This window comes from Pseudoalteromonas sp. J2K-J979 (assembly GCF_058169715.2).
On the sequence record NZ_CM200282.1, the window covers coordinates 288,358 to 403,700 of the forward strand.

At 40.6% G+C, this 115,343-nt stretch carries 102 protein-coding genes and 1 pseudogene (2 of these 103 only partly in view); 30 read left to right on the plus strand and 73 right to left on the minus strand.

Annotated features, from left to right (window positions below):
* Positions 1 to 736: the start of an insulinase family protein gene (locus AC3KVK_RS17760; protein WP_490310318.1), read on the minus strand. 2,141 nt of this gene lie to the left of the window's left edge; only the first 736 of its 2,877 coding nucleotides appear in the window; its start codon is at positions 734 to 736; its stop codon lies beyond the left edge, outside the window.
* Positions 737 to 925: 189 nt separating this feature from the next.
* Here AC3KVK_RS17760 and AC3KVK_RS17765 point away from each other — a divergent pair, with 189 nt between their 5' ends.
* Positions 926 to 1,348 (plus strand): MAPEG family protein, encoded by a 423-nt coding sequence (locus AC3KVK_RS17765; protein WP_490310317.1) that lies wholly within the window; start codon positions 926 to 928, stop codon positions 1,346 to 1,348.
* Positions 1,349 to 1,396: 48 nt separating this feature from the next.
* On the opposite strand, the gene AC3KVK_RS17770 is transcribed toward AC3KVK_RS17765, so the two are convergent.
* Entirely contained in the window at positions 1,397 to 2,158 is a 762-nt protein-coding gene (locus AC3KVK_RS17770) for a peptidylprolyl isomerase (protein WP_490310316.1), read from the minus strand.
* Between the two features lie 230 nt (positions 2,159 to 2,388).
* On the opposite strand from AC3KVK_RS17770, the gene AC3KVK_RS17775 reads away from it, so the two are divergent.
* Both AC3KVK_RS17775 and ushA read left to right on the plus strand, forming a co-directional pair.
* Positions 2,389 to 2,565: a hypothetical protein gene (locus AC3KVK_RS17775; RefSeq protein ID WP_490310315.1), complete on the plus strand. Its 177-nt coding sequence runs from the start codon at positions 2,389 to 2,391 to the stop codon at positions 2,563 to 2,565.
* A gap of 140 nt (positions 2,566 to 2,705) precedes the next feature.
* Entirely contained in the window at positions 2,706 to 4,373 is a 1,668-nt protein-coding gene (gene ushA / locus AC3KVK_RS17780; RefSeq protein WP_490310314.1) for a bifunctional UDP-sugar hydrolase/5'-nucleotidase UshA, read from the plus strand.
* Between the two features lie 42 nt (positions 4,374 to 4,415).
* On the opposite strand, the gene AC3KVK_RS17785 is transcribed toward ushA, so the two are convergent.
* Together AC3KVK_RS17785 and AC3KVK_RS17790 are read right to left on the minus strand one after the other, a co-directional pair.
* Positions 4,416 to 5,354 (minus strand): hypothetical protein, encoded by a 939-nt coding sequence (locus tag AC3KVK_RS17785; RefSeq protein ID WP_490310313.1) that lies wholly within the window; start codon positions 5,352 to 5,354, stop codon positions 4,416 to 4,418.
* Positions 5,344 to 6,096: a type 2 periplasmic-binding domain-containing protein gene (locus AC3KVK_RS17790; RefSeq protein ID WP_490310312.1), complete on the minus strand. Its 753-nt coding sequence runs from the start codon at positions 6,094 to 6,096 to the stop codon at positions 5,344 to 5,346. The genes AC3KVK_RS17785 and AC3KVK_RS17790 overlap by 11 nt, the downstream gene beginning before the upstream one ends.
* Before the next feature lie 348 nt (positions 6,097 to 6,444).
* Here AC3KVK_RS17790 and AC3KVK_RS17795 point away from each other — a divergent pair, with 348 nt between their 5' ends.
* Both AC3KVK_RS17795 and AC3KVK_RS17800 read left to right on the plus strand, forming a co-directional pair.
* Positions 6,445 to 7,317 carry a S1/P1 nuclease gene (locus AC3KVK_RS17795; protein ID WP_490310311.1) on the plus strand — a complete coding sequence of 291 codons (873 nt, stop codon included), beginning with the start codon at positions 6,445 to 6,447 and terminating at the stop codon, positions 7,315 to 7,317.
* A 45-nt stretch (positions 7,318 to 7,362) separates the two neighbouring features.
* A complete protein-coding gene (locus AC3KVK_RS17800) occupies positions 7,363 to 10,485 on the plus strand; it encodes a TonB-dependent receptor (protein ID WP_490310310.1) in 3,123 nt (1,040 codons plus the stop codon).
* A 98-nt stretch (positions 10,486 to 10,583) separates the two neighbouring features.
* On the opposite strand, the gene AC3KVK_RS17805 is transcribed toward AC3KVK_RS17800, so the two are convergent.
* Positions 10,584 to 11,039: a MarR family winged helix-turn-helix transcriptional regulator gene (locus tag AC3KVK_RS17805; protein WP_490310309.1), complete on the minus strand. Its 456-nt coding sequence runs from the start codon at positions 11,037 to 11,039 to the stop codon at positions 10,584 to 10,586.
* 285 nt (positions 11,040 to 11,324) lie between these two features.
* Here AC3KVK_RS17805 and AC3KVK_RS17810 point away from each other — a divergent pair, with 285 nt between their 5' ends.
* The 3 genes from AC3KVK_RS17810 (at position 11,325) to maiA (ending at position 15,023) form a co-directional block, all read left to right on the plus strand.
* Positions 11,325 to 12,959 carry a methyl-accepting chemotaxis protein gene (locus AC3KVK_RS17810; RefSeq protein WP_490310308.1) on the plus strand — a complete coding sequence of 545 codons (1,635 nt, stop codon included), beginning with the start codon at positions 11,325 to 11,327 and terminating at the stop codon, positions 12,957 to 12,959.
* Between the two features lie 129 nt (positions 12,960 to 13,088).
* Positions 13,089 to 14,384 (plus strand): homogentisate 1,2-dioxygenase, encoded by a 1,296-nt coding sequence (hmgA, locus tag AC3KVK_RS17815; RefSeq protein WP_490310307.1) that lies wholly within the window; start codon positions 13,089 to 13,091, stop codon positions 14,382 to 14,384.
* 9 nt (positions 14,385 to 14,393) lie between these two features.
* A complete protein-coding gene (gene maiA / locus AC3KVK_RS17820) occupies positions 14,394 to 15,023 on the plus strand; it encodes a maleylacetoacetate isomerase (RefSeq protein WP_490310306.1) in 630 nt (209 codons plus the stop codon).
* Between the two features lie 148 nt (positions 15,024 to 15,171).
* Here maiA and AC3KVK_RS17825 read toward each other — a convergent pair whose 3' ends face one another.
* From AC3KVK_RS17825 to tagH, 30 genes are all read right to left on the minus strand, one after another.
* Positions 15,172 to 15,516 carry a PEGA domain-containing protein gene (locus tag AC3KVK_RS17825; protein ID WP_490310305.1) on the minus strand — a complete coding sequence of 115 codons (345 nt, stop codon included), beginning with the start codon at positions 15,514 to 15,516 and terminating at the stop codon, positions 15,172 to 15,174.
* Positions 15,517 to 15,637: 121 nt separating this feature from the next.
* Positions 15,638 to 16,030, minus strand: coding sequence for a SpoIIAA family protein (locus tag AC3KVK_RS17830; protein ID WP_490310304.1), 393 nt, complete (start codon positions 16,028 to 16,030; stop codon positions 15,638 to 15,640).
* A 97-nt stretch (positions 16,031 to 16,127) separates the two neighbouring features.
* A complete protein-coding gene (locus tag AC3KVK_RS17835) occupies positions 16,128 to 16,412 on the minus strand; it encodes a hypothetical protein (protein ID WP_490310303.1) in 285 nt (94 codons plus the stop codon).
* A 97-nt stretch (positions 16,413 to 16,509) separates the two neighbouring features.
* The gene (locus AC3KVK_RS17840; RefSeq protein ID WP_490310302.1) at positions 16,510 to 17,676 is read right to left on the minus strand and encodes a lipase family protein; all 1,167 of its coding nucleotides are present in this window, start codon (positions 17,674 to 17,676) and stop codon (positions 16,510 to 16,512) included.
* A gap of 21 nt (positions 17,677 to 17,697) precedes the next feature.
* Positions 17,698 to 18,216 carry a DUF6795 domain-containing protein gene (locus tag AC3KVK_RS17845; RefSeq protein ID WP_490310301.1) on the minus strand — a complete coding sequence of 173 codons (519 nt, stop codon included), beginning with the start codon at positions 18,214 to 18,216 and terminating at the stop codon, positions 17,698 to 17,700.
* A gap of 266 nt (positions 18,217 to 18,482) precedes the next feature.
* Positions 18,483 to 18,839: a hypothetical protein gene (locus tag AC3KVK_RS17850; protein WP_490310300.1), complete on the minus strand. Its 357-nt coding sequence runs from the start codon at positions 18,837 to 18,839 to the stop codon at positions 18,483 to 18,485.
* Between the two features lie 36 nt (positions 18,840 to 18,875).
* Positions 18,876 to 19,727 carry an immunity 49 family protein gene (locus AC3KVK_RS17855; protein ID WP_490310299.1) on the minus strand — a complete coding sequence of 284 codons (852 nt, stop codon included), beginning with the start codon at positions 19,725 to 19,727 and terminating at the stop codon, positions 18,876 to 18,878.
* 3 nt (positions 19,728 to 19,730) lie between these two features.
* Positions 19,731 to 24,554: an RHS repeat-associated core domain-containing protein gene (locus AC3KVK_RS17860; RefSeq protein ID WP_490310298.1), complete on the minus strand. Its 4,824-nt coding sequence runs from the start codon at positions 24,552 to 24,554 to the stop codon at positions 19,731 to 19,733.
* Positions 24,555 to 24,559: 5 nt separating this feature from the next.
* Positions 24,560 to 25,498, minus strand: coding sequence for a hypothetical protein (locus AC3KVK_RS17865; RefSeq protein WP_490310297.1), 939 nt, complete (start codon positions 25,496 to 25,498; stop codon positions 24,560 to 24,562).
* Positions 25,495 to 26,559, minus strand: coding sequence for a hypothetical protein (locus tag AC3KVK_RS17870; RefSeq protein WP_490310296.1), 1,065 nt, complete (start codon positions 26,557 to 26,559; stop codon positions 25,495 to 25,497). The genes AC3KVK_RS17865 and AC3KVK_RS17870 overlap by 4 nt, the downstream gene beginning before the upstream one ends.
* Before the next feature lie 25 nt (positions 26,560 to 26,584).
* Positions 26,585 to 26,881 (minus strand): PAAR domain-containing contractile injection system baseplate protein, encoded by a 297-nt coding sequence (locus tag AC3KVK_RS17875; RefSeq protein ID WP_490310295.1) that lies wholly within the window; start codon positions 26,879 to 26,881, stop codon positions 26,585 to 26,587.
* 20 nt (positions 26,882 to 26,901) lie between these two features.
* Positions 26,902 to 27,243 (minus strand): hypothetical protein, encoded by a 342-nt coding sequence (locus AC3KVK_RS17880; RefSeq protein WP_490310294.1) that lies wholly within the window; start codon positions 27,241 to 27,243, stop codon positions 26,902 to 26,904.
* A 1-nt stretch (position 27,244) separates the two neighbouring features.
* The gene (gene tssI, locus AC3KVK_RS17885; RefSeq protein WP_490310293.1) at positions 27,245 to 29,098 is read right to left on the minus strand and encodes a type VI secretion system tip protein TssI/VgrG; all 1,854 of its coding nucleotides are present in this window, start codon (positions 29,096 to 29,098) and stop codon (positions 27,245 to 27,247) included.
* 75 nt (positions 29,099 to 29,173) lie between these two features.
* Positions 29,174 to 29,653 carry an Hcp family type VI secretion system effector gene (locus AC3KVK_RS17890; protein WP_490310292.1) on the minus strand — a complete coding sequence of 160 codons (480 nt, stop codon included), beginning with the start codon at positions 29,651 to 29,653 and terminating at the stop codon, positions 29,174 to 29,176.
* 311 nt (positions 29,654 to 29,964) lie between these two features.
* Positions 29,965 to 32,568, minus strand: coding sequence for a type VI secretion system ATPase TssH (gene tssH / locus AC3KVK_RS17895; RefSeq protein WP_490310291.1), 2,604 nt, complete (start codon positions 32,566 to 32,568; stop codon positions 29,965 to 29,967).
* 29 nt (positions 32,569 to 32,597) lie between these two features.
* Positions 32,598 to 33,584 (minus strand): type VI secretion system baseplate subunit TssG, encoded by a 987-nt coding sequence (gene tssG, locus AC3KVK_RS17900; protein ID WP_490310290.1) that lies wholly within the window; start codon positions 33,582 to 33,584, stop codon positions 32,598 to 32,600.
* Positions 33,581 to 35,413 carry a type VI secretion system baseplate subunit TssF gene (gene tssF, locus AC3KVK_RS17905; RefSeq protein ID WP_490310289.1) on the minus strand — a complete coding sequence of 611 codons (1,833 nt, stop codon included), beginning with the start codon at positions 35,411 to 35,413 and terminating at the stop codon, positions 33,581 to 33,583. Before tssF ends, tssG begins: the two co-directional genes overlap by 4 nt.
* The gene (gene tssE / locus AC3KVK_RS17910; protein ID WP_490310288.1) at positions 35,410 to 35,889 is read right to left on the minus strand and encodes a type VI secretion system baseplate subunit TssE; all 480 of its coding nucleotides are present in this window, start codon (positions 35,887 to 35,889) and stop codon (positions 35,410 to 35,412) included. Before tssE ends, tssF begins: the two co-directional genes overlap by 4 nt.
* Positions 35,890 to 35,900: 11 nt before the next feature.
* A complete protein-coding gene (locus AC3KVK_RS17915) occupies positions 35,901 to 36,698 on the minus strand; it encodes a type VI secretion system accessory protein TagJ (RefSeq protein WP_490310287.1) in 798 nt (265 codons plus the stop codon).
* 10 nt (positions 36,699 to 36,708) lie between these two features.
* Positions 36,709 to 38,238 carry a type VI secretion system contractile sheath large subunit gene (tssC, locus tag AC3KVK_RS17920; RefSeq protein ID WP_490310286.1) on the minus strand — a complete coding sequence of 510 codons (1,530 nt, stop codon included), beginning with the start codon at positions 38,236 to 38,238 and terminating at the stop codon, positions 36,709 to 36,711.
* A 49-nt stretch (positions 38,239 to 38,287) separates the two neighbouring features.
* Positions 38,288 to 39,775, minus strand: coding sequence for a type VI secretion system contractile sheath large subunit (gene tssC, locus AC3KVK_RS17925; protein WP_490310285.1), 1,488 nt, complete (start codon positions 39,773 to 39,775; stop codon positions 38,288 to 38,290).
* Positions 39,772 to 40,275 carry a type VI secretion system contractile sheath small subunit gene (gene tssB / locus AC3KVK_RS17930; RefSeq protein ID WP_490310284.1) on the minus strand — a complete coding sequence of 168 codons (504 nt, stop codon included), beginning with the start codon at positions 40,273 to 40,275 and terminating at the stop codon, positions 39,772 to 39,774. Before tssB ends, tssC (AC3KVK_RS17925) begins: the two co-directional genes overlap by 4 nt.
* Before the next feature lie 45 nt (positions 40,276 to 40,320).
* Positions 40,321 to 41,436, minus strand: a complete 1,116-nt coding sequence (gene tssA / locus AC3KVK_RS17935; RefSeq protein ID WP_490310283.1) for a type VI secretion system protein TssA — start codon at positions 41,434 to 41,436, stop codon at positions 40,321 to 40,323.
* Between the two features lie 133 nt (positions 41,437 to 41,569).
* Complete coding sequence (locus tag AC3KVK_RS17940; protein WP_490310282.1) at positions 41,570 to 42,343, minus strand: PP2C family protein-serine/threonine phosphatase; 774 nt, start codon at positions 42,341 to 42,343, stop codon at positions 41,570 to 41,572.
* Positions 42,344 to 43,063 (minus strand): type VI secretion system-associated protein TagF, encoded by a 720-nt coding sequence (gene tagF, locus AC3KVK_RS17945; protein ID WP_490310281.1) that lies wholly within the window; start codon positions 43,061 to 43,063, stop codon positions 42,344 to 42,346.
* Positions 43,045 to 46,572 carry a type VI secretion system membrane subunit TssM gene (tssM, locus tag AC3KVK_RS17950; RefSeq protein ID WP_490310280.1) on the minus strand — a complete coding sequence of 1,176 codons (3,528 nt, stop codon included), beginning with the start codon at positions 46,570 to 46,572 and terminating at the stop codon, positions 43,045 to 43,047. Before tssM ends, tagF begins: the two co-directional genes overlap by 19 nt.
* Positions 46,573 to 46,589: 17 nt before the next feature.
* Complete coding sequence (gene icmH / locus AC3KVK_RS17955) at positions 46,590 to 47,888, minus strand: type IVB secretion system protein IcmH/DotU (protein WP_490310279.1); 1,299 nt, start codon at positions 47,886 to 47,888, stop codon at positions 46,590 to 46,592.
* Positions 47,889 to 47,908: 20 nt separating this feature from the next.
* Positions 47,909 to 49,240: a type VI secretion system baseplate subunit TssK gene (tssK, locus tag AC3KVK_RS17960; RefSeq protein WP_490310278.1), complete on the minus strand. Its 1,332-nt coding sequence runs from the start codon at positions 49,238 to 49,240 to the stop codon at positions 47,909 to 47,911.
* Positions 49,241 to 49,259: 19 nt separating this feature from the next.
* On the minus strand, positions 49,260 to 49,742 hold the full coding sequence (tssJ, locus tag AC3KVK_RS17965) for a type VI secretion system lipoprotein TssJ (protein WP_490310277.1): 483 nt from the start codon (positions 49,740 to 49,742) through the stop codon (positions 49,260 to 49,262).
* A gap of 16 nt (positions 49,743 to 49,758) precedes the next feature.
* Positions 49,759 to 51,045 carry a type VI secretion system-associated FHA domain protein TagH gene (tagH, locus tag AC3KVK_RS17970; protein ID WP_490310276.1) on the minus strand — a complete coding sequence of 429 codons (1,287 nt, stop codon included), beginning with the start codon at positions 51,043 to 51,045 and terminating at the stop codon, positions 49,759 to 49,761.
* A 293-nt stretch (positions 51,046 to 51,338) separates the two neighbouring features.
* On the opposite strand from tagH, the gene AC3KVK_RS17975 reads away from it, so the two are divergent.
* Both AC3KVK_RS17975 and AC3KVK_RS17980 read left to right on the plus strand, forming a co-directional pair.
* Positions 51,339 to 53,330 (plus strand): serine/threonine-protein kinase, encoded by a 1,992-nt coding sequence (locus tag AC3KVK_RS17975; protein WP_490310275.1) that lies wholly within the window; start codon positions 51,339 to 51,341, stop codon positions 53,328 to 53,330.
* A gap of 126 nt (positions 53,331 to 53,456) precedes the next feature.
* Positions 53,457 to 53,795, plus strand: a pseudogene (locus tag AC3KVK_RS17980) (glutathione S-transferase C-terminal domain-containing protein); the annotation flags it as partial.
* A 129-nt stretch (positions 53,796 to 53,924) separates the two neighbouring features.
* On the opposite strand, the gene AC3KVK_RS17985 reads toward AC3KVK_RS17980, so the two are convergent.
* The 5 genes from AC3KVK_RS17985 to AC3KVK_RS18005 form a co-directional block, all read right to left on the minus strand.
* Positions 53,925 to 54,401 (minus strand): hypothetical protein, encoded by a 477-nt coding sequence (locus AC3KVK_RS17985; RefSeq protein WP_490310274.1) that lies wholly within the window; start codon positions 54,399 to 54,401, stop codon positions 53,925 to 53,927.
* Entirely contained in the window at positions 54,401 to 55,102 is a 702-nt protein-coding gene (locus tag AC3KVK_RS17990) for a hypothetical protein (protein ID WP_490310273.1), read from the minus strand. The genes AC3KVK_RS17985 and AC3KVK_RS17990 overlap by 1 nt, the downstream gene beginning before the upstream one ends.
* Positions 55,103 to 55,396: 294 nt before the next feature.
* Complete coding sequence (locus AC3KVK_RS17995; RefSeq protein WP_490310272.1) at positions 55,397 to 56,344, minus strand: alpha/beta fold hydrolase; 948 nt, start codon at positions 56,342 to 56,344, stop codon at positions 55,397 to 55,399.
* 121 nt (positions 56,345 to 56,465) lie between these two features.
* Entirely contained in the window at positions 56,466 to 56,915 is a 450-nt protein-coding gene (locus AC3KVK_RS18000; protein ID WP_490310271.1) for a GyrI-like domain-containing protein, read from the minus strand.
* A 137-nt stretch (positions 56,916 to 57,052) separates the two neighbouring features.
* Positions 57,053 to 60,370 (minus strand): NPCBM/NEW2 domain-containing protein, encoded by a 3,318-nt coding sequence (locus AC3KVK_RS18005; protein ID WP_490310270.1) that lies wholly within the window; start codon positions 60,368 to 60,370, stop codon positions 57,053 to 57,055.
* Positions 60,371 to 60,597: 227 nt separating this feature from the next.
* On the opposite strand from AC3KVK_RS18005, the gene AC3KVK_RS18010 reads away from it, so the two are divergent.
* Both AC3KVK_RS18010 and AC3KVK_RS18015 read left to right on the plus strand, forming a co-directional pair.
* Positions 60,598 to 60,885: a DUF1496 domain-containing protein gene (locus tag AC3KVK_RS18010; RefSeq protein ID WP_490310269.1), complete on the plus strand. Its 288-nt coding sequence runs from the start codon at positions 60,598 to 60,600 to the stop codon at positions 60,883 to 60,885.
* Positions 60,886 to 60,970: 85 nt separating this feature from the next.
* Entirely contained in the window at positions 60,971 to 61,219 is a 249-nt protein-coding gene (locus AC3KVK_RS18015) for a VF530 family protein (RefSeq protein WP_490310268.1), read from the plus strand.
* A 30-nt stretch (positions 61,220 to 61,249) separates the two neighbouring features.
* Here the strand turns inward: AC3KVK_RS18015 and AC3KVK_RS18020 are convergent, their stop codons facing one another.
* The gene (locus AC3KVK_RS18020; RefSeq protein WP_490310267.1) at positions 61,250 to 61,483 is read right to left on the minus strand and encodes a TIGR02647 family protein; all 234 of its coding nucleotides are present in this window, start codon (positions 61,481 to 61,483) and stop codon (positions 61,250 to 61,252) included.
* Between the two features lie 198 nt (positions 61,484 to 61,681).
* Here AC3KVK_RS18020 and AC3KVK_RS18025 point away from each other — a divergent pair, with 198 nt between their 5' ends.
* Positions 61,682 to 62,887: an EAL domain-containing response regulator gene (locus tag AC3KVK_RS18025; protein WP_490310266.1), complete on the plus strand. Its 1,206-nt coding sequence runs from the start codon at positions 61,682 to 61,684 to the stop codon at positions 62,885 to 62,887.
* A gap of 21 nt (positions 62,888 to 62,908) precedes the next feature.
* Here AC3KVK_RS18025 and AC3KVK_RS18030 read toward each other — a convergent pair whose 3' ends face one another.
* Positions 62,909 to 63,649, minus strand: coding sequence for an FAD-binding oxidoreductase (locus tag AC3KVK_RS18030; protein WP_490310265.1), 741 nt, complete (start codon positions 63,647 to 63,649; stop codon positions 62,909 to 62,911).
* 328 nt (positions 63,650 to 63,977) lie between these two features.
* Between AC3KVK_RS18030 and AC3KVK_RS18035 the strand changes: the two genes are divergently transcribed.
* Entirely contained in the window at positions 63,978 to 64,601 is a 624-nt protein-coding gene (locus tag AC3KVK_RS18035; RefSeq protein ID WP_490310264.1) for a hypothetical protein, read from the plus strand.
* A gap of 161 nt (positions 64,602 to 64,762) precedes the next feature.
* On the opposite strand, the gene AC3KVK_RS18040 is transcribed toward AC3KVK_RS18035, so the two are convergent.
* The 3 genes from AC3KVK_RS18040 to udk are packed head-to-tail and all read right to left on the minus strand — an operon-like array spanning position 64,763 to position 67,598.
* Entirely contained in the window at positions 64,763 to 65,704 is a 942-nt protein-coding gene (locus tag AC3KVK_RS18040; protein ID WP_490310263.1) for an isopenicillin N synthase family dioxygenase, read from the minus strand.
* A gap of 24 nt (positions 65,705 to 65,728) precedes the next feature.
* Positions 65,729 to 66,952 (minus strand): NupC/NupG family nucleoside CNT transporter, encoded by a 1,224-nt coding sequence (locus AC3KVK_RS18045; RefSeq protein WP_490310262.1) that lies wholly within the window; start codon positions 66,950 to 66,952, stop codon positions 65,729 to 65,731.
* 16 nt (positions 66,953 to 66,968) lie between these two features.
* Positions 66,969 to 67,598: a uridine kinase gene (gene udk / locus AC3KVK_RS18050; RefSeq protein WP_490310261.1), complete on the minus strand. Its 630-nt coding sequence runs from the start codon at positions 67,596 to 67,598 to the stop codon at positions 66,969 to 66,971.
* 314 nt (positions 67,599 to 67,912) lie between these two features.
* Between udk and AC3KVK_RS18055 the strand changes: the two genes are divergently transcribed.
* Positions 67,913 to 69,130 (plus strand): phosphopentomutase, encoded by a 1,218-nt coding sequence (locus tag AC3KVK_RS18055; RefSeq protein ID WP_490310260.1) that lies wholly within the window; start codon positions 67,913 to 67,915, stop codon positions 69,128 to 69,130.
* A 13-nt stretch (positions 69,131 to 69,143) separates the two neighbouring features.
* Entirely contained in the window at positions 69,144 to 69,845 is a 702-nt protein-coding gene (gene deoD, locus AC3KVK_RS18060; protein ID WP_490310259.1) for a purine-nucleoside phosphorylase, read from the plus strand.
* A gap of 77 nt (positions 69,846 to 69,922) precedes the next feature.
* Here deoD and AC3KVK_RS18065 read toward each other — a convergent pair whose 3' ends face one another.
* The 3 genes from AC3KVK_RS18065 to AC3KVK_RS18075 form a co-directional block, all read right to left on the minus strand.
* Positions 69,923 to 72,706, minus strand: coding sequence for an ATP-binding protein (locus AC3KVK_RS18065; RefSeq protein WP_490310258.1), 2,784 nt, complete (start codon positions 72,704 to 72,706; stop codon positions 69,923 to 69,925).
* Between the two features lie 114 nt (positions 72,707 to 72,820).
* A complete protein-coding gene (arfB, locus tag AC3KVK_RS18070) occupies positions 72,821 to 73,234 on the minus strand; it encodes an alternative ribosome rescue aminoacyl-tRNA hydrolase ArfB (RefSeq protein WP_490310257.1) in 414 nt (137 codons plus the stop codon).
* Between the two features lie 116 nt (positions 73,235 to 73,350).
* Positions 73,351 to 73,560: a cold-shock protein gene (locus AC3KVK_RS18075; protein ID WP_009836930.1), complete on the minus strand. Its 210-nt coding sequence runs from the start codon at positions 73,558 to 73,560 to the stop codon at positions 73,351 to 73,353.
* 419 nt (positions 73,561 to 73,979) lie between these two features.
* Here AC3KVK_RS18075 and AC3KVK_RS18080 point away from each other — a divergent pair, with 419 nt between their 5' ends.
* Positions 73,980 to 74,426, plus strand: coding sequence for a YaiI/YqxD family protein (locus AC3KVK_RS18080; protein WP_490310256.1), 447 nt, complete (start codon positions 73,980 to 73,982; stop codon positions 74,424 to 74,426).
* Positions 74,427 to 74,490: 64 nt separating this feature from the next.
* Here AC3KVK_RS18080 and AC3KVK_RS18085 read toward each other — a convergent pair whose 3' ends face one another.
* From AC3KVK_RS18085 to AC3KVK_RS18120, 8 genes are all read right to left on the minus strand, one after another.
* Entirely contained in the window at positions 74,491 to 75,222 is a 732-nt protein-coding gene (locus AC3KVK_RS18085) for a substrate-binding periplasmic protein (RefSeq protein WP_490310255.1), read from the minus strand.
* A gap of 59 nt (positions 75,223 to 75,281) precedes the next feature.
* Entirely contained in the window at positions 75,282 to 76,538 is a 1,257-nt protein-coding gene (locus AC3KVK_RS18090; RefSeq protein ID WP_490310254.1) for a Y-family DNA polymerase, read from the minus strand.
* Positions 76,526 to 76,939, minus strand: a complete 414-nt coding sequence (locus AC3KVK_RS18095) for a S24 family peptidase (RefSeq protein ID WP_490310253.1) — start codon at positions 76,937 to 76,939, stop codon at positions 76,526 to 76,528. The genes AC3KVK_RS18090 and AC3KVK_RS18095 overlap by 13 nt, the downstream gene beginning before the upstream one ends.
* Positions 76,940 to 77,337: 398 nt before the next feature.
* On the minus strand, positions 77,338 to 78,552 hold the full coding sequence (gene arsJ / locus AC3KVK_RS18100) for an organoarsenical effux MFS transporter ArsJ (RefSeq protein ID WP_490310252.1): 1,215 nt from the start codon (positions 78,550 to 78,552) through the stop codon (positions 77,338 to 77,340).
* 9 nt (positions 78,553 to 78,561) lie between these two features.
* Positions 78,562 to 79,572 carry an ArsJ-associated glyceraldehyde-3-phosphate dehydrogenase gene (locus AC3KVK_RS18105; RefSeq protein WP_490310251.1) on the minus strand — a complete coding sequence of 337 codons (1,011 nt, stop codon included), beginning with the start codon at positions 79,570 to 79,572 and terminating at the stop codon, positions 78,562 to 78,564.
* A gap of 2 nt (positions 79,573 to 79,574) precedes the next feature.
* Complete coding sequence (locus AC3KVK_RS18110) at positions 79,575 to 80,078, minus strand: phosphatase domain-containing putative toxin (RefSeq protein ID WP_490310250.1); 504 nt, start codon at positions 80,076 to 80,078, stop codon at positions 79,575 to 79,577.
* A gap of 14 nt (positions 80,079 to 80,092) precedes the next feature.
* Positions 80,093 to 81,115, minus strand: coding sequence for an ACR3 family arsenite efflux transporter (gene arsB / locus AC3KVK_RS18115; protein WP_490310249.1), 1,023 nt, complete (start codon positions 81,113 to 81,115; stop codon positions 80,093 to 80,095).
* A 10-nt stretch (positions 81,116 to 81,125) separates the two neighbouring features.
* Positions 81,126 to 81,842, minus strand: a complete 717-nt coding sequence (locus AC3KVK_RS18120) for a metalloregulator ArsR/SmtB family transcription factor (protein WP_490310248.1) — start codon at positions 81,840 to 81,842, stop codon at positions 81,126 to 81,128.
* 409 nt (positions 81,843 to 82,251) lie between these two features.
* Between AC3KVK_RS18120 and AC3KVK_RS18125 the strand changes: the two genes are divergently transcribed.
* Both AC3KVK_RS18125 and AC3KVK_RS18130 read left to right on the plus strand, forming a co-directional pair.
* Positions 82,252 to 83,433, plus strand: coding sequence for a glycerol-3-phosphate dehydrogenase/oxidase (locus tag AC3KVK_RS18125; protein WP_490310247.1), 1,182 nt, complete (start codon positions 82,252 to 82,254; stop codon positions 83,431 to 83,433).
* A 195-nt stretch (positions 83,434 to 83,628) separates the two neighbouring features.
* The gene (locus AC3KVK_RS18130; protein ID WP_490310246.1) at positions 83,629 to 84,102 is read left to right on the plus strand and encodes an FKBP-type peptidyl-prolyl cis-trans isomerase; all 474 of its coding nucleotides are present in this window, start codon (positions 83,629 to 83,631) and stop codon (positions 84,100 to 84,102) included.
* Positions 84,103 to 84,145: 43 nt separating this feature from the next.
* On the opposite strand, the gene AC3KVK_RS18135 is transcribed toward AC3KVK_RS18130, so the two are convergent.
* Positions 84,146 to 84,352, minus strand: a complete 207-nt coding sequence (locus AC3KVK_RS18135) for a hypothetical protein (protein WP_490310245.1) — start codon at positions 84,350 to 84,352, stop codon at positions 84,146 to 84,148.
* Positions 84,353 to 84,370: 18 nt separating this feature from the next.
* Positions 84,371 to 84,538, minus strand: coding sequence for a hypothetical protein (locus tag AC3KVK_RS18140; RefSeq protein WP_490310244.1), 168 nt, complete (start codon positions 84,536 to 84,538; stop codon positions 84,371 to 84,373).
* A gap of 605 nt (positions 84,539 to 85,143) precedes the next feature.
* Between AC3KVK_RS18140 and AC3KVK_RS18145 the strand changes: the two genes are divergently transcribed.
* On the plus strand, positions 85,144 to 85,908 hold the full coding sequence (locus AC3KVK_RS18145; protein ID WP_490310243.1) for a hypothetical protein: 765 nt from the start codon (positions 85,144 to 85,146) through the stop codon (positions 85,906 to 85,908).
* 88 nt (positions 85,909 to 85,996) lie between these two features.
* On the plus strand, positions 85,997 to 86,983 hold the full coding sequence (locus AC3KVK_RS18150) for a fatty acid desaturase (protein ID WP_490310242.1): 987 nt from the start codon (positions 85,997 to 85,999) through the stop codon (positions 86,981 to 86,983).
* Between the two features lie 46 nt (positions 86,984 to 87,029).
* On the opposite strand, the gene AC3KVK_RS18155 is transcribed toward AC3KVK_RS18150, so the two are convergent.
* Positions 87,030 to 90,080, minus strand: coding sequence for a TonB-dependent receptor (locus AC3KVK_RS18155; RefSeq protein WP_490310241.1), 3,051 nt, complete (start codon positions 90,078 to 90,080; stop codon positions 87,030 to 87,032).
* Between the two features lie 348 nt (positions 90,081 to 90,428).
* Positions 90,429 to 92,165: a hypothetical protein gene (locus tag AC3KVK_RS18160; RefSeq protein WP_490310240.1), complete on the minus strand. Its 1,737-nt coding sequence runs from the start codon at positions 92,163 to 92,165 to the stop codon at positions 90,429 to 90,431.
* Between the two features lie 451 nt (positions 92,166 to 92,616).
* On the opposite strand from AC3KVK_RS18160, the gene AC3KVK_RS18165 reads away from it, so the two are divergent.
* Both AC3KVK_RS18165 and AC3KVK_RS18170 read left to right on the plus strand, forming a co-directional pair.
* Positions 92,617 to 93,096, plus strand: a complete 480-nt coding sequence (locus AC3KVK_RS18165) for a hypothetical protein (protein WP_490310239.1) — start codon at positions 92,617 to 92,619, stop codon at positions 93,094 to 93,096.
* A gap of 191 nt (positions 93,097 to 93,287) precedes the next feature.
* Entirely contained in the window at positions 93,288 to 95,357 is a 2,070-nt protein-coding gene (locus tag AC3KVK_RS18170; RefSeq protein ID WP_490310238.1) for a M13 family metallopeptidase, read from the plus strand.
* A gap of 145 nt (positions 95,358 to 95,502) precedes the next feature.
* Here the strand turns inward: AC3KVK_RS18170 and AC3KVK_RS18175 are convergent, their stop codons facing one another.
* Both AC3KVK_RS18175 and AC3KVK_RS18180 read right to left on the minus strand, forming a co-directional pair.
* Positions 95,503 to 95,796, minus strand: a complete 294-nt coding sequence (locus AC3KVK_RS18175) for a hypothetical protein (protein WP_490310237.1) — start codon at positions 95,794 to 95,796, stop codon at positions 95,503 to 95,505.
* A 108-nt stretch (positions 95,797 to 95,904) separates the two neighbouring features.
* Positions 95,905 to 96,330 carry a GNAT family N-acetyltransferase gene (locus AC3KVK_RS18180; RefSeq protein ID WP_490310236.1) on the minus strand — a complete coding sequence of 142 codons (426 nt, stop codon included), beginning with the start codon at positions 96,328 to 96,330 and terminating at the stop codon, positions 95,905 to 95,907.
* Between the two features lie 419 nt (positions 96,331 to 96,749).
* Here AC3KVK_RS18180 and AC3KVK_RS18185 point away from each other — a divergent pair, with 419 nt between their 5' ends.
* The gene (locus AC3KVK_RS18185) at positions 96,750 to 97,157 is read left to right on the plus strand and encodes a hypothetical protein (RefSeq protein WP_490310235.1); all 408 of its coding nucleotides are present in this window, start codon (positions 96,750 to 96,752) and stop codon (positions 97,155 to 97,157) included.
* Between the two features lie 153 nt (positions 97,158 to 97,310).
* On the opposite strand, the gene AC3KVK_RS18190 is transcribed toward AC3KVK_RS18185, so the two are convergent.
* Positions 97,311 to 98,186, minus strand: a complete 876-nt coding sequence (locus AC3KVK_RS18190) for a LysR family transcriptional regulator (RefSeq protein ID WP_490310234.1) — start codon at positions 98,184 to 98,186, stop codon at positions 97,311 to 97,313.
* Between the two features lie 136 nt (positions 98,187 to 98,322).
* Between AC3KVK_RS18190 and AC3KVK_RS18195 the strand changes: the two genes are divergently transcribed.
* From AC3KVK_RS18195 to secF, 6 genes are all read left to right on the plus strand, one after another.
* Complete coding sequence (locus tag AC3KVK_RS18195; RefSeq protein WP_490310233.1) at positions 98,323 to 98,961, plus strand: hypothetical protein; 639 nt, start codon at positions 98,323 to 98,325, stop codon at positions 98,959 to 98,961.
* Entirely contained in the window at positions 98,958 to 99,860 is a 903-nt protein-coding gene (locus AC3KVK_RS18200; protein WP_490310232.1) for an MBL fold metallo-hydrolase, read from the plus strand. Before AC3KVK_RS18195 ends, AC3KVK_RS18200 begins: the two co-directional genes overlap by 4 nt.
* Before the next feature lie 209 nt (positions 99,861 to 100,069).
* The gene (locus tag AC3KVK_RS18205; RefSeq protein ID WP_490310231.1) at positions 100,070 to 100,996 is read left to right on the plus strand and encodes a M14 family metallopeptidase; all 927 of its coding nucleotides are present in this window, start codon (positions 100,070 to 100,072) and stop codon (positions 100,994 to 100,996) included.
* A gap of 182 nt (positions 100,997 to 101,178) precedes the next feature.
* The gene (locus tag AC3KVK_RS18210; RefSeq protein WP_490310230.1) at positions 101,179 to 101,661 is read left to right on the plus strand and encodes a hypothetical protein; all 483 of its coding nucleotides are present in this window, start codon (positions 101,179 to 101,181) and stop codon (positions 101,659 to 101,661) included.
* A 153-nt stretch (positions 101,662 to 101,814) separates the two neighbouring features.
* Complete coding sequence (gene secD / locus AC3KVK_RS18215) at positions 101,815 to 103,665, plus strand: protein translocase subunit SecD (protein ID WP_518526955.1); 1,851 nt, start codon at positions 101,815 to 101,817, stop codon at positions 103,663 to 103,665.
* Positions 103,666 to 103,667: 2 nt separating this feature from the next.
* Positions 103,668 to 104,618: a protein translocase subunit SecF gene (secF, locus tag AC3KVK_RS18220; protein ID WP_490310670.1), complete on the plus strand. Its 951-nt coding sequence runs from the start codon at positions 103,668 to 103,670 to the stop codon at positions 104,616 to 104,618.
* A 41-nt stretch (positions 104,619 to 104,659) separates the two neighbouring features.
* Here the strand turns inward: secF and AC3KVK_RS18225 are convergent, their stop codons facing one another.
* The 10 genes from AC3KVK_RS18225 to AC3KVK_RS18270 form a co-directional block, all read right to left on the minus strand.
* A complete protein-coding gene (locus AC3KVK_RS18225) occupies positions 104,660 to 105,964 on the minus strand; it encodes a hypothetical protein (protein ID WP_490310229.1) in 1,305 nt (434 codons plus the stop codon).
* The gene (locus tag AC3KVK_RS18230; protein ID WP_490310228.1) at positions 105,961 to 106,677 is read right to left on the minus strand and encodes a hypothetical protein; all 717 of its coding nucleotides are present in this window, start codon (positions 106,675 to 106,677) and stop codon (positions 105,961 to 105,963) included. Before AC3KVK_RS18230 ends, AC3KVK_RS18225 begins: the two co-directional genes overlap by 4 nt.
* The gene (locus AC3KVK_RS18235) at positions 106,671 to 107,633 is read right to left on the minus strand and encodes a VWA domain-containing protein (RefSeq protein WP_490310227.1); all 963 of its coding nucleotides are present in this window, start codon (positions 107,631 to 107,633) and stop codon (positions 106,671 to 106,673) included. The genes AC3KVK_RS18230 and AC3KVK_RS18235 overlap by 7 nt, the downstream gene beginning before the upstream one ends.
* Positions 107,633 to 108,634, minus strand: coding sequence for a vWA domain-containing protein (locus AC3KVK_RS18240; RefSeq protein WP_490310226.1), 1,002 nt, complete (start codon positions 108,632 to 108,634; stop codon positions 107,633 to 107,635). Before AC3KVK_RS18240 ends, AC3KVK_RS18235 begins: the two co-directional genes overlap by 1 nt.
* On the minus strand, positions 108,631 to 109,131 hold the full coding sequence (locus tag AC3KVK_RS18245; protein ID WP_490310225.1) for a DUF4381 domain-containing protein: 501 nt from the start codon (positions 109,129 to 109,131) through the stop codon (positions 108,631 to 108,633). Before AC3KVK_RS18245 ends, AC3KVK_RS18240 begins: the two co-directional genes overlap by 4 nt.
* The gene (locus AC3KVK_RS18250) at positions 109,128 to 110,054 is read right to left on the minus strand and encodes a DUF58 domain-containing protein (RefSeq protein ID WP_490310224.1); all 927 of its coding nucleotides are present in this window, start codon (positions 110,052 to 110,054) and stop codon (positions 109,128 to 109,130) included. Before AC3KVK_RS18250 ends, AC3KVK_RS18245 begins: the two co-directional genes overlap by 4 nt.
* A gap of 11 nt (positions 110,055 to 110,065) precedes the next feature.
* The gene (locus AC3KVK_RS18255) at positions 110,066 to 111,034 is read right to left on the minus strand and encodes an AAA family ATPase (protein ID WP_490310223.1); all 969 of its coding nucleotides are present in this window, start codon (positions 111,032 to 111,034) and stop codon (positions 110,066 to 110,068) included.
* A gap of 9 nt (positions 111,035 to 111,043) precedes the next feature.
* Complete coding sequence (locus AC3KVK_RS18260) at positions 111,044 to 113,308, minus strand: ammonia-forming cytochrome c nitrite reductase subunit c552 (protein WP_490310222.1); 2,265 nt, start codon at positions 113,306 to 113,308, stop codon at positions 111,044 to 111,046.
* Position 113,309: 1 nt separating this feature from the next.
* Positions 113,310 to 114,113, minus strand: a complete 804-nt coding sequence (locus AC3KVK_RS18265; protein ID WP_490310221.1) for a formylglycine-generating enzyme family protein — start codon at positions 114,111 to 114,113, stop codon at positions 113,310 to 113,312.
* Positions 114,114 to 114,238: 125 nt separating this feature from the next.
* A protein-coding gene (locus AC3KVK_RS18270) for an arylsulfatase (protein ID WP_490310220.1) crosses the window boundary here: on the minus strand, positions 114,239 to 115,343 show its 3' portion. The gene runs 401 nt beyond the window's last position; the window shows 1,105 of its 1,506 coding nt (coding positions 402–1,506); the start codon falls outside the window, past its right edge — the gene reads right to left on this strand; its stop codon occupies positions 114,239 to 114,241.

Genomic DNA, 115,343 nt, shown 5'->3' on the forward strand with positions numbered 1-115,343 from the left:
CCATTTCTGCAAGTGGTAAATTAGAAATCATCGCCACTTTCATGATATTCGATGAATAATATTGATTATAAAAATCGACAGTTTCTTGGTGCAAGCTGCTATTTTCTTTATCACCTAAGGTTTCTAAGTTACCAATTAAAAAACGATTAGCCGGATGGTCACCCATCAAATTTCGGCTCAGCTTAAATTGACCAAAAAAGTCCATTTCGCGGCGCATTGACCACTCTGCATTCACTGCATTTTTTTCTTTATCTGTGTATTCCGGGTACAGTTTGGGCGCTTTGAAAAAATCAGCGAAACGATCTAACGCATTGTCATAAGCATCGTTGTTAACTTTAAACATATAGTTCGTGATATCAAGCCAGGTGTACGCATTATGCGCGCCCCCGTTTTTAGTCATAAACTCAGAATACTCTTTGGTATCTGGGTAACGCTCAGTGCCTAAAAACAGCATGTGCTCAAGGTAATGAGCCATGCCTTGTTGTGTCATCGGATCATGTAATAAACCGACCCCAACACTCAGGGCCGCCGCTGATTTTTCAACTGATGGATCGGATACCAAAACAATTTCAATATCGTTTGCTAATTTCAGTGTTTGATATGCTCGCTTATCATTGGGGCTCACGACCAAGGTATCGGGTACTAATGTCGCTGTTGGAGACACTTGTGTGGTGGTGGAGCTACATCCTGCTAAAACAGCAAATGCAATGGCGCTAAGAGTGAGCACTTTTTTCATGTGGAGTTCCTGAATAATGAGAGTATTACATGTATGCGGTCATCATAAAAAAGGAGCACACCTTTGCCTACGGTTTATTTTGCTTGTTTGTAACAGTTTGTGAATAGCGATTAAAATTTAGCTTGAAATGGCTAAAGACTGTACTATGGGCGAGTTTACATTTTTTAATAACAATAAAAAGCGAGATAAATGATGGAAAAATGGTTATTTCTAGCGGTGCTAATACAAGTATTACTGACTCTTGTGGTGATGATCATCATGGGAAGACGTCGATTTGCGGCCGCAAAAAACAAACAAATTGAGATGAGCGCATTCAAAACCATGTCCCTCGAAAGTGCTCCTGAACCAGTCATTGCTGCTGGGCGAAACTTTTTAACGCAGTTTGAATTACCCGTTTTATTTTATGTAGCCGCTTTGATGTGCTTGCAATTAAATTTAACCGGATGGTTTACAGTGGCATGCGCAAGCTTATTTGTCATCAGCCGGATTATCCACAGTGTCATCCATTTAGGGCAAAATGATGTGCTAAAACGCTATAAGAGTTTTGTAGTGGGTGCAGTCGTATTACTTGTGTGGTGGATAGGCATGGCGGTGCAATTAATGCTGCACTAGTACTTATATATAAAATCAGCAGAGCGCACTCGCTCTGCTGACAATCACTTATTTAAATCGACGCAGTGCGACTAAACCTAAGACGCCAAACAACCACATGCCAAAGCTGCCCGACCCGGAAGATTGACTCGGTTTAGCGGGCTCTGCTTTAATCAAGGTATTTTCAAGAGGCGTAATGCCTGCATTCGTTGCGCTAGCAGGATCATCATCCAGTACAGTAACACTCATCACTTTAACAAAATTTTCGCCTGCAATATCAACATTGTCATTGCATTGCGCACTCGTGTAGTTAATTAATGGTGCTTCTTTACAAATTGTGAGGTTCATGATGCCCTCCACAACAGCCATATCAGCTGACACAACTTGTCCAAACACGGTGAAACCACCATTTTGTACATCCAAATTAGCTGAGTTATTGGCTAAATTGATAAACCATTGGTTAGTCGCGCTATCCGGGTTATTCGCTTGTTTAGCCATTGCAATGGTGCCTTTAACGTTCGAATGCTTAGGCTCATTGATAACAGCAGGATCAGTCGCAACGGATGATAAGGGGAGTTTATCATCAAAAATGAAACCACCACCTTGCATTACAAACCCCTTAATCGCGCGATGGATCACCGTCTCATCATAACTGCCCTTTTCGGCATAGCTGAGAAAGTTGGCCACTGTTGCTGGTGTAGTTTCATCAAATAAATGAAGCTTTATATTCCCTTGGTTGGTATTGAGTTCTACTAAAGTAGCCTCGGCTGTTGTACTGTACAAAGCCCCAGTTATCAACGCAGTCGCAAGTAAAGTTTGAGTAAAACGCATCGTCAAATCGGTCCCTAAATCAAAAAAGTTATCGTTGTTTTTTTGCAGAATACCGACTTAGCCCCAAAATAACTAGCGTGATTACACTTAATAACAAAACAATGTTTCATTTTATTGATGTAACTTAACCTTTACGTAACAGAACAAACAATTTATGTCGGCCCTTTATTTCTTAATGAGCATTGTTTAGGCTTTAGTTAGCTCAAAAATAACACGAACAAGGGCAAATAATGACAACAACACCCATTTGTGAGTTTGGTTTACACAAAGGCCAACAATACAGCCAATTACCCGTTTCATTTTTAAACTGGATGGTGGCCAATCAGCATAAACATGCATCACTTGCAAAACATGAGTTAGCTCGCCGCCATCGAGTACTTAAAACACACAGCGAAAGTATTGAGTAAATTTACTTTTTTCAAGTAAAGCTATTTCACCCTCGTGTCATAACATACACATACAAACTACAGTAACATTGTTATTAGCAACGTAAAGCTACTTGGTTTGATATACCGAATAGTCGTTTTTAATAACAATAGGTTTTACTATGTTACACACTCGCCTGCCTTTATTTGTATTTACAGCATCACTGCTTGGCTTAGTAAGCTGTGCCAATGACTCTGGATTAACGACAAATGTCGCCTCGAAGCCAGTCAAACGTTTTACTCTTTTACATACTAACGATAACCATGGTCGCTTTTGGCACAACGAAGACGGGGAATACGGCATGGCCGCCCGTAAAACCTTAATCGAACAATTAAGAACACAAGCCGAACAACAAGGCCATGCAGTGTTATTACTATCCGGCGGCGACATTAATACCGGCGTGCCCGAATCTGATATGCAATTTGCTGAGCCAGATTTTAAAGGCATGTCTTTACTTGGTTATGATGCCATGGCCCTCGGGAATCATGAATTTGATAACTCACTCGAAGTACTTGCCAAGCAACAAGCGTGGTCTAATTTCCCATTTTTATCAGCGAATATATTTGAAAAAGCAACAGGCAAGCATGCTTTTCAGCCCTATCAAGTGTTTAACAAACAAGGGCTGACCATCGCTGTAGTCGGCTTAACCACCACCGATACCTCAAAAATTGGTAACCCAGAATTTATTGGCCACCTTGAATTTGCAGAGCCAAGCTCAGTAACAGCCAATGTATTAAATAAACTTGCCCAGACGACCCAACCAGATATCACCATAGCGGTGACGCACATGGGTCATTATATTGATGCCAACCATGGTATTAATGCGCCAGGTGATGTGACGTTAGCTCGTTCGTTACCTACAGGGATGCTCGACATTATTGTCGGTGGCCATTCACAAGAACCCATTTGTATGGAGGCTGCCAATGTTGCAAAAGTAAATTTTCAGCCAGGTGATGCTTGCCAGCCCGATCAACAAAATGGCACTTGGATCGTGCAAGCACATGAGTGGGGAAAATATGTTGGTAAGGCTGAGTTTGAATACCAAAATGAGCAACTAACGCTGGTCAGCTATGAGTTGATCCCTGTGAATATGCAGCGAGAAAAAGTCAATGCCGATGGCTCAACGAGCAAAGGGCTCGCTCAAGCAGAAATTGCAAAAGACCCCGACATGCTGGCTTTCTTACAGCCTTATCAGGATAAGGGCGACAAACAACTGTCAGTGGCTGTTGCAACACTCACCGGCCGTCTAGAGGGTGAGCGTCAATTCGCCCGCTTTGAACAAACCAATCTAGGCCGATTAATTGCTGCAGCACAAATGGAGCGGGTAAAAGGTGATTTCGGCATCATTAGCGGTGGCGGAATTAGAAGTTCAATCAAACCAGGCGAAGTCAACTACAAAGATATTCTTTCTGTTCACCCATTTAAAAACCGCATTGCCTATGTTGATATGAAAGGTGATGAAGTGGCCGAATACTTAAGCACTATTGCCAGTTTCCCGCCAGATTCTGGTGCATATTGCCAATTTTATGGTGTCGAGCTGACTCTGGTACAAGGCAAAGCGCAGAACATCCGCATTCAAGGCCAGCCACTTGATCTGAATAAAACGTATCGTTTTAGTATTAATAGCTACAACGCGGCAGGTGGAGATGGCTACCCAAGCTTAAAGCAACATCCTGGTTTTGTTGCTACAGACACAACCGATGCCGAAGTGTTAAAACACTTTTTCATCAAACATCAACATGTTAATGCCGCAGATTACGCACCACAGGGCGAGATACAATACCTGTAGCAGAATCAAGGGGCATACTGCCCCTTTTTTTTAGTAACACGTTTAGCGCCCAATTATTTCAAAATGTTCTTGTATCACTTTATTTAAACCATAATGGTGTAACTTAGAACGAGAGCCTTCACCATGAGCTTTCGGTGGGTAATATAACTCTTTTTCTTCAGGGTGCTCAGCTAAGACTTCATCTAATGCCGCCCTAATCTCACTCAACGTTTTTTCTAAACTATTGGTAAAGTTAGGACGCTTCCTAACAGTGTGCCCAAGTTCAACCAAACGATAGAAATATTTATTAGCGAGCTCAACTAACTCTATAGGCACATCTTTGTTTTGGTTAAGCGTTACGTCTTTATTATTCAAACAGTATTCAAGTAGAGCAATATAAAAACACAGAGGTTTATTGGCCAGCGGCACAGCTTGCTCGGTCAAACTGTTGACGATGGTTTTATCTTTTAAGTTAAGCTGTAACACCAAAGGGACAACAGGCTCGTTTACTACCGGGTTTTCTTGCTCTGGCGCACGCCAACGAACAATATGGTGTCGACTCAACCATATTAATACTCCTGCCAGCAATAGTGGCCACAATGAGAAATGTGCGCGAAGGCGAATGGGTTCAAACACTACCATGCCGACGACATGGTTATCAGGGGTCACTAAATCAAATTGATGGGGGTCAGTCATCGATTGACTCGCAACGTTGCCTGTCACTTTTTGTAATTGCGTCACACTCAGAGGAAAACGATGTTCGCGAAGATAATCATTTAGTTGAGTTAAATAGGCCTCGGTAGCCTCAGGGTTTCCCATAATATGCAACCGCTCATTGGGTAAAGACAGCCTCGGCAGATCCAAGGCAATGCGATTTTTAACTTGCTCTACTGCCGATTGCTTACGTTGCTGATAATCCCAGGCTACCCCTGCGCTATAACTCAATTGTAAAGGCAGGTAAAAAAATAAAAAAGCGAGAGTAAACTTCGTGTTATTGTTCATTTTGGCTCTCCATCATTGACCCATTTTCACTGCAGATAGAATACTTCTGCGCTTGATGGAAATAACTCGACATCTGCTGCTGTGCCAAACTCAGCAGTGTTTTTTGCACTGCACAGTATAAATCAGTATTTCGTTGCTCCATTTTTAAATACCATTTACTGCCGCTGATATTATCGCTAATGGGCGTGACATAGTTTTGGGAAAAACGTTCTTGATCATCTTCTTTCCAATACGATGAAATCAAGTCTACCTCCCCCGAGGCCAGAAGTATGCGTAGTGCATCGTGAGAGTTGGCATAACGTACGTCTAAATTCTCTATATTTAAATCAAGCTTTTTTAACTGTGCTTTGGGTAAAATATGGCCTGATCGACTGGTCGGGTATTCAAGCAAGCCAATCCGTTTATCTAGAAAGTAGGCTTTATCCAGTCTCGGTTTTTCTTTCAGTGAGATAAAAAAAGCCCGATAACTTGGATAGCCAAGTACAGCCTGATAGTTATAGGTCGATTCAACCATAAAAGCTTCGACTATGTTTTCTTTCGCTAAGATTAAATCAGCAAAGCCTTTGCCTAAAAACTCAATCGAATCACTGAGCTTATAGCCCCAAAACACTTCAACCTCACCAAACTGACGCCCGACGACATCGTTTAAACACAGCTTATCTGCTATTTGGTGCGCTAAGTCTTCAGAGGGCACATACACCACCAACGTATCTTTTATACCTGCCGCTTGGACCTTACACACAGTTGACACATTGAGCAGCACAGGGATCGGATTAATCTTCTCGCTATTTAACCGTGCAGAAATAAAAAAAACACTTATTATTGATAGAAACAAAAATGTAACAATTGTAATTTTTGAGATTGAAAAACGATAAAAGCGCACTGGTTTGACCAACTTAATAAAAACCTATTGCCATTTGAACAATTATTCTTACTTATAGCAATAGGTAATTTTACCAGTAACAATTAAACTTTTGTTTTAAAAGGTTTATTAACAAGTAATTATGAATGTTATTGAGTCCTTTCTATTTAATTTCAAATAAGGACAATTTACCTCACACAAATACTTAACACTTTGATAAATGAGCGCATGAAAAGCACAATAAAAATAACCGCGACTGTCATAATTTCGACATTTTTAACCTTCAGTATGGTGAGCAAATCACATGCTTGGGCGCAAAATGGTCATCGTGTTGTGGGGCAAATTGCAGAAAACCACCTCACTGATACCACAAAAATGGCTATTCGACATTTACTTGAAGGTGACAAGTTGCCAGAAGTCACCACTTGGGCGGATGAAATGCGCTCTAACCCCGATACATTTTGGAAAAAAGAATCGGGAAAATGGCATTATATTAACATGAGCAGCGTGTCTGAGTTTAAGCCAAAACAGTATCGTATTACCGCCCATAAAGGCGAAGTGACTGATGCATACGCAGCGATTCTAAAAAGCATTGCGGTGCTTAAAAGTGAAGAAACAACGCTGGATAAAAAGCGTTTTTACTTTCGCTTTTTAACGCACTTAGTAGGAGACATCCACCAGCCGATGCACGTTGGTCGCAAACATGACCATGGTGGTAACAAGATTAAAGTGCAGTACTTTGGTAAAGACACCAATTTGCATCGTTTATGGGATAGAGATTTAGTCGAAGGCGAAAACTTATCGTTTTCTGAATTTGCGTACTTTATTGATACCAATAACAAAGAGCTGATTGCTGAGTATTTAGCCAGCGAGCCAAAAGATTGGGTCATTGAGTCATTTCACATTGCCCAGAAATTATACGAGATTGATGATGGTGACTTCTCATACAGTTATGTTTATGAGCAAAGTAACACCATGAAAACCCGCTTATTACAAGGCGGCATTAGATTAGCAGGTGTGTTAAATGCCATATTTGACCCAGCTGCAATACCTTTGGTGAATGCTTTAGGCACGAACCAACACACTGAAGTTAATAATTAATATAAAGCTAACTTTTAAAACTATAGTTACACGGGAAACTACTAGATGAAAACTCAACTACGCAAAAAGGCGCTAACACTTGCTGTTACCGCCTGTTTAGGTGTAAGTGGCGCAGCCATGGCGAATGACACGGCTTCTGCAATGAAAGGTCAAATCACTGGCCCTAACGGCAACCCTGCAGCAGGTACTAAAATTACTATTATTCACGTACCATCAGGTTCAACCAAAAATGCAGTGGTTAACGAATCAGGTCTATTCAGCGCAAAAGGCTTACGTGTTGGCGGTCCATATCAAGTCATCGTAGATTCAGATAAATTTGAAGATACAATGTTAGAAGATGTCTACCTAACACTTGGTAACACTTACCCTGTAAACGTAGCGTTGAATGCGAAATCAGATATCGAGCAAATTGTTGTTACTGGTCGCCCTATCAGCTCATTTGCAGGTGGCACAGGCCCTTCTGCGAACTTCGGTTTAGAGCAATTAGAAAACGCACCGGCTATCAACCGTGACTTAAAAGACATCGTTCGTGCCGATCCGCGTATTTTCATCGATGAAAGCCGTGGCGATGACGCTATCCAGTGTGGTGGTGGTAACCCACGTTTTAACAGCTTAACGCTTGACGGCGTGCGCATGAACGATAACTTCGGTCTAAACGACAACGGTTATCCAACTGTACGTACTCCTTTCTCTTACGATGCTATTGACCAAGTTGCGGTTGAACTTGCCCCGTTTGACGTAAACTATGGTGGTTTCACATCGTGTAACTTCAACGCTGTAACTAAGTCTGGTACTAATGAAGTACACGGTCGTGTTTTCTTCGATTACACAAATGACTCAATGACGGGCGACAAAATTGAAGGTAAAGACATCCCACAAGGTGACTTCTCTGAAAAACGCTATGGCTTCTCAGTAGGCGCACCGCTTATTGAAGATAAACTATTCGTTTTTGTTGCTTATGAAGAGTTATCGGGCGTTGAATTATTCGATTACCCTAAACTAGGTAACACAGCCGATGACTCTGTTTCGACGGCTGATTTAGCGCGTATCGTACAAATCGCACAAGACAAATACAACTACGATGCCGGTACAACACCAACAAGCATGCCAGTTGATGACCAAAAACTACTTGTAAAACTAGATTGGAACATCAATGACGATCACCGTGCAAATCTTGTATATAACTACAACGATGGTTTTAAATTAAATCAGTCAGACGATTGGGCCGTGACACTCGACAGCCACTTCTTTGAGCGTGGTGTTGAATTCACGTCTGTCGTCGGTTCTGTGTATTCAGACTGGACAGATAACTTCTCAACTGAAGTACGCATTGGTAAGTCTGACGTCGATATGCGTCAAGAATCACTCGATGCAGCCAGCAGCTTTGGTGAAGTGCAAATTAGCCACAACGGCCAAACAGTCTTCTTAGGTCCTGATGACTCGCGTCAATCAAACGACTTAGATTATGACACCACTACGTTCAAAATTGCCGGTACGTACTACTTAGGTGAGCACGAAATCACTGGTGGTTATGAGTTTGAAGAAGTCAACGTATTCAACTTGTTTATGCAACACACACAAGGTGAATTCCGTTTTGATTCAATCGACGATTTTGAAGCCGGCCAAGCTGCTCGCGTTTATTACAACAACTCTGCTGGCACAAACAATCCAGATGACGTAGCGGCAAACTTTGGTTTTGCACAACACACTTTTTATCTTCAAGATGAATACAACTTCATGGATTATGATTTAAGTGTGACTTTTGGTCTTCGTTATGACAAATTCACCAGCGATGACAAGCCAAACTACAATGCTAAATTCGAACAGCGTTACGGCTTCGATAACCAAAAAAATATGGATGGCATTGATCTATTACAACCGCGTTTTGGTTTCAACTGGCAAGCAGCTGAAAACTTAGAAGTACGTGGTGGTTTTGGTCTGTATTCTGGTGGTAACCCGAATGTTTGGGTATCTAATGCCTACTCTAACGACGGTGCGACACAAATTGGTCTTCAAGAACGTGGTGTAGATTTATTCAATACTCCTATGGTAGGCGGTGGTTTACCTATCTATGAAGTGCCGCAAGCAATGTACGATGAAATCGCCAATACACCAATTGGTGGTGGTGATGGTTCAGTAAATGCTATTGACTACGGATTCGAAATTCCTTCTGAGTGGAAATACGCGATTGGTGGTACCTACTTCACTGAAGATAACTACATTATTACCTTAGATTTATTACACTCGCAAAAGCAAGACAGTGCTATTGTGTATGATATCGGCCTTGAAGATTCTGGTAATGTTGGCCCTGATGGTCGTCCGCTTTATCAACGTAAAGATGGCCGTTCAGGTGAATACATTTTATCGAATGTGAAAGGTGATGACGGTCAATCTACGGTTCTTTCTGCTGCATTAAGCAAAGAATACGAGAACGGCATTAACTTTACAGCATCTTACGCTTTCACCAGTGCTGAAGACGTGAACCCTATGACAAGCTCTACGTCAGGTTCAAACTACGGTAATTTAGCAGCCACGAACCCTGGTAACCCAGGTCTTGCGACTTCAAATTACGAAGTACCACATCGTTTTACTTTCCAACTTGGTTACAAACATGAGTTCTTCGATGGCTACAACACTCGCTTTAACTTATTAGGTCAAGCAAGTGAAGGTCGCCCGTATTCGTATACGTATGAAGGAAGTGACCGTAACTTCGGTGATGACAACTGGAATGGTAGCCGTCAGTTAGTGTACATCCCGCTAGTTGATGATCCTAAAGTGGTTTACAATATGAGCCAAGATGAAATCAACGACATGAATGCATGGATTGAATCAGAAGGCCTAACACGTGGTCAAACACTTGATCGTAACAGCCAAAATGCAGATTGGTGGGTGAAGTTTGATGTACGTATTTCGCAAGACATTCCTGGCTTTATGGACGGTCACAAAGGTCAAGCATACTTCACCATTAAAAACGTCGGTAACTTGTTAAACGACGACTGGGGTGTGTTAAAAGAAGGCGCATTCGTTGGTAATCGTATGATCAGAAGCACTGTGAACGATGACAATCAGTTTGTTTACACACGATTTAACAAAAACAATGCTCAGCAAGACGTGAAGAACTCAGGTTCATTATGGCAAATGCGCATTGGTGTGAACTACACATTCTAATTTAAATACGCAATTTAAATAGCAAAAGACCTAAGCATGCTTAGGTCTTTTTTTATTGGAGCACATACTTTTAATCAGTTTACCAGTATGGTAAGTGTTTATTTCAAAATAGTTAATCGTTGCTCAAGCGTAGCAATGGTATTCATTAACTCTTGATATTGCTGTGACGTGAGCGCGGCTAATAGGCTGCTTTCCCAAGCTTTGGCTAATGGCACTAACTCTTGATACAGTACCAAACCTTGTTCACTGAGACTTAACACACTGGCGCGCTTATCGGTGCTGTCGGGTTGTTTAATCACATACTCTTTTTCTTGCAAGATTTTAAGCGTGCGCGATACCGTCGATTTATCCATTGCCGCACACTCTCCAAGCTCTTTCGCGTTACTGGCAGGTCGCTGGGCTAAATTAACTAAAATGCGCCATTCGGGAATACTGAGTTGGTATTGTTGTTGATACACCTTAGCGAATGTTTCACTAACGTGACTGGTTAATTGGCTTAAGCGGTAAGGTAAAAAAGACTGTAAGTCTAAGGTTTCAGTGTTCATTGGACTCATGGACGCCGTTCTTCATTTTTTATTGAGCGACAGTAGCATTTGCCAACGCCATTGCCAAACCCTTTACTTGTAACTAATCACAACGATTCCAAAACGCTCGTTTTTACAACTGTTTACATTCTCAAAATGATATTAATGAGAGTTATTATCAATAAGATAGAGCAATTCAGTCTGTTATTATCCCTTTTATTGCACAACTTTTACTTTATTTAACAATCAAGATCGGTACTATGCCCACCATCGAAAAAATGACAGCGATGTCAGTAACGTGTAGTAACATAAAATATGATAAAAATTAATCACCTTCTGGGCAAATTGCTGATCCCTACCAAACTAAGGTTAAGTGTTATACTGGCTTGCCTGATTATCATTGGCACGCAACTCTCTGCCGCCTTCAAACTCAAAGACAGTATTATGTATGAGCGCCAGCAAAAAGCCCAATACTTAATTACTGCCCTCACCTCGCAAATCAATGCGATTGCCCGACAATACGATAAAACAGTAATAGAGAAGCAACAAAAAGTTCGCGATTTACTCAACCAAACGCGTTATGGCGACTCGGGTTATTTTTTCCTGTTTGATGAGACTGGCAAGATGATCACTCACCCAATCAAACCCGCACTCAATGAGCAATCGATGGTCAATCATCACAAACCCTTTATCTCTCAAGCATTTCGTCAATTTGTAAATATCGCTAACCAACAAGGCGAAGGCTTTGTCAGTTATCAATGGCCAAAGCCTGGCTCAAATGAACAAGAGCGCAAGTCCTCATTTATTTACAAGCTCAACCATTGGGGATGGGCGATAGGCACAGGGATTTATTACGCTGATGTGGAAGAACAATTTAATAACAGTGTGATCTCCATCCTCATAGAGGCAATGTTATACATCTTTTTATTGGTAGTGGTGTCTAATTTAATCGCACGCAATATTATCAAACCACTCAATAAACTGACCCAAACTATGACGCTCATTGAAGAACAAAAAGATCTCACCATCGCACTCAAAACAGCAGGTAAAGATGAGCTCACTATGATGGCCAAAGCTTTTAATGCCATGACACAACATTTTCGCTCTGTGCTGCATACCATAACCGGTAATACCCACTCATTAGCGTCTCAAGCTGAAGAATTAGCCTGTATCACTAGTCAAATTCAGACAGGTATCATTGAACAAAATCATGGCACAGAAGCTATTTCAAAGAAAATTGCAGACTTAGATAACTCAGCCAAACAGGTGTTAGACCAAACTCACTGCGCGCTCAATAATGCCCAACACAGCGCCAAACTGACACAAGATGGCTTAACGCAACTCAATGACAATGTTACAGCTATTCGTCAAGTCGCCGACACTGTAGGCCAAGCACAGCAAACTGTTGTCAAACTTCAAAATTCTTCAGAACAAATTGGTGAAGTGCTCAACGTTATCAAACAAGTGGCAGACCAAACTAACTTGCTGGCGCTCAATGCCGCAATTGAAGCGGCAAGAGCTGGCGAGCAGGGCCGCGGGTTTGCCGTTGTCGCAGATGAAGTGCGCTCTTTGGCCATGCGTACTCAACAATCAACCGATGATATTCAAACCATTATTAGTCAATTACAAGCCGGTGTTAGTAATATGGTCACTCAAATGGATCACAGCCAAAAAGCGGCGTTAACCGGGATTGCCATTAGTGAACAAGGAGAAGTCACCCTGCAACACATCGATCGGGCGGTACGCGAAATGAGTAATATCAACACCGACATTGCAACCGCGAGCACACAACAAACGCTCGCAATTTCTGATATCGCCAATGAGATGCTACTGATTGCCACCATCGCAAAGCAGACCGAAGCAGGCGCGGCTCATACTCAAGAAGCAAGCATCGAGCTGAGTGAAATGTCACATAAGCTCAGTCAGTTAGTCAATGAGTTCAAAGTCTAAGTACTTGAAAGGTATTCATTTATATAAAGTGCAGATTGGATAATTAAAAAATGTTGCTGGTCAGCCTTGAATATACTCTCACGTGAGAGTATATTCAAATCATCTTGACACTCACAGATGAGCCATAGCATGACAGAACTCAATTATATGACCGGATTTGGTAACGAATTCGAAACAGAAGCCTTACCTGGTGCCCTGCCTGTTGGCCAGTTTAGTCCACAAAAAGTAAAATACGATTTATATGCTGAACAGTTTAATGTCACTGCCTTTACTGCACCACGTGCTGATAATCGCCGTAATTGGTTTTATCGTATTCGCCCTTCTGTGATCCAAGGCGATTATCAGGCCATCGATAACGGCTTAATTCGCACCGCCCCAATCACTGAAGCCATCACACCGCCGACCATGTTCCGTTGGGATCCGGTTGCTATTCCAAGCGAAAAAACAGACTTCATCGATGGTTTAAAAACCATGGCTGCCAACGGCAGTGCCCAAGGTCAGGCAGGAGTGGGTATTCATGTTTATGTAGCCAATCAATCGATGCAGGGGCGCTACTTTTACAATGCCGATGGCGAACTGCTGTTCGTGCCTCAGCTTGGTGCGCTGGTGCTGCATACAGAATGTGGCAAGCTGGCGATTAAACCGGGTGAAATTGCCGTGATCCCACGGGGAATTAAATTCAAAGTCGAACTACTCGATGACACCGCCCGTGGTTATATTTGTGAAAACTACGGCAACCCGTATGTTTTAGCAGAACGAGGTCCTGTCGGTGCCAATGGCTATGCCAATGATCGAGACTTCCAATACCCAGTTGCGTCATTTGAAGATATTGAAGGTGAGTTTGAACTGGTAGCTAAATTTAATGGCAATTTATTCCGTTGTGATATTGGCCACTCACCGCTTGATGTGGTTGCGTGGACAGGAAACAGCGCCCCTTACAAATACGATTTAAGCCGTTTTTGTACCATGAACACAGTCAGTTTTGATCATCCTGATCCGTCTATTTTTACCGTATTGACCTCACCATCGGGTACGCCTGGCGTAGCAAACCTAGACTTTGTTGTGTTTCCACCGCGCTGGATGGTGGCAGAAAACACCTTTAGACCACCGTATTATCACCGTAATATCATGAGTGAATTCATGGGCTTAATTGAAGGGGTTTACGATGCCAAAGAAAAAGGATTTGTACCAGGAGGCATGAGTTTACATAACTGCATGTCGCCTCATGGCCCAGAAGCCGATGTATTTGAAAAAGCCTCCAATGCTGAGCTTAAACCACAACGTTACGAAAACACCATGGCCTTTATGTTCGAATCGCGTTATGTTATTTCGCCAACTAAATTCGCACTTGAAGGCGACCACTTACAAAAAGATTACGCCAAGTGCTGGCAAAAAATCGAAAAGAAATTCACTGGTCAGGCATAAGGGTTAGACATGAAACTTTACAGCTATTTTCGCTCATCTGCAGCATATCGCGTACGTATTGCGTTAAATTTAAAGGATATTGATCATGAGTTAATACCGGTTAATTTACTCAAATCAGAGCAGCAAGCTGACCAATATCTCGGAAAAAACCCACAAGGATTATTGCCGGCGATCGAAACTGAACAAGGTGTGCTGGCGCAATCGTTGGCGATTTTAGAGTGGCTTGAAGAAACTCAGCCCAATACGCCGTCATTGCTACCTGCCGATCCGTGGCAAAAAGCGCAAGTCCGTAATCTGTGTTATGCCATCGCGTGTGATATTCACCCTATTGATAATCTACGGGTATTAAAGTATTTAAGCAGCGAACTCGGTGCAAACGACGACACTAAAAATACTTGGTACCGTCATTGGATAGAAGTGGGTTTTGCTAAAATTGAAACCATGCTTGGCACTGGGCCATTTTGTTTTGGTGACGCACCTACCCTTGCAGATTTATGTTTAGTGCCACAAGTATTTAATGCGCACCGCTTTAAAGTCGATATGACGCAATTTCCAAAAATTGAAGCCATTTATCAGCACTGTAATACCTTACCAGCCTTTATTGACGCCGCACCCGAAAACCAAATCGACGCTCAGTAGGACTAATCTATATTTCAGATGTTACAAAAAGGGTTGCTGAAATAAGCAACCCTTTAAATACTATGTTACAGACAAATTATTCATTCTTTTTATCGTCTTAAACTTCTACTTATCAATCATTTTGCATTTTCATCAAATCAGTCAAGTCTTATAAATTAGTTACATCCTGTTTTGATAAATTAACATTAAGTGTCGTTGCTTCAGACAGCTGCACCCATTTTCTGTATGTTTCATGACCAGGGCTTGTAACTTCAATATCATAAGAGCCTTTTTTCAAAATTATGCCGTCTTGGTATTTAGGTTTGATATTCATAATCCTGATGCGAGCGTTTTGCGGGTTCGAAACTACCGTTAATTTAATCTCGTTATCGGCGATAATATTTTCGTTAAAAATTGATACCGCTTCAACTTTAGTTACCTCGATCGTTTCTTCTTGAGTTGTTTGACAACCCAACAAAAGTAAGAACAAAGCTAAAGAAAATAGATATTTCATTTATTACTCCTAATAAAAAATAATCTTCCTTGTGAGTTTTTCACAAATAAATGAGTAGTTAGTCTAAAGCATTTATTAAAAATACTAAATACCTAATATATAGAAGAAAAGAAAATATATTTTAGGTTTTGGCGGCTTGCTCAATCCACTGCTGTGCTAATACCCGCTTTTCAAAAAATTGAACTTCGGCTTCTAAAAACCAATTGCCTGCCTGGCTTAGAATACGCTGCCAGTCTGCACTACCATAAATTGCAACTTTGTGGAATTGAGCCCGATGGCGAACTCCAACGACGAAATCATGCCAAGCGGCAGTAGCTGTCCAACCATCAAATAGCGTGATATCGAGGAGAACATCGAACTGCGCTTTATTAGCGTGCGGGAAAAGCGAACAAAGCATAGGACTGATTAATTCATAATCGCTACAAGTTAACGTTCCAACAGCTTTAAAACTTAATAAAAAACGTTCTGAATTACGTTTTACACCAACTGTTAAACAATGATTATTAATCTTCATTGGTTACTCACCTTAAAGAAACGAGTCTTTAAAAGATAGTTGAGTAATCTGAATTTAAAAAATATAACTAATCATTAATAAATGTTGACTTGACCGACTAACACAAATCACCAGCTAATGCATCAAGGCGTTTAAAATACATTTTCATTTTAATTAAGCCTGATTCGATTTCAAATTGCTTAATGCTAGGGGTTTTAAGCTGTTCAACTCGATTAAAGTGATTATTAAACAAAGCTACAGTACCTTCGAAACCTTGAGGAACTGTTTCATTAACCAGTTTCAACAAAGTTAAAACTAGTGGCCATTGCTCATTGATTAGGTTTTCATCCTCTAACATAGTTGTCAGTAAATCGATTAATTGAGTACGATCTTCATTTTGCATATGAATTGTTCCATGTGTATCCAGATGTGGTATAACGCTCACGGCAAAAGTTGATTTTATCGTGAGCTCTCGACAAACTAAACGTAAAGCACTGATATTAATCTAAACCACTCAGCCCTTCTTTAGCTGCCCTGTAAACCGCGCCAAGTGTAGAGTCAAACACCCAACGGATAAAGCTAAATGAAAGCTCTGCAATTGTTGTCACTACTTTGCCTGCGAATACAAGCATATGCCCGAGTAAACCTAATGTTTGTGACGCAAACGAAGCCGACGCTTTTGCTATTTTATCAAGTGTACGCGCTAACATATCATAGAACGTTAATCCGGTACCCACAGCAGCTTGCGCAACAACGGCACTATAATAACCAGCATCTTTTAACAACGTAATAAGTGCTGCGCTTAATTTATCAGACCAATGAGCGCTGAAAGTCGCTTGATTCCTATCTTCGAAATTCAACCGAACGGGCGTACCTAAAAAGTGATTTGCTTGAACAGTTAAGCTCCCCCAGTCACTACTATTTGCGGTATTGACATAACCAGGTGTTCCTTCCATCTTATGAGCTGCCCCTTTCAGGCCTTCACCGTTATCTAAACGAATTTCTTGCCCGTTAAATGGCGCATGCGTAAATGGCCACAGTGGCACTTTAGTCACAGGATCTGCACCATGCGTACAACGATAAATTTTATCGATTCTTGAGGTTGCGGATCTGGCAAACCCTTCTAACCCCACCCGAGGTGAACCAAATGTATAAAGCTGCACTGGTAAAGAATATTCCGCTTTTATCCAATCGGCTGACAATGAAGCTAACGCTCCCCCTAAACTATGACCAACAATATGGACACAACCTGTCATCTTATCTCTTATATTTGCCGTTACAAACTCCTGTAAAGCTGGCTTCATGCTATAAAACGTTTTATTAAAGCCAGCATGGACCATTTTACCAGTAACCCCGCCACTTAGACCGAAGTGGGCATCAGTTAAGCCATCACGTAATGAGGCTGTACCGCGTATAGCAATTACGGAATCTCCCTTATAATTACCTTCGCCATGCCCGACTAAACCAAAACCAGTACTCAAACCAAATAAGTGGGAAAAGAAACCACCAGAAACTCCTTGAACAGAACTCGAATTAACAGAGAAATCAAAATTACCACGTAGCGAAGGGTGAAGCGTTCGATTAAGTAAACTGGTACTTTTGATATCTTTTGCTCTATAGGCTAATTCAGCCAGTTGAACTGCTTGTGTTGGTGTTAGTGTGTTCATATACATCCTTTTAATTGATTCTTAAATTTTGCATGTTGTATAAATAGTAAAAAAATGCTCAGGTGCTTCTTTAATTGGTATATCGTAAGTTTCAGGCTCTTCGGATATATCACAAACTAGTTGCTGCAATAGATTAGATAACGTCTCACTATCATGGAGCTTGGACACAATTACATACCATAAGATAATACCTTCAGGCGTCCCATCTTCTATATAAAGATGCTGAATGAGCGAATCGTTATCAAACATATTTGCTGGCTTTGTAGTTTTAATCACTTTCTTATCAAAAGTGAAATGACCATCCTTATCGGTTAATGCTTCATCAACATATTCATCGCCATAAGTCAGTGATCTCTTAACTGTAATACCGACTTGTGGCTTTCCATTACTTATTAATTTTCCCGATATTGGCGCCGATAAAACTAATTCTTGTTTTTTAGAAAAACCAAACATATCTGCAAAAACCTGTGTTGTTGTGAATAAAATACATAAAATGGCTGCTACCCAAATTACAACCGCTTTAAAGCTAAATATTTTCAATAGGTTACTCCTTTATCATTATTGAACTCACATCTACTTAAAAATTAATACAATAAGTTAAGATTCCGAGCTACACGTTCCAAAATAGAGAACTTTGAGTGAGTGCTTAATAACACACAATCCACATAGGACTTCTTCATTATTTTATTTATGTAAACAGTAAAATAGTCACCCAAAACGAATATCCTCATTCGTTTGAATATTTGTTATTGGAATAAAAACGCCTTTATTAGTCATCGTTTCACTGAGGCTTTTTAAACTTAGCTCTAAGCAATAAAAGCGGTATAAAATGTTTTACCAATGACACTAATCCCTACTCCTATCATTAATATAAAAGCATAAAAAAGACCGACCGCACCTGCTGATGGGTCTGACTGAACATCCACTTTTAAACACATACTACACCCCCAAATATACAGGGTGATATGAATGATAAGGCTCGACCAATAGTGCACAGAGAATAATGCTGATACCCCCGTTATCGCCGCACTGAACATCAATAAATAACCATGATTATCATCAGTTAAGCCAAGCTTAGGTAGACGTTTTAAGATAAAAACCATCAACATGAGAACACTAAAGCACTGTGTAGGCCAATATTCAGCTACGATCTCGAGGTTCATTTTCTAAGCCTTCACTTTAAGTCAACAGCTCATCCATTATTTAACATACCGGCCGTCGATTAAAAACCGTGGCAGTGAGTCACTTTCAACACTGACCTCATTACCCATGTCATGCCACATACACGCCATACCAAGTAGTTGTAAGGGTAAGAATGACTCCACCGGCACCCTATCAGGGCCGTTTTCATTAATATAATATTGCTCTTGTATCCGAAGGTTCTTCGCCAATGTGTCGTTAAAGTCATACCCGACATCAGTGGTCAGTGCTGCGAAGGTTTCTAAATAACCCATACCAATACTAAGTGACCAATCATCACCATCTGCTGACAGCTCTTTCGTGGTGTTGATTAAACGTTTTGGATAATCAGCAGCTCGGTGGTGGTAAGCTTGAAACACTTCAACCAAACTGTATAAAACAGGATCAGCCTGAGTGGCACTTTGTTTCATAATAGACACCGGAAAATCCGCTAAACTGTCCTGACTTTCAGTGTCACGTGTAATCACGGCTAAAAAATACGCCTCCAACCACTGACCTGGATGAGCACGACCAGCTTCTAACATACCTTGACCATTCCAGGTCACTTCGGGTAAATCATATATCTTAAACGTCAGGTCTTGCTCGGGCTGCATAGCTAACTGCAAAAAGGCCGCATACATTTTTGATGCATACCGTAGCCCTGTCGCCGATTCTGTTTCGATTTCAGGGGTTTGGGTTTCCCAAGTGAGCCAACGAGAAAAACCAATATATAGTTCTGAAAAGCTTAATAAACTATCCCTTCTTTTTAATATATTTAGAGGAATTTTCTTTATTCTTCTCTTTGAAGGTTCTAGCCACTCATCCAACGGTATAATTTCAAATTTAGGTTTATGACTTCTTTCTACTTTCATTTGTTATCCTATATATTTTGATGAACCAATATCAAATTCTGAAATTTTGACCTCACTCACAGCAGAGCCAGTACTTGTTTTAGTAATAGGGGTTTCAATATGTAAATATTTAACATCATTTCCATCGTCAATTGCCTCTTTTATGGCAAATGCTGCAGCCCTATCAGTTTTGCCATTTACCTGCTCATTTTTCTCCATACTTTTGGTAATCGCTTCCGCATATTCGGGCGTGCCTTGCTGGTAATCAAATTTACCAATTTGTTTTTTACACAACGGGCTTTTGCCGCCTTTGGCCTCAACAATAATCACATCGCCGTTCGCATTTTGATACACCATATCAAAATTACCTGATACCGACGTCGACTCATCTAAACAGCTTGGGTGAATGCGCTCATACCCAGGGTACGTGGCAGTAACAGCCATGTCGGCCGCTTTTTCGCCTATTTTGGCTGATTGTGCATTCACTTTCGGGATTTGCTTATTGTATCCGTCGGTCTTGCGCGCAAACTTGTCCCGCTCGTTCATGGCCTCATCACGCGCGTCACGCTCTGGTTGTAACGCTTCTTTTTCTTCCGGCTTCAATAGATACGTTGTTTCTGAGTTTTCTTTCTTTTTAGCCGTCACCAATGTTCTGGCTGTATTTTCTTTAATGCGCCCTTTACTCGCCCATTCTTCATTTACCACTCTGCCGTCGAATTCGTGCATACCCGCAAATTCTTCGGTTGAAAGCTCCATTTCTTTGGTTTCCTCCCCTATCTTGCGGCGAATCGTAATGGTGTTGTTAACCTCATCCATACTCTCGGCTGTATAGACATAATTTAACTTATTCACTCCATCTGGTTTTTGAACTTTTAATTTACCTTCTGGGTCAGTTATAGGGGCACTATCTATGGCACTTTTTAATATTTTATCTTTGGTCGCTTGGTCAATACCATTACCGACTAATGTGCCTAGCATGGCTGATAACTTGTCTTGCCCTTCTTTACATAACAAGCCCCATGGGTCAATCCAATTCACTGGGTTGGGGGCATATTGATAATGGTTAATACCGCCTACTAAGCCAATTGGGTCTTGATTAATAAAACGCTGCTGACTGGGGTCGTAGTAGCGATAGTGGTTATAATGCAGCTGACTTTCGGTATCGAAATATTGCCCCGCAAAACGAATTGGGTTACTAAGTAGCGACGTTATCCCACAAGTCTTGTTATCACTTGTCTTATTTGAATCAGGCATAGAGTCGACACAAATGTTTAAACGTGTAGCTGATGCTGTACCACGTTGAGGCTCACCAAAAGCATTGTTGTCATTTTGCCAAACAATGTGCCCCTGTTGATCACTCAAGTATTGGGCTGTATCCAATTGATCCACGTGGTAATAATAGACCTCTTGCCCTTTTATCAACGCGACAGGCGTAAACGTACCAGGTATAAAGACATACCAAATAAAGTGATTCTGTGTGTATTCACCGAGTAGCTGGCTCCCTTGTACATAGGGGCTAGACCAAATAAAGTCTGTGTGTTCAGCCTCTGTGGTTTTGCTTACGCGCCGCCCAAAGGCATCGTAGTGGTAATGACATAACTGACCATTGTGGTTCACTTGAGTCAGTTGGTTTAAACCATCAAACTGGCGTTGCTGGTCAAGCCCTGCACCCCAACTACGAGTTTGGTTACCACTGTCATCATAAAAATAGTCACAACCCGAGGCATGTAATAAACGGTCTTGGTTAACCTTGACGGTGTCATGCGAAGCTTGAGTGACTGTTCGAGTGACATTTTCTGTTGGGCGCAGCGGTGTTTTTACTGTCTCGGCTTGGGGCGAGTGAGGCGACATAGGGTTGCCAAATGCATCCCAATGATACCCTTGCTCAAATTGTTTATTTGAGTCTAATTGGCCTGACAACTCATCAAAAGGATGCGTTGAAAAACACTGCTCTTTAACTAATTGACTGAGCTCATTGTAACTAAAGTGGCGAGTCTCGCTATATTGCTGGCTAGGGCAATCGGGGCTCAGTGATGTGTGTTCGCTGTCACTTAAAACTTGAGTCAATCGATGACTACTGTCGTATTGGTAACGACGATTGAGCAATAACGTTGCAGGCTTTTGCCACTGTTGCTCAGCCAATCGCCCAAAAGCATCGAAATGTTGGTTTAAACACACGCCATTACCCAGCTGTGCGCGGGATAATTGGCCACTGAGGGTGTAGTGATATTGTGCCAGAGATATACACTGCGTTTGGCCCGCAGCCGATGAGTTAAACCGAATTTCATTAACCCGTCCTTGGGTATCGTAATCATACTCTAAGTGTAAATCTGCGCCCGACTCTGATGCATTTGACTCAACTTGGAGTCCAACACATTGCCCCAAATTATTATAGCGATAACGTACATGCCCAGTGTTGTGATTAAGTTGACTTATTTGGCCGTTCTTATGGTAGCTTAAGTTAATATGGCTATCGCCATTAAATGCTTTGATCACGCGATTGAGGGCATCGTATTGATAGTGATTTTGAACACTCTGACTGTGTCCTTGATCGTCTATCGCAACCGCTTGTTGACTCGTTACTCGTCCGGCTAGATCTCGCTTAAGTTTGACGTAACGTCGACCACTATCAGACACCGAGATTAATTGGTGACAAGAGTCATATTCAAAGACTTGCTCTCGCCCATCAAATCCAATTAGTTTTATTGGGTTTTCTTGACCATCGTATTGGAGGTGAAAGTGTGCTCCATCACTGCGCTCAATGCCCGTTAGATTCCGTTCCCGATCATAATGATACGCTAGCCAACTACCATCGGGCATAACAGCAGCCGCAGGTTGTGCTAGACCTTCAAATTCGTATCGAGTGATGTGTCCTAAGGGATCTTCGATACTCACTAACCGCCCAGCTTCATCATAATGGAAAAAAGTTTTAGCTACGGTTTGCAGCCCTGGCTCGACTGTTTTTTGACTGGCTTGATGTGATTGGCTTTGACAAATGATTAAGCCTTTATCATTGCGCGTAAACTGTGTTAACAGACCATCTGCATTTAAGGTTGCCGATAAACGACCAAGTTCATCGTAACTAAAACGGGTAAGTTGCTCACCTTTTTGAACAGCGAGCAAATCGCCATGTTTATCACGATGATAACGTGACACTATACCTTGGCGGTTAACTTCATGGTTTAAATTGCCAAAATCATCATATTTGTATGTGTGTGAAGTACCATCTGGAAATTCAATGGCGAGTAAGCGACCAATAGCGTCAAATCGTCGCTCTGTTTTTTGCCCAAGAGGATCAACTGTTAACACTCGCTGGCCAAATCGGTTATAACCATACTGAGTTTTTGCACCTAATGAGTCTATGACACTGACTAACTGCCCCAGGTGATTGTAAGCAAAATATGTGGTTGCTCCATTCGCCGCTACAATGTGGGTTTTTTGCCCATATTGATTGTATTGGTAACGAGTTTGATTTCCTAATGTGTCAATATAACAACTCAGTAGACCTGCACTATTGTGGTAAAAAGTTTCGATTTTACCAAAGCTATCTTGGCAAGTTGTGTGATCTTCATGATACTCAAAACGATAATGATAATGCCCGTCATCCCCCCATTGCTTAACACATTTTGCCTGTTGATTTTCACCTTGCCATTCAAAATGGTGGCTAAAACCTGAAGCTCGTGTTCTTTTTAATAATAAATTATGAGCCGAATAATAATAATGCTCTGTACTTTGCTGAGCATCAGTCGCACTGATCAATTGATTCGCATCATTATAGGTATAAGTAGCTAAAGGTTGCTTCGAGACCTGACGCGTGCCTTTGTCATCAAGGACATACCCTCTGATGGCAATTAAGTGCTTATTTTTATATTGTAAAAGTATTCCTCGCGTTTGGCTGCAGGTAACACGAGCAAGGCGATATTGATCATCGTAAAATAAGCCGATATAAACGCCTTTATGATCCGTAATACTTTCAAGTAACCAATTTTCATCGACTTTTTTGAACGCATAATGACTATCGTCGGGCTTAATTAAAATTTGACGCCCATCGGCTTGATGATGAAGTGACCAACCAGAAGAAAGCTGATAGCAGGTCTGCCCTCGTTTTACCATATCAAAGGCGTGTGCACGACCTTCTTCATCAATCAATTCCAACCAATATGTACCTGGTTGCTTTGGCCCCACTTTAGGTGGGGGGGTAAATTTACTGAGTAATTGAAGTGAAAAGCTATGCCGCCAACCAAACCCTAAACCTAAATTAACCAAACTTTTAGATGAGCGATATAAACGATGCCAATTGAGCATTAATAGCCCAGAAAGCTCAAAGTCTGTAAGTTTGAGAATTTCTTCACCGGTCAGCATCGATACCGGATCTGAACGACATTCTTGCTGATCAATAGGCACATCTGTGGTCGTTTTATTTTCACTGGCACCTGAATGTACCGTGTTGTTATCTGCTTGACCATGGCTGGACTTAGCAAGAGCAGGTTGGTTTTTACTCGAACTTGCTGATTCTGGCGTCGCTGTTTGTGTACTTGTATGTAGGTTCGCTTTTTCAATTTCTGCAAAAGCACTAATTTTTTTATAGGCTAATGCAGTGGTTAATTGCCCTGCAATAGCGCGTGCATCAAGCCCAGCACTTTGACCTAATTGTAATAAAATAGCACGAGCTGCACCTAATGCATTTGGATCCCGAGCAAAATGAGGAGCTATTTCAGTTACCAATTGTTGGGCAGCAACTTGAGACTGAATTTTAACGGATGAAAAACCTTGTGGTGTACGTCCCCCAGATAGTGACAGCTGAATATGACGATTGCGTCCATGAAAATTAAAACGTTGTAATTCCATTTTTCTTATGATTCCTTCGCTGTCCACGTATAACGAGCAACACTACTGTACACTCTATCTGAGACTTCCAGTTGCAAAACATGACCTTGGCAATGTGCATGTAAATAACTGTCGTATAAGTGCATAAAATTATAGAGCCCAGTCACTGCACCCAGTTCAGCTGTCGCAAAACCTGTTTGGATCAGTTGTGTGTCTATTGAAATTTGACCTGCCAATTGCTCATAAGCATTTAACCAAGCATTAACTAAACGCTCGTCTCCGTTGCCCGGCAAATAGATTGCATTTAACTGTGCATTATTATTTTCTTTTTGTTTTATGAATAAGCTTTCGATTCGACTAGTTAAGTCTGATTGAATCCCTGCCTCTTGGCTGGTAAATTCGATGCCAATTCCAGACTGATTTTTTTCTAAAATAACAACCGCAGCCCCTTCACTTGGCACCACCTCTGTTGATGATGAGTCTGATACTTTTTCTTTAAATGGTTTAAATGGGTACAACGTATCAATAGCAAGTAAACAAACTTGCTGGCATTGGTTGGTTGCAAAAATGTTATCAAGAGAATGCATTACGATCGGCAATGCTGCCCGACCATAAGGAAAAACAATGGGCTTATGTTTAAATAATTGTGGAAAACACCTTTGAAAATGTTTAAACCAATGTTGTGTTGTGCCAGTTTCAAGCAACTCGAGTTCAGGTAATAACCACACTATCGGGCAATCATATTGAGTAATATGACTGTTTTCGATCGCCGCCTCAATTAATGACGATACTCGATTTAATTGAGTATCTGTTGGTAAATTATCTAACAACGCATGAATGCAAGTTTCACCCGTCGTCGTTTTCATTACTTTGAGATCTTTTGCGATGATCGGCAACATCAGTGCTTCGAGCGTATCGTCCGACAGTCCAGTCATTAACCATTGTTCAGTGATTGCCAGTTTCATATTAGCGACCTAAAATGATGAGGTATCAATAACCTTTGAGTCTCTCCGATTGCTAATAAGTTAAGCGCCGCCCATTTTCCATGGCGATCACTTTTGTACCGTGTAATATAGTGAAGATTGTCAGTATTGAATGGCAAGCCAGCCAACATTCGATTAGCAAATTGATCCGGATTTCTTTGGTGCCAGGCATGCAATAACTTCGCGCCATAGTATTGCAATGAAGCCAGTCTTTGCTGCTCATCTTCATCAAATTGAATCGACAGTGGAATAAATGAATCCAGTTGTTCGCCAAGTAACATTTTCAGTGCATCAAAAGCATCGAGCGTCAGTTGTTCATTGAACAGCGCCTGAGATAAAAATGGGACAAATTTGCTATAGCCGCTTATTCCCATTAGTTTAATTAGCAAATATTGATGTTCTGGCTTGCCACTTAATTTATTGATAATACAAGTAAATATATATTCATCTTGCGACAACACAAACAGGATAAATAAGGTAGAGTTTAATTTATCCGCTTTTTCAAATTCCTCATAAATTGTCAGCGCTGATTTTTTATTCTCCCATAGATCCATATAAATTGTGGAGCCATATTTATTGCTATAATTAGCATGAAAGCTTTCTAATGCCTGTAAAGAACCACTGAGATATAAACTGATCAAATAAGCTTCGTAGTATTCTTCATTCACCTGTAAATGGAAAAAGGTATCTGGATTAAGCTCAAAATAATAAATGAGATAAAATGCAAGAGGTTGTAAGTAATCAATAACATATGCCGCTTCAATAAACTCTCTAACATTGATAGCCGATTGAATAATAACGCAAGGTAATACATCATAAAGGCTTGCGTTATTTAGGAAATCTTGCTCTTGAAGACTCGTCAATAATTCAGAAGCTGTTTGACATTGAAAAAATGAGACGTTTTGTTTTTGATGTTTAATTAAGCGAGACAACGACGATAATTGTTGCTTATTGAGATGTATATTAGCAGGGAAGCAATGATATGTATTTAACATTGCCATTCTATGCGCTAATGTTTGTTGGTATTGAACTTGAGGTTGCATCACATCGCCCATAAAACCAATTGACTCAACCGATTAAAACGGTTGGGTTGCCCATCACAAGCTTACCACCATGGGAACTACTATCACCAAGACGCGCTGCAGGCTTACCATTAATTTTAACACTTGATGAACCCCCACTAATTTTATCAGGTGGGCCGACGCAAACTAACATATCTCCTTTGCGCGCTGCTGGCAGGCCTCCAATTTTTACATTTGGAGAACCAACTACGCAAGGTCCGCCAACATGTGGGACTGGAACTGGCCCTGGATTAACTTTAGGGCAAATATGCATACTTGTGACTGTAGCGGCTGGCATTCCCATTGTGTACGTTCCTTTTTAAACTAAACCGCAAAAACTAATAATTTTTTATCGGCCATGGCTGATGCAAGTAAAGATATCGCGTCATTTTCATTGATGAAACTCTGGCTATAGCCATCAGCGCAAAAATAACTAAGTAACTTAGCGATTATGTCGGGGTTATTTTTCCATTGATGTAGCGAGCATAAAAACTGCTCAGCTATGGCTTCATTACAAGTAAGATCAACTCGAGGCATTCCTAACAAAGGGTCATCTGGAATATGCTCTGATTTGCAACATAAATAGACATAACCAAAGCGACACACTAGATGATGCCCGCGACAACGACTACCTTGTTCGTCTACTCCGTAATATCCACTTTTCATACTAGTTAAGCTTGATTTGAGCAGCTTTTAGCGCTATTTGAGTACCATCAACTTTGATATCAGTACCCTTCACCTTAATATCGGTTCCCTTAATCGTTATTGCGCCACTTTTTTCCAAAGTGATTGATGCTCCACCTGTTTTAAAGACAATTTTATCACCAGCTTCGATATTAAGAACTTTACCAACTTTTAAGGAATCATTATTGCCAACGTCTCCTAGACGATCTTTTCCAATATTGATGGTATCGTTATTTACAACTTCTGTGAGACGGTCATTCCCGATATTATCTTTCTGATCATTTTTTATATTAAGATGATGATCTTTCTCCGCTTGAATGAACAGAAGCTCTTTGCCTTTATCATCTTCAAATCTCAGCTCATTAAAGTTATCTGCGCCACCACTCTTTGTACTTCTGGTTTTGATTCCGCTTTGCGTTTTTTTTGCAGGTAAATCATAAGGAGGCATTAAATCTGAATTGTAAACTGCTCCGCTGATAATGGGTTGTTCAGGATCGCCATTGATGAACTCGACCAATACTTCTTGCCCGACACGCGGAAAAAAGAATGCTCCCCATTTGTTACCAGCCCAATTTTGCGCAACTCGAATCCAACAAGAACTCTGCCCATTAAACTCGCCTTCTCTATCCCAATGAAATTGAACTTTAACACGACCAAATCGGTCTATATGCTGCTCATCACCAGAGTCGCCAGTTACTACGGCAGTTTGAACTCCGTGAATTAAGGGTTTTTTAATACGACTAGCAGGGCGGTAAGGAGTTTCTTTTGGCACGCATTGAAAATCATTTAAATAAACAGCGGCTCCTGATTGCTGCGCACCAGATTGGTTTGTCTGACTGATCGTAGTTTTGAGCGCCGTTAGAACAAAGCTCTTTCCTTCATATTGGCTAACTTCATGCTTTTTAAAGGTAAAAAACTGCCCTACAGTAAAGCTCCTACAATCACCTTGACCAGCAGACTGATGCATATCTCGCTGCAATGATTCCAACTGCATATTTGCAATTGGCTGTGCTCGACTATTTAATTCAGACTCGCCTTCATAACTAAATACTTCATAATTTGCTTGCGATGGTAAAGACGCGGCTGATTTATTTCCCGTTGGTAATTGTCCTGGCTTTTCAAAATCGTAGCCTTTGCGTTCGAACGCACCTGCCACCATGTTTAAACCACCTTGCCAACGTGAAACATGTGATTGAGTCAAATGTCCAGAAAAGCATTCAACCTCACCCTCTGCACATTTTTTATAAGCGGTAATATCATCAGCTAAAACTAAAGTATGCGCTGAATTTGAATGTTCAAAATAATAGAAGATACCTTCTTGTTGCAATAAACGCACAATAAAATCAAAGTCTGATTCATGGTATTGCACACAATACAAATATTTAGGGTATGTTTTCTTTAACTTATTACTAAAGGCGACATTGTGTTGACCAAATAAATCACTAAAGATATCAACAACAGATAAGTTCTGATAAATACGACAGTTTATCCGTCTTTTCATAAAAGCCGCAGCAGGAACAATGACAGCTTGATAATCTAGATAATTTTCTTTTTCTTCGGCATCAGCGGTACGAAGCCCTAACGATTCTAAATGACTCACTACACCGTGGAAATAACGAGCCTCACCACCGCTTTGAGCATTACGTAAGGAGACAGTGACTGGTTTACCAACGAGATCAGTCAGCGAGATTTGCGTGCCGATCGTAAACATGGAAGCAGTGAATGAAAAAAGCTCAGAAAACGCCTCATTAGCAACAAAATGCGTTAAATATAATGCATCTTTACCTGCTGGGGTATCTATACGAATGATATTATTATCTTGAGTAGCCTTTTGCATTCCATGCCTCTAAAAAACGGTTAAACAACAAAAAACCCTGAGGAAAGTTCCTCAGGGCTCATCAACAAATATAAATTACATTTGTTGACCTTTAACGCCACTGTAACCGTATACAAGCGGTGCAGTGATGTTATTTTTGTCATCTGTTGGAGTAACAGTCATCATCATTTCTGTATAGCTGATGGTGATGTTTTCAATCGGACGATCATTTTGTACAGATACGCTATAGCTAGAGATCATGGCATCTGTTAATTCGATTTTCATGATTTCTTCGATTTTATCACCTTGCTTAGTGATGTGGAAAATCGCTTTTTTACCTTTACCGATAGTCGCTTCTTTGAATAAATCAGGAGATGCTTTATCTTGTAATTTAGTAAGAGTGATGTCGCCTAAACGAGTAGCACTTGCTTCACGATCTTGTGCAGTACCTGTGAAAGAAGTAAGTTCGCGGTGAACATTCCAATCAAGAGAAAGTACAGTGATTAAATCCTTGTACTCTTCTGCAGTCGCTTCACCTTTAATTCCTTCGTAGTTTAAGTACGTATTTGCTTGCATTTATAATGCTCCTTTTCCATGTTTTGTTTTATCCATATTTGGATAGGCTTATTTAGCTTGGATAAGTCCAAGCTGATTCAATAATTTCTGCCAATCGACATCATTGTCTAAATATTCTTTAACGTAAACTGCTTATTAAACATCTGACCTAGACAATAATATATTAATAAAAAATCAACTCTTATATCAATCAAGGCCTGCGAATTATACCAAAGTATAAATAAGGAACAAGCCTTAAAATAAAATAATTACTCTAATATAAAATAAAAAATCAACTTATTATTTCATTAATTGCATCAATGAGAAATAGTTCATACTTTATAATTAAAGTTTTCATCGACAATATCGACTTTAACTTGTTTTGTCTTTTGTTTATTCGCGAGCTTTTCTAACATTTTAATAGAAAGGTCAGGCAACATTGAGTTTTGCAAGATGTTGTGGATGTTCCTCGCTCCTGAACCCGCGTCGTTACACATATTGACGATTTTATCGATAACATCATCAGAATAATCGAACTTAGCTTGATAATTTGCTTCAATCCTCACACCAATTCTAGCTAGCTGTAAACGGGTTATTTCATTGAGCATTTTGGAGGTTAAAGGGATATACGGCACGACATTAATTCTGCCTAAAAATGCAGGTTTAAAGACTTCAAGTAAGTCATCCTGAATCGCTTTCCTCAACCCTTTTATTGATGGCGCTGTTTCTTCATCTGCAAATAAATCCATCGTCGTTTGCGTACCAACATTAGAGGTCATGATAATAATGGTATTTTTAAAGTCTATATCTCTACCTTCGCCATCCTTAATCGTCCCCTTATCAAACACTTGATAGAAAATATCCTGAACACCTGGATGTGCTTTTTCCATTTCATCTAACAAGATAACACTGTATGGTTTTCTACGAACTGCCTCAGTTAAAACACCTCCTTCACCATAGCCAACATATCCTGGAGGTGAGCCTAGCAATAAAGACACTTTATGTTCTTCTTTATACTCTGACATATTGATGATAGTGACATTGTCTTCACTACCATAAACATGTTCAGCTAACGTAAGTGCTGTTTCTGTTTTACCTACACCACTGGGGCCTGCTAACATAAATACACCGATAGGTCGCTTCTCATCTCCTAATTGCGCACGGGATGTTTGAACCGTTTTCGCAATCAGTGATAATGCATGAGATTGGCCAATAACACGCTTTTCCATGTTTTCCTGAAGCGATAAAACACTTTTAATTTCATCTTGTTGCATTTTTCCTACAGGGATCCCTGTCCAATCTGAAATCACTTCGGCCACTAACTGCTCATCAACTTGCCAATGAACCATAGGCTGTTCATTACTTTGCAAGCTTGCTTTACACGAAGTCAGTTTATCTAATAAGTCAGAACGATTCTCGACTTCGTCTTTATGAAGCTGCTCAATCAAATTAGATATTTCTCGTACCAATTCAAGTTCGTTTTTCCACTGTTTCTCAAGAGGCACGAGTTGATCTTTGGAGTTTTTAAGTTGCTTAGTTAGTTCCGTGACCTTTTTCTTATGGTTTGCACCTATTGCTTGCTCTTTCTTTAACACGTTAATTTGGGTTTCAAATTGCTGAACTTTTCTTTGCAAGTCTTCAACTTGACCAGGCGTAGATGCCTGGCTCATTGCAACCCTTGCACTTGCTGTATCAAGAAGCCCAACAGCCTTGTCTGGTAGTTGACGTCCATTAATATAACGACTAGAGAGTGTCACCGCTGATTGCAAAGCTTGATCTGAAATCAGAACTTTATGATGCTTTTCCATGACTGGTAATAAACCACGCATCATGATTATCGCTTGAGAGTCTGAAGGTTCTTCAACTTTTACAACTTGGAATCGCCGAGTAAGAGCGGCATCTTTTTCAAAAAACTTTTTATACTCAGCCCAAGTAGTCGCAGCAATGGTCCTTAACTCTCCACGAGCAAGTGCCGGTTTGAGTAAATTTGCAGCATCATTTTGACCAGCTTGGCCACCACTGCCAATCATAGTATGCGCTTCATCTATAAATAAAATAATTGGATTAACTGAATTTTTCACTTCATTAATCAATGTCTTCAATCTATTTTCAAATTCACCTTTCATTCCTGCGCCAGCCTGCAACAGAGCCAGATCAAGTACACGAATACTTACTTTTTGCAAAGACGCAGGTACATCTTTTTGAGAGATACGTAAAGCCAGGCCTTCTACTACCGCGGTTTTACCCACTCCAGCCTCTCCAGTCAAAATTGGATTATTTTGACGGCGGCGAGTTAAGATATCGATCATTTGACGAATTTCGTTATCTCTACCCAAAATAGGATCGATTTTTCCTTTCCTTGCTTGCTCAGTTAGATCTTGAGTAAATTGATCTAGGCTCGGTGTTTTGCTTAGTGATGGGCTGACATTACTGGTTTCTTGATTAATAAAACTCGACCCTTCTTTTGATTGCGAACAAAGTTCCGGCCAAGCGTGAATTAATTGTGATGGCTCAATTTTATCCAATTCAGTAATCTGACGGGAAATTAAACTAGACAAAACATCATCATTCAATAATGTGTAAAGTAAGTATGCTGATCGAATTTGTATATCATTAAATTCAATACTGGTATTAAGCCAAGTCTGCCTCAATAAATTAACAATGTGTGGGGACAAACTAGGCGCAGCGCTATTACCTGTCTTTAATTTTTCAAGTGAATTTAATAGCGCTGATTTTAGTTGTTGCTCATCGACAGAGAAACTTTTCAATAACAATCGAATATCATCTGCTTCTTTATCCAATAAAGCCAGTAACCAGTGCTCAATTTCTACCGTAAATTGGCTTCTTGAGTGGCAAATCCCTGCAGCGGCTTCCAATGCAGATTTCGTAACAGGGTTGAGTTTTTCAACTAATTTACTTAATGACATTGCTGACATTTTGTTAGTCCTTTATTTTTAGTTAATTTTTATCGTGCTAATGTGAGTACACGAGCGTTATTTAGTTGGCTTTCACGGGCGGCAAGTACCGCACCAGCTCCTAGTTGTAGTGCTGAACGAGAAAGCTGAGCGTTAGGAATTTTTCCTAATTGTGTTTCAAGTTTTAAAGTAAATTCTATTGCTTCACCAAGGTATGAACGGATCGATTGACGGACTAACTTTAGGCCTTGGCCTTGAGGCATCATTGCCGTGATATTATCAGTGCTGTTGGGCTTCAAAATAACTTCTATTCGAGAGTTAATATCCCAGACTTTACTTCCACAACTGGCATCAAAACCTAATCTTGCATACTGTCCTTCCGGCTCCATTCTACTGGCTAACCGTGTTTGCTCATAAGTTGCTAAGTTTTGCCATTTACCAACAAGCTGATTAACAACAACTTCAAAGCCTGTTAATTCTTGTAAAATGGCAACTAAACCTTCTGCATTTTTAATCTTCTGATTATATAGCCCTGAAAAATATAATTGTTCATCCTGACTGCCACCAATCAAGTGATGTAATGTTTGGCTAAATTGATCAGTTTCAGGGTTGAGGTAATTTGCACTAAATCGATATTTTTCCCACGCACGATAAAACAGAGAAATTAGACGGTGATTAAAAAGATCAAAAAAATCCCGCATTCCAGTGTCTTTATTCTTAATTCGTTGAAGGACCAACTCGCTATAGTGCTGAGGTAAAACTCCGCTTGGGCCAGTTAATCCCATAAAAGAAACAAATAGTGTATAAAATTCGATCTGAGTCTGCTCATCTATACTTTTATCAATTTTTTCTATTGATTCACCTGAAAAGCCAAGATTTTGCGATGTTTTGAATCGAATCAATTCATTTCTTGGTAAGCTATCATTCCCCACTTTATTTTGCTGTGTATTATGATGAATCAATTTCTTTTGAATCGTATGAACTGCCTGATAAAAGTCAAAGCTACTAGGATCTTTGAGTAGTTTTTCAATACTCATAATAAAGGCCTACTCCCAATCCTACTTGGCCATGAGTGATAAATATTATCTTGCCCTTTGTATTTCATACTTAATTGAGTAAAACTATTTATTGCCGCAAATTGTGCAAAAAAACGGTCCAAGATACTGCAGAAAAAAAACATACCACTTCCTGAATAGCCATCATTTGCAAAAGTGAGTATGATTTTGCTACCACTGCAAAAGCTGATTCGCCCTTTTTGGTTTATTCTCGATGAAGAAAGGCTAATTGAAACATCTGTAATATTATTGATTAGTGCCTTACTTTGAGGCGCAGATTTGAAATCATATAGATACAAGACCTGCTTCAAATTATTAAGAGCTTCTGAACCTGTAAAATAATCAAGATTTAAATGTGTGACTAACTGCCATCTACTCGAATCTTTAAACTCAGCTCTAACCGGCTTAGTCGGGGCGATTAAGCATTTAATATTTTTAATCACATCAGCTCGGTCTGGGTTAAACATTTTAGGTTCACCTGTACCAAAAGGTAAATGTGCAGGTAGATTGCGATTGCTACACAAAGCTTTAATACTTAATAACCAAGTTCCATAGTCATCAGGAGCATCAAAGCCTTTAAATTGATGGTCTACAAGGGATAAGAAGGTATCAATCCCTTGCTCAGCATAACCTCCAGCCCAATTGCATGGTTCACGTCTTGTATGCCAAAATAATTTCTGTTGATCTATATATTTTGGGTGAGCTTGACCATAAAAAGGCGTCACTAGCATCTTATTATCTTTTGGGTCATAGGCTGTCACTTCGGTTATGCTAACTACTTCCGAAATTTCAGAATCTAAATAACGCGGTGCTAATTTATATTCATACATTGAAGGCTCTACACGTACAGGCTCTAACTCATGCTCAAATAAGTTAATAATTGGCGTGCAACCTAACAAAAAATGATTTTTAGTTACTTGTTTTTCTAGGTCAATTGAAGCCTGGTCGAGATAAATAAATAGCTCAAATTCATGCCCAACTTGATCCCAACAGTTTCCTAAATCATTTAAATCAAAAAATAAAAACTTCTCTGGTAAGATAAAGTTTTCGACTAAAAAACGATAGCCTGAAAGTGTTTTTTTACTATAGGGCACAACATCTTGTTCTAAATCGAAGCCGACAGCTTCTAAATGCCTCGGTTGTAAATATTTGACACAGTCAAATTCATTAGGCTTAGAAATAGCTAATCCGATACAATTTTTGAAAAGCAACTCGTATAAGGCGTACGTTTGATGAGGCTGCCCATTTAAGAAAAATCGAAGATGATTTAAGCCCAAATTTTTAATGTCTACATCAGGGTAATCACATTGAATTACTAGCTTTATTACTGATTTAGCCTGATCTTTCCAAATAGGTTTTGGAGCATTAAAAGGCGCATTTATAAATTTTATCTCTGAAACCTTAATTGGCCATATATCAGTTTCGTAACAGGTACGAAAATGACAGGGTTTCATGTTCTCGACCACTGTTTCAACTTTACTCCCCTTAGGTAAGGTCACTCCTGTTGTTGATATATTTTCGCAAATTAATTGTATGACTGACATTGAAGGAATTGGTGCCTGATAATCAGGATACAATTGCCCCAGTAGCGCATCAGTTAACTCAGGAAAACTGTCATCGAGCTTTTGTCTAATCTGAGCTGTCAGTAAAGAGAATGCTTCTATTAATCTGGAAACATGTGGATCTTCAATATTTTCATCACTTAATTTGAGCCTGCCGGCTAATTTAGGGTATTCATCCGCGAAACTCGCACCCATATGACGTATAAATGCTAATTCACGGTTATAATATTTTAATAAATCATCATTCATTCTATTGTCTCTTTAACTACTAACCCCAAATGAACAGGCTCTATCTCTGAATCAAAGGTAATGTATTGAGGCTCAGGCTCTGCAAACAGTAAAGCACTGATCCTCAATCTTAATGTTCGATCTAACTCTTGCTCATCAGTTGCTGTTGTGACATCAACTTCAAGAAATCGAGGTTCAAATAGCCGAATGGTTTCGGCTACTTTCTTACATAAAATCTGCCGCCCTTCCAAACTTCCTACCGGCATACTAGAAAAGTCAGGCAGTCCATAATTTATTAACGATTTATTTAACTCAGCATAAGCCTTCGGCCATACCAACCATTGCATTTTTGCATTAAGTAAGTTTTCAAGATCTCGCCTAACATTTAACCTCAATTGCTGCAGACTTATTCCTTTTATCATCTTGACTTTATCTGGTTGGCCCGGGTCTTCATCGATTAACCGGTCTAACAAAGATGGCTGCAGCTCATTGGCCATATTAAAATCCATTAAACTGTTTCTGGCTGTTCTATCTTGATGCTTGAGATATCACTTAATGGAATAGCACGATCACCCACTAGAATCATTTTTAATCCTTGACCAATAAATACATCAGGAGATGTTTCAATCCAATCCGTTTCTTTACCTAATTTATGTTTATCTGTATCACTACCGACATAAATCAATGGAATGTGTGCCTCACCAGATGGTCCATCTTTAATACTTAGCTCAACACGCCGCCAAACATACTCAATTAAAGATGTTGCAGGTTTAAACTCAATAAATTCAATTTCACTTAATTGAGCAATATAAAACTTGCCATTAGTACCAAAAATTTCAATACAACCATTAAGTGAATCGTCTAAATCACGTAAATCTTCTGTGACAACCCCATCAACATTAAATAGAGTGTTTATTCGAGTTGATTCAAGTTTTTTCGTTGCTTCTGAAATTTGAGCTACTTCCCCATCATTTAATTCAACTCTTAATTGCATAAATGACGCTAGTTGAGGATTTACCTCATGAAAGATCTCAGGTGTTGCTAGGCCTTGTTGAAAATCAATTCGAGCTTGTTGCGCACGGATAAGTTGTCTTAGATTTGTCGCACCAATTAATGAATCAGGGTGCCTTTGGACCATTATATTCAGTTGCTGATCTGCTCTTTCCAATTCATTATTAACGCATAATAATTCAATTAATGCGCTGCGATAGTCTACGTTAGTTGGGTCATCTTTAAGATAAGATTCGACAGATTCAATGGCCTGTTTTAATTCACCTTGTTGAAAGAGTCCTATAATTTTTTTCATTGCTTATCCTTTAATTTCTAGGTGATAGTTCAGTCACTAGCTTAATGCTAGAGACCATTTGATCTAATTGAAAATGAGGTTGTAAATGGATCACTGAGTAAAAGTGTCCTGGTTTACCATTCATTTCTTTTACGGTTACCTTCGCACTACTGAGCGGATATTTGCTTCTTACCTCGTCAGAGGCTGAATCTGAAGCTGTTGTATATTGATGCAACCATGTTTGTATATGCGATTCACATGCTTGTGCAGTAAAATATGACCCGACTTTTTCACGCCCCAAACGCTTGATATAGTGGGCAAAGCGAGACACACATAAAATATATTGCAGCATAGAGGAGAGTTTTGCATTTACCGTCGCAGCTTTATCAGTAAAGTCTGCTGTTTTTTGTACTGAAGAGTTACTGAAAAAAACAAGATGATCAGTATTTCTTACTGCAGATAAGGGAATAAATCCATTATCTGACAATTCCTTTTCGAGCCGATCACCTATTAATAAATTAATAGAAGGTTTATTTTTATTTTGATATAACTCAGTGGCGTAACGAGCAATTGGTAGATCGCTGACAATGCCCTTTTGCTTTAAACCCGGCTGCATACCTCTTATCTGCCCAAACCAGCCTGATTCAGCATATGCGCGAATTAATACAGCCCCGAATGCAAATGCAGCATTCCCCCACAAATGATCTGCATCTGGATTTTTAATAGTTTCTCTAAATTTGAAACCTTCATTTCGTGTACCATCAGCCTGATAAGGCGCTCGTAATAAAATGTTAGGCAAGGCTATTCCAAGGAAACGTGACTCTTCCATTTTCCGTAAAGAGCGCCACCTAATATATTCCGTTTGCTCGAATTGGCTCGAGATATCACTAAAGGTAGCTAATTTGGAAAAACGGTCAACACCAAAAAATTCAGATGAGATTGAGGTAATAAATGGTGAAAATGCAGCAGCTGAAACACGGGCTATTTCTTTTAGAGTATCAATATCATTATTAGGCTGACCTCGTGTCATCAGGTGAGAAATGCGATAGTCACCCAATAACACACCAAATGGCTCTCCACCCGACATATCAAACTCGTTGTTATAAATAAGCTTAAAAAAGTCGCTTTGATCGAATTCTATTGCTCTGTTAAGATCTTTACTTAACGAAGACCAACAGCAATTTAATAATTTAACTTTAACTTTGTCATTCTTATCGTGAGCATTTTTTTGTTCTGTTAAATAGAGTACACCTCGCCAAGATGATTCTAATGCTTGGAAGCTTTTATGATGCAGAATCTCATTTATTTGCTTCTCAATTAACGTATCGATTTCTACAATAGCTTTTAATATTAAGGTTTTAACGGTTTCTTGATCAAAATTTATCAGTTCATACTTAGAATGCTCGAACCAAATTAAAAGTGCTTTAGTGAGGTTTTCCTCACGAAGAAAACGCTCAAGTAACCCTCTGTTTGATAATTTAGTAGGCGTTACAACTTGCTGCTGTCGGTTTTTATTTTGCTTAAAAATCGATTCATCAACGAACAGAGGGGTGTCGTACATGACTATTCATCCTTGAAGGCCGTATGTTAAATACGGCCATGTTACGGTCTTAACCTATCTCAGGTATTTTTGCAACAAGACGCAAAGAAGTTGTCAGTTCTTCCATTTGTAGCCAAGGGCGTAACCACGCTACAGCATTATAAGAACCAGGAGAGCCGGGTATTTCTTTAACTTGAACTTTCGCATCTGCTAACGGATATTTAGCACGAATTTCTTGTCCACCGCCTTCTGATCCATTTACATAAGATAAAATCCAACGATTTAGCCATGCCTCAACGTCTTCTGCTTCCATAAAGCTGCCAATTTTGTCACGAGCCATTACTTTCAAATAATGAGCAAAACGAGACGTTGCCATCATGTAAGGTAAACGAGCTGAGATTGCAGCGTTTGCTGTCGCATCAGGGCTGCCATATATTTTTGGTTTTTGACAAGTTTGTGCGCCAAAAAACACAGCATAATCCGTATTTTTATAGTGACATAAAGGCAAGAAACCTAATTTACCTAGCTCTGCTTCTCGGCGATCAGTGATACCGATTTCTGTTGGACATTTTAAATCTGGATCACCATCATCACTGGTAAATACATGTGACGGTAGCCCTTCGACCTTGCCTCCCCCCTCAGCGCCACGGATAGCGGTACAGAAACCATATTTTGCAAAAGCACCGGTCATATTCGTAGCCATCACATAGGATGCATTCATCCAACAATATTTTGAATTTTCAGTTGTTTTAGATCGTGCTCCAGTCTCATCAAGTTCAAACTCTTCATAACTAAACTCTTCTACTGGCCGCGTTGATTCACCATATGGCAGACGCGCTAACACGCGTGGCATTGTTAAAGTAACAAAGCGAGAATCATCACTATCTCTGAATGAGCGCCATTTAGTGTATTCTAAAGATTCAAACACTTTCTCTAAGTCACGAGGCTTACTCAATTCACTCCAATTATCAAACCCGAATAGTGATGGAGAAGAAGCGGAAATAAACGGACAAAAACCAGCAGCGGCAACATTCGACATCAAAGATAGCGTTTCTATGTCTTCTGGATGATTAGTAAATTCATAATCCCCGACGATTGTCCCATATGGTTCACCGCCTGGCGTACCAAATTCTGACTCATAAATTTTCTTAAATGTTTGACTCTGATCAAACTCTACCGCTTTACTCAAATCTTTATGAAGTTCTTTTTTTGTAAGACTTAACACTCGAATTTTTAAAGTTGCACTTGTTTCCGAGTTACTTATTAAGTGGTTTAGCCCTCGCCAACTTCCTTCTAATTTTTGAAAAGCATCTTGGTGCATAATCTCAGCCAACTGCTTAGAAATAGTTTCATCAATAACTCTGATGGCATCATTGAATGTCACTGTTAAATTTTTGTTCCACTTAACAGTGCCTTTCATGGCTTCTTCCGTCAGTGAACGGATTAACTCTTCTGCACGTGTTGTTTCAGTTTGTTTTGTTGCACCTATCGCTTGCTCCAAGATCGAAAAGTCGACACTTTCAGTTCCTTGTTCAGCAATCAAAGCTTCCGTACTCATTGTTTATCTCCTTCTAATTCAAGCTCGCTGGCTAACTTATCTAAGCTTGCTGTATTACTTAATACATCTTCTAAAATATTTTCTAATTCTTCAGAGCGATCTATTTTTGTCATTAAATCTCGAAGTTTATTTCGTGTTTCCATTAACTTTTTCAAAGGCTCGACTTGATTAACAACCGCTGCTGGCTCGAAATCAGCAAGTGAATTAAACTTAAGGTTCACATTCATCTTAGAATCATCTGCTTCTAATGTATTATTCACTGCTAATTCTAATGTTGGACTCATCCGATTTAATACATCATTGAAGTTATCTCTATCAATCTGTATAAAACGACGATCTTTCAATGGCTTTAAACTTTCCTTATTGTGTCCAGCAAAATCACCGACAACACCAACGACAAAAGGAAGCTCTTTTTTTACTAATGCTCCTTCAGTTTCGACATCATAGGTGATATGAACGCGTGGTTTTCTAACTCTTCTTAGTTTGTCATGAATACTCATTTTGAACTCCTTTCAATATTGTTTGGTTCATTAGTTGGTGCGATATTATTCTGTGGGCGATTTAATTCCAGATAATTTGAAAAAACCATTTCTAGCATCGCCATCAGTGATTAATTCTTCGAGTAACTCAGGAAGTGATAACTTGCTCCACCGAATCACTTGCTCTATCGTATAAGACATCGGTGAATGTGGTTCTGCTGTTCGAAAGTACTTAGCTATTTCAGAAAGGGTTTCGATCGCATTCTCTCTGGAATTTATTTCTTTAACTCTTAAAATTTGTTGAACAGAAGTTTCATTAGCCTCTATTGTATCCAAGCTAACTTCATCTATATCAGGACTAAGTTCCTGAGCTATATCATCTTCGAGAATGTCTGCAGTTAGATGTTTTAAGGAGGCAATAGATGATTCTAACGTTTTTGTGATGTAACTCGTCGGTTGCGGCTCACCATTCATTGCTTCATCCATCGCGATTGATAACTTTGCAAATGCACTAGCCGCATTTTGAATATCAAGCATAAGTTGCTTGTAGAAATCTTTTGAAGTTTCCCTTATTGCTACTTGTATATCTTCAAGAGGGATCACCCCTGATTCAAATTTCTTACGCTGTTTTTCATCATCGAGGCGGTCAACATCCAGCGCTTGTTCATATTCCCAAATTGAAAAGGGACCAAAGCTAGATCCATCAGTAATGTATATGGCTTTGATAGGCATTATCAAAGACCCTTCACTATCAATGCCGTTTAAACCAATAAGAGGAGCCAACCTTTCAGAAAGATCACCATCATCAGGAGCTGGATATATATCATTCCAAAATTCTGTAATTAACTCAGCAGCAAGTTCAAAACCAAAAGCAAGTCCAGAAAAAGCATGTATACGGCATAAAGCTTCGATATACCACGCTACAAACTCTAGATCTTTACATTCATTTTTGAGTATATCAGGCATTTGCTCTATGATTGGTTTCCATTCATGAGCAATTGTTAAAATAGATTCATCTTCGATTAATATATTTCGTTCGTTAGCTCGAGCAACATTTCGAATATCTTTTAATAAGTAATATCTAGAGGTAGGTGAAATATCACTTCGAGGGTCAATACCTGTAACCACGTCACTATCTAAAGGTTTAGTTAGCTCTGAAATCAATTCGTGATTAAAAATCATAATATACTGCTCACCATCCATGTTTTAGTAAAAATTACAACATAAGAAAAAAATATTTGTATGTCCCAAAAATAACACATTCAGTAATATAAAATAAAGTAAAATATCTAATGTGAAAAAATCATTATTAAAATTATATAAACAATGGAACGGTCCGATCACTTTCCTCTAAATTTTCAATGTTATTATATTTATTATTTTTGACTAAAATACAGGTCACATTATCTCTTGCATTACGTACTAGTGCGGCATGCATTAGCGCCATACCTGCATCTATAATTTTTCCGCAACCGAGCGTTTTTTCTATTTCAAGATTACTTAATTCTTTATTTAATCCATCACTGCATAATAAAAAAATATCGTTTTCTTGTAATTTATCTGAAATAACATCCAACTCCAATAAGTCGTCAACACCAACGGCACGAGTAATCACATTGGCTAAAGGGTGAGACTCAGCTTCTTCCGATGCCAAAATGCCTTCATCAACCATTTCGTTAACTTGACTGTGGTCTCTCGTAATTTGAAGTAAAGTCTCACCTCGCATCAAATACCCTCGACTATCCCCGGCCCATATATAATGGTATTGATTATTTTCAATCCACAGTACGACCACTGTGCTGCCAGCAACATTCCCATTAAAATGTGTGCTCACCATCTCTTGCAAATCAGAATTCGCTTTATATAATGCATTTTTAAGCATTTTAAGGGTAATAACGTGCTCTTCTGCAGACACAATAGCATTTTCTATACTATCAATAACTAATTGGCTAGCAATATCTCCAGCTTCATGGCCACCCATACCATCAGCAACAACCCAAATTTTAGAGTTACATAATTCTAATAACGCATCTTCATTTATTTTGCGCACCGCCCCCCGGTGGGTTTGTGCATGACTAGTCAAATTCATCTAAACATCCTTTTTTATTTTAATTTGATGCCAATTACGTTCTTCCCATTTACCGTCTAACATTGAAGAAAATTGACTAATTTGAGGTAATCCATTGGTAACAATTAAGCAAGGTTCAACCAAATCAGATCCTTGAGTCCACCACATCGAATATAAGCCAAATTGTTGTACGTACTGCGAGTGAAGCATTTCAGTTTCATTCATTTTCTCAGTGCCAAAATGAACGATTGCTGTTTTATTTTTATCAATTCCTCTACAAATTTTGATGCTTGATGTTGGAGCATCAATTATTGGTAGCGTTTTCTGAAGAGAAAGAAACCAATCATCTAAATCAAATTCATCATCAAGCACTTCCAGCACCTTGCTTTCAAACATTTTAAAACATTCTTGATCCTTCCAAAGCGTAACAGGGTTAGATTGATGATTTGCCAACAATGTAAATGGATAATGTCGCCCGACACTATCAATGCTAGGAATTAATGTACCGCAAAAACCATCTTCACCGTGGAAGCCAGGAGAAATTGCAAAATGCCAAACTGGGCTAGTTAAGTATGAATCAAGCCATTGGGAACCTAATTGCTCTTTGCTCACCGCTATAATACTTTGTAACCATTCATTCCATAGCGCAGAAAAATCATTGTCAATCTCGCTTTGAATAAAATCACCTTTAGATGGAATTTTGCCAATATAGGCCAAGCTTTTTAAAGGCGTTCTGGACATGAGAACCCCGCAAAGCTTGTTGACCAAAATGGATTATAAACACTATTTGGCAATAGTCTTACTTTTGCCATATTACCATTAAGTGATATTTCTAATAATCCGTCTTTCTTTGCCTCTGGACGTGTATGACTAACTTCATCAAGGAAGCGAAAAAGTGACCAAGCTCCTGAATATTTATTATTCATTGATCGGCCCCCATTAGGTGGAGTGAAAACGATTCGGGTTTCACTATTTTCAGGATCACCTGGCCAGAAGAATTGCTTACTTCTTACCGGGCCATGACGATAATTAAGCTCTTGACCATCGACTTCGAGTAAAAAGTGGTTAATATGTTTATCTAAAAAAACAGGTTCAATGTTAAAGTCAATTTTGACATTTTTGGAGCCCGCTTCGAAAAATGCTTGCTGAATATTATCTGCATATTGATACATTTTTAAAATGTCATAGCTAATACCTATTTCACTAGTAAAGCGCCAAGGTGTTTTACTCTTATCAACATGTTGCTTCAAATATTTATTATAGAAATCATCGAGCGTACCACCATAACCAAAGAATCGACCAAAATCCTTTAGCCTTACTTCAGTCATTGAATTTTGTTTAAATGGATATCGACCTGATATTGCTCGTCGATACTCCGCAACAACTTGGCTTTGCCAAATTTCATTCAAACGGTCACTTTCATGACTTCGCGTAATTGCAGCTGTTTGCTCAGCCACTCCTTCGAGCCAGTTGGAGATAGGGTAAGGAAGGTTTTCACTTAAACTTGCTAATTTTCCACTATCTTTTTTATAGCTTTTCAAATTTTGCTCTAACGATAAATTATTTCCATAGGCCACTTTATCAAGGTACCTATTAATTGTTCTTAAGGTTAATTGAACATCATCGAACTCGTTCAAATTAAGTTCTATAATCTCTTTGAAAGCAAGCTCGACCTCCTTTCCTGGTAATTCTATTTCTACATCAATACCATCTTTAGGCAACAATCGTTCAATTCGGGATTTTTTCTGCCTTAATAATTCATTCGACGCACTTTTCAGTACTTCACCAGCTGCTTTTTGATTATTTGACAGCGGTACCTGTGTTAAAGAAACATTCTTTTTTACTTCAAGAATTATTTGCTTTAAAGGTGCTTCTGGACCAGAAAGCGATTTCGTAATTTCTGCTCCAGAATTAGCGTCATAATATGTTTGTACAGTAAGGTCACTGAGTAAATCTTCCCAATAATAGATATAATCACGTATATATTTTTGTTCCAGCTGCTCTGTAATCTTAGTTTTAGTTTCATCATTTAGGCTATTTATATCATCACCATAGACCCAGCTATCTTCGATTAAACGCTTTATTATTCTATTTTTTTCAACACTGAAAATTCCATGAAATCCATTAAATGTAAATAGCCCAGGAATACCGTCAGTAAATTCTCTACCACTTTGGAAACGGAATGCTTGTAATGATTCTAAACTCAATAAGTCGATCAACCTGAAATCAGGGATGCTACTTTGTACATAATCACTTTTCAGCCTTTGGTAGGCTCTTTCAACTAATGGTAAATTAGTCAATGCTTCTCGAGCATTAGCTACAGCTTTCTCATTTATAGACTGGTTTTGAATTCCAAAATCCAACAACGAAACTAAATGTTGATTTAATTGTACCCTAATATTTTTATTTATTTCCCCCGGAATTTTCCTCTCTAAATACGCATCAAACCAAGCATGTACATCTTCTTTTATAAAATATTGTGGCTGATACAACATCAAATAAGTCTTTAATGTTTCGTATAAGTAATTGAGGTGACTTGAATTAACTTCCATTTCTTCAACTAACGCATTAGCCATATATGGGAATAGATAAGCTTGTAATGCTCGTTTGTAAGCCGATACAGCAGGCTGTTTTAATCTATCGCCTTGATAAAGTCCCATAGACTCAATCTCAGTTTCATCAATAGAATTGTTATAACCGACAGGGAAGGAGCGAAGTAAAGATAGTGAATTAACTAGTTGGATGATTTCAGTCTCACGAGATAAACCACCATCAGACTCTACTAAAAAGTTATCTATTGCTGATTTTGTATTATCAACTAAATTTGAATTCCAAGAATAGCTACTCCACCAAAAATAGCTAAGAGCTATAGTTGCAAGGGTAGAAACGCCTAAGATAGTATTTCTTAAAAATAAATTTTGTTTTTCATGATGTCTATTTGTGCCTGCTATATCACACTCGGGAAAAATCACATCTTCAAATAATTGCCTAATAAAGTAGCTGCGTACGTTTTTAGGTTGCTCAAACTTATTATCTTGGGGCTCTATACCCAAATGAGAGGAGAGTTGATCGATCGGCTTCCCTTCTTGAGTGGCACTAGTAAGGTAAATACCTCGAAGCATAGGTACATCTTCATAAGCGTTGGGCGAAAAAATTTCTTTTAAGAAGTCATCAGCCCCGCTTTGTAACAATCGCAATTGCTTAGGGAACTCATAAATAGCTGTTTTTCTGACTAAATCTCTCTCATGTAAAAGCCGCTTATTTATTCTAGCATTTAGATTGGTTAACAACTGATGAAATTCTTTATTAAACAGCTGAGCAGGACTTTGCTCCTCAGAGTCGTTAACCTCAAAAGTAACACCCCAGACCTGTTTAGCTTCAGAGTCTGACAAGTCGTCAAAAAACTCATTAAACCCTGCAATTAGATCTGATTTAGTAAAGAATAAGTAGACAGGAAATTTCATTCCTAACTGATTCTGTAGTTCTTGAAGACGCTGTTTAATACCTCGTGCAGTAATATTGCGCTCTGTTTTAGTTTGATTAAGTAATTCAGACACACCAATATTTATAATTACACCATTAATAGGCCTTTTTGGTCTGTATTTTCTTAGTAATCCTAGAAAGCCTTGCCAAGCCCGTGCGTCTTTTTTTGCATTGCTATCTTGACTTGTATATCGGCCGGCTGTGTCAATTAATACTGCTTGATCAGTAAACCACCAATCGCAATGCCTTGTTCCGCCAATACCTTGGACCATATCTACACCCATTTGCTCCTTCAATGGGAAGTTGAGTCCTGAATTATGAATCGTACTCGTCTTCCCTGAACCCGGCGGGCCAACCATAATATACCAAGGCAATTGATAGATATTTTTTCCTTTCGATAACTTAGCCGACTTCAAAATATCGAGTGCTTGTTGAATTTTATTTCCTAATATTTTGATTTCTTCAGAACTATCGGCAGGGTCATCAATCGTAGAGTTTTCATTTCCATGGAGTAATTTATTTACCATGTCGTCGTTGTTCTTTTTATCTTTCACCTTATTTAAAAGAGTTAGAGCTCCCCATATCAAACCGATACTTAAGACAACAAAAAATCGAACAGAAGCTGAAGCAAGAGGTTCATAACCAGCTATGGCTACTAGCGGTCCTATAAACCAAATAAGTATTGCTAAACAAAAGAAACCTAATATAAATATAAATGGTCTTGATTTGATAATATTTCGAGCTGATTGCAAAAATGAACTAAACATAAAAATCCCTTTAACTGCTAAAATAACAAATCAATTTCAATACGACGATTCAACGCTTTATTTTGCTCAGAATCATTTACGACTAATGGCTCTGACTCTCCACGGCCTTCTGGCCAGATCCTTCCCTTTAATGCCGCGTTATCGGCTAAAAAATTCCCGATAGCAGTTGAGCGCGCCAAAGATAAATGCCAATTTGAAGGGTATTTTGTAGTAAATATGGGAGTATCATCGGTATGACCTGTAATCAATATTTTTTCTTCCCCCCCTTCTATCGCTCGAGCAATTTTGGCGAGTACCGGTTCAAAGTCAGTTCTAGGGACAGTACTTCCTGATGCAAATAATACGCCTGCACCAATTCTGATCCGAACTCGATCAGATAATTGTTCAATATCTAATAAATTCATTGTAATTTCAGTCTGCAATAGCTGTTGCAATTGCACAGCTTCATCACGACTTAAATTACTTTTTAATAATGTATTTTCGGGAGTCCAAGGAACTAGAGCATTGAGTTCTTTATAAACATTTGATGAGTAATTGTTAATTTTATAACTAAATGTCATATAAATAACTGACAATATGACACAAGTAAATAAAACGATTAGCCATAATGGGAATGATTCGTTTAACGTGTTCCCTTTAATAACCCTCTTGTAGACACTTGGGGACAATGCTAATTCAGTTTTTCGTTTATATTGTTTTAGAATTCTAAAACACTTATCTTTGTACTCATCAATTTGTTCAATGCCGTTATGTTCTATACGCATTTTCCCAACAAAACCAAGCGATAAGCATAAATACATTAATTCAATTAATTCTACATTTTCAGAAGGGCTTTCTAAACAACGGTCTAGAATAATGTAGAAATATTCACCGCCAAAAGTTTCGCTATGAAATGTCGATAACATACTTGCAGACGCCCAGTTTCCTGCCTCTCCCCAAGTTTGGTTCATAACTATTTCATCAACAAAACAACATAAACAATAACGAGCATTCTCAATTGTCTTTGGTGGGATATTTTTTTGTCGTAGGACTTGCTCATAACTCTTTATGAACTCAACAATCCTTAAGCGAATTGAGGGTAAATCCTTTACCTCAGTGATAGTTCTTAATTGACTACTGTAAGATAAAAACGTTTCAGCTGTATCTACAAGTTCATTTTCAGAAATAGTCAAAATTGCGGACTGCTTAAAAGACGTTTTTGGTTGAAAGTCAGCTAATGTTTTATTAGACGGTTCAGCCATTGGAGAATCAGGTGCATTTGGCTTAGGTATTGATTTTTTCCCCGGGCGGGGCTTTACAATCGTTTTATCATTCATCTCGATAATCCTTATCAGTTTTAATTTGAGTTGATAGCCCATAACTCAACTGATAATTCAGGGAAATTACCAGAAAAATGAATTGCGATTCCACCACTGTTTGCTAATTTACCCCAAGGGTTAGATTTTTTATCTAGCTCGAAATAGTGGTACCCTGAATGGTAAGGAATTTCTCTAGGTGCCACTGGTAAAGAAATCAGTCCGATACCTGGTAGCTGATTGTTCACAAGTTCTCGAATTGACTCAACAGAACCTATCTTAGTTTGTTGTGGTAGGTAGCTTCTCAGCTCATCATGCGTTACATCTGCTTTTACAGCCAAAACAAATTGCGCTTTTTCGATCAGAGAATTATCTTTAATTGCCGTAAAATATATACCGAACTGGCTTTTTTCCAATGTTAGCTCTAAAGCTGTTTGCTCAAAAACTAAACTTAAACTTTGATTAATGGTATTGAATACCTGAGAAAAGACGGCAGCTAAATTATCATGCTGATATGCTATAAAATTCGGAGCTAATCGTGTCGAAGTATTAAATGTTGCTAACTCAGCAGAAAAAGAAATTAAAGTTCGAAAAAGTTCTTCCGGGTGTATTAATAAATTATTATCAAAATGTAGAAAAAGTGGCTGATATTTATTTAATAACTGCAGCATTAAAAAATCAGCTATTCCATTTGAAGCACCACTTGAACCTTTTAATCGCATGGCAATCGCTTCACTGCGTTGCTTAATCATCCCTGAAACATGTTTCACTTTATTTATTATCAGTTTACTAGCTTCAATAGAGAGCAAAGGAGGGATATAATTCTTATCTAAGGTCACGACACCTTCTGTTGTAACTTCCGCGACTTTAGCTATAGGTAAAGAAACAAAACCTGCTCTGTCTTCATTCTCTAGTTTTATTTGAGTATGGATTTTTGATACTTGCAGCACTTCCATCGCATCATGGCCAACTGTGATATCAACAATACTTTGGTCTTTTAGTTTATATCTGGTTATTCCGTGTTCATCATCGCAAGTGATATTCAAACCATTTGCTTTATTTTCAGCTATACATAAATAAATAATTTGTTCAGAAGCTTCTGAACTGAGATTTTTAGCACACGGGACTTCTGCATCAATAGGTAAGCTTATAGTTGTCTGATCTGGAAAAACACACTCAATTTCTGATATAGAAAATTTACCTAAAAGGAGTTCAGCTTGGGGAATTTCGATTTTACTAATACCCCAATTAAAGCTGCGCATTCGTTTTTGTAAACCCGTCAGCTGCGATTGAAAGTATCTTTCTTGTTGTTGAAAATGCTGTGGACGAAGAAACATGCCCTCTGTCCATGCTACTGGGCTAAACTCACTCATGATATCCTTACCACTTATTTTATAAGATGTTATTTTTTAATAAAGTGTAAACTGCTAGCTTTTCAATATTGACTTCGACAGTGTCGTAGTCTGTTGGATCAACTTCTACCACTGATCTCCACCGAGCCCCATCAATATTTCTATACGCCACAACAATACCAACGTATCGGGTATTTTTATTAAGAGACATTTTATAGTCTTTTATTTCGAGAGGTTGAAACTCTAACTCGTCACGTTTAATTAAATCAGGTCCTAATACACTTTCAGCATCTTCATAAAGTGTAAAAAAATCCTGAGTGTCAAAAATGGTCCGTGATGATAACTCAAATATCTTTGCTACTACTGGCGATGCTCGCCCATCTTTATCTGGGTTAACGTCCGAGGCAACAGTAAACTTTAAATCTGTTGACGGAGGAATGATTGCATTAATTGTTGTACACCCAAAGATGTTTGAAAATATAACACTAAGAAAAATAAATTTAATCTTATTTATTGTCTTCATTTAGTTGTCCTTTAAATCACGATAAAGATTTTATTTTTTTATCATACGCAGCAACAAAATCATCGTGCCAAACAGGATTTTTGCTGTTTGATGATTCTTGTTCTAGGTCTTCATGTAATAAACTGTAGAGTTTCCAATACTTAGCTTGTTTTTGATTAGGTAAAAAGCTGTCTAAAGCATTTCTTTGAAACTCTCGGTTAATGATACTCTGAGGTGATAACTGGTTTAATAGCCCTTCAAATACACCCTGAGTCCCAGCCAAAATACTCAATTCATGAGCTTCTGTGTCTTTATAGGCTTCTTTAATCGAACGCTTTGCATCTAAAAAGCTTTTGCTTCTAGTAAGGTACAAATTTTGAATTAAGTCTTCGATAGAGGCAGAAAACTTAATCGGGTTATTTTCAGTGTGCTTGAATGTAGTTTGATTTATTCTAAATTCATTTTTTATCGCTGAGCGATTGCGAAGTGACAACATCAAACCGACCAATAATTCACTAAAGCTCTCGCCTAACTCCTTGCATAACTCGGTTGTGAGCTGCTCTTTTAAATTCAAATTACAAGAAATACCCTCTAAAAAGGCTGAAAGTAATTCGCTATCCTTACTCTCCTTAACTTCATGTTTTTTATAAGATGCATCCTTTGCAACTTGACTAAATGAGACATCCTTTGACACTTGTATTGACTGATTGTCATTCTCGTTTTTTTGTATAACTGCAGTAGGCGAAGTGTCAACTGACTGACTAAACTCATTAAGAGGTTGTTCTAATTTTTCCTTGGCCAAAAGTGGTAAATTCCATTCTTCAGGTATAGCCTGCGGCATCTGAAAGTGCTCATCTACCGATTTATAATCTGTAGCCTGTCGCTTAGAATTTGCATTAGCGAGATTTTCGGACTTCACAAACTCCGAATTCATGTTTATTGGAGCAATATCAACGTCCACTGGTATATTTGGAGGTGTATTTAAGCCGACTTTATTTCCTTTACTCTCGATAGAAACTTGAACTTCATAATCACCAAAGGTCAATAAATCTTCATTCTGTAGTTTATAAACGTTTCCGTTACCTAACGGCTCAACGGCACGATTAATAAACAAACCGTTCGTTGAACAATCAGTTACATAAAAGTCATCAATTTTTTTTTCAATTTTTGCATGAAGGCCTGAAATAACTTTTTCTGGATCAGGTAAATACCATTCATTATTTGCTGAACGACCAAAAGTGATTTCGGTATTTTTATACACTTTTTTTGATTCTTGCTCAGGGGATAAGCGATGATAGCTGACTATCTCTAACATTAGTTCCATTGTGCTTCTTTCTATCCTTAAATACCAAATCTATTTTGTTAGATTATTCACTTCTACTATTTATAAAATCAGAATAAAAAAACTCAGCTTCATTGTCAATATATTAGATTAATGATAAAAAATCAGTTTATACTAGCGAATAATTAGAATGTCTAAAAATAAGAAACTAAGTTAATATCATTACAAGCACCACCACAATTGCAAAAAAATCAACAATTAGGTTATGAGTGCAATACTAACTTTCAATTAGATGTTCCTTCATAAATAATAACTTTAAAGGATTAGCTTTTATTATGGACAAGAATTTTTCTACAAATGACAATAATCAACATGATGATAAAACATGTATTGCTGGAAAAAAATTAAATAAACCAAAAATTGAGATTGACTTAACTGGTAGGCTAATCAAAGAACGTTATTTGATTGAAGAAAAAATCGGCAGTGGGGGGATGAGTGACGTCTATAGAGCTAGAGATACATATATAGAAAAAGCTGGTGTCAAAGATTCTTTAGTTGCAATAAAAGTACTACAAAGTGAAATTAGTGATTTATCGGAAGCTACAAAATTACTAATCAGTGAAGCAAAAAAAACGCAACAGCTCTCACATAAAAATATAATTCGAGTTTATGACGTTGATTCTGACAAAGGCCGACACTTTATTGTTATGGAATGGCTTGATGGGGAATCTCTAGACCATGTGATTAAGCGTTCTCGACCAATGGGCCTGCCCTTTAATGGTGCAAAGAAAATAATTAATCAAATTTTTGATGCATTAAGTTATGCACATGATTGCGGCATTGTTCATACTGACCTCAAACCATCAAACATAATGCTTACTCGACAAGGTGAAATTAAAATATTTGATTTTGGAGTGGCTCAGGCACTAAAACTTCAGCATGACATCTACGCTTTACAAAATGACGATACGAACACTTCAGTCTCTGGATATACACCGGCTTATGCCAGCTACGAACAATTAAATAATGAGAATACTTGTGAACAAGATGATGTTTATGCTGTTTGCTGTATTGTCTATGAACTCCTGAGCTCTAAACATCCATATAACCGTGTAGCAGCAAACGAAGTATCAGTGAAGTCCACACCTCTAGTAAAGCCTAAAAACATTTCGTTCATTCACTGGCAAGCTTTAAAGAAAGGACTCGCTATTATGAAAAAAGATCGCGCAAAGGATGTGTCTTTTTTCAAGAGTCAATTCAATAAAAATCGGACTCCTTTATTTTTTGGCTCTACTGCAGCAGTAATTTTGATTGCCGTAGCTATACAGACAACATTAGGCTTCAATAACACTCTAGATAATCTTCAAGATCAATTAAATGCTTCTCATGTAAAATTAACTGAATACGAAGACTTAAGTAAGCTATCTACGACTCAATTACTTTCTCAATTAGATTTATTTCCCCCTGAGCATGAAATTTTAAAGGAAGGATTAATTCGCCAGCATCAGCAACGAGTAATCGATATATATGAACACCGAATAGAACAAATTCCCAAAGGTAGGAATAACAAATACAAAAACTATGATGAAATCATTAAAGAATTGAAAGATGCTCTCAAAATATACCCTGATTCTATGCGGTTAGGTCACTTATTAAATGCTCAAAACACAAGTAAGAAATCGGTTGTAGATGCCCTTTCTAGCCATTTAGAATTGTTACTTTCTCAAAGTCGTTATGAAGAATTAGGTAATAATAATATTGAAAGCTTAATTAGCGACTTAAAATTTATCGACAAGACTTATAAATTCTTGCCAAGCAGTGATTCATATCAAGTCTATTTAGATAACTTTAATACAGCCCAGTCCCAACATAATATAGAGCAAATTAACACGTTAATCCGAGTGGGTGAGTTAGCTTTTACTTCGCTTGATGAAGCCAAACCCCTGCTAGAAAAAGGCAGCCAGCTTAAAAGTGCTGTCGTAGTATTAAATTCATACCAACGAAAACTTGAGTCAAACCCGAACGCTAAGTTTCCTTACCCTGAAGCTGAAGTTTTCTATGCCAAAACATTTGAAGAGTTTGAATTATTATTTGCATCCATTACTGACCATAAAAAGTTACAAGAGTTAGATCAAGAGGTATATAAGGTTACTTCGTTACTTCCTTCAAATTTTAAGCCAAGCATTACCATCAAAAAACGCTTGGCAGCATCATATCTTGACTTCGCAAACCAATTAATGGAAAAAAGACGCTTCCTTGAGGCTCAAAAACTTGTCAAAAAAGGAAATGAGCTTTACGACCAAGTAGATTCATATTCCCTACTTTAGTTCATTCTTATTTACTCAATCAATTAAAGGGGATGACTCCTTTAATTGATTGAGTTTGTGCTTGAATACTTGCAGTTAAAAGTTGCAGAGGTTGTACGATGTTGAAGTGGAGCCCCCATAGTTTGTTATGCCATCGCGTGTGATATTCACCCAATAGATAATCTACGGGTATTAAAGTATTTAAGCAGCGAGCTCGGTGCAGACGACGACACTACAAATACTTGGTACCGTCATTGGATAGAAGTGGGTTTTGCTAAAATTGAAACCATGCTTGGCGCTGGGCCATTTTGTTTTGGTGACGCACCTACCCTTGCAGATTTATGTTTAGTGCCACAAGTATTTAATGCGCACCGCTTTAAAGTCGATATGACGCAATTTCCAAAAATTGAAGCCATTTATCAGCACTGTAATACCTTACCAGCCTTTATTGAAGCCGCACCTGAGAACCAAATCGACGCCGCTTAAAGTTAAAGGTTCTAAACCCAACTAAAAACGCCTCAATTGAGGCGTTTTGTGTATCTAAAGGCAGCACTCTAGTTTAATTGCGATAATGAAACTTTGTGTGTCCCTTCGTTTTAAGTATCACTGTATTCATTACATTGGTGCGATATTAATCTGGTGAGGCTTTCCCACAAAATCAGCCATTTTTTTACAATCCTCAATCGCCACTGCTCTCGCTTTATAATTTGCAACAGCAACATGTGTATCATCATTCAACACGACATACACTTTATAGTGATGTGCAAACCCTTGACTCGTCATTGCTCTAAAACCTTTGATAGCGTTTATAGAATATTCACGATTAAAAATTGTATAGAGGCTACTTGCTCTTAATATCACCCGTTGTTTTGTAAGATCAAAATAGCATCGATATCCACCAAACAGTCCACACCAGCCTAACCAGCAAATGAATCCCGAAACCATTATCGGTAACGAGTCTGCATTATCTGATGCAAAGACATTTATTACTCCAATTAATAAAAAAAAGCCACACAAAGTTTTTAATAACAGTTTGGCGAAACTTGACTGTCCATACACCGCATACTGCTCAGATAATTGCTTAAAATACATTACAGTACTCCATACTTAACTAGTCCCGCAATAGCAGTAAAAACAAAAAAAGGCAGTAATAATTTAAACAGCGTTTTACGATCCCAAACTTCTATAAATACAGGGTCTTTGAAGTTAATGTTACTAGCGTGGGATAGATCTGCAAGTTCGCTGTCTTGCCTAAACTTTTCTTCTGCTTGCCCAAAGTCCATGACCGTTTTATTTGGCCAATCAGAGATAGTTTCAACTACGCGAATTTGATAGTGCGTCGATAAAAAAAAGAGTAAAGCATAAGCTTCTGCGTGACCTTGAAACTCATACATCTGATCGACCAACGTCACCTGAAACACTCCTTTTTCGCCTACTCTTCCTAACTCACATATCAGGGTGTCAAAGGATGACACTGGATGACGTTTCTCACCTCCCCACCACCATGATGTTGTTAAATACAGCTGTTTAGTCTCCCTATCAAACCCTAGCCGGCTCATTCGCCCAAATAAAGATAGAGATAAGCTTAAAAAGAAACCAGCTGAGATTGCAAGAAACACACTTTCACCTCCTTCAGTCACCAAACTCATCACACAACTGGATATACCTGGGACCAGAAAAATAAACGCGAAGAATTTCCCAATCATTTCACGCTTAGTTGGCAGCGTAAAATGACCATCAGGTGCTTTTTTAAATATGCGTTGAACTCGCTGTGGCAGATTGTGATAATCCATTACTCAAGGCCAGCTTAATATTGAAAATAAAATCAGTACGGTATTCAAATTTTATCCATAAATCAAGAGATACAGCCTAACTACTAGAGCTGCAAAATATAAAAAATTTTAAGTTATGTCATTCAGTGTTAAAAAAGATCATCAAACACTCACAAAACGCGACGAAATTTCCAAACTACAAGTACCTAATTTATTTTTACAAATAAAAAAACCGTCGCGATAAAAAACCTTTACGACTAAACATACCAGCGTAAACAGTACATTTTCAAAGCTTTATAGTGGTTAGCAATAGCCTTATTTTTCCCCTTCACAAAACGAAATAAAAGGTTGCGCGGTTCTTAATGGTTGCTCCAACATAGGTAAGTGGCCAACATTGTTAAGTATGTCGATATGCGCATGTGGCAAAACCTGTTTGAGTCCGTGGGCGCCCGAAACATGTAAAATACGATCCTGATCGCCCCAGGTAATGAACACGTTGCCGTTGTAGTGCTGTAAAACGCAATCGAGCGGGTTATTGAACTGTGGCTCGCCATGATTAACCGAATGGATTTGCGAAAATATTCTGCTGTTAAGCACAAGTCGTTGCTTGGCCATTGCGCCAAGGTGACTGAGTACCGCATTAGGTACAAATGGTGCTTTTACAAATAAATGGGCATAAAGTGCCTTAAATTCAAATTGTGTGCGGGGTAATACAACAGGGTGCTGGCCTGCTTTTATTGCGTTAAACATTTCACTGTTATCTGAATGTTCAACCCCTAATGGGCTGATCAACCAAAGGTTTTTAATGCTATTCGGGTATTTCGCGGCAAAGTTGCCAGCAATGTAGCCCCCCATTGAGCTGCCAGCAAGATGAAACTCCGTTAATTCAAGTGCATCGACTATTTTTTTAAGCCGCCTAACTTGGCTGTGTACATCGTAATCGTGTTGGATCTCATGGCTACTGTTGCCAAAACCCGGTAAGTCTACCGCAATCACGTCAAAGTGGTCGCCTAAGTAGCCTGCAATTCGGTTCCAATGATCTTTATCTGCACCAAAACCATGTAGCAGCAACAATGGTTCGCCCGAGCCACCCCGAAGGTACTCAATGCTGAATTCATCAACCTGTAAACGCGCTAAGTATAAACGCGCAATGCTACGCTCAATATTCAGTAAAAAATGATACAAGGTGGATATTGGTGTGATCACATACATCAGCACGCACACCAGAATGAGCAAGCCAACCACTATCAGTAACCAATCCATCGCACGCATCCTTACTTATTTGTCTGTGTTAAATTGGCGATTGTATCGCAACGCTCAGCTGACACAATGCACTGGCCCACTTTTTGGGCGGGCGCTGATTGTTTGCTACATCATCAGTTGTTCATTTAATGGCGATGTGAACTTCAATTTCATTGCCATTAGGGTAGAATTCAAAATCGGTCGTATAAAGTCGGTGATGCGCGACGTTTTGGTCGCTGAAATAATTCCAGGCCTCCGTCCATGCTTCTATAGCTATCTGTGGCATGCTTCCTTGGCGCTTAAAGACCAGATAATTCCCTTCACTGATCGTGATTGACTCCAGTTGAGCTCCGCTTGGCAACTCAGCCCCATCAAACCCTGCTAGTACGGTAAAGTCACCGTTGTAATCAGATTCATACTGAAAATACACGCCATAGACACGCTCACCCTGTTGATAATCAACAGGCACGGTGCGATCGAACCTTTGCCATAGTTCAGCGATTTTTCCCGTTTGTGGGTTCATCTCTGTCGCATTGTTTGTTCGTGTGCTGAGTCCATTAATGGTTTTTTCTTCAACAAATCGTATTTCCATTTTAGTTTTATCCTCGATATACCTTATTTTTAGGTAAAAAATTACGCGCACTCTATGTGCTGTCTGCCTCAATGACCATCAATAGAATTCCCTTGCTCTCTATTGAGCAAGGGCTTATCTACAGTTAAATGATGAGTTTATTGCCCAACTTTATCACCTTCAAAGCCAATCACTTGTGCATTGGCCCAGTTGGCACAAGCAACGTGTGGGGTTGGTGCTTGGCTGTACGTGCGCAGGCTTAGCTGTTTCACACCGCGAATATCAAGCTCTGGTTTCACCACTGCAGGCGGCGTAATTACGCCACTATCAAACAGCAGCTTGTTATCTACATAAACCTGAAAATTCACTTTTGCTCCTGCTTCGCAGCTGTCATCAATGCCCACGTCAGCTCTAAAGGTGTGCCAATGACCCGACAAGGTATAATCAATTTGGCTGTGGCCATCAACCCCGAGCCCTTTGTTAAAACCAAGGCCATTCATTTTCATGGCACTGGTATTATTTGGGTGCCAGGCTTTGTCTTTTTGCACGCCTTTTTTGCTTCCGGTGGTTGCGTTATCCCATGCAGCCGCCGATAAATACACCCGTTGTTTATTACGCTTTGGTTGTGGTTGCTCGAGTAATTTAAATTCGCCGATTGCAATGGGTGTCACTTGCATTGGAATAAACGCGTTAAAGGCTTCACCTGTCGGTTTATCGTCTTTATTTGCGGTGACAAAGCTACCTTGGTCGTGGGTGCTGACAATTCTAAAGCGTAGTAAGCTGCCCGGTTTGGCATCAAAGGTGACTTTTTGGCTTTCTTGTACACGGGCTAAACTGCCTGTTGCAACTGGTTCCCCCCATTGGCCGTTGACATCACTTAAGTACACTTCGTAATCTTTGACTTGTGAGTATTTCCAGTGTTTGTCATTCCGTGGTGCAATCTCAAAGCCTTCAATCATTCGGCGCTCGCCTAGGGCGAGTACAAACTCATGCGGCCCTGTTTTTAAACTTTGGTCGCGGATGGTTCTAAACCAAGTATCTGGGTTGTTATCAAAGGCATTTTCCATCGGGTGACCCGGCTCTTCAAGGGGGCGATTTAAAATCAGTAAACTATCGGCCGAAATCGCATTGCCGTAATCGGGCATCGCTGGATAAGCAGGTGTTGCTGCGAGTGTTAGCCCATCGTTCACGCGAAGTGTCACGTTATACTGCTGATTAACCGCTACTTTTTGTGTTTTAACATGCACGACACCAAATTGAGTGTTGGCATCGTAAAACCAGACATTTTGACCTTGCTCAAAGGCCGTTTGTGTAGAAACCTGTGTTAGAGGCTTGCCGTCTAATTCGACGTTGTCTGGCAAGACACGGGTATGTAGTTGTAACTGATAGACCCGCTCAGTCTCCATACCTTGATATTGGCCTTTAACAGCGCCAATGTTGACCGTGATATCACCCGCTTTATTTTGAGGTGCGTCGACTTTAATCAGCTGCTTACTAAACGCACCCTGTTGATACTGGCGGGTTTGACCATCGTCTTCATAGATTTCGAACGAGGACTCGCCAAATGGGTAAATATCGAGTGTTAAGGTATCTTTTGCCACGTGCCCATCATATAAAGCTTCTGGGTACATAGGTAAAATGGCGCCCGCTTTAACTAACAGCGGCAGTTTATCGAGTGTGACTGGGTAATCAATTTCTCGGCCTTCTTTAGGGGCGTCTGTGACTGTGCCATCCCAATAATCAATCCATTGCCCTTGCGGTAAATAGATGTCTTCACGCCAGCCATTGCTGCCCGCTTGCGAACGAAACACTGGCGCAACTAGTAAGCTTTCGCCTAAGAAAAACTGATTTTTATATTGCTCAGTAAATGCATATTGATCATTGGGGTGATCCCACATTAAACCACGCACAATGGGCGCTGCGGTTTGTTCGGCCTGATGCGCTAAGGTGTACATATACGGGGTTAAGCGCATTTTTAGCTTGAGGTATTTGCGGTTAATTGAACGATATGGCTCGTCAAACCACCACGGATGTTTACGCGCCGCTTTTGACCAGCCTGACATCCCCATTAATACCGGTGTAAAGGCTTTCCATTGTAAGTCACGCATGTAGGTTTCTGGACTGCCGCCAAAAATACCGTCGACATCGCCTGTTGCATACACTTGTCCCGACAAGCCAGAGCCGATTAAAGTCGAAACATGCCAACGAATATAATCCCAACTGCCTGATTGATCGCCTGTCCATGTTACCGCATAGCGTTGAATACCCGCCCAACCCATCACTGTCCATAAAAACGGCCGTGAGTCTGAGTTATCTAAAATCCCTTGCGCTGCACTTTGATTCGCGTCCAGTGCAAACTGATAGCCTGCGCCTGTCCAAGCAACATCGAGTTTTTGTGCGCGGCTGCCCGCCTCGCCCACTTCCCACGCGATTTTATCGACGCCATCTTCAGTCCACAGGCCGGTTTTAAAGCCAAGTTCGTTTAATCCCTCGATCACCTCGGGTAAATTGGTATATCCGCAGCCATAGCCATCATTGGGTAAAATCCAACCACCTGGCATGTCGTGTTCGCGGTATTTTTTGGCAACCGACTCAATTACATCTGGGGTCGTACCAGTTGGGCCATCGCTCCAGCCATCAGGAACTGTCCCGGGCTTTTTCACGTTATCACCATCGTTGTAACAATCGGCATCGCCGTATTCAAACGCCCAACGCGGAATAAGTGGCGCTTTACCCGATACATCGGTGTAAGCGTCTAATACATCGGCAATATTATCACCAACAAAATAGTAGGCATCAAAGCGGTTTTCTTGATGCTCGGCAGTTAGGTATTCATCTGAGCGAAAATCATATTGGCCGTTGCTCCAAGTATTGCGTAAAACACCATAGCCTTCACTGCTCATGTAAAAAGGTGCGGGGCTGGGTCTGTCGCCTTCCTCCCAGCCACCCGAATAAGAAATATCGAGGATCTCACCTTTAAACTCGAAAGCGCCATTTTGCTGACCGCCCCCCATGAAATACTCATTTTTATGAGTAGTGAGGGTTTGATAACTTGATTTTTCGGTCAGCTCTATTGGTTTTACTTCTTGCCAAACCACTGTGGCATTGTCTGCACGGTACAGCTCAAAACGCAGCGGTTGCTGATACACTCGTAACGACAAGGCCTTAGTTTGCACTAAGGTGTAATCTGATTGCTCAGTGACGTTAATCGCAACTTGACCGAAATCACTTTTGGGCACAATACTGGCCGCTTTATTTTCTGCGTCAATTAAGGCACTGCTTCCGGCCCAAATACGAAATATATCGTCTCGTAAAAATGAAATGTTTATTTTTTCATTATCTTGCGTGACGATATCGAGTTGATTTGCTTGCTCAGTTAAAGTGTGAATTGCACCCAGCGGTTTCGCTATCACATCAGGACAGATGGCAATGCTCGAAAGTGCCAACACAATGGCTTTTGTTAGAAAGTGTTTCATGTTCGACCTAATCAGCTTTTAATGCTGCTTTATTTTTTAGTTATTTTGACTACACAAACACACTTGCTGGCACACCAAAGCACTGATTATGCAATCATTTAATTGGAACGAACCAATACTGCACAGAGTTTTGGTCTGAGTCAAAAGATTGCGATTAATAAGTAGGTGATCAGACCATTATGCTAAAGTGATTCTCATGGCTGTGATCTTCAGTACAGAGGTGTTTGATGAAAGTATGTTTCACATTGGTGTTATTCTTTATTCTGTTTGCGGTTAATGGTGCGCCCATTCAAAAAGACACCGTCATTATTTCACCCGCTGCTATCGAGCCTGTCTGTTGGTATCAAGATAAACGTTTTAGTGAGGGAGCGATTATTATGATGGAAACGACCCGCGTTATTTGTACAGCACGAAACCAATTTGAAAGTAATGGTCGCCTTGCGTGGCGAATGATTAACGAGCAAGGGCAAATCATTTACCCCACTAAACAATCAAAAAAAATTACCATCCAGTAAACAAGATCAGGGCAAAGCCAGCACAATTCATTTATTCGGCATGCTCTGGTATAATCTTACGGTCTTTTTTCAACCGTACAGCGTTATGAGTAACCCACAAGCAAATAATCAATTACACGGCATCACATTAGAAAAAATCGTTACCACCTTAGAGCAACAACTAGGCTGGGCTGAAATGGCTAAGAACGTCAACATTAACTGCTTTAGAAATGATCCCAGTGTGAAATCCAGTTTGAAGTTTTTACGTAAAACCCCTTGGGCCAGAACCGCAGTTGAACAACTCTATTTAGATACCTGTCAATCCGATTTTGTTTGGCCGAGCATCAAAAAATAACGCCCTTGTCGGGCGTTATTTTTAATTTAATTATTTACTTAGTGCCAATTTAAGCACCTGCGCATGCTCGATTAAGTCAATCCCTAAATCAGTTAAATACCCACCATCAACTTGATCTATAATTCCTTTTTCGAATAAACGTTGCGCCGCTTCTTTTACGGCTGGCTCTGCATCGGTGTGCACCTTCAAGCCTTGCATCATGCTATTGTCTGGGAATTTCAGTAATAAATTTAACTCATCTACCATTTTTGCATTAAATAACATAGTACTAGCACCTGATCCTTTCTTATTGTTAACTATAAGGTAGCCCGTTTAACTTTAAAATAAAAGCCAATGTTTAGTGCTTTTTCTCGCATTTGTTCACCTTGCCCTATTCATCACGCGATTTTTTTTCATTTTTAGTAGCAATATCAGATGCGAGAGCTACCTTTTATGGATAGGGACATAAAAAGGAACACTATAATGGACAGATTAAAACATCGGTTTGCACTTGTTGATGATTCTCCCGCCATCTTAATCGTATTAGAAGCACACCTTAAACAGCTTGGTTACCAAAGTATCGATACCTTTACTGATGCGCAGGCTGCATTTGAACGAATCAACCAAGATTTAAACTATTACCATGCTGTTTTTACTGATCTCAATATGCCTGATATGGACGGCATGACCTTTATTCGATTACTCGGACAACAAGGCTTTACCGGTGGAGTGGTGATTATTTCTGAAATGGATAAAAAGGTGATAGGGCTTGCTTCTGAGCTAGCTAAAGAAAATAAAACACACTTGATCGGCAATATATCTAAGCCTATAGAGGCACAAAAACTGAATTTAATTTTAAATAAATTAAATTCATTTCTTGATAAAAAAGCACTTGATTTAGGGCAAATGACTGAACAAGAATTAATCAATGCAATTAAAAAAAACCAGATCACTCCCTATTACCAACCTAAAATTTGCAGTAAAACTAACCTAGTAGAAAGCGTTGAAGTACTTGCCCGAATTACAAACGACCACAGCCATTTAATGCTACAACCAAAATCATTTATTCCAACCGCTGAAAAATTCAGCTTAACGGATGCATTTTCATTTCAACTTTTCGATAAAGCCATGGCAGATTACCATCACTTAGCTAAGAGTTTTGGTTCACAATTAAAAATAGCGGTGAATGTGTCACCTACGCAGCTCGATAATTTAGACTTCCCAAGCCAACTCGATGCATTACGTGAACATCATGGTTTAAACCCATCGCATGTTATTATTGAAATCACCGAAGAATACGCCCTTAAAACCACGACTCAATTAGAAACACTAAACCGTTTGAGAATGCGCGGATACCCGATGTCTTTAGATGACTTTGGAACAGGTTTCACCAACCTAGCACAACTTAGAACTCTGCCATTTACCGAAATTAAAATTGACCGCAGCCTAATTAGAAACATTCAAGCAGACAAATTTTCTCAAGTGATTGTGGAGTCACTAAATAAAATTGCACAAGAACAACAGTTTACTTTAGTTGCTGAAGGGATTGAGCAATTTTGTGAACTGGAGTATCTACAAAATCATTTTAACGAGCCTATTTTATTGCAAGGTTATTTAATTTGTCGGCCAAAACCCTGTAACGAAATTGTTCATTGGTATAAAAACTGGCTCAATCATACAGTTAATTAAGCAAGACACGATCATTGCAGATTACCAATATTGCTCTACGGTAAAGTGACCAGGCTGCTGACGCCGATTACGCAAGTAACCTTGGGATGATAATATTTGACATACCTCTTTGACCATATCGGGATTACCACACACCATAAATTGACTGCATTCTTTATTCATAGATGTGGCGAAAAAACCCGCTAACGTACCATCTGTTAATCGTTGCGTGATCCGCCCTTCCAGCCCTGTCTTATTTTTTTCTTGAGACACTACACTAACAAACTTTAATTGAGGATGCGCTTGCTGTAATTGTGAGATTAAAGGCTGATAACTTAAATCTTGCACATTTCTCACCCCATGAACCAAGTAAATTTGCTGATATTGCTGCCATATTTGAGTGCACTGCAACATAGATAAAAACGGCCCTAACGCCGTGCCCGTGGCTAATAACCAAATTTGTTCACTCGGGGGGACTTCATCCAAGGTAAAAAAACCACTCGCTTGCGAGTTGATCCAAACAGTCTCGCCTTTTTTAAGCTTTGATAATTGTGGGCTTAAACTCCCTTGTTCAACATCAACTAAATAAAACTCTAAATTCGGATCATGCGGCGCATTAACATACGAATATGCCCGAGAAAACCGTTTACCATCAATATCTAATGCTAATTTTGTAAATTGCCCCGCCTTAAAAGGGGCTATATCAGCCTGAACTGTGAGACTAAATAATGTCTTGGTCCACCATGTCACATCGCTGACCTTTGCAGGTTGCCAATCAGCCATCCTCACTCCTTAAAAATCCTGAATTCTATGAGGTTTAAGCATAGTGTATTTACGCCTGTCTAGTGGCGTGAGTGCGCGATTATATTTGTTGGTAAGTTATCTCAAAATCTAACGTGAGCGCGTTTATTCATGCATCAATCACCCAAAATATTGATACCAAATATTTTTAACCTCCCGTTTTATTTGAATTTTTTCCTATAAATATTGAAGTAGATCAAACTTTGACAAGTATCGAATTAGAAAACCCTCAAACCTGATCTAAATCAATTATATTGTTTCAAAAGTTAAGTAAGGTATTGTTATTGTTTATAAATGAGCCGCATTTACCATGGACACCCCTTTAAACCGTAGTGAAGCAAACCACCTGCATGATTCAGTCATGGGCATGGATCCGCACCTTGAATCAGCATTTGAGCGTCTATTGGATGATAAAAACACGCAAATTGAAGCACTCAACAACCATATTTTGCAGCTAAACAAACGTCAAAAGATGCAACAAGCGCATATTGATATCGTTGAGCAGCAGTGGCAGCTAAGCAACAACAAATTAGAAACACTGCTCAATCAACAAGCCCATCTTTCACCCTCGGCCATTCATGAGCAGGCTCAGCTTGAACAACAAAACATTGAATTAAATAATGAGCTCGAAGAGCTACAAATGAGCCACAAAGTACTACATCATCACTGCCGCGATTTAAATGAACGCAATCAACAGCTTCATCAGTCGCTCAAGCTTAGTGAAGAACAGCAGCATAAAATAAACACCCTATTTAATAAACAAGCCGCTGATTTAATGCATTTAAAAAATGATTTTGATAAAGCGAATCAACTCAACCAGCAATATGAAGCGCAGCTGCGTCGATATAAAGAAGAACACAAAATGTTGATGGGAAATTATTACGATGGCGTAATGAACAAAAGTAAAAAACTGTCAAAAAATTTACCTAATTAAGTTTAGCAGTGAATGCTCCCCCGCCTCACTTTTTTAGGAGTCACTGAATATATTATGAAAAACAAAGATAAAAAAAGGGCCTAATTAGGCCCTTTGCTCTAGTATCGTTCAAATTTTTTGTCGGTCTTAACCCCTTAAGACTTAGACATTCCCTTTCGGGATCACTTAATTAAACCAATCTCAATTAAGCGTTCAGTCAAATAATCATTTGACGAAATTGGCTGTGGATATCGATTAGGATTATCCTCAGTCACACACGTTGCCAAAGTTTCAATCATAAACTCTGGGTTTGGGTGTAAGAAAAACGGCACTGAGAATCGGCTGTGTTTGGCCGCATCACCCGGTGGATTAACCACACGATGGGTTGTTGACGGTAGCACATTATTCGTCAACCTTTGCAGCATATCCCCGATATTCACAACAATCGTGCCTGGGATTGTTGTCACTGGAATATACTCACCATCTCGAGTGAGGACTTCCAAACCAGCCTCCTCAGAACCGACAAGCAGTGTAATAAAGTTTATATCTTCATGCGCGCCTGCTCGCACAGCTGGCGTTTCTCCATCTAAAATAGGCGGATAATGAAGTGGACGTAAAATCGAATTACCATGGTCAATTTTATCGTCAAAATAGTCTTCGTCTTGGCCTAAATACAGAGCCAAAGCTGATAAAACTTGGCGACCTAATTCATCTAGCGCTTCGTATAAAGCATATACATCCGCTTTAAACTGTGGCACTTCAACAGGCCATACATTGGGATAAAGTCCCTCAATTTTCAGCGTTTGTTCTAGCTCTCGACCTACATGCCAAAACTCTTTTAAATCTGGATGAGGGTTATCTTTTGCCTTTTCGATACCCAAACCAGTGTAGCCACGTGCGCCACCAATATTAATCGCACTGTATTGCTCTTTAACATCTTGCGGCAACGCAAACAACGTACGAATTGCTTCGTATGCTTTAGCGACCAGTTGCGTATCGATACCGTGACCAACAATGCCACAAAAGCCAAACTCACTGTACCCTTTGCCTAACTCGGCAACAAAATTAGTTTTATCGGAATTTAAACGCGATATATCTAATGTTGGAATCGTTCTAATTGTCATTAAATGTCCTTAACATAGCTGACCTTATCCTAGCGATAGGAAAAAGCCGGCGATGGCGGCACTCATCAGATTAGCCATAGACCCTGCCATGACCGCTCTGAGCCCTAGGCGGGCGATATCCTTGCGACGACTAGGTGCCATGCCACCCAGTCCGCCTAGTAGTATTGCTATCGATGATAAGTTAGCAAATCCACACAGTGCAAACGTAACGATTGCTTGTGTATGCGCGCTTAACGTATCGCGATAATTAATGAAGTCTAAATAAGCGACAAACTCATTTACGACTAATTTTTGCCCAATGAAGCTCCCTGCAATAATGGCTTCATTCCACGGTACACCCAGTAACCATGCTACTGGTGCAAATACATAACCTAAAATCTCTTGTAATGTCAGCGTTGGGTGATCAAACCAGCCACCAATGCCACCTAACAATCCGTTAAGTAAAGCGATTAATGCAACAAATGCGAGTAACATCGCACCAACATTGAGCGCTAAGTGCATACCATTGGCTGCGCCTGATGCCGCTGCATCGATGACATTAACAGGTTTATCTTCATTCTCATCGATATCCGCTAGCGTATCTTTTGGATTTTCAGTTTCTGGCACCATCATTTTTGCCATTAAAAAACCACCTGGAGCGGCCATAAAGCTGGCTGCAATCAGGTATTTCAACTCAACACCAATGATTACATAACCAGCCATCACTGAGCCTGCCACCGTGGCTAAACCGCCTACCATTACAGCAAAAAGCTCAGACTTGGTCATCGAGGCAATAAAAGGTTTCACGATGAGGGGCGCTTCTGTTTGACCCACGAAAATATTGGCCGTTGCCGATAATGACTCTGTGCGTGACGTTTTAAGTAATTTTTGTAGTGCGCCACCTAAAATTCTGATTATCCAATCCATGATACCGATATGGTAAAGTACTGCGACCAACGCCGAGAAAAACACAATAACTGGCAGCACCTGAATCGCAAATACAAACCCTAGCGTATCTTGATTGGCTAACGAACCAAACAAAAAACCAATCCCATCATTGGCATAACCAATCACCGACGACACCGCTGCAGACATGGCAACCAACGCATTTTTACCGGCTTCAAAAAATAAGACAAACCCACCAATTACAAACTGCATTGCAAATGCAATACCCACAGTTCTTAAACTGATTGCCTTACGATTAGTCGAAGCAGCAAAGGCGACCAATAGCAACGATACAATGCCAACTAAACTCATGAACGTAGTCATTTATAAAAACCTATTATTATTGTTGTAAAAGTTGTTTTATTTTACTTTTGATGATGTCAATCGCGACACGGTTTTTGCCACCACGTGTGACCACAAGGTCTGAGCTATGTTTTGACGGCTCAATAAATTGATAAAACATCGGTCTGACCGTCGATTTATACTGATCAATGACAGATTGTAAGCTTCTGCCTCGTTCTTCCATATCTCGTTTCATGCGGCGCATCAAACAGATATCAAGTGGTGTATCAATAAACACCTTAATATTAAATTCATCACATAGCTTTGGATCTGATAATAATAATATTCCTTCAACGATTAAAATTTTGGCCGGAGAGACACGACGGGTTTTATCACTGCGCGTATGTTGACCATAATCATAAATCGGCACTTCTACTGCTTGCCCCTGACGAAGCTGATTCAAATGGGTTAGCATCAATTCGTGTTCGAATGCTTCTGGGTGGTCATAATTAGTTTGAGTACGATGGGCAAACGGTAAATGAGACTGATCGCGGTAATAAGCGTCTTCTTCGATAATTGCAATCGCACCGGGCTCTAGTTCATTAACTAACTCATTATAAATTGTTTGGCTAAACAGGGATTTACCAGACGCTGATGCACCAGCAATCGCTATAATAGTTCGAGTCACAAGTATTCACACCTAAGAGAAGTTAACAAAAAGTAGCTAAACAATACCAAAAAAGAAAAAAAGAATCTCAATTGACTATTTTAAAGCGGCAAATTTATCGTTTTTGCCCCATGACAAACAGGACAAATGTCCTGTACGACAAAATCAACAACATCATAAAGTAGTAATGTAATTGAAGCTTTCAGACAAGAGTTTCTTTTGTAGATGATTATCGTCAGTGCCAAGACTCTGACTGCAATCGATAAGCAATAAACTTTAGCTATACTGAACTACTTACAGTAAGCAAACAGCAAATTTCCCTTTTAAGGATAAGCATGGCAAGAGCATTAATTTTAATGGCGGACAGTTTGGGCATTGGTGCTGCTCCTGACGCGCATTTGTTTGGCGATACAGGTGCTAATACCTTCGCTCATTTGCTTGCCGCTTATCATGGTGAAACTGGTCACAAACTTGCGCTACCTAACTTGGCAAAACTTGGCTTGATTGAAGCTTGTCAGCGTGCCAGCGGCACTGTCTGTCAAATAGCATCAGCTCCTGCACCGATTGCCGCTTTTGGTTATGCCAAAGAGCTCTCAACAGGCAAAGATACCCCGTCTGGTCACTGGGAGATGGCAGGGGTGCCGGTCTTGTTTGATTGGGGATATTTCCCACAAACCGTTCCCTGTTTTGCCGACGAGTTTATTAACGAACTGGTAAAGCGTGCCAATATTCCGGGAATTTTAGGGAATTGTCACGCCTCTGGCACCACGATTTTAGAACAACTAGGTGAAGAGCACATTCGTACCGGCAAGCCTATTTGCTATACCTCAACCGACTCTGTCTTTCAAATTGCCGCGCACGAAACACATTTTGGGCTTGATAAGCTTTACGAAGTGTGTGAAATCGCACGCCAATTGTTCGATGAAATGAACATAGGCCGTGTAATTGCTCGTCCATTTTTAGGCGAAACAGCCAACGAATTTGCTCGAACGGGTAATCGACGTGATTATGCTGTGCTTCCTCCTGCCCCAACCGTGCTTGATAAGCTTAAACAAGCCGGTGGCCAAGTGATTAGCATAGGTAAAATATCAGATATTTATGCACATCAAGGCATTACTGAAAAACACAAAGCCTCAGGGTTAATCAACCTACTAGAAAAAACTACTGAAGTGTTTAGTCAAGCAGAAAAAAACAGCATAGTGTTTACAAACCTCGTTGATTTTGATGAAAAATTTGGCCATCGCCGCAATGCTGTGGGTTACGCCGAAGCATTAGCTCAATTTGATGCTTACTTACCAACACTGATGAATTTATTAGGCGAGGATGATGTTTTAATCATCACTGCCGACCATGGTTGTGATCCTACCTGGCCAGGTACCGATCATACTCGTGAATATGTGCCCGTTTTAGCATATCAAAAAGGTATGTTACCCATCGACTTGGGTGAACGGAACAGTTTTGCAGACATAGGACAGACCCTTGCCCAGTGGTTTGATTTACCTGCAATGGAATATGGCGAAAGTTTCGCTCAATCTCTTAATAAAGCAAATTAACAGGATAGTTTTCATGAGCACTCCTCACATCAACGCAACTGTAGGCGATTTTGCCGAAACAGTTTTAATGCCTGGCGATCCGTTACGTGCCAAGTACATCGCCGAAAATTTTCTTGATGACGCAAAACAAGTCACAGGTGTGCGTAATATGTTCGGTTTTACTGGCACATATAAAGGAAAACCCGTCAGTATCATGGCATCTGGAATGGGTATCCCATCGATGTCGATTTATGCCCGCGAATTAATTTGCAGCTATAACGTTAAAAACCTTATCCGTATTGGTACCTGTGGTGGGATCGGTTCAGATATTAAGATCCGCGATGTGATCTTTGCACAAGGTGCTAGCACTGACTCAAACGTAAACCGTTCCCGTGTTCGTGGCTATGACTTTGCCGCGATTGCTGATTTTGGCTTACTTGAAAATGGCGTGAATGCCGCTCGTAACTTGGGCGTTAATGTTAAAGTGGGTAATGTTTTTACGACCGATACATTTTATCAAGCTGATTCTACTTTCTATGCCGATTTAGATAAATTAGGGGTCTTAGCGGTAGATATGGAAACAGCAGGTTTATACGGCGTAGCAGCTGAATATGGCGTAAAAGCGATGGCATTATTCACCGTGAGTGATCATGTTATTACCGGTGAAGCGACACCGGCTGAAGAACGCCAAAACACATTCAATGAAATGGTTAAAATTGCCCTAGAATCAATTTAATAAATTATTATTGTACCTTCTAACAGTTGTAACCAAAGCCGCAGGATGCGGCTTTTTTCATGCTTGATTGACGAGTTTTAGTTCTTATCACTTAACCATTTCTTTAATACTTTATGTAATACGGCTTCGTCTATTGGCTTACTCACAAAATCATTCATACCCACATCAAAACAAGCTTGCTGATCTTCTATAAACGCGTTAGCTGTGAGTGCCACTATAATGGGATGACCATATTTTGAAGTATTTAGCCGCATCTCTTTAGTCGTAGTATAACCATCCATCACCGGCATTTGGCAATCCATTAAGATGAGCTCATAACCATTTGATTGTTGTAACCTAAGTGCTTGTTCACCATTTTCAGCTAAGTCAACGTTTGCACCAACCGCTTCCAACATAGTTCGGGCCACGAGTTGATTGATGGGGTTATCTTCAACAAGTAACATTGTCCGGCCTGTTAAATTTAATTCTCCTGTTTCAAGCCTGTTAACAGGTAAGTTCTTGGCTTGTTTCATTGGTAAAGTGACCGTGAAACAGCTCCCTACTCCTACTTGGCTTTCTAGCGCAATATCGCCGCCAAAAAGTCGTGCTAAACGCAAACAAATTGCAAGACCCAGTCCTGTACCACCATACTCACGCGTGGTCGAAACATCAGCCTGACTAAACTCACTAAACAACTGACTTTGCTTTGCAGCTGCAATACCGATCCCTGTGTCACTGACACTGAATGTTAAGACTTCTTTATCATAGGCAGCGCGTATGATCACTTCGCCTTCTGCGGTAAATTTTCCTGCATTGGTTAATAGATTGGTAATAATTTGACGTAAACGAACGGAATCACTCACTACTTTGGTCGGTAACGAATCCATCCCTTCTACTTGTAACGTCACCCCTGCTTGTAATGAAGAAATGCGAAACATATTTGCTGAGTCTTCAAACACTTTAACTAAATCAAATGGCTTACTTTCTAATTCAAGCTGCCCTGCTTCAATTTTTGAAAAGTCTAAAATATCGTTTAGGATCAACATCAATACTTGAGCTGAATTATGCGTTAAAGTTAGTTTTTCTTGTATATCTTCGGGTAACTGTTTGTCCTTTAACAAAATATTGATCATCCCAATAATGCCATTCATCGGTGTTCGGATCTCATGGCTCATATTCGCTAAGAAAATAGATTTAGCTTTATTTGCTTGCTCAGCTGATTGCACACTTTGCATCAGTTCAAAGGTTTTCTTTTCAACTTCAATCGCTAATTCATGGTTAAATTCACTTAGCTTGTGGTTGAGCTGCTCATTTTCATGGTTTGATTTTTCTAACTCTGTAAAACTAATATGTAAGCTTTGAGCCATTTGTGTAAATTGTTGATGCAAGGCGTCTATTTCTTGCCAACTTTGCGGTGTTTTTTTCTCGAGCGGTGTACGTTGGTGTGGGTCAAAGGTATGCATCTGATTACTCAATGACTCTATTGGTGAGACCAACCATCGGCTCAAACGCATAATAAACACAACCACTAATGAAGTGACTAATGCCATAACTAACATCGCCTTCAACCATGACCACGCAGCTAGAATATCAATATGAGATTTATCTAACATTAACACTACCTGCCAATTATAATGTGCTGTGTGTTCTATGGTGCTGTAGTATGAATTCATTTCATTATCGATAAATATCGGGCTATTTACGGTGTTGGAAAATGCAGCTAACACTTTTTCTGTGAGTGTATCAAGCACCTGATGTTGTAGATTTTTAGATTGGTATACGACTTGGTTTTTGCTATCAATAATCAGTAATTCTACACTATGATCAAACAACTGCGGTTTAAAGGCAGCAAACGCTTCTAGATTTAGCGACCCTTCTATGACACCTTGAAATTCATCTTCTTTAAAAACGCCTTTTGAAATAGCAACAATCGGGTCATTACCAAAGCCACGCCCTTCAAATGCTGAAGATACATAAGTATCTGGATGTTTATATGCTTGAATAAAATAAGGTCGATCTGCCACACTCAGAAGCTGGCCATCAAGCTTCTTTAAAAAAACCTCAGGTGCAGCTGCTGTGACGTTCCCTACTTTATTCGTCGCTAAACTCGTTAAAAAAGCAGGATAATATTGTATTAAACTATTTAATGCTTGCTGTGTATTTAAGCCATTTACGACGGCTTGTGCTTGGATATTAATTGCTGTGACATGCTCATGTAAATACCGTTCAACACCTAACGCAATGTCTTTTGCTTTCACTTTTAATTGCGAACGGACATGTGTTTCTACATTTTGATGGTTATAGTTAATTAAAATTACGGTAATCACTAATAGTGACAAGCCCACTAACACGCTCACCGTATAGCGTAACAAACGTACGAGTGGCGTTTTAAATTCAGAATTAGAATAAAAATGTTTTGAATAAAAGCCAATAACATCAGCAATTGCTAAACATACAATCGCATTTAATAAGTACTTTACTAAGGCGGTTAACAAGCCTAAGGGCGGGATTTCGCGTAGCCAATATCCTATTAACGCTAAGATCGGCAAACCGATGACCAACCAAAAGACAATCCCCCAGCCCAGTAAAGGCTGCCGGCGTTTAATACTAAAATAAGTTAACCAGAGTATCTCCATTAAAAATGGGATTGCAGGCCAGGCATGATCCCACTTCAACCATAAAAAATTAGCGGCGATAAAACCAGTGATAAAGCCATAGCGGGGGCCATAAATAAGCAAGACATACAAAGCAAAAGCTTGCCCAAATAGAAACTCAGTACTTGATAAAAAATAAAATGGCAGTAGGTTGATCCCTCCACCTATCAGCCCCAGAATAATGGCTTTAATGAGGTGGTTGGGTATTATTGATTTGGTTTCTGACACGCAGCCTGACTCACCTTACAAATACACCAGCACATACTGGGGCTCGATGAAAAAATCTATACTATGTGTAAGATTAACAGACTTATGCTTTTTTTCCTGCTTTATTCCTTTGTTTTAAAAACGAATTGCACCGCGCAAGGCTTTGGTTTGACTCTTTTGTGTTTTTTTATCCATGCGTCTTTTTTGTGAGTTACGTGTTGGTTTAGTGTTACGACGCACTTTTTCAACTTTGGTTGCTTCGCTAATCAATTGTCTTAATCGTTCAAGTGAATCTTGCTTATTTTTAGCTTGATCACGATATTGTTGCGCCTTAATAATTATTACCCCTTCTTTACTGATCCGGCTATCTGAATAAGCAAGTAACCGTTCTTTATAAAAAGCAGGAAGTGATGAGCGCTGTATATCAAAACGAAGGTGGATGGCACTGGATACTTTGTTGACATTTTGACCGCCCGCGCCTTGTGCACGAATAGCGGAAAACTCCAATTCCCACTCGGCAATTACAATGTTCGCGGTAATGTGTAACATAACGTCTCTTTTATGGTAGCTAAAATACAAAAAAGGCCATACTTTTCAGTATCGCCTTTTTAGTTCAAGCATTTAAGCCTGAAGGTCTAAACCCAATTGGTTTAGTCGAGTACTAATTAAAGTACTACGATTTCCTCAGCTTGAGGACCTTTTTGACCTTGAGTTACTTTGAACTGAACTTTTTGGCCTTCAACAAGTGTTTTGAAACCAGTACCAGTGATAGCACGGAAGTGAGCGAAAACGTCAGGACCATTTTCTTGCTCGATGAAACCAAAACCTTTAGACTCGTTGAACCATTTAACTGTACCAGTAGTAGTTGTAGACATAATCTTATCCTATTAAATCAAAAATAATAAAGTCTCATTATTGAGACAATTCGGCTGGAAGTGCTGCCATTACTTTTTTAAAAACAGGACATCGGTACTGTAAATAAAACATCAAAATGGTGTGCATAAATACTAGACTTACTTTCAGACAAGACACATTATATATAACTTTGCCGAACAGTCAAAGGGTATCCCAAATTAAATCCCCTTGTTTCTTACCTAAATTAGCTACACTCTATATTAATGCTTGTTTGTTGATAATATTACAAAAATATGAAATTTCATTTCTGCTCATTGTACCAGTAGTTTTATTAATCGACTGGTTTGTTGTCCCACCCGTTTCGCGTTATTTCTTTACAATTTCTCTTACAAAGCGCATGATCTTCTGTATGAATTCTCTGCACAACCATTAAAAAGTTATGAAAATTTGGGTCGATGCTGATGCCTGTCCAACAGTAATCAAAGATATTCTTTACCGCGCCGCTGTTCGTACAAAACGTGAAACAACCTTAGTCGCTAACCAAGCACTAAACATTCCCCCTTCTTTATATATCAAAACATTACAGGTCGGTGCAGGGTTCGATGTAGCAGACAATGAAATTGTGAAGCGCTGCCAGCCCGGAGATTTAGTTATCACCAGTGATATCCCATTAGCTGACGAAGTGATTACAAAAGGAGCTGCAGCACTGAGTCATCGGGGTGAATTATTCACCACTGAAAACATAAAGTCTCGTTTAAATGTCCGTGACTTTATGGATACTTTGCGGTCAAGTGGCATTCAAACCGGTGGCCCCGCTCCATTAAGCCAAACGGACAGACAAAATTTTGCCAATCATTTAGACCGTTTACTCCAACAAGCAAAATAAAGTAATAATGCTGTCCAGTGTTCTTATCCCAAGTCCCACGAACGTAAGTACCAGTGCGCCTTATTTAGAATACAGTTTGTACAGGGGCTTGATTGATGTGATCTAATGCCTGCTGCATCGCTTCTATCAGGCTTTTATCCACGGCTTTATTGCATGCAAAACCCAGATAAGACTCTTTTAACACATTGACCACATGATATTTCGATGTGGTGATACCAGCACGTTTAAACTGAAAGTGAGCAATGCTTTCTCCGTAAGCAATTGCATCAACCCGTTCGAGCGACAGCATTTTCACCATCTCAAATCCAGTATTTAAAAACACAAAATGTTCATCACTCATTCCCTGTTCTCGCAGTAAAATATGACCAATATCATTTTTTACTACCCCTATTTTTAATTGTTCAGTAGGCAACTGTTCATACCGACCATCATCGAGGGCAATGAGTGAAATTCGGTTAGTCACAATAGGCCCAACAAAATAAAATTTTTTTGCTCTTTCTGCTGTGTAAGTCATCGAAAACAAACATCGCTTTGGTTTGTTTTCTAAATATCGATAAGCACGGGGCCATGGGTAAATATCAATATCATCACGTGAAAAATTAATCTTCATGTGGTCAAACATGGCCAATAATCTCTCTATGGTGATCCCCGTTATGCGTCCATTTTCAATATAATTATAAGGCGGGTAGTCTTCGGTCATCCATGTAATTTCATGAACTTGCTGAGCGAGTGATGTAGGTGACGCATTCAGTGCTGTACTGCACACAAGTAGCACACATACAATAAATGGGCGCATATTCTGTTTTCCAACCACGAATAATATTTAAGTATAGTCAGCTGGTAGCACACACGCTGTTAACATTGAATTTTCGGTAAGTCTTGCCAGCGGGTCGTGTAGTGAGGTGACAAAAAGTCGCGTTTCATATGCCAATTTGTCCGCATCTGCTGTGATGCACTAACTAACGTATCTTGGCCAAAACGTTGGTTAATCCCATCGATACAGCGCATTAAAGGCTCATTTTCATCATGTTGCGTAAATAAATCATCTTGGTAACAATGCTCGCTAATTAATTCTATCGCCCCAATGCCACATTTATAAAACTGAATATTTGGCTGGTATATCACCGTAAGCGCACGATCTACGGCTTCTGCGAATGTGTGCGTATTCGCTGTTGCAACCTCAAATTGGTGGACGAGGCTTTTTTTATAATACGGCTCCTGATGCGCAGAGCTACTCGCAAATATCAACAATTGTTTCGCTAATGAGTGTTGTTTTCGCAACTTTCTTGCCACCGTTGCACTATGATTCATCAATGCCGTTCGTAAAGCTTGATAATCGTTTATTCGTTCTCCAAAACTGCGAGTCGAAAATACCTCTTTTTTGAGTTGTGGGACTTCATCCCAGCCTAAACAAGTTTCACCATTTAACTCTGCGACCACTCGCTCCATCACCACACCAAATTGTTGTCTAATCCGCTTCGGTGGCTGCTGTGCTAATTGCCATGCATTATCGACTCTCATTAAGTTCAGCCGCTTACCTAATCGACGCCCTACTCCCCAAACATCGGTCACCGCCATACGAGTCAAAATTGTTTTACGAGTGGCTTCATTATTAATGATGGCCACACCAGCAAAGCCCTCCAACTTTTTTGCGGCATGATTTGCCGCTTTGGCTAATGTGGCTGTTGGGCCAAACCCCACACCAACAGGCAGCTTTGTTTCGCGCCAAACACGTCTACGAATACGTTGCCCATATTCCATCCAATCCGAAATACAATGCTGATACCCTTTAAACTCTAAGAAAGCTTCATCAATCGAATACACATGCTGATTATCACCAAATTCAGCAATCACATTCATCATCCGCTCACTTAAATCGGCATAAAGCTCATAATTGGATGAACGCACAATAACTTGATGCTGCGCCAAGTAATCCTTAACCTGAAAGTAAGGCAAAAATTTTGGCACATTTAATTGACGAGCAATGGGACACACCGCGCAAATGCAACCATCGTTATTAGTTAACACCACCACAGGCTTTTTTCGAATACTGGGATCAAATACTTTTTCAGCACTGGCATAAAAAGCCACGGCATCCACTAACGCAAACAATCTAACAACTCTCGGGTTGATTTATGAATACGAATCGAACGAGTCACCACACCTTCTATTTGAAATTCATCATGGCTAGTCAGCATCACAGGAGGAAATACGCTCGACGCAGATAATAACTGTCGGTTCGCTTTATCGAGAATTTTACACACAAAGCAGCCATTAAAGTTTGCCACAATAATATCACCTTGCTGAACGGGTTCAGCCCGATCAACAATCAGTAAATCACGGTCAAAAATGCCGATATCTTGCATTGAATGACCCGAAGCCAACCCTATAAATGTTGCATTTGGATGAGAGATCAACAACTGATCTAATGATAACCCAAGCTCTTTATATTCTGCCGCAGGCGATTCAAAACCAGTGATCCCCGCTTCAATATAAATAGGAATAACACGCATAACACCACACTCAAACACTGTATATTTACACAGTATAAATCGCATTACTCATTCGGTCGAGTTTAAATATCAGAATCACGCAATTAACAGCTACCCCATTATTTATGGCGCAATAGGCACAAGTTAAACTGTAAGAATTGATATGATGTTAACAATTAAAAAGGGTCGCTGACGACTAACACTGTATAACTTGTCATTATTGGAGTGAGCTCATCGGTGTTGGCATTGCACACATAGCCGACATACAAAGGGCTAAGCGTGCAAGCACCCGAATAAAATAACCAACCTTCGTCGGTTCAAAAACCTTATTTACAAAGATCTGCCCTCTCTGGGTTGTCTAGTGCAGCGTATTCAATGAAAATTACGCTCAAGATCTGAGTTGTCTGTTAGCCATTTTTCTACACGCGACCTTCTTTATCTAATTTTGTTGAAATTAACCCCGCAAATGCAATAAATATAAACGAGATTGCCAAACAAGCCGCTAACCCGTATAGCTGAAAAACCCAGCCCGATAAAACAGTCCCAATCAAACGCCCCATCGCATTTGCCATGTAGTAAAAGCCTACATCAAGAGACACACCATCGGCATCAGCCATGCTAACAATCAAATAACTGTGCAATGACGAGTTAATTGCGAACAGTATGCCAAATGCCATCAGGCCAGCAATGAGGAGAGTTTGCACTTGCCAATTAAATAATAAAGATAAGGTAATACCGAATGTGATCAGTGCCAATAAACTTGCCCATTTTACGGTTTCTGTTGCAGGAGAAACGTTATCATTGAATTTAATAAGTTTAGGTGCGATAGATTGCACAATACCGTAACCAATCACCCAAAGTGCCAAGAACCCACCGACCGTCCAATGATCCCAACCAAAGGTTTGCGATAAAAAGACAGGTAAAGCAACAACAAACCAGACATCGCGAGCGCCAAATAAGAATAGCCGTGCAGCCGACAGAATATTAATTGCCCGACTCTTTGAAAAAATGTCGGTAAACTTAGGTTTGTTTTTAGCTTTTCCTAAATCACTTTTTAAAGCGTAAAGGCTGTAACACCACACAAGTGCCAATACGCTAGCCATCAGCAACATGGCACCTTTAAACGATATCCAAGTTAGCAGTAGGCCACCTAAAAAAAAGCCAACGCCTTTGAGAGCATTTTTAGAGCCTGTTAATACTGCTACCCATTTAAACAAGGTACCTTCTTGCCCAGCAGTTACCAACATTTTAATCGAGCTTTTAGCGCTCATTTTATTTAAATCTTTAGCAATACCTGACAGCGCTTGGGCGATCATTACATACACAACAGTTAACCATTCAGCGGGAACAGCTAACATCAGCAAAGCGATAATTTGAATAGCTAAGCCGATGTTCATGGTTTTATTTAGCCCTAAACGCGCACCTAAGAAGCCGCCAACTAAATTAGTCACAACGCCAAAGATTTCATAAAACAAGAACAACATCGCTATGCTAAGCGGGCTATACCCTAACGCATGAAAATGAAGCACCACTAACATGCGTAGTGCACCATCGGTTAAGGTAAATGCCCAATAATTACCTGTTACAACAAGATACTGCTTAATATCGTCTGATAATGATGCCAAGCGTTTCATAGTATTAGATTATCCTTTAATTGATAGACCGACTTTGCGAGCAAGCTCAGCCGTTCTATTGGCGTATCCCCACTCATTGTCATACCATAAATACATTTTTAATTGCGTGTTGTTGACCACCATGGTTGAAAGCGCATCAACAATGCTAGAGCGAGGGTCTGTTTTGTAGTCGATAGACACAAGTGGCTTTTCTTCATAGCCAAGAATACCTTTTAATTCGCCCTCAGCCGCTTCTTTCATCCAAGTGTTGATTTCATCCGCGGTAGTCGGGCGTTCAACTTCAAACACACAATCAGTAATTGACGCATTAGCAAGGGGTACACGTACCGCATGACCATTTAACTTGCCTTTTAGCTCGGGGAAAATATGAGTAATTGCTGTTGCCGAACCTGTAGTGGTTGGGATTAGGCTCATGCCACATGCACGCGCTCTACGTAAGTCTTTATGTGGTGCATCTAAAATAGTTTGAGTATTAGTAATATCGTGAATGGTTGTCATTGAACCATGTTTGATGCCGATTTTATCCTGTAACACCTTCACTACCGGTGCTAAGCAGTTTGTCGTACAAGAAGCGGCTGTGACTATGGTATGTTGATTAGCATCATAAAGGTGGTCGTTCACTCCCATCACCACATTGAGCACTCCTTCTTCTTTCACTGGCGCAGTGACCACGACTTTTTTAACACCTTGGTTTAAGTAAGCTTGCAGTAATTCGGTTGTCTTCATTTTACCAGATGCTTCAATGACCAAATCACATTCAGACCAATCGGTGTCATCAATCGCTTTATTCTGAGTCACACGAATGATCTGTCCATCAACAATCACATTGTTGTCATCATGAGATACATCATGGGCCCAAACGCCATGCACTGAATCGTACTTTAATAAATGAGCCAGCGTTTCAGCGTTGCCCGCCGGATCGTTAATTTGTACAAACTCAATATCTTGCCAGCCAAAGGCTGCTCTAAGTGTTAAACGCCCCATACGGCCAAAACCGTTAATACCAATTTTAATTGCCATTGTTAAGCTCCTACTTTTTGAAACTCATTGAAAAAAGAAAGTTGTACAGGATGAGTAAGCGCCTTAGGGCGAACTTTTTGTACTTGGTTAATAATCTCTGCCTTGTTGTACCCTAACTCAAACATCAGTATGCCAATCACTAAGCCCGTGCGACCCGAGCCCCCCTTGCAGTGCACAGCAATAGAGCCTTGATTGCGTAAGATAGATAGCATCTCGTCAAGGTGAGATTTGAACGCAGCTGCAAAGTCCTCATTCGGTGCATCGTCATCTGAAATAGGTAATTGAAACCATTTGATGCCTTGGTCGTTACATACATCAGGAAGTGTTTCGGCATCGTTTTTCTGCATTTCTGCATCGTACATCAGTGTGACAATCGCTTCTGAACCAGCATTTTTCAATTGCTTGACTGATGTTGTTAAATCAACATCCTTCGTTCCGGGACAAGGCGTAAAGATAAAGCTTGCGCCATTATCAAGTGTGAGTGTGTCATATGGATGATTTGGCATAAAAACCCTCTTAATTATTCGTTAAACCAATGTTTTGTTTTGTTCAAAATCGCCACCAGGGACAGCATAACGGGAACTTCAACCAGCACCCCCACTACCGTTGCTAATGCGGCGCCTGAATGTAAACCAAAAAGAGATATTGCGACGGCTACCGCTAGTTCAAAGAAATTGGATGTACCAATTAAACAGGCCGGAGCCGCGATGTTATGTTTAAGTTTGAACTTAACAGCCAGAAAATAAGCAATAATGAAAATGCCATAGGTTTGAAGAATGAGCGGGATCGCGATTAACACAATATTCAATGGTTGTTCAATAATGGTATTGGCCTGAAAGCCGAATAAAAGCACCACTGTCGCTAATAAACCCATGACAGAAAAAGGCTTCAACTTATCTAACAAGGCACTGATAGCCGCTTCATCACGACCTGAACTATTTAAACGTTTTCTCGTCAGTATTCCTGCCATTAAGGGCAGTAATACATACAACACCACAGATATAAACAGCGTTCCCCAAGGCACATGAATATCAGATACCCCAAGCAATAACCCCGTAATTGGGGCAAATGCAAAAATCATAATGATGTCGTTAATTGACACTTGAACCAAGGTGTAGTTTGCATCACCTTTTGTTAATTGCGACCAGACAAACACCATTGCTGTACAAGGAGCAACCCCCAATAAAATCATACCGGCAATGTACTCTTGTGCCGTCTCTGGCGAAACAAAATCGGCAAATAATCCTTCAAAGAAGAACCAACCTAAAGCTGCCATTGAAAACGGTTTAATAAGCCAGTTGATCACCAAAGTTAATACTAAGCCGTGTGGATTCTTGCCAACTTCCTTGATGGTTGAAAAGTCCACTTGCACCATCATTGGGTAGATCATTACCCAAATAAAAACAGCAACAACACCATTAACATGGGCCACTTCAAGCTTTGCAATTGCTTCAAAAAGAGGCGGATACACCATGCCCAGTGCCACGCCTGCGGCAATCGATATTGTGACCCAAACAGATAAATAGCGTTCAAACAATCCCATAATGAAATTCCTAATTACAACAGTTTGCTACACGGGTTGGACGATCACCCATCGCGTTTAATCTAGCTAACTCTTGTTCAATAAAAATAGGTTCGTTTACTACTGTTGAAGTAATCGTTTGTTTCATCCACTTAGGAAGTGTTGGGTTAATAGAGTAAAACACCCATTGTTGATGTTTTCTGTCGGATAAAATGCCTGTTTTTCGAAGCTGCGCGAGATGACGAGATACTTTTGGCTGACTTTCTTCATCTAACGCAGTCATGAGCTCACAGACGCATGCTTCTCCTTCGACCGCTATGATTAAAAGCGTTTTTAAACGAATGTCATCGGCAAGCGCTTTGTAAAAAGTAGTGGGTGTTATTGGAGCTGGTTTTTGCTTTTGCTGAATGAGTAAAAACATTTTGATCCGCTCATTTAACTCTTGCAGCGTTTTTTCAAACGGATTGCCCTCTTTGCGGGAGCGAGGCTCAGGGAAATCCCAAGCAAGGCAATGCGCACCATTGACTCGACTATCGCACTCTTTTGCGGCTTTATCACAAAGCGTGATAACAAAATCGAAGTAGATACGGCTAACTTCATCAAGGTGCTTTGAGCGTAACCCCTCTGTACGTAAGCCAAAGTGTTCAATTGCAGACAAAGCTCGACGATCAACACAGTGTGGCTCAGTACCCGCACTGTAGACCTCGTATTCGCCTTTACCATGATGCTTTAACAATGCTTCTGCCATAATAGATCTAGCAGAATTTTCGGTGCATAAGAAGAGAACTTTCACAATAAACCCATAACAAAATAGTTATATAACAAATTAATTATATAGTGGGGCGATTATATGAGTTATTCAAGCTTTTTGTCACTTTTAGCTAGAGAGATTTTCACACTTTGTGATTTTAACGATCAGCCATAATGAGCCCTTTACTCAGACTACACCTCTTCTTGATGAACAGGTTCAACTCGAACAACAATCTATGAGTCACGATAAGAAGGCTGTATTTTAAAACCGTAAAAATCACATTACTCATTCAATTGAGTTAACCTATCGGCATCAGTCAATTGACTAGCGCCTCATTGTAAATGAGACAATTAACACAAGGTGATTGCTGATTATTTATGCTATGTTAAGAATAAAAAGGTGCCAAATGACAACTAAACATGTAGAGATTGTAATTATTGGAGGTGGGATCACTGGTGTTGGCATTGCACAAATGGCTCGGGCACAAGGATATAATGTACAACTACTCGAACAAGGAGATATCGGAAAGCAGACCTCAGCTAATTCAAGCAAATTGATCCACGGTGGTTTGCGCTATCTCGAAACAGGCCAATTTCATTTGGTTTATAAAGCGTTAAAAGAACGCGCAGCCTTACTTAGGCTGGCTCCTGATTTGGTGAAACCTGTCGCTTTCTACATCCCAATTTATAAAACAAGTCACCGACCCGCTTGGCTGGTGAGGCTAGGTTTAAGCTTATATTCAATGCTGAGTTTATTTAGTCAATTAGGGCGTTTTCGGACAATTCCTCGCACGCAGTGGTCACAGTTTGCCGGACTTAACACCACAGATTTACTCACTGTGTTTCAATATTGGGATGCACAAACCGATGACACATTACTCACCCAAGCGGTTGCCCGAAGCGCGTCTTCGTTGGGCGCTGATATTCAACATCATGCTCAGTGTCAAACCATTACGCAAAACTTTCATGGCTATCAAGTCACCTATCAACAACACGGCGTCACTTATCAAACACAAGCTAAAGTGGTTATTAACGCCGCCGGACCTTGGGTGAATCAGGTATTAGGCAATGTTATCCCATCGGCATTGAGTGAAGATATAGATTGGGTACAAGGTGCCCACCTCTTGCTTGATATTCCACAGCCAAACGGTATTTTATATTTAGAGTCTCACCTAGATGAGCGCGTTATTTTTGTGATGCCCTGGTATGGAAAAACACTGGTGGGCACAACCGAAACCAGCTTACCCGCTTTAGCTGACCAACCCAAAATCAGCGAGGAAGAACAAACGTACTTATTAGCCATTTATCAGCATTATTTTCCACATATCGGGTCTACCGAGCAACTCGCTACACACATTGTAGAAACCTTCTGTGGTGTACGTGTCTTACCAAAACAACAAGGACATGCATTTTCACGTGCCCGAGATACGTTAATGCACAGCCCGAGAAACCATCCGAAATTAATGAATATTTACGGCGGAAAACTCACTACTTTTCGCACCACCGCATCGCAAACTTTAGAATGGCTCACACGGCATTTAGGTCCACGCCAAGCCATCGCTGATATTGATAAATTACCGCTACAGTAATTCACTGTTGCACACTATTTAGCAAGATGTGCAAGTTGGCGACTAACTATAGGGTTGATCTTGCATCACATTGTTTAAAAATAGCTCTTGCTATTCACACTCATAGATTTCTGCGCTGTCACTGGTCGTAAAATCATGACGTTGTAGATAAGATCACTTAAAATAGAATTCTCTACATCTAAATAAAGAGTATTTATGGTTAACTACATCTTGATCGCCATTATTATTGTAATGTGCGTATTATTTTTTAAAAACTCTCAAAAAAATAAAGAACAAGCCGCTGAGAATATTGTAAAAGAACAACGCTTTTTAGCCGAGAACCGTGAGCAAGAAGGCGTCATGGAAACACCATCCGGTTTACAATATAAACTGCTAACGGCTGGCAACGGTACACACAAACCCAGTGCGACCAATAAAGTCAAAGTGCATTATCATGGCACCTTGATAGATGGCACTGTATTTGACAGCTCAGTTGAGCGTGGTGAACCGATTAGTTTTGGCCTCAACCAAGTTATTCCAGGTTGGACCGAAGGGCTACAATTGATGAATGAAGGAGACAAAATGCGCTTGTTTATTCCACATAAACTCGCCTATGGAACGCGCAGTGTCGGTAAAATACCTGCGGCTTCTTTGCTTATTTTTGATGTTGAATTACTGGCCATTCAATAATTAAAACAACTCTTATAACTAGGGGGAGGTTCCGTTCAATACGTTATCGCTTCCCCAAGACTGCTTCGTTGACACCTGCATGACAGCACAACAACCGTTTAACCAAAGAAAAAGTAACTAATACGCTGAGCGAAAAAGCCAAAAATGGTGATAGAAACAGTCCAAACCGCGCACGTTTTAGCTGCATTTTAAAGGCATTAAACACCTCATCCTGACCTTGTTCAAACTGGCCATCACGCACCGCTTCCATCGCTGCAAGACTTGCCCATTAATGCTGTGATGCTCTGTAATGGCGAGTCGATAAAAATCGCAGCCAATCCTGTGGGTGTGCGTACTCAATATACCGACTCATTTTAACCGCCTGTGATCTGAGGTGTAATGCACTCCCCGCAAAAAATAATACCAATAAAAACAGAAATAAAATAAATTTATTCATAACAACAACCTATAATAGTTTAGTTGTCATCATGCCAACAAGAACAGCCTCTATAAACAATTAATGTACCGATTAATAAATCTAAAGATATCAACCTCTGATTATTTAATCTGTATCCGTAGTGTTTAACTAGACGGCTGAGATGAAATCAACACTGATGACCTCCCAGCCTTTACCAACATGCTGATTCAACACATCAGTAATATTAACTGTCACAGCACAAGAATATTCCCAACGCATTCTCAGCGCCAAGGCTAGCACCCTAACGTAAACCAAATCCAAGCGGCAATAAGAGTACTTGCCCATCACCTTTATTCATTGCTGATTACCATTTTGTGTTCAGTCAAGAAACGACAACGGCACTTTAAAATAAGCGCCGCACTAAAAAGTAATTGTCCGCGATTCACTAATCAAGCACAGCGTATAACTCGACTTAGCGCATAGCAGTCATGCCAGATTTTGCTATAATGACAGCTTAAATATAGCGATAATGATTTTGTATGCCATATAACCTTCCTTCTTTACGACCCAAGCAACGACAATGCCTCAGGCGAAGTCTTGCTGTTTTTTTTGGGGCGCTTTCAATATTGTATTGTGCCCTTGCAGTGAGCCAAACAATACAAAAGCAGCAACCTATCACAGAAATAAAAATGGCTAGCACCACCCCAGCGAGTTTTGGTTATTACTTTGAACTCATTCAACAATCGCTCATAGAAGCCGGCACGCCGCTCAAAATTAATTATCAAGGTAAACTCAACCAACAGCGACAAGATAAATACCTCACCGAAGATAAGCTTTCTTTAATCATCCGATTACAATCGAGCGAGTTAGATGAGCACTACTTACGTGTCAATGTGGGCTTAACACGGGGGCTAATCGGAAAACGAGTTTTGTTGATTTCGCCCACTCATCAGAGCGTGTTTGATAATATCTACACAAAAGAAGATTTAATTAAATCGGGCTTAACTGGCGGATTTGGTCAAGGCTGGTTTGATACCACAGTGTGGCAATTTAACCAGTTACCCTACGTTGAATTTGGCGGCGACAAAAGTAAAATATTCACTATGCTGGCCAGCGGCCGTCGCCACTTTGAATATTTCTCAAGGGGAATCAACGAAATCCTCCAAGAGCACAGGCTCTACCCAGAACTCGCTATCGAACAGCATTTACTGTTTGAATATCACAATGATTTTTATATTTACGTCAAAAAGAATAACCCAAATTTACACGCCCTTTTAGAATCGGCTCTGACCCAAGCGAACACTTCAGGCTTGATGGAATCACTCATGATCAAACATTGGGAGAACTTAGAACAGCTCTTAAATTTACAGCAACGAAGAAGTATAGACTTGGTGATGCCACCCATTTAATTAGTTAACGAATTTTATCTCGTATCATTTGATTCAACATCAAGATCCCGTATCATCACGCCAAATTTCACTGGGGGCCATTTATTTGATGCACACTTTATCGACCAATCAACAAATTCAAGCCATAGCTAAAGCCATTAAGCTTGAAGAAAAAACACTCAGAGCACGCCATTCTTTTTTAGCGCATCAAAATACTCTTGGTTTCATTATTGTTTGTGTTTCACTCGTTGCACTAATTGGCCTCGGCACTCTGTATTATTTCGCTCTAATCCCCGCCTGGTTATGTATTATTGCCGCAGCCATCGTGACCTCAATTTCACATGAAATGGAACACGATCTCATTCATAAGCAATATTTTAGCAAACAACCAATTATGCATAATTTACTTATGCTTATCGTGTGGTGCATGCGCCCTAATACCATCAACCCGTGGTATCGCCGCAAAATCCATTTACACCACCACAAAGTCTCTGGCACCAATCAAGATATTGAAGAACGGTTAGTCGGCAATGGTACCCAAAACCCATTTTTACGATTGATTATTGTCTCTGATGGCTTGCTTAGCTTGTTGATATCTGGCTTGCGAATGCAAAGAGAAATCAAAGGCTTCCAATTTTTGACTATTTTTAATGCTGGTTTTCCGCTTGCTACCGCCTATTTTGCTACCTTGTATGGGTTTCTTGCATTTCACATACTCAATTATTTAGCCATTCCAATTAATTACCCACAGTGGTTGCTCGACAACATGACATGGATTAACCTCGTTATGGTCACCTTAATTTTTCCGAATGTATTGCGCTCAGCCAGTTTAAATTTGATCACCTCTTCTATGCACTATTACGGTGGTGTGAATAACTTACTGCAGCAAACCCATGTTTTAACTCATTGGCTTTTTGCCCCATTTCAGCTGTTTTGCTTCAATTTCGGTGCGACGCATACTATCCATCACTTTATTCCCAATCAGCCGTTTTATATTCGTCAGTGGATCAGTAAAAAAATCCTGCCGATCATGAGAGTACATGGGGTACGCTTTAATGACTTAGCGAGTTTAAAACAAGCCAATTTTTATCAATAAAAAAAGCCCAACCATTTTCACGATTGGGCTTGTCCACTACGGCCAATTAGAAGTTATAGGTTAATGATAAATAAAGTCTTCTTGGTGTTTGGAAATCAAGTGGCACATGGAAATCTGGATTTATTTTCGTCGAATCTCGCGCAAAATCTCCTTGTGACTCCAACCCAACCGTTTGCTGTGAATTAAACACATTGAGCAAGCGCGCACGTAGTGCTAATTTATCATCAGCCCAAGCTGGCGTATAACGCACTGATAAATCAGTATTAAACGTCCATGGAGTACGGCCATATTGCCCCTTCGTTGTTAATTCTCGTTCACCATTTTCATTACGACAATAAAAAGATGACGCAGAATAACGCGCTAAACGATCGTAGGTAATATCTTCGGGTGTATTTGACGGGTACCCCTCAAACTGTTCGTAAGGGACATAACCTAAACAGTTTTTAGCTTGACCTGATGTCGCATTAAAGCTCACAGACAAAATCACTTCTTGAGTGACTTCATACGAACCATAGACCTTAAACGCATGGCGGCGATCGTTCGGGGTATAGCCATACGTATTTTCTTGGAACAAACGGTGATCAAAATCTTGGGTAATACCCGGATCATCTTGACCTAAACCAGAGTTCACATACCCCTCGACATTGCCTTGTGATTTGGACCACACATACGAGCCGCCAAGGTTCCAACCATCAATAAACCCTCGGTTAAATGAAAATTCGAGGGCCCGATAATCACGATCATACTCAGGCAACCCTAAGTATGAATTGGGTACTACGACATTCTCAAGGCTATCATCATTATTAGTATCAACTTGAAAATCGAGATCATTGCCTGGGTTTAAAACAATACATGTCGGAATATCGTGCCAATCCATATCTGTATAACCTTGATCTAATGCCCACTGATAGATATCGCCTGGGCTACAAAAATCATCCATACCATTTTGAATTTTACGATAAATCCCTTTGATACCGACAGTCCAGTCATCGAGAATCTGTTGCTGATAACCTAAAATGAACTCATCTTGGAACATCGGGCGCAAGTCTTGCGCTACAATCGAACCAGGATTAGGTGATTGTTTATTTTCGACATTCGCTTGACCAATATCACCGGTAATATTTGGTACCCAAGTGCGCGGATCATGCCCATCAAAATAATGGTAAGACACATCGCGATAAGACACGCCTGATAAACGCTCATTGGTATTACCCGGTACAGGAATAAAATAACGACCTAAGCTAGCAAAAAGTTTTTTCTCTGAGTTGCCATCTACATCCCATGAGAAACCGAGTCTTGGTGCAAGTTCGTTTTTAGCATCAACAAAAGCCGCTCCATCAGCGTTTTCGTTTTTAAAACTTTCCCAACGTAAGCCCGCATATAACATTAAATTATCATTAAATTGCCAGCTATCTTCAATATAGACTGCGGAGTTAGTCGATTTGTATTCGGCTGAAAATTTTGCACCATCCCAAATTCGCACATATTCTTGGCCTGGCTCTAGCTCCACCCCATTAACTTTAGTAAAGCTATGATTAGGCGCTCCAACTTTAAAATAACGATAATATTTACGATCATCCCCGACATAAACCCAACCCCGGTCGACACTTGAAAGACGTTCTTCATCAAAACCAAATCGAATTGAGTGATCGCCCAATTGATATTCACCATCAATTCGAATTGCCGTTCGGGTTGAGTATTCTTCTGGTGTATCGGGATCTAAAATCGACACTGTCCCTTGCGTCCAACACCCGCGCTGTACTAGACCACGAGCATTGTCACGCGAATCCCATATACGGTTGCAACTTGTATCAATGCCATCGGGTACTTCTGGTGAGTCTTTATCATTTACTGACTTTAAATCCCCGAGCATCACAGATAACGAAAAATCATCGGTAATGGCACCTGTATATTTAGCTATTGCAATATGCCCACCAGTTTCGCGCTCAAATTCACGGCGCACGTCACCATGTTGACCTGTATACGTCACACGATAATCAGGATCTTCTGTTGAGTAAGGGTTATCATAAATAATTCGGTCTTCAATTTTCTTGTTGTACACACCCGTAAATTCAAAAATATGGTCGTCAGTTAAATACCAATCTAACTTCACCAACCCTTGAGGAGAGTTACGTTTTACATTGAGACTTTCATCGTTGTAATAATAATTATCTTCATTGTGAAAGCCTTCAAATGTGGCAAATACAAATAACTTATCTTCAATCAACGGCCCACCCGCAGTCAGCACATAACTGGTTGCATCATAGGTATTGGCTTTTCGATACTTTAGATAATGATCACCATACGGATCGGCTAAGGTATCTTCGTTACGAGTTTTAACATCTTTAGGCTCTGCACGAAGTGCATCAAGGTTAGTATGAATGGACGCAGAAAATTGCCATTCATTTGTACCAGATTTAGTAACTTGGTTAACCACACCTCCCAAGGACCGACCATACTCAGCTCCATACCCCCCCGTTTTTACTTGCTGGGATGCAATCGCATCAAAAGGAATATTTGCGAATGACAATAATTTTCGGTTATCAGTAATATCAAACCCATTAAGGTAATAGCCATTTTCAGCCACTGAAGAACCACCAAACGAAGCCAGATTACCAAAGCCCGAATCGCCTTTTACTGTGCCAGGTGCAAGTAAAGCCACAGATGTTAAATCTCGACCAACAGGCAATAATTCAAAATCATCAGCAGAAAACACACTTGTAGACTCCACAGAAGTGGTATCTATCGAAGCTACTTTTGCCCCTACAACGGTGATTCTTTCAGGTCCTTCTTGAGTCAAATAAATATTCGAACCTGTGCCAACATTAACTGCTACTTGCGCTGAGTTTCCTGCACTATCAACGACTGAGTAGCGCCCTACCGGAAGATTTTTAATATTAAACCGTCCATCTTCCCCCACTGTAACTTGCCTAGATAATCCAGTGTTATCATTTTTTATTGTTATTACAACGCCTGATTCAGCTTTACCATACACTGAGCCTAACGCATTATTTGCAAACGCTTGTGGTAACGAGCACATACATGAAGCCACTGCCAGCGCTGTCATTGAACGTTTAAATCTCCATTTCTGTTTCATAATGTTCCCATATTATTGTTATTAAATTGATGCAGAACTGCATGCTAACCACATGAGAATGAACAAAATAATCGAACATACCTAATGAAGGTGCATGTGCTCCACATTCAAAAAGTAACAAAATGGAAACAAAATAGAAATACTTTCAAAACAAAATAGGGACTAACGGCAGTGAAAAATAGACTAAAGTTTAATCAGCACTAAAAACCATCGTTTAAAAAGTATGCTGAGGTGTATAAAGGTGAGAAATCAGGCAAACAAAAGGCCAAACTAGTTGGCCATTTCGATTACATGTTTGAAAAGGTCGATCTTTATGAAAAAATCATCCTAGAATATAAAGATTTTCGATTAAAATATCCGGTTTGCACGCCCTAACCCATTGTAAACAACGCTCGGCGCTGATGTCTCTGTTGCTGTTACTTTCCTAACATCAAGACATCGGCCATCAACATGTGTTTCATCAGGTTTAGACAAAATTGTCGTTGCGCTAAATACTGCAGGTTGCGTTGATGATCCAAAAACGGCGTGGCCATACAAATCGAGATTAATAGTCCACTCCCCATTTACAGAGTTTACTTCCCCAGATGCAGAAGTGTACAAATTAAAAACATAACTCTGAGCTTGATTAGGGATAGGGTTACCAATAAATTCCAGTCTAGCTTGTGTCTCTTGGTTATGATTTAAAGGGTGGTGCTGCTGTGAAGCCGTCATCACAACATCTCGATAAACAGGCATTGATAGCGAGTCACACGCAACTTGTCCTTCAGCTAGCCATTCAGGATAAGATACTTCTTCCCATCGATAATTGGCTGAGTAACTATTATATTTTGGTAAGTCAATGACCAACTGATTCGTTGCAGGATCAATCATCGCTAACTTTTGCTGATCTGCAGATACATTTAATACATCCCACGCTAATATATTACTGCCGCCATGACTTGAAGTGCTAGGAAACACTTTCAATATGTTCGCATCACTTTCATACAGATATTCACCTATCTCCAGACCTACGACATCTTGAGTACTCATTGCAACATAGATCTTTGCATTGTCATCTTCACCAAACAAAATTAAGTCAGTCGTTGGGTTATTTATCATATCGGTTGGCTGCCAAATACCCGTGACACCACTATTACCAAAGCTATCTTTGGTAAATTCAAAAAAGCCCGTTTCACCCGCCATTTGAAACGCAAATGTGTCTTCACCTTGTTCATTTTTTGCAGCTTTTAGCTCCCATATAGCGGTATCTGTGCTATTGGTTGGCCCAATTTCGGTATTTTGATTGATCTCAGCAGAAAATTTAAGGACACCTTTTTTATATTCATAGCTACCAAATTCAAAATCATTACCATCCGTAGGATTGTTATGTTCAACAAAATAATAGTGGCCTTGGGGAGTGAAAATTAACAATATATTCTCAGCTTGTTCTTCAGCTAGCGCTGGACTATCACTAAGAAACCACGACCCAACTAACGATTCAGGAGCGCCGACTTCAATATTGCCGTATTTTTCTATTTGCGCAGCAAGATGAGCGATGGCTTCAGACAAAGGAATTAAAGAAGTGAGTACAGTATCTTGTCCTGCATTGGCTATAAAATCGAGCACAGCTTGCGTCGCAGCAAACTCCTCTATCGATACATCAAAGTCAAGAGCAGGGCCAATATCTTGTGCTACTTGAGTAATTTCAATACCGTTACTCGGATCCCCATCTTTGTCCAAAGTTTGTAATAACCTTGCCATATTCGCGACTTGAGCATTATTAACGTCATCCGTGCCAGCGATATCAAGTAATGTGACAATTGAAGACGCCGTCGTTTCAGCAAATGTTGTTTCGCCTATATAAAACGTGACTGTTTCACCTTCTTGATAATTAAACTCACCTTTTTCATTGGTAAAACCCTCGCCAGATGCGGTCTTATACCCAATACGAAAAACAGCACTATCAACAAAAATACCAGTTAACACGGTCGCGGTAGGCGGTGTGACAACTGGCGGTGGTGTCGTAGTTTCGTTGGAGCTAGACCCACCACAACTCGCTAATGATAAAACGAAAAGCGCAGCCGCGCTCAGTTTAACAATATTCATATCATCCCTCTCGAACTCTCGATTATTTACACGCTATTTGTGTCAGGCTCGCCTGAATGCAGCTGTCTTTTTAAAGGTCAATCTTACCCTAGTAACCACACAATAAGTAGGATTTTGAAGTTAAATTGGTTTAATTCTTGGAACCAGTCGCACTTTTTCTAGTGACAGATACCCTAACAAACTGACACATTTGCTAGAACGTAATTCAAAACGAAGCATAGTAAAAAAGCCCTATCTATCAAGTTGAGCCAAAAAATCATACGACAATATTAAAGCGCAGAAAAAACACGTCTCACAATGCTGTCAATCAATGCATACACAAGAAAAGCGAACTTAAAAACACATTATTCAATACTTGCCGATTTAGTAGGAACAAAAAACAGAAACAGTTAGAATGCGCTGCACACATTTCTAATCAGACCCAAAAGACGCCATTTGTAAAGGACACGTCATGACGAATAAAAAACTCGCGCACGATTTTAATGCAGAATTAGATGCTGAGCTTGGAACGGTAATTTCCCAAAAACAAAAGCTTTTCATGAAATACACCATGATGGTGTTAATTGATTTAGTCGTATTGGGTTTATTTAATCAATATTGGGATTGGGTCACCATAGATACGTTTAGCACCACTTTGATGGCCGCTGCGTTATTGCAGTTTTTATTACAGCTCACCATGATTTTAGAGCACAAAGTGTCGCAACTTTTTGTCAATATGAACGGCTTTAAAGCCAAATTATGCCGCGGGCTTTCTGCTTGGGCCATTTTGTTTGTCTCTAAATTAGTGATTTTGAAAGCCATTAGCATTGCCTTTGGCGATGACGTGTTATTTAGTGGTCCAGTGCACGGACTTGCCGCCTTCATGGTCGTGGTAGTCGCGATGGTCATTGCAGAGCAAACCTATGCCAAAATCTTCCGCTCGCTTTCATAACGAATAAATAAAAAGAATAAAAGCGGTAAAAGGGTGAGCTATATCAATAAGCCACTCTCACTTTATCTACTCTGGTCGCGTTTCACCTCAAAAGCATTGTCTCAATCAGCTTTATCCATAACAATCGACAGGTAACTGATCAGGGTAATAACAGTACCTAACTTATAATAATTAACATTCAGGGGAACCCAATGAAAAAGAACTTAATTGCAGCGGCTTTAGCTGCAACATTTATGGCTGGTTGTTCGCAGCCAGAACAAACAGCCCAACAAGCCACCAAACAAGAAACAGCGGCTCCAGCCAAAGCTGAGCTAGGCAGCTTTGGTGTTGATTTAACCGCGCGTAACGAAGCGATTAAACCAGGCGATGACTTTTTCATGTACGCCAGTGGAACATGGTACGATAACTACGTCATGCCGGCCGATAAAACCCGTTATGGCGCATTTTCAGGTCTGGCTGAGCGCAGTGAAGAGCGAGTCAAAGTTATCATTGAAGAAATCGCAGCGCGGACCGATCTCAATGCTGAAGAGCAAATGATTGCTGATTTTTATAACGCTTACATGGATACCGAGACGTTAAATAAATTAGGTGTGACACCAATCAAGCCACTTTTAACCCAAATCAATGCGGTAGAAACCACTGACGATTTGACGGCTGTATTTGGTCAATCATGGCTAAATGGTGTGAAAACACCGATTGGCGGTGGCATGTGGTTTAACCGCCTAGACCCAAATAAATACGAAATGTCATTAGGTGCAGGTGGGTTAGGTTTGCCTGATCGTTCTTATTACTTAGAAGATGCCGAACGTTTTGTAAAGACCCGTGCAGCTTACGTTGCTCATATTGCAGACATGCTTAAATTTGCTGGTATTGAAAATGGCACTGAGCGTGCACAAGCAATTTTAGCGCTTGAGACACAAATCGCACAAGGTCATTGGCCACGAGAAAAACGCCGTAACCGTGATTTAACCCTTAACCAAATTGCCCGTACAGAGTTAGCGACGAATTACCCTGGCTTTAATTGGGATCTGTATTTTGAGCAAACAGGCTACCAAGTGCCACAACTTAATGTGTCACAACCAGAGCCAATCAAAGCCATGATTGACCTGATCAATAACCAAGATATCACGGTATGGAAAGATTACCTGACTTATCATGCACTGAGCGGCAATGCAGACTTATTATCTGAAGATATCTTCAACACCAATTTTGCATTTTATGGCAAAGAGCTCAGTGGTCAACAAGAGCCGCGTCCTCGCTGGAAACGTGCGATCAGCCAAATGTCGGGCACTGAATCACTTGGCTTTGCAATTGGTAAAGTCTATGTCAGCCGTTATTTCCCTGAGTCATCAAAACAACAAATGTCGGAGCTAGTCGAAAACCTTCGCACAGCCTTAGGCGAGCGTATTGATAACCTTGACTGGATGGGCGCAGAAACTAAAGTAAACGCACGCGCGAAACTGGCTGCCTTCGTACCAAAAATTGGCTACCCAGATGAGTGGCAATCGTTTGATGGCTTAACTATCACGAAGAATGATTTGATGGGTAACATCAAAAACATGCGTGAGTTCTTCCAAGCACAAGATGTCGCCAAAGAGTTGCAAAAGACTGATCGCAATCGCTGGGGCATGACACCACAACGTGTGAATGCTTACTACAACAGCTCATTCAACGAAATTGTGTTCCCTGCCGCGATTTTACAACCACCATTTTTCGATCCAAATGCTGATCCAGCGGTTAACTACGGTGGCATTGGTGCCGTAATTGGCCACGAAATGGGCCATGGTTTTGATGATCAAGGTTCAAAATCAGATGCACAAGGGATTCAACGTAACTGGTGGACAGATGCAGATCGCGCCGCATTCGATGCAAAAGCAGACCAACTTGCCGCACAATATAGCCAGTACGAACCCATTGAAGGCAACTTCGTCAATGGTCGTAACAGCTTAGGCGAAAACATTGGTGATGTCGGTGGCTTAGCGATGGCGTACCACGCTTACCAACTAAGCCTAAACGGTAAAGAAGCGCCAATTATCGACGGATTAACCGGCGATCAACGCTTCTTCTTAGCTTGGGCACAAGTGTGGAAAGAAAAACGCACCGAACAAAGCATGTTAAACCAGCTTCGCGCCGGCACTCATGCACCAGGTCGTTTCAGAGCACAAGCACCACGTAATCACGATGCATGGTACAAAGCGTTCAACGTACAACCTGGCGATGCCTTGTATCTTCCTGAAGATCAACGTGTACGTATTTGGTAAACCGGTGACTGATTACTCATCAATTGGTTTTATTAACCACAGCGATTAATCATCCACACATAAAAAACAACCCGCTTCGGCGGGTTGTTTTTTATGTACTGTTTTAAATATCGCTTTTATAAATTCTAAACAAAAAATTGAAACGTTAAATCTTCACACTATGTTTTTTGAAATACCAAAGCGCAGTGGGAATTTCAATCAGCGCAAAGGTTACGAGGGTAAACCAAAACCAGTTTACTTCACCGATAATGAGGTTAAACATACGCTCTGAACCCCAATACTGACTGCCAACTACGAAAAACGCAAAACCGGATGTAAACAAATCATAAAACGAAATTTTATTAAAACTACTGCCTGCCAACTTTGGATAAACAGATAAGTAAGCCACGAGGATAATAACCAGATTAAGTAAAATAATTGATAACTCAGCCGAAAACATTCAGTAATAAACTCCTAAAAAAATTGATGTCAAAAACATCCAGAAATAACGTTAAAACCTTAATAAGACTGAGTGTACTTTAATAAAATGTTTCATTGAATTAAATCATTAAGAGAGCATTTTCGATAAGTAGAAAAAGTTATCTTCTTCTTTATCTTGAATAAATCCACTTCGTTGATACAAGTGCACTGCCGGGCTGATGGTAAACACCCGCAGCCTAAGTTGCCCCACACCCGCTTGCTTGGCCAGCGTTTCAACATAAGCCAAAGCTTGAGCCCCAATGCCTTTATTTTGGTAGGCCTCAATGACTTGAAAATCCCGGATATAACAGCCTGCTTCATCGAAAGCCAATCGAATAGCGCCGACAACGAGTTCATTATATAAAATGTCCCAATTCTCTAACCCTTCGATTTGCTCGCTGATTTTTGCGACTTCCCAGTTGACGCCGTAGTGCACATAATAGGAGCGCATGTTATCAAAGGTTATATGAGCTGAAGCCATTAAATCGTGCGTTTCTTTGAATGAAATTATCATGTCGCTTTTTTCTATATTGCTACTATTCAACACAGGTAAGAATTCATTAAAAGATACAATTTGTCAATGGGTTACAACCAGCATGACTGAATTTACAGAGGTGTATTTTTTTAAAGCTCTCTTAGCAAGAGAAGCTTAATTTTTATCACGAGCGAAAACCATAATGCATCAAGACTCAAGCGACTATCATCACTAAACGCATTTGGTTGCTGTTAGCTGTTACACAAAAAATCGCCACACTTCCATGTTTTACTCAAAATTAAAATGACGGTGAATGGTAACCACCTCGCATTTTAGAAGATCAAGATACTTCGACAGTCTATGTGCAAAGAGGTTTGTTCATTATGAGGGGGGACTGTTCAAGCAAAATGACGAATGTGGTTTATAATTGAACAACGTATTTAACTTTGGTGACAGTCATGACAATCATTAATCCAAACTCGGGGGATTATGCCCACTTGGTTCAAAAAGCAGTAACACGCAATACTGCGATTGAAGTGATTGATGCTAAGCAGTCTGGCAATCCCATTAATAAAGAAGATATTCAAGCGTCTAATCAAGCAATTAAAGATAAATCACTGGATATTGGTTTAGCTGTTTACCAAAATCAGCAACAGCGTACGACTGTTGATACCTATGTTCAAATATCTCAAGACGCAAAAGATTTTTACGCTTCTAGCTCAGATGACTCAAATTCGGGTCAATCAGAACCCTCTGAAACCGTTACTTTCGATGCGCAAACTGTTAACGAAGTCAGATCAACAGCCCAAAAAAGAGCCGCTGGAATTGCGGTGTATGAGAATATTCAAGCTAATCACAGTGATTGATTAAACATAAAAGAGATAAGCCAGCACTCACAATAGCTCTTTACACTCAATAATCGCGCAACTGTGCCTTCAACTTTGTTAGCACGCAGATCCTTTATTATCACACAGTCGTACGGCTAAATTTTTTAGACTTAAGCGTTTAAAAACTTAAGCTCAACAACCCCGATAAGCGCAGATCCTGTCAGTCAGTTGGTTTAACCATCCAGAGGCAAGTGTTGGCTGCCAAATTAAAATTAATGTTTCATTCGATGACTGCGCTGGCTGCCAGGGTGAAGCCTTACAATTTGGCTCGTGAGTCAGAATGAAATCAGGCAAATAAGCGCAAGCAAAGCCTTGTTTGACCAAAGAGAGGAGGTTTTCAAAGTGGCTAGTTTGATAACGGATCGTGCGAGGATATTGCTGCTCTGACCAGCTATCGTTACCCATCCCTCGTTCAATTCCACAAAAAGGAGAGCTGGTAGGACAAGCGAATGGCCATTCGATCAGAGGCCGATGTTGATAGCGCTCAAGAAAACATGCACTGGCCATTAGGCGGTTTTGGCTTTGAAACAGTGGCAATATTTGGTATTCGCGCGCCTGATTATGACTGAGGGCTGCTTGAGTAATAATCGCTAAGTGTGACCGCCCAACCTTAATACTGTTAAGCGCATCCCCTTCAAATTCTTGATTTAATATCACTGAACACTGTGGCTGATCAATATGTTCTAATATCACTGGCATAAAATAATTAGTCAAAATCGCGGGACCTGAAATATTTAAAGTATGCAAGGCTGCACTCCCTTTAAACTCGCTACACACCTGTTGATATTCATGAACAAGGTGAGAGGCATATAAGACAAATCGTTTCCCATGTATATTAAGAGCGATCCCACGGCCTTGGCGATCAAACAATCGAGTATTGAGATCGGCCTCAAGCTTTTGAACCAGCTTTGACAATGCGCCCGCTGTCGTATTGAGGCGCTTTGCACTGAGCTGCAAGTTTTCAGTTTCGGCAATTATTAAATATTTACGCAGCGATTCAATATCCATTTTCATTTCCATTATGGAATCAATTATTGAGTTATTATCGATTATAAAGATTCAATTGCCTGTGTACACTCTTGTTTAAAGTATCGATGACTCGATGGCGAGTCATCTGTGCAGCGTTAAAATTAAGGGGTGTAATATGTATTTTTTCTATCGATTAGTATGCTGTTTCGTACTGTTACTATCAGCGCATGCGGCTGGCAAGCAACCACATCACAGCTATGTTGGCAGTCATGGAATGCTCGTGTTTCAATCCCCTGCTGGTAAGGTATTTACGAGCCATTTACCTTTGTATCATGCACCTCATGATCAACAAATTATTTATCAAGTCACTTTACCCGAGCCGCTATCTGCGCTAATTAATAGTGCGGGCTTGTTCACTTTATTACCGGATGTCTTTGATTTAAGGTATTTAATGGACGCTAAACGCCTCTCGGTTAATGCAAAACTATATGCAGGGCATTTTGAACGCGGTGGCCAGATGATTGCTCAGGGAACCATAATGTTTGAGCGAGCTGTTTATATTCGTCCACTAACAAAAAACACTCAAAATGGCTTTTTTGAACGAGTTGAACTTGATAACGAGTTTGACTTGTTAATACACAAAATTGGCCCATCCCCAAGTGTTGATGCACTCAGCATCATCGCGAAGTCTGATAAAGGGAGCTTGTTTTGTGACGATCTGAATATCAATGATGCGCAAGCATTACGAGTCATGCTCACACAATGTCTCTCATCAACATTACTTTACATAGAAACAGAGGACTTTGCGTTATGAAATTGTCTGTTTTGCTAAGTTTATTATTGATGCTTTTGCCCTTGCATGCCATGCCTGAGTCGCTGGCAAAGCTCGCGACGCATTCTTGGTATGCAGGCCAAGTCAATTGTGAACAAACCGATGCGCCCGCTCTAGAAGTCTTTGAGTTACAAGCCGATACATTTATTTTACGCCAAAACAAATGTTTACATTATGAGGCACCATTTTTGTATTTAATGATGGGTTCAAAGCGGGCGCTGTTATTAGATACAGGTGCTATTTCTTCGCAACAGCTGATGCCCCTTGGTAAAACTGTACAGCGGCTAATGAAACAATTTTATGGCGATTTAGCCGTGGAGCTTATTGTGTTACATAGCCATAATCATGACGATCACACGGCAGGCGATCAGCAGTTTATACGGCCAATCTCACCGCAAATAACCACTAAAGTGATCCCTGCCACCCAAATACAATTAGCACATACCTTCAATTTAGGCGCTTGGCCACTGTCAGCAGGAACGGTATCATTGGGTGGGCGTACATTAACTATTATTCCGACACCGGGTCATCAAGCGGCCGCGATCAGTGTCTATGATCCCCATACCAAACTTCTGTTAACTGGGGACACTTTTTATCCTGGACGGCTTTACGTACGAGACTGGTCAGCATTTTTAGCTTCTATAGAACGGCTCGTAACTTTTACGACACTGCACCCAATCGCCGCGATACTGGGAGCACACATCGAATTAAACCAACAAGGTCAAGAATACTCGGTGGGCAGCTTGTATCATCATCAAGAAGCTGTTTTGCCTTTGTATCCAGATGATTTAAAAGCTTTATGGTTAGCACTTAAGCAACACTCACATCCGACAGACATTAAGCTTTCGGCATTTAGAGTTGTTCCTTTGACGACGCCTTAATCACTGATTATTTAAACGGGGAATTCATGTTATCTCTGGGAGCCAATTTGGCTCTTATTGCTTAGAACAAGATTATTTTGTCGGTCTATCGCAGATTTTATACAAAATAACCCTCAGCCGTTGCTATCCCTTTTGACACCCTTTAAGCTGGGCTCTCACGGCTTTTACTTCCTGATTATTTTAGTAATCCTCTTTTTTAAGGTAAATACATGACTCAAGTTACAACAATTGGCACACCTGGCGTAAAGTGGGGCGAGGCAGAAAAACAACAGTGGCTCGCATTACAAGCGGTGAAACGCAGTTATTTTGATGATGTTGTGAGCCAGATTGATGCACTGCGTTCTGAATTTACTGTTGAACAATATGGGGAGCTCGTTTATCCGGAGCTTGCGCCGGCCACCAGCCATTACCCATTGTTTGTGATCAAACCGGCAGTATGGCAGGCTGACAAACCGACGGTACTGGTTACCGGTGGAGTGCATGGCTACGAAACCAGTGGCGTTCATGGGGCATTGGCCTTTGCCAAAACAGCGGCAGCACAATACAGTCAAGACTTCAATCTGGTGATTGCACCTTGTGTTAGCCCTTGGGGATATGAAACCATAAACCGCTGGAATCCCACGGCCACCGATCCAAATCGCTCTTTTTATGCCAATAGCCCTGCTCAAGAATCAACGGCATTAATGAAAATGGTTCAAGCACTTGGCGTAGAGTTAATCGCACATTTTGATTTACATGAAACTACTGATTCTGACAACACAGAGTTTCGCCCGGCACTCGCCGCCCGTGATGCACAAACTCATGATAACTGGAATATTCCCGACGGCTTTTACCTCGTCGGTGACAGCGAAAACCCACAAACAGAGTTCCAAGCCGCCATCATCACAGGTGTGGCCAAGGTCACTCATATTGCGCCAGCTGACGACAACGGTGAAATTATTGGTGCGCCATTGGAACAGTTTGGCGTAATTAACTACGCCAAAACTAAACTGGGTCTCTGTGGTGGGTTAAGTAATGCGACCTACAAAACAACCACAGAAGTCTACCCAGACAGCGCAACAGCCACTCCACAAGAATGCATTGATGCGCAAGTTGCGGTGATTACATCGGGATTAGCGTTTATTTTGCAGCAATAACCAATGATTGAGCAGGCTGGAATGAGGAAAACATTCCTTCCAGCTTGCTGATGACCCACCCAAGTCCCAAGTTTTACTTGCTATCGGTTTGTATCTTTGTAAACTGCCCCCATCTAAAGTGAATACATTGTTCACATTGACAAACTCGGTTACTGCTGTGGGTAACCAATCATTAAGGTGCTATGAAAGCTGTTTGGCGTTATATCAGTCTCATTTTAGTGGGGATCACGTTGTTCTTTTGTGAACAAATAAGCGACCGCACCGCACTTGAACACGCCTTTAGTGACAACTATGCTTTGCAGCTACACAGCCAGTTCAAAGAGGCTGAGCCGTTACCGCATTTAGACTTGAGCACTGCATCAAAACCATTCACACCATTAGCCTTAAGCGATGTCACTGACGAACACCACCCTGTTGCGCTCATTCCTCAACATCAGCCTGCGAGTCCATCGGCTTTTTTATACCCAAGCCAAGTGAATCCTGTTTATTACCTAGAAATTGAGTTTTTCATCTGGGTGTTTGCGCTTTTGTCCATGCTGAGCTTAATAGCTCATCGCCCGATACCTTTATGGTTTATTCATATTTATAGCAATGCCAAATCACGTATTAGTGGCTGGCAAGAGTCTAATTTACTCTATCGTGGTTGCTGTACCTACTTTTCTTAATTTCTCTTTTAAAACTATTTTATCGATTTAATTCACCGTGTGGCTTAGTAACGCTACACATTGACCGTGAGTTATCCTTATTTTGTCACCCGCCATCGTGCGATTTGCTCTGCGCTTATCGTGCGCCAATGGGTGGCGCGAAAAGAGACAATTATGAATACATTAACCGACTTTTCAGCTAAGAAAGCTGGATCACCCAACGCGAAACCAAATAGACGCCTGCCAACTTTTGTGATGGTGCTGACCCTATTACTTTTAACGATATGCGCTCTGCCAAACTTGTATCCTGAACAAAATAACCTAGTTGTCAGTGCGCTCAATCCACAGTCACAAAACCTCTCACTGACACAGATTCAACACGCATTAGACCAACAGGGTTTTAGCGTCAGGCAAGCAAAACATACCGCTCAAACACTACACTTAAGCTTACGTGATACCAGCCAAAATGCCGCCGCATTAAGCTGGCTTCATCAACAATACTCTCACGATCTCGAAGCAAAAATTGTCAGCCACGCCACCAGCCCACAGTGGTTGCAAGCACTGGGTTTAGCCCCAATCAAGCTTGGTCTGGATCTCAATGGCGGCGTGTTGTTTGTACTCGAAGTCGACAGTGATCACGCTCTTGATGAGCGCATCGCACAACTTAAGCAACTTGCAAAAACCGCCCTTCGCCAACATAAACTTCGCGGCGCGCGAGTTGAGATCACTCAAGCCAAACACGTCGTGATCCATCTCACTCAGCCCAGTGAAACTCTTAATTTAATCATCGATGACCTAAAGCAGACGTTTACGGATTTAAGCAGCACAACCAATAGCCACAGCGCCACCTTGTTTTTTAATCCGCAAGCCCAGCAAGTATTTCATCAGCAAGTGATGCAGCAAGCCATAACCACCTTACGTGGACGGATCAGCGAATTAGGGATCACCGAAGCCGTCACTCAGCGACAAGGCAGCCATAAAATTCGTGTCGAGTTACCCGGTGTCCAAGATCCCGCTGCAGCTAAACGTATTATTGGTGCCACCGCTTCCCTTGATTTTCATCAACTGCAAACAATCGGCGGCACTCGTTTTACTCTGGAAGATGGCAGTAGCCTCTCACTTAACCCAAATGTGGTGCTATCTGGTCAACACATTCAAGGTGCGCAAGCGAGCCGCGATGAAATGGGTAAGCCGGCGGTGCAATTACAACTCGATGGGATCGGTGGAAATAAAATGACCGCTTTTTCAAAAAAGAACGTCGGACAACCGATGGCCACCGTGTTTTCTGAATACTACAAAGATACACACGGCAACAGTGTGAAAAAAAGCAAAGTCATCAATGTCGCTACCATTACATCTGTACTTGGGAATCGTTTTAGCATTACCAATATGCAAAGCCCTCAAGCTGCACAGGAATTGGCTTTATTACTCCGAGCAGGTTCATTAATTGCACCTGTAACCATTGTCCACCAGCAAACAATTGGGCCCAGCCTTGGACAAGCCAATATTGAAAATGGCTTTGCCGCTTTAGCGCTCGGCATGGCGATAACTTTTGCATTTATGGCATTGTGGTACCGAAAAATGGGCTGGATTGCCAACACAGTGTTAATGCTCAACTTAGTCTGCTTGATTGGGCTGATGTCACTCTTGCCAGGTGCGGTTCTGACCTTGCCCGGTATTGCCGGATTAGTCCTCACGATCGGGATGGCCGTCGATACCAACGTGATTATCTTTGAACGCATTAAAGAAGAACACAAACTTGGCCGCAGCCCTTTTATGGCGCTCAAAACCGGCTATAACAAAGCATTCCATTCGATTGTCGATGCCAACATCACCACCTTGCTGACCGCGGTTATTTTATATTCGATTGGTTATGGCCCTATCAAAGGGTTTGCGCTCACGCTTGGCTTGGGCATTTTAACTAGCCTCTTTACCGGGGTGTTTGTGGCCAAAGCGTTAAGTTTTTGGTTATATCGCGGCGCTAATACCCGCCAAGGAAGCCACGCTAATTCTGGAGCAATATGATGATTTTTAACCGCTTAACAACTAACACTTTGTCAACCAAGCTGCGCTTTATCGGATTGCTACTGTCACTGATCTTAATGAGCCTCGCAGGTATTGGCTTACTAACCCACAGCCTTAATTTTAGTATTGAGTTTAATGGCGGGTTTATTACTGAGTTTCAATCTGTTCAACCCCTAACACGCAGCGATGTTACAGCTTCGATCACCCAGATCTTAGGCGCCGAGCAAGCACAAGGCTTAACTGTCAGCAGCTCAGATCAGCATCATTTTATCGTACGGCAAAACCTTGATGCCACGGGTCAATCAGATCAAAGTTGGTTTATTACACTCAACCAAGCTAATCAGGCACAACTGACCTTACTTGAAGCTAATTTTATTGGCGCACAAGTGGGCGCAGAGTTATTTGAACAAGGGGGGTTGGCAATGTTTAGTGCGGTTATTATGGTGCTCATTTACTTGGCGCTGCGCTTTGAATGGCGCTTAGCCATTGGCGCAGTGGCCGCCTTATTTCATGATATTTTATTGGTGCTTGGCTTATTTGCTTGGCTACAAATCGAGTTTGATCTCACTGTGCTGGCCAGTTTGCTTGCTATTATCGGTTATTCGCTAAATGACTCGATTATTGTCGCGGATCGCTTGCGTGAATTAATGCGATCGAATGGTTCATTCAATGGCAGTGATCCTATGGGGCAGATTATTAATCAAGCCATTGCCTCGACTCTGAGCCGCACCTTAATTACATCAGGGACAACACTTGCGACCATCGTATCAATTTGGTTGCTCGCTGGGCCACCATTAGCAGGGTTTTCTTTAGCACTGTTTATCGGCATTGTAGTGGGAACCTTGTCATCGATTTGTATTTCTGCCACCCTACCCCAGCTGCTGGGGCTCAATATCAACTATTATCAAGCCCGTGAAAACATCGCTGATTGTAAACAAATGATGCAACCTTAAAAACCAGCACGTGCCCCAGTCTCTCGAGGTTGGGGATACAATTAAGGGTTGAGTTTAAACAAAACAATCGGCTTTTTACTGTCTTGTGTTGTCGGTGCCACTAATAATAATTGCGCATCAACAAGGCGAATAATTGTTTGCCCTTGCACGGACGCTGCGCAAGCCAGTAACTGAAGCTGCTTTAATACAGCCCGTTGTTGCGTATTTTCCTGAAACAGAGCCGTTAAAGCGTACCGATCATGTAAGGGAATTTGATGGATTTCATACAATAATTGCAACGCGCTTAAGTATTTTTTTTCATTTATTGCACTAAGGTAGGCGGCTTGAAGCTCACGCAACGCTGTTTGCCTCACTCGGTGATAAACTGTAACTAATTGCGAACGATGTCGCAGCAGAGTGAGCAATAACCCCGCACCAATCACTGCCATTAATAACCAATAAATAGGTACCTTACTGAGCCTATTGACGACAGTACCAGACTGATGAGTCAATCGCTCTAAACCTGTCGCACCTTTAACCGTCACTTCTTTAGCAGGAATAGTTAATTCTATTAATCGCTGCTCTGAAGGGTGCCACCAATAAAAGCGTTGTTCAGCAAAGGAATACAGCCCAGGTTGCTCAAAAATATAATGAAACTCATCAGTACGTTTACCTGTGCGTGTGCCTCGGTTGGATTTATCTATTAATTCAGGGGGTTTACGATACACACTTAGACCAGTTTGTTCATAGGCTGGTAGCTCAGGTAACATCATCGCTGGCACACCTTGGGCACTAAAAAATAAAGTATGCGTCAGTGCATCGCCGACCAAGAAGTCAGGTTTATCTGGATCTGACCAAGTTTGTTGTAATTCAACATGATCAGACACAATGTAATGCTCGATATCTTTAAGTGCTGGCACAAGCGTCACCTCAAAAGCCATCGGCTCTGTGACAACGGTCCCTTCGGCTGTGCCTTGCTCCGTTTTAACCGAAATATGGACAGTGATTGCGGGTAACACAAATTTGCCAGCCTTGGTAGGGTAAAGGGTTATCTCTCGAATTTGACTGGCCCAAGTGACACCATCGACTTGCTTATTGCTATTAATGCTGATTTCGCCATCAGGGAGCATAATCAGGTTATCAAATTGGGGTAACTGTAAGTGTGTCCCTTTCGCAAACCAGTTTTTAGTTGAGACATCAATCGCAAAGACGATAGGTTGTTGCACAATGAGCTCTCCTTGCGTCCGCAGAGTCAGTTCTACGCTCAGCTCATTGTTCGCCATCAGTGACTCAATTGAGTCAGCGTGGCTGACGCGGCCCATTAAACAAAGTGAAATAAGCAACAAGCAACGGAGAATATTCATCATTGTGATTCCCCCGCTTGTTGTTGTGCTTGAAATTTATTGGCTAAAAATCGGGCTGGATTCTTTTGCACTTGGCGCAGCCACATGTCGTTTAACGCAGGATCAAGCAGTAATTGCTCAGCGCTGTATTGCTCAATAAGTTGCTGTTTGAGTAATTGTTTTTCGGCACCATCACCGGTTTGCGGCTCATCTCCTAACTCTTTTGAGCTCGCCCCTTCTTCTTTTTGGCTTTGCGAATACCGATTAACCTCATCGATAATACTTTGCACCAGTGCTAAATTATGCGCTGCCGCCGAAAAATCTGGCTGCTCAGTGACAATCTGCTGGTAAACATCACGGGCATTCACATACTGCCTTGCGTGCGCCAACGCATTGCCATAAGCCAGCTGGCTGTCGCTATCTTTATACTGATTATAAATTAAACCCGCTTGCTCAAATTGCTCAGCCTGATACCAGCTAAACGCTTGCCACTTTGGCTGTTGAAATTGATTCGCAGCTAAGGTGTATTCACCCAGCAAAAATAACGCAGCGCCTTGCTGATCTCGTGTGAGCCATAAATCGACAAATTGCTGAGGCATTACCCACATAAACGCGGCCATAACCAGTAATATCACAGCAATCAATTTGCGTTTATAAAGGCTTAATAACTGGCTGACTTGCTTGATCAAAGTCGACACACCAATAGCAGTGCAAACTTGAGATACGTAACTTACCATTGCAGTGTCCATCCTTTACGAAACCAGACTAAAAACAGTAATGCAATCAACCAGACCAAAGGATAACCGGCATCCAACCAAGGCCGACTTTCATCTTCGACGACCACTAAGTTATGCTTGATGTATCGTGCCATCGCTTCTACGTCAGATTTATCATGGCTCATTGCTACAAAACGCCCGTTAGCAGCTTGACTTAAGGCTTCAAGCTGCGTTTTCTGCATTGCAATGATTGCGCTCCCTGCAGGTGCTTGGTCTTCACCGAAGCCCCAAATTAATAGCTGATGAGGTTGCTGTACAAAAAAATCAGTCAATGCATCTTGTGCTGAAGGGTCGGTGCCATCGGTCAAAATCATAACGGTTCCCGGTACGGAAGTACTGGCTAACATCGGGCTAATGACAGGTAATAACGCCTCGGTGCGCTTTCCGCTCACTGGCATAATGGTGTGGTCGAGCGCATCAAGAAAATGTCGGATCATCGCATTATCTTTACTCAAGGGCATCACTAAATGCGCAGAACCTGAATAAGCCACTAAGGCCGTATACGCATCCCCACGCTGTGCGAGTAATTCGAGTATTTTTTGCTTTGCCCGAATTAAGCGCGAAGGTTGGGTGTCCGTTTGCTCCATGGTTTGCGATACATCTAATGCAATCACTAACACGGCTTGATCTTCTGTAAACGGGCTGGGTTGTTGCTGCCATGTTGGCCCAGCCAACACAACCGGGACAATAAAAGCAATCACTTTTGACATACGGATCGGTGAAAACCAATGGCGGTTATTACCAGCCACCGTCAAGTGTTGTAATACAGCTGTAGACATCACACCCTGCCACGGCGCTAAGCTATCATCCCGTCGGCTGATAATCCTAAAAATGGCCCAGATAAGCAAATAGCTCAGTAGCCAATAAGGACGCAAAAAATGAAAATGAACCAACGAGCCCCAATTAAACCAATCCATTAATTGACTCCTTGTTGATCTAAAGAAGCCAATTTGCGATCGCGCGCACTCACCAAACCAAGTGCCAAAATATAAATCAAGAAAAAAGCAATGAGCGGATAATGATGAATACTGGTACGCGGTCTAAATGACTGCGAGTCAAACAATTCGGGTTCAAGTTGATTAATTTGTTGATAAACGAGTTGAAGCTGCTCGCGATCTAACGCTTGATAAAACTCACCTCCAGTATGCTTAGCAATCGCCTTTAGCACGTCAGTATCGACTTTTTCTTCACCGACAGCGGCCGGATCACCCATTGCGATGGTGTATATTTTTATTTGTTCACTGGCCGCGACTTTAGCCGCATCAATGGGTGGCACTCTTGAGGCCGTATCATTGCCATCTGTCAGCACAATTAGCACCCGGTTTTTTGTTTGTGCTTGTTTAAACACCCCAATTGAAAGACCAATTGCATCTCCAAAGGCAGTACTTTGACCTGCTAAACCTATGTTCGCTTCATTTAACAAACTCAGCCACGTATTCAAATCACTGGTAAAGGGAGATTGCAGGTAGGGCGCATCGCCAAATAGAATCAAACCAAGGCGATCTGTCTCTCGTCCACTGGCAAACTCAATCAGCACTTCTTTCACCGCCGACAATCGATCAACCGTATCACCGCTCTGTACAGTGAAATCCTCCACAGCCATTGAGCCGGATAAATCGACCGCTATCATTAAATCTCGCGCGGATTTTTCTTGTGTCACAACCGGCCCTACCATTTCTGGTTTCGCCATGGCCACCACTAAACAACACCAACTGATAATCAGCAGCACCATTTGAATCCGTTTTCTGACCAAAATAACAGCTCCATGTTGGGGCGTTTGACCACTGACGGCGACTAAACTCTGAAAATGGGGCACAAATACGGATTGTTTTTTTTCTTTATAAGGCGGAACAAACCAAAATACCGCAGCAGGCAGTAACAGTAAAATAAAACACATAGGATAAGCAAATTCGATCATGAAGCCTCCTGATGCTGTGTTAGCCAAATGGTTATTTCACGACACAATTGCTGGATCTGATCAGGTTGATAATCGGCTAAACGGGCAAAAGCAAGTTGATGAAGTAGCTCGGCGCTTTGTGAAGATAAACAAGGCGAGGGGCATTGTTGATTGAGCCAATCAACCCAATTTTGACCTGATAGACGACTGACAGCACGACGCTCATAGGCTTGCAAAGCCGCACTGCGTAGCACAGTGGGGATTGAACGATAATACCTGACGGCCTCTGCACTTTCGTGAGGCAGCTGTCTGAACCAAGCTAATGCATCGCGCCGGTACTGATTGCGTTTATAACGTAAATACCTTTGATACATTTTATTCAACGACCAAATCAACACACACACAGCCACAATCTGCCAGCCAAGAGTATGTGGCCACCAAGGGATACTTTGTGGGATGGGCGTTTCGCTTAACTCTTTTAAAAGATAATTACCCCAACTGCCTGATTGAACGCTCATGTTTTGCTCTTCCCTATTGCTTTTCGCAACTGTTGCTCAACCGGCGATAAGGTATCGATTGCGATTAATGGAATGCGATACTTCTTCGCCATTTTGGCGTAATTTCCTAATTGTTGCTCTACATGTTGTTGATACTTTTGCTGCGTCGATGCGTTATCACTGGCAAATTGAATTTGTAACTGTCCATCACTCACAACCATTTGGGACATCTTGGGAAGCTGCCTTTCCAGTGGATCAAAAACATCACACGCAATGAGTTCATGATGTTGCCTTAAGCGCTTTATTAAATCATTACTACGCTCATTCCAGCCACTGCCATCGCCAATGTGAATAATTAACGAATTAGTACCGCCCACATACGCCATTTTATGCAACACTTGGTTAAACATGTCGTCGTTAGTCTGAATCTTGTCAACTGACAATTGCTGATTAAATTTAACGACTTCATGCAAAAGCTGAGTGACATGCTGGGAACTACGTTTAGCAGCAACAACATGAGTGTGTTGATCATTAAAAATGATGGCTCCAACGCGGTCGCCACCGGCTATACACTGCCATGCGATTAACGCCGCAAGCTCAGCGGCAACCACCGACTTCATTTTTCCTTTTGAGCCAAAAAACATACTGCATCGTTGATCGATGAGCAGATACACGTTGCGTTCGCGTTCTTCGGTGTACACTTTGATGTGCGGTTTACCCGTTCGACGTGTCACTTTCCAATCCATACTGCGAATATCATCACCAGGACGATAATGACGCAATTCTTCAAAGTTGAGCCCTCGTCCGCGTAATTTAGACACATACTTTCCAGCCAATACACTATTTGCAGGCTGGACGGGGCGAAAACTAAAACCGTGGCTGTGCGCTTTTAAACGCCTAAGCGCATCAATATTGGTATAAATATCAGGGTGTATTTCGGCCATGGGCTCATTCCTTATGCCACTGCCACCAACTGTAAAATTTCATCGATGACTTGATCAGCAGTAATGCCATCAGCAATGGCATCGTAACTTAAAACTAATCGATGACGCAGTACACCATGTGCAATGCTTCGAACATCATCTGGGTCGATAAAGTCTTTTTGCTGTAACCAAGCATACGCTCGCGCACATTTATCTAAAGCAATGCTGGCCCGTGGGCTTGATCCGACGCTTAACCAATTCGATAAAGGTGAATCGGGGTAACGTTCTGGCTGACGTGTCGCCATGACAATAGCAACAATATAATCGACCATTGCATCACTAACATGGATTTGATGCACTTGTTCACGCGCCTTAAAAATATGCTCTGGATCAATCGTGACAGGGGTTTGCGCGACCGATTTTTCTTCGCTGCGCACTAACTTAATAATCTGCGCTTCGGCGTCATCATTCGGGTAATCAAGAATAATTTTCAGTAAAAATCGGTCCATTTGTGCTTCAGGAAGCGGATAAGTTCCTTCTTGTTCTATCGGGTTTTGTGTTGCAAGCACCATAAATAAATCAGGAAGACGATGGGTTTTTCCGGCCACGGTAATTTGGCGCTCTTCCATCGCTTCTAACAAAGCGGCTTGCACTTTGGCGGGAGAACGATTGATCTCATCAGCCAATAACAAATTATTAAAAACAGGGCCTGGCTGAAAGGTCAATAACGGCTTTCCGTCGACTTCTTGATACACTTCTGTACCAGTCACATCTGAAGGTAATAAATCTGGCGTAAATTGAACTCGCCCTAATGACACTGACAACGACTTAGCCAAGGTTTTAATCGAGCGCGTTTTGGCGGTACCCGGTAAACCTTCAAGTAACACGTTTCCATTGGTTAACAAAGCTAACAAAAGGGAATCAACCACATGCGATTGACCAATCACTGATTGCGCTATTTGCTGTTTTAAAAGCTGAATTTGTTGAAAACTGTCACTCATAATTTGTCCTTAATTTGACTGTTTTATCGCATTGATTTGTTGCTCAAGTTGCAAAATAACCGCCGCTGGCGCGTAGTTTTTAAGCTCTTTAACACAATTGCCCATACTGGGGTTTTGATGACGAATTTGCATTTCACACAAACTAAATAGATGTTCTGGGTTACCACTTAACTGATATGCTTTGGCTAACGACATTTGTGCGTTCATGGGATTGTTCGCTTCTGTGATAAGTCCAAGCACAAAATGGTATTGCGGATTGCCTGATTGCGCCTTAATCGCTTGATTAAGCGCAACAATCGCTTGTTCTGTTTGTTTGCTTCTTACATAAGCTAACGCCAACTGATAAGATACGGCATCTGCATCGGGATTCGCTTGTTGACCTTGTTTTAACGTCGCGATGACCTTCACTTCATTATTTTGTCGACGATGTAATTCGGCTAACTGGATGTAGGCTTCGGCAAAATAAGGTTCTATTTTAATACTCATCAAATAGGCTTGCTCAGCTTCGGCATAACGCCCTTGATACACATTTAACGTGCCAATATTGGTATGAGCGAAGCCTCGATCACTGTTGAATGCTTGGATCTGACGATATTCAGCTAAGGGCCCTTTGAGCGCATGTTGCTGCGCTGCCGTCAAAATTTGCCAATCTCGCGCTAATGCCTGCGCCGCTTCTGTGCGCACTGATAACACCTTATCCGATAATAAAACCTGCAGTAATTGCCAGCGCTCGGTTGGGGGCAGTGACTCTGAACCTCGAACGGCCCCGACTCGAATATGTTCATCGGCATGTTTAACTGCTCGTGCTAAGGCTATTAACGTATTTGGATCATTCAATGGGGTCATCCGCTCAAGCGCCGATGCGCGAATGATGCCAGGCTGCTGATTATTTTGAGCAATATGAGAAAGCGCGGAGCTAGCTTGTTGATAGCCTTGATCTATTGCAGCAAACACCGGCGCAAACGGTCGCTCTTCATTCAGGTCTTTTTGCGGATACCATAGGTTCACAAAACTCAGGCTCCACTGACTGTCTTTATCTTGATGGCAACTTAAACAGGTATCTGGGGTGCCTAGTTGTAATGCAAAGTCTGGTCGAGGGCTATGCCAGCCGTGATCACGCCGTTTATCTATTTGCATGTAAGTGGTTTCGGGCATATGGCAGTTAACACACTGTGCACCCGTGCTGTTTATCGGGTGTTTATGATGATCAGGAGTGTTATAGGCGTCGCTTTGATGGCACTGCAAGCACACTTTTTCAGGTTCGATTTTTAATTTTGCCGAATGTGGATCATGGCAATTTGTACACGTCACACCTTGTTGACTCATTTTGCTTTGTAAAAATGAACCGTAGACATAATTTTCGTCATAGACTTGGCCATCAGGGTAATAAAGTTGAGAATCAATAAAGCTGAGTAAATAGCGATCGCCAAACGCATTGTTCTTAATATAGTTTTTATCTGTACCTAATTGAACATGTCGACTGTGGCACTGGGCACATACTAATGTTTGCTGAGTTGGATTGATTTCAGCTGGCTGCAAGGTCTGTTTGTTAGGCGCTTTAATCCATTGCATCACGGCTTGCGACAAATCACGATCAAAACCAAGATTAAGATGCTCTGAAGGTTGTTTACTCCATGCTAAATGTTCACTCGCTGCCCCATGACAAGCTTCACAGCCAACATTAATTTCGCTGAACGTGGTCTTGTAGGTATTGGTGTTAACATCATAATTTTTTTCGACATTCGTTGAATGGCAATCGGCACACATATAGTTCCAATTTTGCCCTGTATTGGTCCAAAAAAATGTCTGATGAGTTTCAGTCTGATCGGGATACAAATTGAACCAGCGCTGCCCCCCCTCTTGTTTCGGGCGACTATCCCAAGAAAAAGGAATTAACTGCACTCGGCCATCCTCGAATTCAACCATATATTGCTGCAAGGGCTCGTAACCAAACGTGTAACTAATTTTATAGTCGGTTAATTTTCTATCTGGCCCTGTGATCTTGACCCAATATTCTTTATTTTTTGTGTAAAAACGATTGGTGATGCCATTTGAAATGAAGTTCACATCATTAAAATCACCTAGCACAGACTGCTCGTTGGCATGTTTCATCGCCATATCATGGTGAGAGCCCTGCCATGCTTGATGCTGACTTTGATGACAGTCTACACATTGTTGTGTACCAACAAACTCTGGTTTGGCCAAGGCATAAGCACTGAATAAACACATCGCGACCAATAAAAAAGCCAAAACGGCATCACGAACACACTGCATGTTATTCCTTACTCATCGCCAATCGGAAGCCGATATCAGGCATGCGCACATTATTTGTGGCACCATCACGACGATAAATATAGGACTCTGACGGGCTAAATTCGTATCCGCCGCCACGCTGAATTTTCATTGATTTTTGTCGATCATTTTCAGTGGTAATTATAATTGGATTATGGGTTTTACCTTGACGCAGTTGATAGACTTTTTGACTCAGATCGTCTTGGCAAAACTCCCATAGATTCCCCGTCATATCAAACAGGCCTAATTCATTGGCTTGTTTTTGCGCCACTGGATGGCTCTTACGTTCACTATTGGCAGCATACCAAGCGACAGCGTTAATATCGTTACTGCCGCTAAAACGATAGCCTTTTGAGTGGACCCCGCCACGCGCAGCAAATTCCCACTCAGCTTCACTCGGCAACCGAAAAGATTGGCCGGTTAACTGATTAAGTCTACCAATAAAAGTTTGAATATTAGACCAACTTAAATTATTCATTGGGCAAGTTTCGCATTGGAAATAACTATTATTCCAACCCATCACTTTTACAAACATCCCTTGCGTCAACTCCGTTTTAGCGATGTAGAAGCCATCAAGAGAAATAAGATGCGCGGGCTTTTCGTGGTCATTGGCGTCGTGATCATTACTACCCATGGAAAATTCTCCGCCTTCAACCCAGATCATTTGCGACAGAAATAACTCAGAAAGTGACGCAGAATCGTCGGAGGGCTCACTGTGCGCCGAAGTAGAAAAAATAAAACTACACAATACAAATAAAATAAAAACGGGGCGCTTTGCAATTATCATGGCTACCAAAATAAAACGTTACTAAATAAAATACGAAAAAACAATGACCTGAAAAACGGCCATTGTAAATAATAAAATCAGAGTGAGTGATCACCGTACTTTGGCACGATGATCACTTTATTTAACTAAGGTACAAAACTACCGGGTTCTTGACGCTGCGGAAACTCTTTAAAGGTGGCTTTAAATTTAGCGACCTCAGTCATTGCTGGTGCAATTAAGAACATATGCTCAGCAAACCACTGTGAATAACCCGCCCCTTCATGATCCATACGTTCAAATGGGTCCATACGTAAGTTAAAGATTTTAGGTGCACGTAATACAACCCAAGGATCTTGCCACACTTCTAAGCCATGTGCGCGCTGCTCACGAAAGACAAATTTGTAATCTTCGTAGCGTAAACCGACAATTTCACCGGTATCAGAGCTATAAATAAACTCTTTACGTGGCCCCTCTTTCGAAGTATCTAAGAAATGAGGTAAGAAATTATATCCATCTAGGTGAACTTTGTATTTTTTACCAGCAACCGTTTTACCTTTTTTAAGATCTTGTTTAACCTTAGTATCACCCACCGCTGCTAAAATAGTCGGTAACCAATCTTGTGTGCTGATAATTTCATTCGACACTTGGTTTGGTTTAATTTTACCCGGCCACTTAACCATCATCGGCACACGGTAACCCCCTTCCCAGTTCGTGTTTTTCTCACCACGGAATTGCGTATAACCACCGTCAGGCCACAGCATTAATTCTGCACCGTTATCAGTGGTGTACATTACAATCGTATTATCCGCTATGCCTAAGTCTTCAATTTTATCTAACAATTGACCTACGTGACCATCATGCTCAGTCATACCATCAGCGTATAAACCTTGACCCGTTACACCTTGTGATTCTGGTTTAAGACGAGTCCAAATATGCATACGTGTTGTGTTATACCAAACAAAGAATGGTTTCTTTTGGGCGTGAGCTTTATCGATAAATTTGAGGGCAGCGCCTAAAAATTCCTCATCGATGGTTTCCATACGTTTTTTTGTAACTGGCCCAGTGTCAGTCACTTTACCATCAGCAAACGAATGGATCGCACCACGAGGGCCAAATTTCTTTTTAAACTCAGGATCTTTAGGATAATCAGGATGCTCAGGCTCATCTTCGGCATTGAGGTGATACAAATTACCAAAGAATTCATCAAAACCGTGATTGGTTGGTAGATGCTCATCTTGGTCACCTAAGTGA

What these genes read in the sequence shown, in the direction of transcription:
- AC3KVK_RS17765 (WP_490310317.1), top strand. Translation starts at nt 926, where the DNA reads ATGATGGAAAAATGGTTATTTCTAGCGGTGCTAATACAAGTATTACTG.
- AC3KVK_RS17770 (WP_490310316.1), bottom strand. Translation starts at nt 2,158, where the DNA reads ATGCGTTTTACTCAAACTTTACTTGCGACTGCGTTGATAACTGGGGCT.
- AC3KVK_RS17775 (WP_490310315.1), top strand. Translation starts at nt 2,389, where the DNA reads ATGACAACAACACCCATTTGTGAGTTTGGTTTACACAAAGGCCAACAA.
- ushA (WP_490310314.1), top strand. Translation starts at nt 2,706, where the DNA reads ATGTTACACACTCGCCTGCCTTTATTTGTATTTACAGCATCACTGCTT.
- AC3KVK_RS17785 (WP_490310313.1), bottom strand. Translation starts at nt 5,354, where the DNA reads ATGAACAATAACACGAAGTTTACTCTCGCTTTTTTATTTTTTTACCTG.
- AC3KVK_RS17795 (WP_490310311.1), top strand. Translation starts at nt 6,445, where the DNA reads ATGAAAAGCACAATAAAAATAACCGCGACTGTCATAATTTCGACATTT.
- AC3KVK_RS17800 (WP_490310310.1), top strand. Translation starts at nt 7,363, where the DNA reads ATGAAAACTCAACTACGCAAAAAGGCGCTAACACTTGCTGTTACCGCC.
- AC3KVK_RS17805 (WP_490310309.1), bottom strand. Translation starts at nt 11,039, where the DNA reads ATGAGTCCAATGAACACTGAAACCTTAGACTTACAGTCTTTTTTACCT.
- AC3KVK_RS17810 (WP_490310308.1), top strand. Translation starts at nt 11,325, where the DNA reads ATGATAAAAATTAATCACCTTCTGGGCAAATTGCTGATCCCTACCAAA.
- hmgA (WP_490310307.1), top strand. Translation starts at nt 13,089, where the DNA reads ATGACAGAACTCAATTATATGACCGGATTTGGTAACGAATTCGAAACA.
- maiA (WP_490310306.1), top strand. Translation starts at nt 14,394, where the DNA reads ATGAAACTTTACAGCTATTTTCGCTCATCTGCAGCATATCGCGTACGT.
- AC3KVK_RS17825 (WP_490310305.1), bottom strand. Translation starts at nt 15,516, where the DNA reads ATGAAATATCTATTTTCTTTAGCTTTGTTCTTACTTTTGTTGGGTTGT.
- AC3KVK_RS17830 (WP_490310304.1), bottom strand. Translation starts at nt 16,030, where the DNA reads ATGAAGATTAATAATCATTGTTTAACAGTTGGTGTAAAACGTAATTCA.
- AC3KVK_RS17835 (WP_490310303.1), bottom strand. Translation starts at nt 16,412, where the DNA reads ATGCAAAATGAAGATCGTACTCAATTAATCGATTTACTGACAACTATG.
- AC3KVK_RS17840 (WP_490310302.1), bottom strand. Translation starts at nt 17,676, where the DNA reads ATGAACACACTAACACCAACACAAGCAGTTCAACTGGCTGAATTAGCC.
- AC3KVK_RS17850 (WP_490310300.1), bottom strand. Translation starts at nt 18,839, where the DNA reads ATGAACCTCGAGATCGTAGCTGAATATTGGCCTACACAGTGCTTTAGT.
- AC3KVK_RS17855 (WP_490310299.1), bottom strand. Translation starts at nt 19,727, where the DNA reads ATGAAAGTAGAAAGAAGTCATAAACCTAAATTTGAAATTATACCGTTG.
- AC3KVK_RS17860 (WP_490310298.1), bottom strand. Translation starts at nt 24,554, where the DNA reads ATGGAATTACAACGTTTTAATTTTCATGGACGCAATCGTCATATTCAG.
- AC3KVK_RS17865 (WP_490310297.1), bottom strand. Translation starts at nt 25,498, where the DNA reads ATGAAACTGGCAATCACTGAACAATGGTTAATGACTGGACTGTCGGAC.
- AC3KVK_RS17870 (WP_490310296.1), bottom strand. Translation starts at nt 26,559, where the DNA reads ATGCAACCTCAAGTTCAATACCAACAAACATTAGCGCATAGAATGGCA.
- AC3KVK_RS17875 (WP_490310295.1), bottom strand. Translation starts at nt 26,881, where the DNA reads ATGGGAATGCCAGCCGCTACAGTCACAAGTATGCATATTTGCCCTAAA.
- AC3KVK_RS17880 (WP_490310294.1), bottom strand. Translation starts at nt 27,243, where the DNA reads ATGAAAAGTGGATATTACGGAGTAGACGAACAAGGTAGTCGTTGTCGC.
- tssI (WP_490310293.1), bottom strand. Translation starts at nt 29,098, where the DNA reads ATGCAAAAGGCTACTCAAGATAATAATATCATTCGTATAGATACCCCA.
- AC3KVK_RS17890 (WP_490310292.1), bottom strand. Translation starts at nt 29,653, where the DNA reads ATGCAAGCAAATACGTACTTAAACTACGAAGGAATTAAAGGTGAAGCG.
- tssH (WP_490310291.1), bottom strand. Translation starts at nt 32,568, where the DNA reads ATGTCAGCAATGTCATTAAGTAAATTAGTTGAAAAACTCAACCCTGTT.
- tssG (WP_490310290.1), bottom strand. Translation starts at nt 33,584, where the DNA reads ATGAGTATTGAAAAACTACTCAAAGATCCTAGTAGCTTTGACTTTTAT.
- tssF (WP_490310289.1), bottom strand. Translation starts at nt 35,413, where the DNA reads ATGAATGATGATTTATTAAAATATTATAACCGTGAATTAGCATTTATA.
- tssE (WP_490310288.1), bottom strand. Translation starts at nt 35,889, where the DNA reads ATGGCCAATGAGCTGCAGCCATCTTTGTTAGACCGGTTAATCGATGAA.
- AC3KVK_RS17915 (WP_490310287.1), bottom strand. Translation starts at nt 36,698, where the DNA reads ATGAAAAAAATTATAGGACTCTTTCAACAAGGTGAATTAAAACAGGCC.
- tssC (WP_490310286.1), bottom strand. Translation starts at nt 38,238, where the DNA reads ATGTACGACACCCCTCTGTTCGTTGATGAATCGATTTTTAAGCAAAAT.
- tssC (WP_490310285.1), bottom strand. Translation starts at nt 39,775, where the DNA reads ATGAGTACGGAAGCTTTGATTGCTGAACAAGGAACTGAAAGTGTCGAC.
- tssB (WP_490310284.1), bottom strand. Translation starts at nt 40,275, where the DNA reads ATGAGTATTCATGACAAACTAAGAAGAGTTAGAAAACCACGCGTTCAT.
- tssA (WP_490310283.1), bottom strand. Translation starts at nt 41,436, where the DNA reads ATGATTTTTAATCACGAATTGATTTCAGAGCTAACTAAACCTTTAGAT.
- AC3KVK_RS17940 (WP_490310282.1), bottom strand. Translation starts at nt 42,343, where the DNA reads ATGAATTTGACTAGTCATGCACAAACCCACCGGGGGGCGGTGCGCAAA.
- tagF (WP_490310281.1), bottom strand. Translation starts at nt 43,063, where the DNA reads ATGTCCAGAACGCCTTTAAAAAGCTTGGCCTATATTGGCAAAATTCCA.
- tssM (WP_490310280.1), bottom strand. Translation starts at nt 46,572, where the DNA reads ATGTTTAGTTCATTTTTGCAATCAGCTCGAAATATTATCAAATCAAGA.
- icmH (WP_490310279.1), bottom strand. Translation starts at nt 47,888, where the DNA reads ATGAATGATAAAACGATTGTAAAGCCCCGCCCGGGGAAAAAATCAATA.
- tssK (WP_490310278.1), bottom strand. Translation starts at nt 49,240, where the DNA reads ATGAGTGAGTTTAGCCCAGTAGCATGGACAGAGGGCATGTTTCTTCGT.
- tssJ (WP_490310277.1), bottom strand. Translation starts at nt 49,742, where the DNA reads ATGAAGACAATAAATAAGATTAAATTTATTTTTCTTAGTGTTATATTT.
- tagH (WP_490310276.1), bottom strand. Translation starts at nt 51,045, where the DNA reads ATGGAACTAATGTTAGAGATAGTCAGCTATCATCGCTTATCCCCTGAG.
- AC3KVK_RS17975 (WP_490310275.1), top strand. Translation starts at nt 51,339, where the DNA reads ATGGACAAGAATTTTTCTACAAATGACAATAATCAACATGATGATAAA.
- AC3KVK_RS17985 (WP_490310274.1), bottom strand. Translation starts at nt 54,401, where the DNA reads ATGTATTTTAAGCAATTATCTGAGCAGTATGCGGTGTATGGACAGTCA.
- AC3KVK_RS17990 (WP_490310273.1), bottom strand. Translation starts at nt 55,102, where the DNA reads ATGGATTATCACAATCTGCCACAGCGAGTTCAACGCATATTTAAAAAA.
- AC3KVK_RS17995 (WP_490310272.1), bottom strand. Translation starts at nt 56,344, where the DNA reads ATGGATTGGTTACTGATAGTGGTTGGCTTGCTCATTCTGGTGTGCGTG.
- AC3KVK_RS18000 (WP_490310271.1), bottom strand. Translation starts at nt 56,915, where the DNA reads ATGGAAATACGATTTGTTGAAGAAAAAACCATTAATGGACTCAGCACA.
- AC3KVK_RS18005 (WP_490310270.1), bottom strand. Translation starts at nt 60,370, where the DNA reads ATGAAACACTTTCTAACAAAAGCCATTGTGTTGGCACTTTCGAGCATT.
- AC3KVK_RS18010 (WP_490310269.1), top strand. Translation starts at nt 60,598, where the DNA reads ATGAAAGTATGTTTCACATTGGTGTTATTCTTTATTCTGTTTGCGGTT.
- AC3KVK_RS18015 (WP_490310268.1), top strand. Translation starts at nt 60,971, where the DNA reads ATGAGTAACCCACAAGCAAATAATCAATTACACGGCATCACATTAGAA.
- AC3KVK_RS18020 (WP_490310267.1), bottom strand. Translation starts at nt 61,483, where the DNA reads ATGTTATTTAATGCAAAAATGGTAGATGAGTTAAATTTATTACTGAAA.
- AC3KVK_RS18025 (WP_490310266.1), top strand. Translation starts at nt 61,682, where the DNA reads ATGGACAGATTAAAACATCGGTTTGCACTTGTTGATGATTCTCCCGCC.
- AC3KVK_RS18030 (WP_490310265.1), bottom strand. Translation starts at nt 63,649, where the DNA reads ATGGCTGATTGGCAACCTGCAAAGGTCAGCGATGTGACATGGTGGACC.
- AC3KVK_RS18035 (WP_490310264.1), top strand. Translation starts at nt 63,978, where the DNA reads ATGGACACCCCTTTAAACCGTAGTGAAGCAAACCACCTGCATGATTCA.
- AC3KVK_RS18040 (WP_490310263.1), bottom strand. Translation starts at nt 65,704, where the DNA reads ATGACAATTAGAACGATTCCAACATTAGATATATCGCGTTTAAATTCC.
- AC3KVK_RS18045 (WP_490310262.1), bottom strand. Translation starts at nt 66,952, where the DNA reads ATGACTACGTTCATGAGTTTAGTTGGCATTGTATCGTTGCTATTGGTC.
- AC3KVK_RS18055 (WP_490310260.1), top strand. Translation starts at nt 67,913, where the DNA reads ATGGCAAGAGCATTAATTTTAATGGCGGACAGTTTGGGCATTGGTGCT.
- deoD (WP_490310259.1), top strand. Translation starts at nt 69,144, where the DNA reads ATGAGCACTCCTCACATCAACGCAACTGTAGGCGATTTTGCCGAAACA.
- arfB (WP_490310257.1), bottom strand. Translation starts at nt 73,234, where the DNA reads ATGTTACACATTACCGCGAACATTGTAATTGCCGAGTGGGAATTGGAG.
- AC3KVK_RS18075 (WP_009836930.1), bottom strand. Translation starts at nt 73,560, where the DNA reads ATGTCTACAACTACTACTGGTACAGTTAAATGGTTCAACGAGTCTAAA.
- AC3KVK_RS18080 (WP_490310256.1), top strand. Translation starts at nt 73,980, where the DNA reads ATGAAAATTTGGGTCGATGCTGATGCCTGTCCAACAGTAATCAAAGAT.
- AC3KVK_RS18085 (WP_490310255.1), bottom strand. Translation starts at nt 75,222, where the DNA reads ATGCGCCCATTTATTGTATGTGTGCTACTTGTGTGCAGTACAGCACTG.
- AC3KVK_RS18095 (WP_490310253.1), bottom strand. Translation starts at nt 76,939, where the DNA reads ATGCGTGTTATTCCTATTTATATTGAAGCGGGGATCACTGGTTTTGAA.
- arsJ (WP_490310252.1), bottom strand. Translation starts at nt 78,552, where the DNA reads ATGAAACGCTTGGCATCATTATCAGACGATATTAAGCAGTATCTTGTT.
- AC3KVK_RS18105 (WP_490310251.1), bottom strand. Translation starts at nt 79,572, where the DNA reads ATGGCAATTAAAATTGGTATTAACGGTTTTGGCCGTATGGGGCGTTTA.
- AC3KVK_RS18110 (WP_490310250.1), bottom strand. Translation starts at nt 80,078, where the DNA reads ATGCCAAATCATCCATATGACACACTCACACTTGATAATGGCGCAAGC.
- arsB (WP_490310249.1), bottom strand. Translation starts at nt 81,115, where the DNA reads ATGGGATTGTTTGAACGCTATTTATCTGTTTGGGTCACAATATCGATT.
- AC3KVK_RS18120 (WP_490310248.1), bottom strand. Translation starts at nt 81,842, where the DNA reads ATGGCAGAAGCATTGTTAAAGCATCATGGTAAAGGCGAATACGAGGTC.
- AC3KVK_RS18125 (WP_490310247.1), top strand. Translation starts at nt 82,252, where the DNA reads ATGACAACTAAACATGTAGAGATTGTAATTATTGGAGGTGGGATCACT.
- AC3KVK_RS18130 (WP_490310246.1), top strand. Translation starts at nt 83,629, where the DNA reads ATGGTTAACTACATCTTGATCGCCATTATTATTGTAATGTGCGTATTA.
- AC3KVK_RS18135 (WP_490310245.1), bottom strand. Translation starts at nt 84,352, where the DNA reads ATGGAAGCGGTGCGTGATGGCCAGTTTGAACAAGGTCAGGATGAGGTG.
- AC3KVK_RS18140 (WP_490310244.1), bottom strand. Translation starts at nt 84,538, where the DNA reads ATGAATAAATTTATTTTATTTCTGTTTTTATTGGTATTATTTTTTGCG.
- AC3KVK_RS18150 (WP_490310242.1), top strand. Translation starts at nt 85,997, where the DNA reads ATGCACACTTTATCGACCAATCAACAAATTCAAGCCATAGCTAAAGCC.
- AC3KVK_RS18155 (WP_490310241.1), bottom strand. Translation starts at nt 90,080, where the DNA reads ATGAAACAGAAATGGAGATTTAAACGTTCAATGACAGCGCTGGCAGTG.
- AC3KVK_RS18160 (WP_490310240.1), bottom strand. Translation starts at nt 92,165, where the DNA reads ATGAATATTGTTAAACTGAGCGCGGCTGCGCTTTTCGTTTTATCATTA.
- AC3KVK_RS18165 (WP_490310239.1), top strand. Translation starts at nt 92,617, where the DNA reads ATGACGAATAAAAAACTCGCGCACGATTTTAATGCAGAATTAGATGCT.
- AC3KVK_RS18170 (WP_490310238.1), top strand. Translation starts at nt 93,288, where the DNA reads ATGAAAAAGAACTTAATTGCAGCGGCTTTAGCTGCAACATTTATGGCT.
- AC3KVK_RS18175 (WP_490310237.1), bottom strand. Translation starts at nt 95,796, where the DNA reads ATGTTTTCGGCTGAGTTATCAATTATTTTACTTAATCTGGTTATTATC.
- AC3KVK_RS18180 (WP_490310236.1), bottom strand. Translation starts at nt 96,330, where the DNA reads ATGATAATTTCATTCAAAGAAACGCACGATTTAATGGCTTCAGCTCAT.
- AC3KVK_RS18185 (WP_490310235.1), top strand. Translation starts at nt 96,750, where the DNA reads ATGACAATCATTAATCCAAACTCGGGGGATTATGCCCACTTGGTTCAA.
- AC3KVK_RS18190 (WP_490310234.1), bottom strand. Translation starts at nt 98,186, where the DNA reads ATGGATATTGAATCGCTGCGTAAATATTTAATAATTGCCGAAACTGAA.
- AC3KVK_RS18195 (WP_490310233.1), top strand. Translation starts at nt 98,323, where the DNA reads ATGTATTTTTTCTATCGATTAGTATGCTGTTTCGTACTGTTACTATCA.
- AC3KVK_RS18200 (WP_490310232.1), top strand. Translation starts at nt 98,958, where the DNA reads ATGAAATTGTCTGTTTTGCTAAGTTTATTATTGATGCTTTTGCCCTTG.
- AC3KVK_RS18205 (WP_490310231.1), top strand. Translation starts at nt 100,070, where the DNA reads ATGACTCAAGTTACAACAATTGGCACACCTGGCGTAAAGTGGGGCGAG.
- AC3KVK_RS18210 (WP_490310230.1), top strand. Translation starts at nt 101,179, where the DNA reads ATGAAAGCTGTTTGGCGTTATATCAGTCTCATTTTAGTGGGGATCACG.
- secD (WP_518526955.1), top strand. Translation starts at nt 101,815, where the DNA reads ATGAATACATTAACCGACTTTTCAGCTAAGAAAGCTGGATCACCCAAC.
- AC3KVK_RS18225 (WP_490310229.1), bottom strand. Translation starts at nt 105,964, where the DNA reads ATGATGAATATTCTCCGTTGCTTGTTGCTTATTTCACTTTGTTTAATG.
- AC3KVK_RS18230 (WP_490310228.1), bottom strand. Translation starts at nt 106,677, where the DNA reads ATGGTAAGTTACGTATCTCAAGTTTGCACTGCTATTGGTGTGTCGACT.
- AC3KVK_RS18235 (WP_490310227.1), bottom strand. Translation starts at nt 107,633, where the DNA reads ATGGATTGGTTTAATTGGGGCTCGTTGGTTCATTTTCATTTTTTGCGT.
- AC3KVK_RS18240 (WP_490310226.1), bottom strand. Translation starts at nt 108,634, where the DNA reads ATGATCGAATTTGCTTATCCTATGTGTTTTATTTTACTGTTACTGCCT.
- AC3KVK_RS18245 (WP_490310225.1), bottom strand. Translation starts at nt 109,131, where the DNA reads ATGAGCGTTCAATCAGGCAGTTGGGGTAATTATCTTTTAAAAGAGTTA.
- AC3KVK_RS18250 (WP_490310224.1), bottom strand. Translation starts at nt 110,054, where the DNA reads ATGGCCGAAATACACCCTGATATTTATACCAATATTGATGCGCTTAGG.
- AC3KVK_RS18255 (WP_490310223.1), bottom strand. Translation starts at nt 111,034, where the DNA reads ATGAGTGACAGTTTTCAACAAATTCAGCTTTTAAAACAGCAAATAGCG.
- AC3KVK_RS18260 (WP_490310222.1), bottom strand. Translation starts at nt 113,308, where the DNA reads ATGCAGTGTGTTCGTGATGCCGTTTTGGCTTTTTTATTGGTCGCGATG.
- AC3KVK_RS18265 (WP_490310221.1), bottom strand. Translation starts at nt 114,113, where the DNA reads ATGATAATTGCAAAGCGCCCCGTTTTTATTTTATTTGTATTGTGTAGT.